This is a genomic window from Anoxybacillus sp. EFIL, from assembly GCF_013096955.1.
GTDB lineage: Bacteria > Bacillota > Bacilli > Bacillales > Anoxybacillaceae > Anoxybacillus > Anoxybacillus ayderensis.
On sequence record NZ_SDLH01000002.1, the window covers coordinates 55,763 to 171,105 of the forward strand.

Consider the following 115,343-nt stretch of genomic DNA (forward strand, 5'->3'; position numbering starts at 1 on the left):
GATGCTTCGCATTACAGCGTATGCGGATCGTTTGCTTGAAGATTTAGAAGAACTTGATTGGCCAGAAAGCATTAAAGAAATGCAGCGCAACTGGATCGGTCGTTCGGAAGGAGCAAACATTCATTTCCAAGTCGATGGATATAATGAAACGTTTACGGTGTTTACAACGCGTCCAGACACGTTATTCGGTGCCACTTATGCCGTGTTAGCCCCTGAACATCCGCTCGTTGAAAAAATTACAACACCGGAACAGAAGGAAGCTGTTGATGCGTATTTAAAACAAATTCAAAGTAAAAGCGACCTCGAACGTACCGATTTAGCGAAAGAAAAAACAGGTGTGTTTACGGGGGCGTATGCAATCAATCCAGCCAATGGTGAGAAATTGCCAATTTGGATCGCTGATTACGTGCTAATGAGTTACGGCACAGGGGCAATTATGGCGGTGCCAGCACACGACGAGCGTGATTATGAATTTGCGAAAAAGTTTCATTTGCCAATCAAAGAAGTTGTTGCTGGTGGGGACATTTCAAAAGAGGCATATACAGGAGACGGCGAACACGTGAACTCTGATTTCTTAAACGGTTTGAATAAAGAAGAAGCAACGAAAAAAATGATTGAATGGCTAGAGGCAAACGGAAAAGGAGAGAAAAAAGTATCGTATCGCCTTCGCGATTGGTTATTTAGCCGTCAACGTTATTGGGGCGAGCCGATTCCGATCATCCATTGGGAAGATGGAACGATGACGCCAGTGCCAGAAGAAGAGTTGCCGCTTGTGTTGCCGAAAACAGATGAAATTAAACCATCAGGAACAGGTGAATCACCGCTTGCGAACATCGAAGAGTGGGTGAACGTCGTTGACCCGAAAACAGGTAAAAAAGGACGCCGTGAAACGAATACGATGCCGCAATGGGCAGGAAGTTGTTGGTACTATTTGCGTTACATCGATCCACATAACGATAAGCAATTAGCTGATCCTGAAAAGCTTGAAAAATGGTTGCCGGTCGACATTTACATTGGCGGGGCAGAACATGCGGTGTTGCACTTATTGTATGCACGTTTTTGGCATAAATTTTTATACGATATCGGCGTTGTGCCAACGAAAGAGCCGTTCCAAAAGCTATTTAACCAAGGAATGATTCTTGGAGAAAACAATGAGAAAATGAGTAAGTCGAAAGGAAATGTTGTCAATCCGGACGATATTGTGGAAAGTCACGGAGCCGATACGTTGCGTTTATATGAAATGTTTATGGGACCTTTGGAAGCGTCGATCGCATGGTCGACAAAGGGGCTTGACGGTGCACGTCGCTTCTTAGATCGCGTATGGCGTCTATTTGTTGAAGAAGACGGTCAATTAAATCCGAAAATCGTTGACAATCCAGGAACAGATACGCTTGAACGTGTATATCACCAAACGGTGAAAAAAGTAACAGAAGATTACGAGGCGCTTCGTTTCAACACCGCGATCTCACAATTAATGGTGTTTATTAACGAAGCATATAAAGCGCCTGTATTACCGAAAGTATATATGGAAGGATTCGTGAAGTTGCTGTCGCCAGTTTGTCCACATATTGCTGAGGAATTATGGGAGAAGCTTGGACATAACAATACGATCGCATACGAAGCTTGGCCAGCATACGATGAAGCGAAATTAGTTGAAGATGAAGTCGAAATCGTCATTCAAGTAAACGGAAAAGTGCGTGCGAAACTACACGTTCCTGCTGATGCAACAAAAGAACAGCTTGAGCAATTGGCAATGGAGGACGAAAAAATTAAAGAACAAATTGAAGGAAAAACTGTACGTAAAGTGATCGCTGTCCCAGGAAAACTAGTGAACATTGTTGCAAATTAATTACAAACAAGCCTCTCGCACATACGGTGAGAGGCTTTCGTTAAAAGAAAGGGAGAGATCGATGAAAGAAATAACAGCAGCACAATTAAAACAAATGATACAAACAGGTGAGCGCGTTCATGTTATTGATGTGCGCGAAGACGAAGAAGTCGCCTTTGGAATGATTCCATCAGCGACACATATAAAAATGGGGGATATTCCAGAAAGAATGAACGAGCTAGACAAAAATGAAACGTATGTCATTATTTGTCGTTCTGGTGTTCGTAGTGAGCATGTGTGTCGTTATTTAGAGGCGCATGGTTATGATGTATGTAACGTTATTGACGGGATGCTCGGCTGGGACGGCGAACTTGAGTAATTGAAATGTCATGATTGCCTTAGAAACAATAAGATCGCTCGTTTACGATCTTATTGTTTCGCATATATCGCGGCATGCATGCCAGCAAGCCGACCAGTCACGAGCGCTGCAGTAATGTTATAACCTCCTGTGTAACCGTGAATATCTAAAATTTCTCCGCAAAAATATAAACCTTTCATCAGTTTAGATGCCATTTCTTTCGGATGTACTTCTTTGACCGATACACCGCCGCCTGTGACGAACGCTTTTTCAAGCGGTAACGTTCCGTGAACAGAAAAAGTGAATGTTTTACATGCCGCAATAAATGTGCGCACTTTGTCGTGACTTAATGTGCTTGCGACCGTTTGTGGATCGATCTTTGTTTGCTCAAGCAAAAATAGTACATATCGTTCTGGAAGCGGCATGATTGCTTTGACAATATTTTTTATTGCTTTTTTCGGCTCTTCTTTCATGGTGCGCACAATGTGTTGAAATAATATTTCCCCTTTTTCATCTGGCAACGCATCAATCGTCATGTTCACAGACGATTGTTTTTTTAACTGTTTCACAACAAATTGGCTACATCGTAATGCCGCTGGTCCTGAAATACCGAAATGTGTAAAAATCATATCCATCCGATGTGTGACGATTGGTTTCCCTTTTTCGTTTAATACGCTTAATGCCACATCGCGCAATGATAGTCCTTGTAACGTCCGATTTTGAATAAAAGGTTCATGTGAAATAATAGGCACTTCCGTTGGAAACAGTTCTGTAATCGTATGTCCAGCCTTTTCTGCCCACGCATAACCGTCACCTGTCGAACCGGTATGCGGCACAGATTTCCCTCCAGCGGCAACAACAACCGCTTTCGTCCGGATCATCTCCCCTGTTTGCAGCGTTACGCCATACACTGCTCCATCTTTATATTCAATGTCTTTTACAGGGGTATGAACCCGAACGTCGACACGCCATCGTTTCAATTCACGAAGAAGAGCTTGTACGACAGATTGTGCGCTGTCGCTTACCGGAAACATGCGTCCGTGGTCTTCTTCTTTTAATGGAACGCCAAGCCGTTCAAAAAAGCGAATAATATCTTCATTATTAAACATAGAAAAGGCACGATATAAAAAACGACCGTTTCCTGGGATATGTTGAATGAGTTCATCGACTGGTCGTCGATTTGTCACATTACAACGGCCTCCGCCTGAAATGGCTAATTTTCGTCCGAGTTTATCTCCTTTATCAAGAAGGAGAACGCGTCCACCTTGTTCACCAGCAGCGATCGCTGCCATTAATCCTGACGGCCCCCCGCCGATGACTACGACATCATATGTCATCATTTTCACGTCCTTTCTGTTATGATTATAATGATTTTATGGAAAAGAAAAAAGTGTGCTAAAATAGGTGGAGCAATGAATCCGTTAAGGAAGGGATAATATGTCATCATCAAAGTTGTTAAGAGGCACATTTATTTTAACGGGAGGCGTGTTTTTATCGCGCATATTAGGACTTATATACGTCTTCCCGTTTTATCAACTTGTTGGGAAACAAGGGGGAGCGCTTTATTCGTACGGTTACGTTCCGTATACGTTGTTTATTAGTATAGCAACGATGGGGGTGCCGCTAGCTGTATCAAAGTTTGTTTCGAAATATAATGCACTTGGCGAATATGCGATTGGACGAAAATTGTTTCGTTCAGGTATGACGTTAATGGCGATCACAGGGTTTCTCGCTTGGCTCATTTTATATATGAGTGCCCCGTTATTAGCCCCGTTTGTCGTCAATGATGACGGACACGGCAACTCGATTGCGGATGTTGCTTCTGTCATTCGCGCAGTTAGTTTCGCTTTATTACTTGTGCCGATGATGAGTTTAATTCGAGGGTTTTTTCAAGGTCATGAATCGATGGGGCCGACAGCGTTGTCGCAAGTCGTTGAGCAACTTGTCCGCATCATCTTTTTGCTTGCAGGGAGTTACATCGTTTTACGCATCTTCGACGGCTCGCTTGTGACGGCTATTCAAGTGGCGACGTTTGCAGCATTTATCGGTGCCGTTGGTGGACTAGCTGTTTTATTCATGTATTGGTTTAAGCGAAAATCGTTTTTAGATGAACTATTAAAGCAAGATCGCGGTACGATCCATATGTCATTAAAAGAGATGTATAAAGAATTGATTGCCTATGCTGCCCCGTTTGCTTTTGTTGGCTTAGCAATGCCTTTATATCAACTCATTGACCAATTTACGTTTAATAAAGCGATGGCAAGCATCGGGCTCGGTGCCATTTCAGAGGACGCATACGGCATTTTCAACGTATGGGCACAAAAGCTTGTCATTATCCCAGTAACATTAGCGACGTCATTTAGCTTAACGCTCATTCCGACGATTACAAAAGCGTATGTGCAAGGAGAGAGCAAGCAACTAAAAAAATATTTAAATGACACGTTTCAAGTCGTTATGTTTATTACGTTGCCGGCAGTCATTGGCATGGCGCTTTTATCTGAATATGTATATGCCGCTTTTTACAGCTACGATCCACTTGGCACAGAGGTGTTGCGGGCATACGCACCGACCGCTATTTTCTTTGCTTTATTTTCTGTGACGGCGGCCATTTTACAAGGGATTAATAAACAAAAATTTACCGTCATTAGTTTATGTATCGGATTATTGTTTAAATTATTTTTTAACTACATACTCATTGTTTCGTTTGAAACGGTAGGAGCTATTTTGGCAACGACGATTGGATACGCTTTGTCGGTTAGTTTAAACTTATGGGTCATTCAACGGTATACAAATTATCGTTATCATTTTGTTGCCAAGCGTATGTTGTTTATGGGGATTTTAACAACAATAATGTGTGCTGTCGTCTGGCCGGTCGCAAAACTGATGGATCGTTTTCTTCATTACAACGGTAGCATGATCCAATCGGTCATCATCGTCGCACTCGGCGGATTGATCGGAGCGACTGTTTACTTTTATTTAAGTGAACGTTCGAATTTGTTATATGCGTTATTTGGAAATCGCTTTTCATTTTTAAAAAAGAAAGAAAAGAAGGCTTTGTCATAGCCTTCTTCTTTGTATTAAAAGTCGCTGCTAAATGGGAATCCGAGTTGACGTTCAACGCGTTGAAGACGTCGATTTAAGTTGTTAATTTGTTGTTGTTGGCGTTCTGTGATGCGCTCGAGGCGATCAACTCGACGTTCAAGGGAGCCGCTTGGAAAACTTGGTGTTCCAGGAAATCCTGGTGTGCCCGGAAATCCACCAGGGAATCCTGGTGTAAATGGAGAGCCTCCGTAATAAGGCATGCCCGGCATTTGTTGCTGTTGTTGGCGTTCGTCCATTTGGAAAACTCCTTTCGCTTTAATTGTTACGTAGGCAGTATATGTGACAGTTGACATAGGTGTATGGACGAACGCCTAAAAAAGAAAAACATTTGGAGGGATTTTTATGTTGCGCATTGATAAACTGCTAGCAAACATGGGATATGGAACGAGAAAAGAAGTGAAAAAATTATTGAAAGCAGGGGTTGTCAAAGTCGATGGGATGACGGTGAAAGATGCAAAAACACACGTCAATCCGAAAGAACAAGTCGTTACCGTATGGGGAGAAGAAGTAGAGTATAAACCGTTTATTTATTTAATGATGAATAAACCAAAAGGGGTCATTTCAGCAACAGAGGATGCTGTGGAGGAAACAGTCGTTGATTTACTAGAAGAGGAAGATCGTATTTTTGATCCATTTCCAGTCGGACGGCTTGATAAAGATACGGAAGGGCTGCTGTTGTTAACAAACGATGGTCAACTTGCTCATCAGCTATTATCACCAAAAAAGCATGTACCGAAAACGTATGAAGCAATTATTGATGGGGAAGTGACAGAAGATGATATTGCAGCATTTCGGCGCGGTGTCGTGCTTGATGACGGATATGAAACAAAGCCAGCAGAGCTTGTCATCATTCGTTCCGGTTTGCGTTCAGATGTGCGCATCACGATTACAGAAGGGAAATTTCATCAAATTAAACGAATGTTTCAGGCAGTTGGTAAACGTGTCATTTACTTAAAACGCATACAAATGGGACCAATTCCGCTCGATGAAACGTTAGAACCGGGGGAATATCGTGAGTTGACTGATGAAGAAATTGCTTTATTAAAAGGAGAAGACAAAAAATAGGAACCTGCACTAATCAGGTTCCGTCTATATGCATTTCGTTATGATGACATCTTTACTCTTTTTTTAGTTGTTGTCCATTTACCTTTGCTAGGGCTGTGAATTAAGTCGTTGTATGCTAACACGTTTAAATCCCGCTGAATCGTTCGTGGAGTAATGCCGAATTCGTCCACGAGCTCTTGCGTTGTCACTGTTCCTCTTTCGCTAATGAACATGTAGACGGACTTAATACGGGTTAGCATGCGATCGGTAGATGGTTTCAAATGATCACTCCCTATCGTCACATCATTCGCATGGTACAACAAAGATGAAAAACTAGATGTCTCACTATTTATTTTACACGAAAACGTAAGAAAAATGCTATAAATTTGCTGAATTTTACACAATATTAACACAATTAAAACCATATTTTTCTTAAAGAAAGGGGAAAGTGACGATGAACATCAATTGGATGGAAGAAGTGAAAAAACGAGAAAAGATATTTTTACAAGATTTACAAACGTTTTTGCGTATTCCGAGCGTACGAAATGAGCAGACCGCAACGCAAGAAGCACCTTTAGGAAAAGAAGTGTACGAAGCGCTTTGTTATATGTTAAAACGAGGGGAAGAAGAAGGATTTGCCGTAAAAAATGTTGATGGATTAGCAGGGCATATTGAAATGGGAGATGGGGAAGAGATTGTTGGCATATTATGTCACGTTGATGTTGTTCCTGCTGGTGACGGTTGGACGTTTGATCCGTTCGGGGCAACGATTGTGGATGGAAAAATTTATGCGCGCGGCGCATTAGATGACAAAGGTCCGACAATTGCTGCGTTTTATGCGATGAAAATTGTCAAAGAGCTCGAGTTGCCGCTTTCTAAGCGCGTACGCATGATTATTGGAACAGATGAAGAAAGCGATTGGCAATGTGTCGAACGATATTTTCAAACGGAACAAATGCCGACAATTGGCTTTGCGCCAGATGCCGATTTTCCAATTATATATGCTGAAAAAGGAATTGCTGATTTTGATCTCATTCAGCAACCAATGAATAAACAAGTGCATGATGATCTTCTTCTTTCGTTTCAAGCTGGTCAGCGATACAATATGGTTCCAGATTTTGCAGAAGCTATATTGCAGTTAACGAATGAAAACGACATGAAAGAGCGTTTTCTTACATTTTTACGTACGCATGCGCTTGAAGGGGAAGCACATGGGGATGGTGACACACTTACGTTGCGCCTTCGTGGTGTTTCTGCACATGGGATGGAACCGAACAATGGGGTGAATGCAGGCATATGGCTCGCGAAATTTTTAGCAAATGAAACACTAGATGCACAAGCTAATGAATTTGTTCGATTTGTGTCGCAATTTTTTTATGGAGATACGCGCGGAAAGCGATTAGGTGTTGCGCATACAAACGAGGAACTTGGTGATTTAACGATTAACGTCGGTGTTCTTTCGTATACGAACGAACGTGGCGGAAAGATGGGCCTCAATTTACGTTACCCTGTCACGAACGATATGACGCGCACAAAAGAAATCATTGAGCAAGTAGCTAAACGTCATCAGTTCGTATTAAACAACTTTTCGAACTCCTCACCACATTATGTCGCAAAAGATCATCCGCTCGTTCAAACGTTGCAACGCGTATATGAAGAGCAGATGGGCGAACGAGCATCATTGCTTGCGATCGGTGGTGGAACGTATGCGCGTTCTTTACAAGCAGGAGTAGCGTTCGGTCCGTTATTCCCGAATCGTCCAGATGTGGCGCATCAAAAAGATGAATATATGTTTATCGATGATTTGCTTAAAGCAACAGCCATTTATGCCCAAGCGATTTATGAATTAGCAAAATGACAATTTCCAAAAATATGTTATAATGAAAAGTGCCGTCGCTCATGACGGTACTTTTTCGTCATTTTATTTGATATGGGGGATTTTTGTGTATACACGTATTTTTCGCATCTTTTACTTTTTACAGTTTTTTAGTTTTGGATCGCTTTTTCCGTTGTTATCTGTGTATTTAAAAGATGAAGTTGGATTGTCAGGAACAGAAATCGGGATGATTATGTCCATTAGCCCTATTGTTATGATTTTTATTCAACCAATTTGGGGAATGGTAAGCGATTATACGCGTCAACCGGTTCAAGTGTTAATCGTATCTTTACTAGGAACAGCTTTTTTTGGTTTTATGTATTCGCTCGTTCATTCTTATATGTGGTTGCTTGTTATTGCCGCACTACTTGCTGTTATGCAAAGTGGCATTGTTCCATTATCTGATAGTATTACGCTTCATTACGTACAAAAAGCAAACGAACGGTATGGCTCGATTCGCCTTTGGGGAGCGCTTGGGTTTGCGACTGCTGTCCCGATTGCTGGACAAATTGCTCAGATGTTTCATCTTCGCTTCATTTTTTACATTTTCGTTGCTTTACTCATTACGTCGAGTGTGCTTGCATGGAAGTTGCCAAAAGAGCAGTCAAGTGCGAAAGTGAACATTCGTGAAGGAATGAAAGAGTTAGTTCGCATTCCACCGTTTCTTTTGTTTTTGTTGACGACGTTTCTTGTCTTTGGTCCAATTTATGCCAACAATTTTTATTTTGGCATTTTGATTACTGATTTAGGTGGAACGCTTGCAGGAGTCGGCATTGCCTTTTTATTAGCAGCAGGAAGCGAAGCGCCGTTTATGAAATTTGCTGACGGGGTCGTGCGAAAGTTTGGCATGATGAACGTTTTATTCGTTGCCACAGCATTATCTTGCGCTCGTTGGTTATTTTACTTTTTTGAACCACCGTTAATGATCGTGTATGCCACGACAATTGTACAAGGGGCGTCTGTCGGTTTATTTATTCCAGCTGCGCTACAATACGTGCGGGACGTCACTCCTGCACACGTACGTACAACAGCTGTATCGCTTTATGCTACAGTTGGAAACGGGCTCGGGAGCTGGTTTTGTACATTTGTAGGAGGATATATATTAGAACGTTGGACAATTGAGCATGTATATTTATTTTTCGGATTGTTGACGTTTGGTGGCATGGTGATTTTTGCTTGGCAGTCAAAAAAGACGTTGCGAAAACTATATGAATTTTGATAAAATTTAGAAAATTAAAAGGTGGGACGATAGATGCACTACTTTTTGGCAATTCCTCTACCAAACGAGGTGAAAAAGCGGCTGCATGCTTTTATTTCTGAATGGGGAGCGCCATTTCGGTTGTTCGTTCATGAAGCCGATTATCATATAACGCTTGCGTTTTTAGGTCGGGCAACCGAAACAGAGCGAAAGCAAATTGCAGAGATGATGCCAGATGTAGTAAAAAAACATCAGTCATTTTCGTTACAACTGAGCGAGGTGTACTCATTCGGTTCTCGTATTTTATGGTATGGGGTGAAAGAGGAACCGCGTTTGTTTTCTCTTCGTCAAGATGTGTATAACGTGTGCCAACGCATCGGTTTTTCGCTTGATTCAAGACCGTTTACACCGCATATTACGTTGGCGAAAAAATGGAGTGGATCGTTTCCGTTCTCGCTTGACACATATCCGAGAAAAATGGAAGGAGAAGACATTCACTTTTTCGTACATGACGTTGTGTTATACGAAACACATATGGATCAAACGCCGAAATATAAGCCGTTGATGCGTTTTCCTCTTTCATAATTCAATAAGAGGGGGAGAAAAGATGGGGATTACGGTCATTCAAATCGGGGGATTGTATATGTTGTATATGATCGGTTCGTTCATTCAGCAACTGCTACACATTCCAATTCCGGGGAGTATGATTGGCATGTTGCTGTTATTTTTATTATTAATGACCGGAATCGTAAAAGAGAAGTGGATTTCGCGCGGGGCAAATATGCTTTTATCTCACTTAACGCTTTTATTTATCCCAGCAACAGTTGGGGTAATGGACTATGTGGAGCTTTTTTCAGGAAGGGGAATATGGTCCATTGTCATTGTGATCGTCAGCACAATGATGGTTATGTTGTTTGCTGGTTTTATTGGGCAATGGGCACAAACACGTGAACAGAAGCGAGTGCGTGAGGTGAAAGGGGCATGATTGGCGTTAGTTTGCTTATATGGACGATCGTCGTATATATAGCGATGCGCAAATTGTATGCTCGCTTTTATTTTCCGTTGCTCGTTCCCGTCGCAACAAGCACGGTAGTCATCATTATGACGTTATCGCTTTTTCACTTGTCGTATGACCAATATATGATCGGAGGAAAATGGCTCGTTCATTTGCTTGGTCCAGCTGTTGTTGCGCTCGCTTTGCCGCTTTATCAACATCGGCATACGTTAAAACAGTTTTTATGGACGCTCTTATGTAGCACATTTTTCGGCACAATCATTGGAATGGGAAGCGGTTTATTGTTCGCGCGTCTTTTTCATTTGCCAGAAAAAATTGTTCGTTCCATCATTCCGAAATCGGTCACATCGCCTGTTGCGATGGATATTGCGAAGTTAATTGACGGTATACCGACGCTTGCTGCTGTATATGTCATGATTGCGGGAATTTTTGGTGCAATGTTTGGTCCGATTCTTTTTCAACGTTTGCACATTACAACAGCTTTAGGGATTGGAAGCGGTCTTGGGGCAGCTTCTCACGGTATCGGTACCGCAAAAGCGCTTGAAATCGGGAGAAAAGAAGCAGCGATTAGCTCCGTTGCTATGACGTTAAGCGCAATTTTTGCTTCTCTTCTTTGCCCGTTGTTGCTTTTGTTGTAGAATGAAAGTAACTATTTGTTGCTGGAGGTTACAGTGTGGGACAGCTCATTAAGCTTCAAGACTATATTTCGCGCTACGAACTAGATATTTATCATTACCCGAGCGAGTTCATTCGTTTGAAAAAAAAACAATGGGAACGAATGAAGCAGGCGTGGGAGACGGGTCAACTTGCGATGCGGACGGAGCTACATTCACAACAATCGTGGAAATGGCTTGAAGAAGAGCCATCGCTTTTTGATAAAGTGAAACAACTATGGAAACGAAAAAAAGTAAAAGACATAGAAAATGAAAACGAACAGCCGAACGAAGAGGAAGAATTTGTCGTTTCCATTACGTCTGAGCCGCGAACGCTTGAAGAGTTAAAAATATTATTTTTAGAAAAGCTGTTTCAACTGCAAATTCGTTGGGCAAGTTCAACATTAACGGAAGAATCTATTATTGATCCGAAATATTATTATGATGTACAATTAAAATATTTTTTGCAACGTTTTCCTGATACATACTTATGTATGTATAAACCTGTATTTTTATTGAAAAAAGCCCCTGTCGAGCTAAATACGATTTTAATTAGTCCGACAACGACTTGGTGTATTGCGTTTACAGAAGAACGAAAAAACAACATTATTGTCGGCTCGGCTGAACGATTTTGGACGGAGATGGTTGACGATGTGGAACGAAAAATCGTCAATCCGATGATTTCCCTTCACCGAACAGAAAAAGTTGTTCAAACGATTTATAAACAATTTGCCGTCGATATGCCGATAAAAAAAGTGTTAATCAATCGTGAAGGATATATTGATTATCGTTATGCACCAAGCGATCTTGAAATCATTGATCGGCGACATTATGAGGCGTGGTTTATGTCGCTAAGACAATTGACGATGCCGCTGAAGCATATGCAGTTGAAGGCAGCCCAATCATTGCTGACATATTGTGATGCGCGTTACTACGATCCGCTCGTTGTAGAACAATTTGAAGAGGCTGATGAGTAACGGTCAGCCTCTTTTTTGAATTTTTGTATATGGCAATAACAAGATCAATTAAATACTTTTTTTGTTGTTCTTGCATAATAAGTAAGTAACCAGATGGTAAAAGTGGAAACGGAACGCTACATGAAATGCATGAATACATCATTTCTCCCCCCTATTTATCCATTTTACAACAAAAACCATTCATTTAAAAAGTGGAAGTTGGTGACCGACAATGTTTAAACAACAACCGTTTGAAGCCTACTTAGATGAACTGACAGTCATTACAATTTTAATACCGAACGATGTTGTTCACGAGCGTGCACCGCTATTTTTTTTATGTGATAAAGAACAAACAGCATACCGTTTAACGATTCGTTCAACAGAAAGACAACACTTATTTACAAAATATGAATGTACTGTCCCTTTTATTGTTGAATTAGGAAAACGATATGTTGTTTATACAGAAGAAGGATGGCAAGCCCCTCTACAAGTAGGGGCAGTAATGCGAACAAAGGCGTTCGATGATTTATATGCATATGACGGGAACGATCTCGGTGCAATGTACAAACCGGAAAAAACGACGTTTAAAGTGTGGGCGCCAACTGCTACAAACGTGTTACTAAAGCTTATTCATCCAACGACGAAAGAAGAAACAACTTATGAAATGATACGAGAACAAAAAGGGGTATGGACGTATACCATTTATGAAAATGTTGAACGATTTTTTTATACGTATATGACGTATGTGAATTTTGTTTGGCGTGAGGCGGTTGATCCTTATGCAAAAGCTGTTTCAGTAAACGGCACATATGGTGTTGTCGTTGACCTGACGAAGACAAATATCCCGAAACCGACCATGCCTCCGTTTATTTCTATGACGGATGCGATCATTTATGAAATGCACGTGCGTGATTTCACGATTCATCCTAAAAGTGGGGTGAAACATAAAGGGAAATATCTCGGTTTAACGGAGCGAGATACATTTGGACCGAACGAAACGGTGACAGGTCTTTCGTACGTGAAACAGCTCGGTGTGACACATGTTCAACTCATGCCTGTGCAAGATTTTGAAGGAGTGGATGAACTTCAGCCCCTTCAAATGTACAATTGGGGATACAACACCGTTCATTACAACGCCCCAGAAGGAAGTTACGCAACCGATCCAACCGATCCATACGCGCGCATCATTGAGTTAAAACAGGCGATTCGTGCGTTTCAAAACGAAGGTATTCGTGTTATTTTAGACGTTGTATATAATCACGTATATATTCGAGAAACATCGTCGTTTGAACATCTTGTTCCTGGTTATTATTTTCGATACGGATCAAATGGCTATCCGTCAAACGGGACAGGAGTTGGAAATGATTTAGCATCTGAGCGGAAAATGGTACGTAAATTTATTATTGATTCCGTCATGCATTGGCTAAACGAATACGGTGTTGACGGATTTCGTTTTGACTTAATGGGCATTTTAGATATAGATACGATGAATGACGTCCGTCGAGCGATTGATGCAATAGATCCGACAGTCATTGTGCTCGGGGAAGGTTGGGAGCTAGCCACTCCGTTATCTCGCGAAAAAAAGACGATGATTGCGAACGCAAAACATACCCCACGCATCGCTTATTTTAATGATCGATTTCGCGACTATGTAAAAGGCAGCACGTTTCAAGTTCGTGATCGAGGATTTGCATTAGGGGATTGCTCATATAAAGAAGCAGTAATGGAAGCGATTCGCGGAAGTATTCATCTTTTCTTTTCGCCAAGGCAAAGTGTGAATTATGTCGAATGTCACGATAACCATACGCTATGGGATAAAATGATGATTGCCAATGCACATGAGAGCGAATATATTCGACGGAAACGTCAAAAGCTAGCGACAGCGATCGTTTTATTATCTCAAGGCATTCCTTTTTTGCATAGCGGTCAAGAGTTTTATCGAACGAAACGAGGGATTGAAAATAGCTATAATGCTCCTGACGAAGTAAACCAAATCGATTGGGAACGCAAAAATGATTGGGAAGAAGACGTGCGGGAAATGATGCTTCTCATTGCGCTTCGTAAAAGACATGGTGCGTTTCGTTTTTTGACTGCTGATCAAGTTCGACGGCATATGAAGTTTTACGATACACATCCATCTGTCATTGCTTATCAGCTTGTTGATGTTGGACTGTACGGTCCATGGGAACAAATTGTTGTCGTTCACCATAATGAAGAAAAGAAAACGACGTTTCCTCTTTCTGAAGGGGAATGGAAAGTCGTTTTTAGTTCAAATCAAGAAGAAATAGGAAAAATATACGAACAGTTTGTTGAAATAAATGGAATTGGTACGTGGGTATTAATTGAATGTTGACGTGGAAACGATCAGAAAGATAAAATCTAGTAAGATGACAATCGCTATTTTTATTTTGACTAAGTCGAAAGGTGAGCTCACTTGGAACAGTTACTAGGTAAGGAGTGGGAAATTTCCCCAGCAGGCGGTGCGACAGGGGATGCATATATTGCGGAGCATGATGGGAAGAAGTTGTTTTTAAAGCGCAACTCTTCTCCATTTTTAGCTGTTTTGTCGGCAGAAGGAATCGTTCCAAAATTAGTTTGGACGAAACGAATGGAAAACGGGGATGTGATTACAGCCCAGCAGTTTTTACAAGCGCGCGAATTAAAGCCGCACGATATGACTAGCAAACAAGTTGCCCAACTACTTCGAAAAATTCATCGCTCAAAAGAATTGTTAGCGATGATGGAACGGCTCGGTAAAAAACCTTTATTGCCGAATCGTTTGCTAGAGGAAGTGAAAAAAAACGAATGTGTCATAAAAGAAAATGCTGTCGTGCAACAGGCTATTGCGTTTTTAGAGAAACATGTAAATGATGTGTATCATGAGGGTTATGTCGTTTGTCATTGTGATATGAATCATAACAATTGGTTGTTAACAGAAGATAACCAGCTCTATTTAATTGATTGGGATAGCGCGATGATTGCTGATCCGGCCATTGATATCGGGGTGTTGTTGTATGCTTACATTCCAAGAGAACAATGGGAAAGCTGGTTAGAGCAATACGGTTTACCGTTCAATGATCAATTGCTGTTGCGCATGAAATGGTATACGTTGGCTCAAACGATCGTGTTGCTTGCATGGCATAGAGGGCGGAATAATGAAAAGGAAATGCAACGATTGTTGCATTTCCTCGAGCATGTGTTACGTTAATTGATCCATCCATTCAGCGAGTTGTTGTTCATGTTGATCGATGTGTGAAGAAAGATCAGTTGCGTTTTTTCCGTTTTGACTGTACGTGTAAATATGGGATAATGTTTGTTTGAGTTCAGAATGGACAGCATCGTTTGCGATTAACGATTTGGCGAGCCGTTCAATTTGTTCACATTCGGCTACTGTCCCTGAACGATCAAGTTGATGCTCTGATAAAATGTCTTTTAACACAGTTAATTGATGCTCATGATTAATGGCCATGTTCATCCCCCTATTCGTTTTATAATATGGCCATTTTTATCTTTTTATATGCAAAGAAACGGAGGATGAGACGTGCGTTTACGGAATAAGCCTTGGGCAAAAGAAAAAATTGCATCATATCCACAATATATTATTCCGCAACCGGAACAATATAAAGGTCGTTGGCATGAATTGTTTGCAAACGACAATCCTATTCATATAGAAATTGGGACAGGAAAAGGTCGTTTTATTACGGAAATGGCAAAAATGCATCCGCATATTAACTATATCGGTATTGAGTTATATGAAAGCGTCATTGTATGTGCACTAGATAAGCTGATTGAGAACGATTTGCCAAATTTACGTTTATTAAATGTGAATGCGAAAGAATTAACGAACATTTTTGCAAAGGGAGAAGTCGAGCGCATTTATTTGAATTTCTCTGATCCGTGGCCAAAAAAGCGACATGAAAAACGACGGTTAACATATCGTTCATTTTTAGAGTTGTATGAGAACATTTTAGTCGATGAAGGGGAAATTCATTTTAAAACCGATAACCGAGGATTGTTTGAATATTCCCTTGTCAGCTTTTCACAATACGGTTTAGTTCTTCAATATGTTAGCCTCGATCTTCATCGAAGCGATGTGGAAGGAAACGTCATGACAGAGTATGAACAAAAGTTTTCTGAAAAAGGAAATCCAATTTATCGCTGTGAAGTAAAATATCGAAAACCTATGTCGTAATTGGACATAGGTTTTTTCCTTTTCTGAATATTTTTATAATGGTAAAATAGAGCATGAGAGGGGGAGAGAAGATGGAGAAATTAACGATCGGTCAAATAACGATGACGTGGTTGAATGGAGGAATTACACATTTAGATGGGGGAGCGATGTTTGGTGTCGTGCCAAAACCGCTTTGGATGAAAAAATATCCATGCAACGACCAAAATCAAATTCCGCTTCGCACGGATCCGATTTTATTGCAAGTGGATGGGAAAAACATACTCATTGAATCAGGCATTGGAAAAGGAAAATTGAATGAGAAGCAAAAACGAAATTTTGGTGTTACGGAAGAGTCTGACTTAGAAAAGCAGTTGGCGCTTCTTTCTTTAACTACTGAAGACATCGATCTTGTATTAATGACGCATTTGCACTTCGATCATGCGAGCGGGTTAACAAAATGGGAAGAAAATAAGCTCGTTCCAACGTTTCCTCGTGCGCGCATTATTACATCGGCAGTGGAATGGGCGGAGATGAAAGAGCCGAATATTCGTTCGCGCAATACGTACTGGAAAGAAAACTGGGAAGCCATTGTAGAGCAAGTTGATACGTTTGCTGAGCAGTTAGAAGTCGTTCCTGGTGTGACGATGATTCATACAGGCGGTCATAGCGATGGACATGCCATTATTATTATTACATCTGAAGGAGAAACGGCTGTTCATCTCGGTGATTTAATGCCGACACATGCACATCAAAATCCGCTTTGGGTGATGGCATACGATGATTATCCGATGACGTCCATTTTCGCTAAACAAAAATGGCTCGCCTATGGAATGGAAAACGATGCATGGTTTACGTTTTATCACGATGCGTATTACCGTGCTGTCCGTTGGAATGACGAGTTTCAAATCGTTGAATCGATTAAACGTCAATAAAAACCCAAGCGGCTTGCTTGGGTTTTACAATTTTCGCGCTTCAATAATTGTTCCTGTTTTTGCATCAATGAGACACTCATATGCGCCAGTTGGACGCGTAATGCCACCTCGATAGACGTTGTAGCGTAGCCCATTTTTTTCAATTGTTTCAACGGTCGTTTGGATCCACGATCCTGTAATGTCACCCGTTTGTTGAAAGGCGTCTTTCGCCTTTTGGAGCGCTTGTTCAGATGAAATAAAACGTTGATGTTGCCACTCATTCCATATGTATGCTGCTGTTGCACCGACAACGATCCCAGTAAGAAACGTTTTGACGCGCATAATCCATTCCTCCACTTTTTCTTTTAGTATACCGAATTGTTCGAGTGGAAACTACATGTAAAATTCGCTACAATGACAAATAGCGAGCAAAGAAAGGGGAAAAAACGATGGATTTGCAGTTGTTTCAAACGTTAACCGAATTGCCGGGGGCACCGGGGAATGAACATGCGGTGCGTGCCTTTATGCGTGAACAGTTACAAAAATATGCTGATGATATTGTGCAAGATCGGCTTGGGAGCATTTTTGGAGTGAAGCGCGGAACAGAAAATGGTCCAGTCGTGATGGTTGCAGGGCATATGGATGAAGTAGGTTTTATGGTCACCGCCATTACAGAACAAGGAATGATTCGTTTTCAGCCGCTTGGCGGTTGGTGGAATCAAGTATTGTTAGCTCAACGTGTACAAATTATAACAGATCGTGGTCCGATTGTTGGTGTGATCGGCTCGATCCCTCCTCATTTGCTTGACGAAGAGCAGCGAAAAAAGCCAATGGATATAAACAATATGCTCATTGATGTTGGGGCAGACGATCGGAATGATGCAGAGCGCATGGGCATTCGCCCAGGGCAACAAATTGTGCCTATTTGTCCATTTACACCGATGGCAAACGAGAAAAAAATTATGGCGAAAGCATGGGACAATCGTTACGGCTGTGGTTTAGCCATTGAGTTGTTAAAAGAGTTAAAAGATGAAACGATACCGAATGTATTATATTCTGGAGCGACAGTTCAAGAAGAAGTTGGGTTTCGTGGGGCGCAAACAGCAACCACGATGATTAAACCAGATATTTTCTTTGCGCTAGATGCTAGCCCAGCGAACGATATGAAAGGAGACGAAAAAGAGTTTGGGCATCTCGGCAAAGGTGCGCTCGTGCGCATTTATGATCGTACAATGATTATGCATCGCGGCATGCGTGAATTTATTTTAGATATCGCAGAAACGAACAACATTCCATATCAATATTTTATTTCACCGGGCGGTGGAACAGATGCAGGAAGAGTACATATCGCGAATAGCGGTGTCCCTTCAGCTGTGATTGGCATTTGTGCACGCTATATTCATACGCATGCTTCCATCATTCATGTGGATGACTATGAAGCGGCAAAACAATTATTAGTCGCTCTTGTGAAACGATGTGACCGCGCGACAGTAGACGCGATTCGTCGTAACGCTTAAGGAGATCGAGAGATGAACATAGCTGTTGGAACGAAAAATAATACGAAAGTAAAAGCGGTAAAGGCTGTGTTTCATGAGGCACACTATACGATTATTTCGAGTGATGTGCAACCGAGCGTGTCAAAACAGCCGTTTTCCGATGAAGAAACGTTGCAAGGTGCGATTGAGCGAGCGACGTTAGCTGTTTGTAAACAACAAGCACATATCGGGATCGGTTTAGAAGGTGGCGTGTTCATCGCACAAAACGGGGGAATTTGGTTATGTAATTGGGGGGCGCTCGTTGATCGCGATGGAGTTGTTGTTGTGGCAGGAGGGGCACGTATTCCCCTCCCCGCTGAAATCGGTGAACAATTAAGAGGTGGAAAAGAATTAGCTGAAGTGATGGATGAATACGCAAATCGCCGCGACGTTCGTTCAAATGAAGGGGCGATTGGTATTTTGACGAACGGAGCGATCGATCGAACAACGATGTATACACATATTGTTCATCTGTTAAAAGGACAGTATGAACATCAAAAGAAAGGATGGATAGATAGATGAAAACAATCGAACGTATGGAGCAATATAACGAAGTCATTCAACATGGGAAAGTCATTATGATGTTTACGGCTGATTGGTGTCCTGATTGTCAAGTCATCAAGCCGATTTTGCCAGAAATCGAAGAACAGTTTTCGGATTATACGTTTTATGCGGTTGATCGCGATCAATTGCTCGATTTGTTTACAGCGCATAACGTATTTGGCATTCCAAGCTTTATCGCGTATGAAAACGGGCAAGAACGAGGCCGATTTGTCAGCAAAGATCGGAAAACAAAAGAAGAAATCGTCGCTTTTATTGAACATTTAGGTGAGCGGGATGAATAGTAAACAAATAAGCGAGCATATTCAACAGCGGTTACGTCATTATCCATGGGAGTTTCAATGGGATCGAAAAAAAGATACACTCCGCATTGAACATCGCGAAACGAAAAAAGGAGTGACGATCTCCTTGCCTCCAATTATTGCGAAATGGGAACTAGAAAAAGAGCGCGCCATTGATGAAGTCGTTTATTATGTAGAACAAACATTGAACGCATTACATGATGATTCACCGTTGCGTGGAAAAGAAAAGCACGTATATCCGGTTATTCGCTCTACTTCGTTTCCGACAAAGATGAACGAAGGAGCGATGTTTATTTATGATGAGCATACGGCAGAAACGCGCATTTATTATGCACTTGATTTAGGAACAACGTATCGGCTTATTGATGAGCGGTTAGTTGAATCGGAGCGTTGGGATGTGCAACAATTAAAAGAAATTGCGCGTTTTAATGTGCGTTCCTTGCCTACAACGGTAAAAGAAGACCGTGTTGCAGGTAATACGTTTTACTTTTTAAATACAAACGATGGGTATGATGCAAGTCGCATATTAAATGATGCTTTTTTGAAAAAGTTTTCTGAAAAAATAAAAGGAACGATGTTATTGGCCGTTCCTCATCAAGATGTGCTTATTATTGCTGACATTGAGAACGAAATCGGATATGATGTACTTGCGCAGTTGACGATGAGTTTTTTTGCAAGCGGTCGAGTGCCGATTACCGCCCTCTCATTTTTATACGAAGATGGGCAACTTCAACCGATTTTTATTCTCGGAAAAAATCGTCGAAAGGATGAGACACAATGAATGTATTTTACAATCGTGAAGGGATCGGAGATACGTTACTTATTACATTGAAAGCTGTTGATCCGCAAGTGCGAGCTTTTGAGAAAAAAGGAGATGTCGTGCGCATTTTCAATGAGCAGACAGGTGAGACAGTCGGTTACAATATTTTTCACGCGTCTACATACGGCACATTTGAAGGAAATGGTGTCGTCGAACGAACAGAACAACTGATTGCGACAATTAATGATATACTGCAAAAAAATGGTGTAGATGAGCAAGTAGCGGCTGATTTGTCACCGAAGTTTGTCGTCGGTTACGTGAAACAAAAAGAGAAACACCCGAATGCTGATAAGTTAAGCGTTTGTCAAGTCGATGTCGGTACGGAGACGTTGCAAATTGTATGTGGCGCTCCAAACGTTGACGCTGGGCAAAAAGTTGTTGTTGCAAAAGTTGGCGCAGTCATGCCAAGCGGTCTTGTCATTCAAGAGGCAGAGCTGCGTGGCGTAAAATCTTACGGAATGATTTGCTCGGCACGCGAACTAAACTTACCGAACGCTCCTCAAGAGAAGGGCATTCTCGTTTTAAATGATGAGTACGAAGTAGGCCAACCATTTTTCAGCTGACTTCCGTTGCGGCAGTCAGCTTTTTTTGTGATAAAATAAAACTGAATGTACAAAGAAAGAGTGAGGACTGAATGGGTTGGTTAAAGGCATTATTTCGTTATTTATTTGGGGGGAACGATGAGATAAAAGAGACGCGAAAACACCCTCCATCTGTGCCAAAAAACGAACATAAAGAGATGGAGGCAAAAGTCGTTTATGAATATCCGAAAGGAAAGTTTCGCTTTCCGTTAATTCCGGATGAACCGACAGAAAGAAGAAAAGATAGAACAGCTGAACCGTTGTCACAAACGAGTTCATTTGAGAAAAAAGTATATCGTCTCGATCGTCAAGCGGGTGAATCACGCGCATTTCGCCCAACGGATGTCCCATCACCTGTATTTGGTTATCAAAGAATGGAACGTGTAGAACGAAAAAATGAACATAAACAAATGGTTGAATTTGAACTTCCGAGTGTTGAAAAAGTCGAAACAAACGAATGCGTGAATGTAGAGGCAACTGAATCGATAGAAAAAGAAGAACATTTTGTTGCTGAGACAAACGAACATGCGCATATACAGGAGAGTGAGCCACTTCGTCATGAGGTGGACGATTTTGTTCATGAAAAGGAAGACGAAAAGCAAGAAGAAACAGAAATTGTTGAAGAAAAAACGGAACAAAAACAGCCGCAAGAAAATAAAGAGCAGGAGCGATTAGAAGAAAAAGAGGAGCGAGTACGTCAGCGAAGTGGTGTGCCATACAATGTGATGATGTTAAAGCAAGATCGGGAAAAATGGGAAGAGCGAAAAAAACAGTCAACGTACGTGTTTCCGTCCTTATCATTGCTGCATCCACCACTCATCCGTCAAGAAGACGATGAAACATGGTTAAAAGAACAAGCGGAGCGATTGAACGAGACGTTTAAAAATTTTAACGTTGGAGCAAAAGTTGTTCATGTAACGAAAGGTCCGACAGTTACTCGTTTTGAAGTACAGCCGGAACTTGGTGTGAAAGTGAATAAAATTACGAATTTAGCAGATGATATTAAATTAAATTTAGCAGCTGTCGATATTCGTATGGAAGCACCTATTCCAGGGAAAAACACGATAGGGATTGAAGTGCCGAATCGATCAAGTCGCCCGGTCTTTATTCGCGAAGTGTTACAAAGTGAAGCGTTTCAGAAGTCAGACTCTCCATTAACTGTTGCTTTAGGATTAGATATTGCAGGAAGGCCAATTGTGACGGATTTAAAAAAGATGCCCCATGGATTGATCGCTGGGGCAACAGGATCAGGAAAAAGTGTATGTATGAATGCGATGTTAGTCAGCTTGTTGTATAAAGCAACACCACATGAAGTGAAGTTGCTATTGATCGATCCGAAAATGGTCGAGCTTGCACCATATAATCATATTCCACACTTAGTGAGCCCGGTCATCACTGATGCAAAAGCTGCAACAGCAGCGTTAAAATGGGCTGTGTCTGAAATGGAGCGACGATACGAACTATTCGCGCATACGGGTGTGCGTGATATTGTTCGTTACAACGATTTAGTACGAAAAGCACAAAAGACGGAACAACATTTACCTTATATCGTCATTGTTATTGATGAGCTTGCGGATTTAATGATGGTTGCGCCCGCTGATGTCGAGGAAGCGATTTGTCGTATTGCTCAAAAAGCGCGAGCATGCGGTATGCACTTGCTTGTTGCTACACAACGGCCATCGGTGGACGTGATTACCGGCTTAATTAAAGCAAATATTCCAACACGCATTGCCTTTTCTGTATCGTCGCAAATTGATTCACGCACGATTATCGATATAAACGGCGCAGAAAAGTTACTTGGGCGAGGCGATATGTTATTTTTAGAAAATGGAACGGCGAAGCCGATTCGTTTACAAGGAAATTTCGTATCTGATGAAGAAATTGAGCGCGTTGTCGCCCATGTGCGTCAGCAAATGGAACCGTCTTACTTATTCCAACATGACGAGCTGTTGCAACAACATGTACAAGCTGATGAAGATGATGAATTGTTTTACGAGGCGTGTGAATTTGTTGTTCAACAGGGTGGAGCTTCCACATCAAGTTTACAACGTCGCTTTCGCATTGGCTACAACCGAGCAGCACGCTTAATCGAGATGATGGAGCAACGCGGAATCGTATCCGCTCCGAAAGGAAGCAAGCCGCGTGATGTTTTAATTGATGAGCAAGATCTTGAGCAACTACAAGATACGATTTAGATCAAGTGGTCGTGAAATAGAAAACATGCTATGCTAAATAAGTGAAAACGATGGTTGAAGGGGAAAGCAAAATGAAAGAAATCGAATTAAAGCTACAAGGAAAGATTAAACGGCTAACGAATAAAACGTTTAAATTTGATGAGCGTGTGCGAGATGGCTGGTTTTCAGCTGTATATTTTTTGAAAACGCGTGAAATTGTAAAACAATTTCGCCCAAATAATATTGTCACGATGCAGTTTTTTCAAAAAGAACATGCCGTTTTATGCGGAACGGATGAAGTGATTGCTTTATTGCATACGTTTGCGGATGAGCCAGAAAAATTAGAAATTTATTCATTAAAAGACGGAGATAAAATTAGTCCGTTTGAGACAGTGCTCACTATTACCGGTCCGTATCAAAATTTCGGATATTTAGAAGGCATTATTGATGGAATTTTAGCGCGGCGAACATCTGTAGCAACAAACGTGTATAACGTTGTTAAAGCAGCAGCTTTATCTGGTGTACAAAAACCGGTCATTTTTATGGGAGATCGTGATGACCATTTTATGATGCAAGCAGGTGACGGATATGCTGCTTTTATTGGTGGTTCAACTGCACAAGCGACACATGCGATGAACGAATGGTGGGGAAAACAAGGAATGGGGACGATGCCGCATGCGCTCATTCAATTGTTTGATGGGGATGTTGTTGCGGCGGCAAAGGCGTATCACGAAAAATATCCAGACGATGATTTAATTGTTCTTGTTGATTATAACAATGACTGTATTACAGATGCGCTGAAAGTGGCGCGAGAGTTTGGTGATAAGTTAAAGGCTGTTCGCGTCGATACGTCTCGAACGATGATCGATCAATATTTTATTCGTCACCCAGAAGTGCTTGGCACATTTGATCCGCGCGGTGTCAATCCACCACTTATTTTCGCTTTGCGTGAGGCACTTGATCGCGAAGGATTTGAGCATGTGAAAATCGTTGTTAGCGGTGGATTCAACGAACAGCGCATTATTGAGTTCGAAAAGCAAGGTGTGCCGGTTGATATGTACGGTGTAGGAAGTAGTTTGTTAAAAGTACATATCGGTTTTACTGGTGATAACGTGTTATTAAACGGAAAACATCAAGCGAAAGCAGGGCGGCGTTACCGTCCAAATCCACGTCTCGAAAAAGTGGAGTATACTGGTCAGTAACACGGAAAAACTGATAGAAGAATGATGCTTCTATCAGTTTTTCTTATCATCGCGGTGAAACGATGGTATAATGAAGTTTGTTACATAAGATGAAAATAGCAAAACGGAATTTGTGTCATATACTGCTATATAGATCAACGATAGTTGGTGGAGGTTTTTTTATGACTACTTACCATTTTGTCGGCATTAAAGGAACTGGAATGAGCGCACTTGCTCAAGTGTTACATGATATGAAATGTGCTGTGCAAGGTTCAGATTACGATAAGCGGTTTTTTACGCAAGAAGCTTTAGAAGAACGAGGAATTCCTATCTTCCCATTTAGTGCTGAAAATATTCAAAAAGATATGGTTGTGATTGCAGGGAACGCATTTCCAGATACTCATGAAGAAATTGTAGCCGCTCGCGAACTCGGTGTACCCGTCATTCGTTACCATCAATTTTTAGGTGAATTTTTACAAAAATTCACTAGTATCGCTGTGACTGGCGCCCATGGAAAGACGTCAACGACCGGATTGCTCGCTCATGTGATGCAAGGAGCGCAACCGACGTCATATTTGATTGGGGATGGTTCGGGAAAGGGAAGAGAAGGAAGTAAGTATTTTGTATTTGAAGCGTGCGAGTATCGTCGCCATTTTCTAGCCTATTCTCCTGATTATGCGATTATGACAAATATTGATTTCGATCATCCAGATTATTTTGCAAATATTGAAGATGTGTTTTCAGCATTTCAACAAATGGCATGGCAAGTGAAAAAAGGAATTATCGCCTGTGGGGATGATGAATATTTACAAAAAATCCAAGCGAAAGTTCCTGTTGTTTTTTATGGATTTGGTGAAGATAACGATTTCCAAGCACGAAATATTGTAAAAACATCGGAAGGTACATCGTTTGATGTGTTTGTGCGCCATACGTTTTTCGCTTCTTTTCATATTCCACGATATGGCGATCATAACGTGCTTAATGCGCTTGCTGTCATTGCGCTTTGCCATTACGAAGGGATTGATGTGAGCATTATTCAAGAACGATTAAAAACGTTTCCTGGGGTGAAACGTCGCTTCCATGAGAAACCGTTTGGTTCACAAGTGCTTATTGATGATTATGCTCATCATCCGACGGAAATACGGGCAACGATCGAGGCGGCAAGACAAAAGTATCCAGATCGTCAAATTGTTGCGATTTTTCAACCGCACACATATACACGGACGCAAACATTTTTACAAGAGTTTGCTGAAAGTTTATCGCTTGCTGATGCGGTATATTTGTGCGATATTTTTGGCTCAGCGCGCGAGCACCAAGGGAAATTATCCATCGAGGATTTGCGTGCAAAAATTGATGGGGCAAAACTGTTGCATGAGGAACAAGTTGACGTGTTAAAACAGCATGATCACGCTGTCCTTATTTTTATGGGAGCAGGCGATATTCAAAAATTTCAAGAGAAATACGAACAATCGGTTCACGTATAAGCAAAAAGCAACTATGATGCGCTCATAGTTGCTTTTTTCATTTGTTCGTATGTGACGTTCCAATGTGAAGCATGCCACTTTACTCCTTGTTCAGTCACCCATAACACTTGAGGAGATTCATGCTTTACTTGGAGAGCTTCTGCGATATGCTGTGACAACGGACGAGCGTGTTGTACATGTAAGTAATAGGCGCGAATGTGTGGAAAATCGTTTGTAAACCGTTCAAATTCTAGCCATGCCCGATGGCTAATTGGGCATGTAAGGCTATGTTTCATAAATAAAAACGGGCGATGTGACAAGAAAATTTGCTCAAATTGTTCAATTGTTTCAACTTTCTCCATGTGCATCAGTTCCTTTATTCAAACGTTTTTCGACATCATGAACCGCTTGTTCGGTTTCTTTTAATAACTGTTCCACATCTGATGAAGGAAGCGGAATCGGGATAGATGAAATGGAATGCGATTTCTCTTGTTCGCTTTTTATCGGTTCTTCTTTTTCTTCACTTTTTCTCCATTCATTTATATTGCTTTCTTTGAAATCATTCAACAGTTGTTTTCCATGTTGTGCTGATTCGGTTAATAACTGCTTTCCGCGTTCGCTCGACAAAAAGAGTGCTGCTGCTGCACCTGCAATTCCCCCAACAATCGCCCCGAGTAGAAAAGAACCGTTTTTCGCCATATGAATGCCTCCTTACTTTCGTTTCTCTTTCCATTTTGTCCATATTTCAATGAGTGTTTGTCCCCACTGAATCGCCTGCGCAATTTTTTTTTCGTTTGTTGTTAACGTTTTAGAAATCGAGTCGCTAAATGTTTGAACGGTAACACCTACTTGTTTTACTGCATCGAATACGCTTTGTAAGCTTTCTGCTTTTTTATGCACGTCATCTGCGAGAGCATTCGTCTTATGTAGTAATTGTGCCGTTTCTTTCCCGATTTCATGCATTTGTTTTTCAACTTCTTCCACAGTTTTCGCGACATGTTGTAACGTCGTCTGAAGTGTTTTTAATGTTTGGACGACATAAATGACTAAAGTAAGAAAAGCGATCGCAATGAGTGCAATGCTACTATACAAAATGATGTCCATTGTAAAAAACTCCTTTCTGTCTACCCTGTGATCTATTCGACAAAAAGAGAAAAAATCCTGCAAAAAACTCCAAATTTTTTGTGGATCGGTTACAATATACATGTACATACGATGGAATGGAGGAATACAAAATGAAAGATCCGCGCATTGAAAAGTTGGCGAAAAACTTAATTCATTACTCGCTCCGTCTGCAAAAAGGAGAAAAAGTATTAATCGAAAACTTCGGTTTGCAACGGGAGCTCGTCATTGCACTTGTGCGTGAAGCGTATGCTGTAGGAGCGTATCCGTTTGTTTCATTAAAAGATCATCAAGTTGATCGTGCACTTCTACTTGGTGCGCAAGAAGAGCAGTTTAGCATGATGGCTGAATTTGAAGCAAATGTCATGAAAGAAATGGATGCTTACATCGGATTACGTGCTGGGGATAACATTAACGAGTTTGCGGATGTGCCAGCTGACAAAATGAAAATTCACGGAAAAACGATTATGCAAAAAGTGCATCGGGACATTCGTGTACCGAAAACGAAATGGGTCGTGCTCCGCTATCCGAATCCGTCTATGGCGCAGCTCGCGAAAATGAGCACAGAGGCGTTTGAAGATTTTTATTTTAACGTATGTAACTTAGACTACGGTAAAATGGATAAAGCTATGGATGCGCTTGTTGAGCTGATGGATAAAACGGATCAAGTGCGCATTACAGGGCCAGGCACAGATTTAACGTTCTCCATTAAAGATATTCCTGCAGTAAAATGTTCAGGGCAAATGAATATTCCAGACGGAGAAGTGTATACGGCTCCTGTTCGCGACTCGGTCAATGGTACTATTTCGTTTAATACGCCTTCACCTTATCAAGGATTTACGTTTGAAAATGTCAAATTAACATTTAAAGATGGAAAAATTGTTGAAGCAACAGCAAACGATACAGAACGGATTAATCAAATTTTTGATACAGACGAAGGTGCGCGTTACATCGGTGAATTTGCGATCGGAGTCAACCCGTACATTCAACATCCGATGCAAGACATTTTATTTGATGAAAAAATCGACGGTAGCTTCCATTTCACACCGGGTCAATGTTACGATGAAGCGTACAATGGCAACCATTCGAACATCCATTGGGATATGGTTATGATCCAACGTCCAGAATATGGTGGCGGTGAAATATATTTTGATGGTGTACTTATTCGTAAAGATGGACGTTTTGTCCTTCCAGAGTTACAACCATTAAACCCAGAAAACTTAAAATAAAAGAAAAAAGCAACTATGAACTGCTCATAGTTGCTTTTTCTTCTGCCAAACAATTTCAAGTTGATCACCTGGGGCAAGCGTCTCGTAAAATGTTGTTGGTTTTCCGTTTTTTAGTAATGTAAATGTTGTTGACGCTCCTTGAGGAATATCAACTTGGACGTATTGAAATATATCTTGAAAAATAAACGGCTCGATTTTTCGCTCGCTAAATTGAAGCTCATCTCCATGTTGAACGAGATCGTTCCCATGAAGCTGTTCACCGTTACGATAAAACGCACCAATTTGTTTTGTTAATGTTAATGTTTCACCGTTAAATATAATTGGAAGCGAGTAATGAAGTTTCAGCTGTCTTGCTTCAGCTATTTGGGCAACTGTTCGTTCATTTTGTTGATGAACGATGATGTGATCGCCGTCTTCAAACGGTGCGTAGCGTGGGCATTCCATTCCGTTTCGATATATCGTTGCGCACCATTCAGAAAATTTTATTTTTTTTCCATTTAACGTGATCGTAAATGGCTCAAGCTGTTGAAGGAGATCGTCATTTTTTGTTGCTTGCAAAAGTTGTTCCATCGTTTCTGGCATATGGACAACAATGTCGTCACGATCACATAAAACAGCATCGAGGGAAGCGGGTTCTCCATTTCGCAACACAAGCGGTTCAATCGTATATTGTTGCCCATTGATCGTCACTTGTTTTGTCGGCAATGATTCAAGCAAATCACGAAGTTGAACGGTTGCTTGCTTCCCATCTTTCCCTTTTTCAACAACGATACGGTCACTGTTTTTAATAGGTGTATCGAATGTTGCCGTCTCACCATTTTTCATAATGATTGGCGGCTCTCCATGTGTTCCTGGAATAGTAATTGTATTTCCGTTTAACGTAACGACGCAAGCTAATCCGGGTTTGCCGTATAGTTTATGTAATTGAATCCCTGCAGCTAATAGCGCATCACCGATCGTTAGTTGTTTCATATCAAACAAACGAATCGATTGTCCGTTTACCTCTACCGTTACGTATTGAATCGGTGTTTGCTTTGCAGCAATTGCAATGCCAATAGGGGTGACGAGCTCTGGACGATGTTTCATTTCTTCCCGATCGATGTGCAACTTTTGAATGGCATCAATGCCGCGAATAGCGACGCGATTTTCAGGAAGATGGAGCTTTTGAGCGAGCCGCTTTGGGAGTTCTGGCGTCAAGCTTCCCCCTCCAACAAGCATCACTGCTTTCGGCGATTGATGATTATTTAATCGTAAAATTTCTTTGCTGATCGCATCAGCAAGTCGATCAATCGCCTCAGAAATAGTTGCAATCATTTGTTCGCGAGGCACTTCTGTTTCAAAACCGAGAATGTCTGTAATTGTTATCGTTTCTTTTGTATGTAAGTCACGTTTCGCCTGTTCAGCAAGGGGGAAATCGAGTAAATATGCATCAGAAATCGCTTCTGTAATTTCATCCCCCGCCATCGGTACCATCCCGTAAGCAATGACTGTCCCGCCATCTGTAATCGCGATATCGGACGTCCCTGCACCAATATCTACAAGCGCAACATTTAATCGCCGCATCGTCGGAGGGATGAGTACATTGAGTGCAGCGATCGGTTCGAGTGTTAGCGCCTCCATTTCTAAGTGGGCGCGTTGCAGTGCTGCAAGAAGCGACTCGACGACAAGTTTCGGTAAAAATGTGGCGATGACTTCAACGCTCGCTTCCTCTCCTTGTTGATCAATTAAGCTACCGATTTCTTCGCCATCAATTTCATAGCGCGTCACCGAATAACCGACGCAGTAATAATGATGACTTTTTTCATTCGATGATTTTTCCGCTAACGTCATTTGTGCTTGTTGAACGGCGGCGAGTTCTAAATACATCACATCTTCATGAGTTAAAAGCGGCTTACCTTTGATTGAAATCGTCGTTTTTCCTTTTTCTGTTTTTAATGAACGACCTGCTGCTGCGACGCATACACGTGTAAGAGGCCCATGACGTTCCTCTAACGTTTTTTTTATATCGATAATGACTTTTGAAACAGCAAGTACGTCATGAATTTGCCCGTCAAGCATTGCCCGTTCTTCATGTTCTTTGATGACAATGTCTTCAACTTGATATTGTCCGTCTGTTTCCTTTAAAATAATGCCAACTACTGAACGAGTGCCAATATCTAATGCAAAAATCAAGCTTCCCACCTTCTTTTTTTGAAAATTAAAAAATTCTTTATTGCTTAAACGCGTTTTATAAATAAAGGGGTGACAACTTTATCCACTTCGTTTATAATAATCTCTAATTATATAGAAATGTACCACATTTTTTAGCTTATATAAAGAAAGGATGAGATGAATGAGTAACGAACGATTAGATGAGCTGAGAGCAAAGGTTGATGAGTTAAACTTACAGTTGTTAAAGTTAATTAATGAACGTGGACGTCTTGTTCAAGAAATTGGGAAAATTAAAGATGCGCAAGGGACGTATTTTTATGATCCTGTTCGTGAAAGAAAAATGTTGGATTTAATTTTAGAACATAACGATGGCCCGTTTGATACGGCGACGTTAAAACATATTTTTAAAGAAATTTTTAAAGCAGGCCTTGATTTACAAGAAGACGATCATAAAAAAGCATTGCTCGTATCAAGAAAGAAAAAGCCGGAAAATACAATTGTCGATGTGAAAGGGGAAAAAATCGGCGATGGCAATCAATATTTTGTCATGGGACCATGCGCCGTTGAAAGCTATGAACAAGTGGCGGAAGTCGCACAAGCAATCAAGCGTCACGGTTTAAAATTGTTGCGAGGGGGAGCTTATAAACCACGCACATCACCGTACGACTTCCAAGGTCTTGGAGTAGAAGGATTAAAAATTTTAAAACGTGTAGCAGATGAATTCGATTTAGCGGTTATTAGTGAAATTGTGACGCCTGCAGATATTGAAACAGCGCTTGACTATATTGATGTCATTCAAATCGGGGCGCGCAATATGCAAAACTTTGAGTTGCTGAAAGCGGCTGGGCAAGTGAACAAACCGGTGTTGTTAAAGCGTGGATTAGCTGCAACGATTGAAGAATTTATTCATGCCGCAGAGTACATTATGTCGCAAGGAAACGGACAAATCATTTTATGTGAACGTGGCATTCGCACATATGAAAAAGCGACGCGCAACACGCTTGACATTTCTGCAGTGCCGATTTTGAAAAAGGAAACGCATTTACCTGTCTTTGTTGATGTGACACATTCGACAGGGCGTCGAGATTTACTTTTACCTTGTGCGAAAGCAGCGCTTGCGATTGGAGCGGATGGCGTCATGGCTGAAGTGCATCCTGATCCTGCTGTGGCGTTATCTGATTCCGCACAACAGATGGATATTGACCAATTCAATGAGTTTATGGAAGAATTAAAATCATTTCAAAAACAATTTGTAAAAGCATAACGAGAAGAAGCTGGTGATTTGTTCGCCAGCTTTTCTTATGAATTTATTTGTGAAAACGTTGCACTTAGGTAATCATTTATCGTATGATATTTTTACATAAAATTGCGATGTACGACAGTTTTCGATATATAGAGCGCTGAAAAGGAGTGTGTATGTGATGAATGTAACAATTTATGATGTAGCAAGAGAAGCAAACGTGTCGATGGCGACCGTTTCACGTGTAGTAAACGGGAACCCAAACGTAAAGCCTTCTACACGCAAAAAAGTATTAGAAGTCATTGAGCGACTCGGATATCGTCCAAATGCGGTGGCGCGCGGATTGGCAAGTAAAAAGACGACGACGGTCGGAGTCATTATTCCAGATATATCAAGCATTTTCTTTGCGGAAATGGCTCGCGGCATCGAAGATATTGCAACAATGTATAAGTATAACATTATTTTAAGCAATTCAGATCAAAATAAAGAAAAAGAGCTGCATTTATTAAATACAATGCTTGCGAAACAAGTCGATGGCATTTTATTTATGGGTGGCGATGTCACGGAAGAGCATGTCGAGCAGTTTAAAAAGTCAGATGTACCGATTGTATTAGCTGCAACGATTGAAAAAAACAATATTATTCCGTCCGTCAATATTGACTATGAGCAAGCTGCATATGATGCAGTACATATGTTAATCGAAAAAGGACATAAACGGATTGCTTATGTGACAGGACCGTTAAATGATCCAATTAACGGACTGAAAAAATTAGCTGGTTATCGCCGCGCTTTAGAAGAAGCGAATATTGCTTATGATGATGAACTTGTTGTTGAAGGCGACTACACGTATGATTCAGGAATGGAAGCGTATGAAAAACTAGCCGAACTTGCCCAGCGACCAACAGCGGTTTTTGTTGGGACAGATGAAATGGCGCTCGGTGTCATTCATGGAGCACAAGACCGCGGTGTGCGCATTCCAGATGAATTAGAAGTAGTCGGTTTTGATAACACTCGTTTAGCGACAATGGTTCGCCCGAAGCTGACGACAGTCGTACAGCCAATGTACGATATCGGTGCGGTGGCGATGCGTTTATTAACAAAATATATGAACAAAGAACATGTGGACAATCACATTGTTGTATTACCACATCGAATTGAATATCGCGATTCGACAAAATCATAAAGAGGCAGAAGCCTCTTTATGATTTTTTTTTTATAAATTTAATCGTTGCTTATTGCTTCGAATTGGTTGAAGTGCTTTCATGACAGTTTGGGCATTTTTTTCTGTAATTTCTGCCTTTCTCGGAATGGGTGGATATAAGTCGTCCGGGTCATCCCACTCGAGCGGTAAAGAAACAGGGGAGTGTTGTTGCCAGCGAGCAATCCATTCTTTCGGTAAAGGCCCAGAAATATCGGATTGTTCTGTCATTTCAAGCCATAATAGCGCCCATGCACGCGGAACAACGCGCCAAATGTCGTATCCTCCGCCACCGACTGCAATCCAACGACCGTTGCAATATTGATGAGCAATTTGATGTGCGAGTTTTGGAATTTCACGATAAATGCGCATCGTCGCACATAAATGAGTTAACGGATCGTAATAGTGAGCATCCACACCGTTTTGGGTTAAAATGACGTCAGGCCGAAAGAAGTCGGCGATTTCCATGAGTGCGTCCTTATATGCTGCTAGCCAAGACTCATCTTCTGTAAATGCGTCGACAGGAATGTTAAATGAGTAGCCATATCCTTTCCCTTGTCCACGTTCATTCACATTTCCTGTACCAGGGAATAAGTAACGTCCTGTTTCGTGAATGGAAAATGTGCAAACATTTGGGTCGTCATAAAACGTCCATTGTACCCCATCACCATGATGGGCATCTGTGTCGACGTATAAGACGCGGACACCGTATTTTTCTTGCATATATTTAATGGCGACAGAACTGTCATTATAAATGCAAAATCCGGATGCTTTGCCGCGGAATCCATGATGAAGCCCTCCGCCTAAACTGAGCGCATGCTCAGCTTTTCCAGAAAGCACGTAATCAACGGCTGTTAATGTTCCCCCAACAAGAAGGGCGCTCGCTTCATGCATGTTTGGAAAAATAGGTGTATCTTCCGTTCCTAAGCCATAATTGATTGCAATTTCTTCTGAAAGTAGTCCTTTCCCCGCTTTTTTTACTGCTTCAATATAATCCATATCGTGAACAAGAGCTAGTTCTTCATCTGTGGCAAGACGCGGTGCTACAATTTGTGAATCGTGGAGCGCACCAACCGTTTGTAATAAGTCATACGTTAGTTTGACGCGCAATTGGTTGAACGGATGGCGATCATGGAATTTATACGTTTGAAACGCATCGGAATAAATGAATACGCTATTTTTGCTCATGATGAAACCCCCGGCAAGTTTGGCCACAATACGTCGTATCCTTGCGCTTTTAAATCTTCAATAATCGCCATCGGGTTCATTGTTTGAATACGAAACACGAGCACTTTATACTTTTCATCTTGATCAGGATATACGAGAACACTTGAAATATTAATGTTTCTTTTTTGAAACATGGAAGTGACTTCACTTAACATCCCCGTTCGGTTCGGCACTTTAATTTCAATTTGCGAACCGGGCTGATGAGCCCCTGTTAATTGTACGAGCGTATATAACAAATCGCTCTCTGTAATAATGCCGACAAGTTTATTTTCTTTGACGATTGGCATGCAGCTGATGCGATGTTCGTAAAATAAAGCCGCCACTTCTTCGACAAAATCAAGCGGGTGACCTGTAATGACGTTTGTTTTCATAATGGTGCTTAACGGCTTTTGTAAATCTTCTAGATGCTCATTGGCATGGAAAATCGATGGACTTGCATCGCGTAAATCACGATCGGTGACGATTCCAATGACATGATATTCATCATCAACAATTGGTAAGTGACGAATGTTTTTTTGCTTCACAATGCTTAGCGCATCGGCAATTGTATTTGACGGCTTTAATGCGATGACATCCGTTTTCATCATTTGTTCGACAATCATTTCCCCATCCCCTTTGTTTTAATACATAAAGCGGTTCATAAAGCGAAGTTGATCAAACTTTTGAATTGATTGTTGATCGACGCGCTTCCCAATACGCGCCATTAAGCAGTTAGCCGGATGTGAACAAATTTCAGGGTCGTCCGTTGCATACCAGACAAGTCCGCCCGCGTTCATCATTTTCTCCATTACTTTTCGATATTCCCATACGTTCAAACCAGTTCGTTTTAAATCCCAATGCCAATAGTATTCGGTCGTAATAATGATGTAATCTTCCATCGCATCGTCCATCATAGCCACTTTCAATAAATTTTTCCCGACACCACACCCTCGAAAGTCTGGAATGACTTCGATTGCCCCGAGCTCAATTAAATTTTCCATCTTCCCTTGTGACCATCTTTCAAGGGGGTCAGGATATAAAAAGGTGACGTAGCCAACGATCGTGTGACCGTGGCGGGCAATAATAATTCGCCCTTCAGGAAGGCCTGCAATTTCAATGAGCGCTTGATGTTGTTGGTGCGGTTGCCGAAACGCTGTTAAATCATGATGAAATTCATAGCTAGCCAACTTTTCTGGGGAAATCGGCCCTTCAATAATTAACGTTCCTTTCGGTGTTTTTAATTGTTTTGCGTTATATGTTTTTTTATGCTCCATTGCCCCACCGCCTACTGAAATAATCTCACTTCAATTATACATAAAAAAATAAAAATTAAATCGTTTTCATAATAAACATTAATGAAAATTTTTTAAAAATTGAGAAATTGTTTATAGTATAATATAATACGAATGTAAACACTTTCAAACAAGGGGGAGTTTGGGATGATTAAGGTGGAAACGCTACCAGTCATTCAAGGGGATTTCAACTTGAAAAACTACGAAGAAACGTATAAAACGTTTGACTGGTCTGAAGCAGAAAAGCATTTTTCGTGGTATGAAACAGGAAAAGTAAACATGGCGTACGAAGCGATTGACCGTCATGTAGAAACGTTCCGAAAAAACAAAGTGGCTCTTTATTATCGTGACGCGACAAGAGAAGAAAAGTACACATTTAAAGAAATGAAGGAGTTTTCAAACAAAGTAGCCAACGTGTTAAAAGAAGTGGCCGATGTAGAAAAAGGTGATCGCGTCTTCATTTTTATGCCTCGTTCGCCTGAACTGTACTTTTCTGTGCTTGGAGCGATTAAGCTTGGCGCAATCGTCGGACCTCTTTTTGAAGCGTTTATGGAAGGGGCAGTACGTGACCGTTTAGAAGATAGCGAGGCGAAAGTCATTATTACGACACCTGAGCTTTTACCACGTGTACCTGTCAATGAGCTACCAGCATTAAAGTACGTATTTTTAGTTGGAGATGACATTAAAGAAGAAGGACCGTTTTTTGACTTGAAAAAACGGATGAACGCAGCAAGCAAACATTTTCAGATTGAATGGGTCGGACGCGAGGATGGACTCATTTTACATTATACATCTGGTTCAACAGGAAAACCAAAAGGCGTACTGCATGTGCATAACGCGATGATTCAACATTATCAAACGGCAAAATGGGTATTAGATTTAAAAGAAGATGATGTGTATTGGTGCACGGCTGATCCAGGCTGGGTGACAGGAACATCGTACGGCATTTTCGGTCCATGGCTTTGTGGGGCTTCAAACGTCATTGTAGGTGGCCGCTTTAATCCTGAAGCGTGGTATAAAACGATCGAAGATTATGGCGTGACGGTATGGTATAGTGCACCGACAGCTTTCCGCATGTTGATGGGGGCTGGCGATGAATTAGTGAAAAAGTTTAATTTAAGCTCACTTCGCCATATTTTAAGCGTTGGGGAACCTTTAAACCCAGAAGTCGTCCGTTGGGGAATGAAAGTGTTCAATCGCCGTATTCATGATACATGGTGGATGACAGAAACAGGGGCACAACTCATTTGTAACTATCCGTGTATGGAAATTAAACCGGGATCGATGGGGAAACCAATTCCGGGAGTAAAAGCTGCAATCGTTGACGATCAAGGAAATGAGTTACCGCCATATCGCATGGGCAATTTGGCGATTAAAAAAGGTTGGCCTTCGATGATGCGCGCGATTTGGAACAATCCACAAAAATATGAGTCGTACTTCTTACCGGGTGATTGGTATGTATCTGGCGATTCGGCATATATGGATGAAGATGGATATTTCTGGTTCCAAGGACGAATTGATGATGTCATCATGACAGCGGGAGAACGTGTTGGTCCGTTCGAGGTGGAAAGCAAACTCGTTGAACATCCTGCAGTTGCAGAGGCAGGTGTCATCGGAAAGCCAGATCCGGTGCGCGGTGAAATTATTAAAGCGTTTGTTGCTCTTCGCGAAGGGTACGAGCCATCAGAAGAATTAAAAGAAGATATTCGTAACTTTGTGAAAAAAGGTTTAGCTGCGCATGCCGCACCACGTGAAATCGAGTTTCGTGATAAGTTACCAAAAACGAGAAGTGGAAAAATTATGCGCCGCGTTTTGAAAGCTTGGGAACTAAACTTACCGACAGGCGATTTATCAACAATGGAAGACTAAAAAATCGGGCATGGCCCGATTTTTTAGTTTGTTGATGGCTGTTCTTCTGCTGGTTGCTCATTTGTTGGTTGCTCAGGTTGTATAGCAGGCAACATGCGAATGATATTAGATGGATTCGATTCCAATCCAGCAATATCAACAGCCGTCACGTAATATATTCCTTGTTTTAACGGTATGTTTTTTTGTTCGCCTTTACGTATTGTTGCGATAACTTGAAACGTAGCTGTTTCGGATGCCGCATAATATACTCGATAACCAATGACGTCTTGTTCATGATGTTCGTTCCAAACGAGTGCCGTTCCTTTTTGTTGCGCAGCTAGTGGATCCGGTTTTTTCCCGTTTTCTTGAAGCGTTTTTGCCACAAATACATGTTTCCATTTATCGTTTTGCGGGAGTAATTTGCTCAAATCTTTTATATGCTGAATGCCCCACTGTTCAAGTAACGAAGCGTCAATCATTACGCCTTCTTTTGTAAATTCTTTCGGTGTTGTCGGTAAAGAGGCATATCGCTCTCCATTTAATTCAACGAAAGCTCCGCTAATCAAATACGTATCTTCTGTTTTCGGCACAAATGCCGTATTGAATAAATCGCTTTCGATCAGTCCGAATCGTTTACATGTTTCTGATGGGAGCAATCCAGAAATTGCACAATATGAGCGTTGAACAATTCCTCCAGGCATATGGAATCGTTCTTTCGGAGCGATTAGTTCTGGGCGAATATCGTACGCCCCATTCATCAGTTGCGCCCATAGCAATAAGTTTCTTTGGGAATATGATAGCCCTTTATAGCTTTTCTCAAGCGGTTTTGGTGTATCGTATCCCATCCAAGTGCCTAACGTGACATTCGGATTTGTCGCGACAAACCAAGCGTCCTTTGTGTTTTGACTCGTCCCTGTTTTTCCCGCCCAATCTGCTGAAAATTTTAACTTGCCATTTAAAAAAGAAGCTGTACCTGAGCGAATGACGTCGCGCATCATATCGATTGTTAAATACGCTGTTTGAGGTGAAAACACTTCGATTGGTTTTGGCTCGTGTTCATATACAACGTTCCCATTTTTATCAACAATTTTTTCAATTAAATACGCGTCGATGAATTTCCCACCATTTGCAAACGTTGCGTATGCATTGACGTTTTCTTCAATCGTTACCCCTTTTGTTAGCCCACCGAGCGCAAGAGATAAATTATATCCGTCTCCCGTCGTTAAGCTTGTGAAGCCCATTTTTTCTAAATATGAAATGGGTCGTTGATCGATGATGCGAGCATACGTGCGAATGGCAGGAATGTTATACGATTTTTTTAGCGCGTGACGAACAGATGTTAAGCCGTGTGTTTTACCATCCGCATTTTTGGGGCGATATGGACCTTGTTGCGTTGGAATTTCTAAATCAATATCTGGAATGACAGATCCCGGTTGAATAATGCCCATTTCCATCGCTGGTGCATAAACGAGAAGCGGCTTCATCGTTGAACCGTTCGAACGGTATGCTTGAGTTGCGTGATTCAGTTGTTCCCGTTTATAATCTCGTCCACCGACAAAGCTAATGATGCGTCCGGTTTTGTTTTCGATCAAAATCGCCCCGACTTCTACCGGCTGACGGACGGAAATGATTTGTTCCGTTTTTTCGTCTCTTTTTCGAACAACTGTATCGCTTCCGAAGTACGGATATTTTTCAACAATCGCTTTCATTCGTTCATATATGTCTTTATCGATCGTTGTGTAAATCGTATAGCCGTTTTGACGTAATTGCTTTTCTGCTTTTTCCGCATATTCTTTATATAACTGGTCGTTTGAGCGCACATCTTGCCGATCGTATCCATCTTTTTTTGCTAGTAAATCAATAAAAATATCTTTCGCACGACGTTCGATTTCAAACGTCAGCCATGGATATTTTTCCACTGGGGATGGCAAGGAAGAAACAAAATCTTTCGTAACGTCGTATGCTAGTGCGTCTTTATATTGCTCTTCTGAAATGTATCCAGCTTTTTTCATGCGCGTTAATACCGTTTTCATCCGATTTAGCGCGGGAGATAAATCGCTTTTTAACTCGCCTTCGCTAGTGAACGGTGTATAGCGAAACGGACTTTGTGGTAGCCCTGCTAAAAAAGCCGCTTGCGGTAATGTTAATTGTTTTGCATCGATGCCGAAAACACCCTTTGCGGCGGCTTGGACGCCGGCAATATTTCGCCCAGATGCGTTTCTCCCGAAAGGTACAACGTTAATGTACGCTTCTAAAATTTCATCTTTAGAAAAAAACTTCTCAAGCCGTAAAGCGAGCAACACTTCTTTTGCTTTTCGCTCAAATGACACTTCACTTGTTAAAATTTGATTTTTTACAAGCTGCTGTGTTAATGTACTCCCTCCGCTACGCGTCGAGGAGTTTGTCGCTTCTTGGAAGATGGCACGTATAATGGCTTTTGGTACAACCCCTTTATGTTCATAAAAATGTTCATCTTCTGTAGCGATGACCGCTTGAATGAAGTAAGGGGAAACTTGTGAAAGTTTGACTTCATCGCGTTCTAAATCTGAACGGAAATAGCCAAGATATTCACGATTGGCAAAATAAATATGGGTTGTTTCTTCATAGTTATAAATATCTTTTTTCATTTCTTTGTAAGGAATCGGCTTAGCATCTTTCACAAGCGAGGCGAAATATCCCGCACCGACACCGAAGGCAAAACTGAACGCGCATAAACATGCGATCAATATAATTAAACATACATTCCAAATGACTTCGTATGTAATCGTGAAATGGCGCCATAGTTTTTGCCATGAAAATCGGACTTGTTTTTCTGACATAGTGACCTCCCATCCGAATTGTATTTTCATCATTATATCATAATTTGTCTTTCCGTATCGGAAAATGTCTAAATTTGTTTGAAGATCTTGACAACAGTTGATGTTTTATGATAAAAGAGGGTATATTGACATGTGAATAATCGAGCGATGAGCGGAACGAGTAGTGCTTATCTCCCTGCTGACAGAGAGCTAGTGGTTGGTGCGAACTAGCGTACAGGTAAGCATGAATTACCTCCGTGAGCATCTTTTGCGAACAGCTTGTGCGAAAGTAGCAAAAGACGGTATAAGCCGTTATATCAATGAAGCGAGAGGACATATATGTTCTCTAAGTAGGGTGGTACCGCGATGAAACTCGTCCCTTCATATGAAGGACGGGTTTTTTTGTTTCCATAACAAACGGAAAGGGTGGTTCAAATGGATTTGCTTCAAGATTTACAATTTCGCGGTTTAATTAATCAAATGACAGATGAGGATGGACTCAAAGCATTGCTAGCAGAAGAAAGTGTAAAAGTATATTGCGGTTTTGATCCAACGGCAGATAGTTTGCATATCGGTCATTTGCTTCCGATTTTAATGTTACGTCGCTTCCAACAAGCTGGTCACCAGCCGATTGCGCTCGTCGGTGGGGCAACAGGATTGATTGGAGATCCGAGTGGAAAAAAAGCAGAGCGAAAATTAAATGAAAAAGAAACGGTCGCTCATTACAGTGAGCGGATTAAACAACAGTTAAGCCGCTTTTTAGATTTTGACAATGAAAACAATCCGGCGATTATCGCAAATAACTACGAATGGATCGGTTCGCTTGATGTTATTACATTTTTGCGTGATGTCGGGAAAAACTTTGGAATTAACTACATGCTTGCGAAAGAATCTGTACAGTCGCGATTAGAAACAGGAATTTCTTTTACAGAGTTTAGTTATATGATTTTGCAGGCATACGACTTTTTGAAACTGTATGAAATGTATAACTGCAAGTTGCAAGTTGGTGGAAGTGACCAGTGGGGGAACATTACGGCTGGGCTAGAACTAATCCGAAAAACAGAAGAAGATGCAAAAGTGTTTGGATTAACTGTTCCGCTCGTAACAAAAGCAGACGGAACGAAGTTTGGTAAAACAGAAGGTGGAGCGGTATGGCTTGATGCTGACAAAACGTCCCCATATGAGTTTTACCAATTTTGGATTAATACAGATGACCGTGATGTTGTAAAATATTTGAAATACTTTACGTTTTTATCGCACGAAGAAATTATGGAATTAGAAAAACAAACAGCTGAAGCGCCGGAAAAACGGGCAGCACAAAAAGCATTAGCTGCGGAGATGACGCGTCTCGTTCATGGGGAAGAAGCGTTGCAACAGGCGATGAACATTTCTGAAGCACTCTTTAGCGGAGAAGTAGAAAAATTAACAGCAAATGAGATTGAACAAGGTTTTAAAGATGTACCATCGTATGTATGTCATGAAAAGGAAGTGGCGCTTGTTGATTTGCTCGTAGCGAGTGGCATTTGTCCATCGAAACGTCAAGCGCGCGAGGACGTAGCGAATGGAGCGATTTACGTGAACGGCGAGCGCATGCAAGACGTAAATAAAATCATGACAGAAGAAAATCGCATCGAAGGTCGCTTTACGATTATTCGCCGCGGCAAGAAAAAATATTATTTAATCCGTTATGCATAAAAAATCCTCTCTGCTTCGGCAGAGAGGATTTTTTATTAACGTGAGTAGAACTCGACGATTAATGCTTCGTTAATTTCTGCAGGCAATTCAGAGCGTTCAGGTAAACGAGTGTAAGTACCTTCTAATTTGTCCGCATCAAGCGTTAAGTAGTCAGGTACGAAGTTGTTTACTTCAAGCGCTTCTTTAATAATTTGAAGGTTGCGAGATTTTTCGCGAACAGAAATCGTTTGACCTGGTTTTACACGATAAGATGGAATGTTCACGCGGCTGCCATCAACTAAAATATGACCGTGGTTAACTAATTGGCGAGCTTGACGGCGAGTGCGCGCGAAACCTAAACGGTAAACAAGGTTGTCTAAACGAGATTCAAGCAAGATCATGAAGTTTTCACCATGTTTACCAGCCATTTTACCAGCTTCTTCGAACGTTTTACGGAATTGGCGTTCGTTTACACCGTACATATGGCGAAGTTTTTGCTTCTCTTGAAGCTGCATACCATATTCAGATAATTTTTTGCGTTGTCCTGGACCATGTTGACCTGGTGGGTACGGACGTTTTTGTAATTCTTTACCTGTACCGCTCAATGAAATGCCAAGGCGGCGAGAAATTTTCCATGTTGGACCTGTATAACGAGCCATAAATGCTCCTCCTTTGTTTTTATTTTTGGTAAAATAAAAACAGTCGTGCCTCACCATTTATCGCCATTTTGTTTTCATGTATCCTCGCCCTAGCAGCTGAGAGTTACACGATACAACCTCCAATTAGAGAATGACGCTCTCTATGGGGAACAAAATGGACATACAAATGTGAGCACAAAGGCTGCAATATTTTACACAAAGGCTATTATAGTTTTTTTTCGCGTCTAAGTCAACAATTTTTGTATAGTCTTTATAATAAGGAGTATGGTATGATATAATTGATAGGTCCTCAGTTTTAGAAATATGACAGAAACTCTCATTTTTTTATTTATATGGTTCATACATATAATAGAGAGGAAGTATGTGCGGGTGAGTGAAAAAAATGAACATTCAAGAACACGATCAATACGCCATATTTAAACAAAAGTTTTTCGATTGGTTTTTAACAGAAGAAGATTTTACGAATTTACCTCGCATCATCCAAGCGCTGATCACCTTATTGCAAAAAGAGTTTCACTTGTTAGACGTCACGTTTTATGTGCTTAACCCGTTTAAACACGCTTTTGAACCTGAAGTAACGACAAATCACATCATTGAACAGCAACAAGAAAAATATATGATTCCATTTGATGATCAGCTAAAACAACAGTTTGATGATGTTGTCGTCATCGATGATGAAAGCGAAATCAAAACCGTTCAGTTTGGTATACATTTTTCAGAAGATTCACTCGGTCTTATTCGTTTTCAGCTTCATGTGCGAGATATGATACCGAGGTCGTTAATTAAACAAATGAGACAAGACTTTTTAAAAGTGTTTGCTCGCATTCGCAAAGTGTCTGAAGTATTAAGTGAGGAAAAAAGATATGAACAATTGCATCGAGCGGCAACAAAAATTCATGCGTCTATGAATATTGGGGATGTACTTGAAGAAATTGTAAAAACGTTAAAAGAAGTGTATCCGACGTTTACGTTTCATTTGTTTTTATCTTATGACAGCACAACAGACCGAGATTTGCCGATTAAATTACTTACATTTGAAAATGAAGATGAGCACATGGGGGCAATGCAAGCGTATGTTACTGGACAAATTCAGCTTCACGATTCGCTCGTTCATAAAAAGTCTGTAATTTATGCCCCGATTAAAGGAGCCCAAGGCATTTACGGGGTGATCGAAATGATTGCTCCGACAATTATGGAGTTGCCAGAACGAGAAATGCGCTTTATTTCCTTATTAGCAAATACAGCTGGCAGCGCATTAGAGAATGCAAAATTATACGAACAATCAAAACGATTAATTGCTGATTTACAACTCATTAACGAGACGATTCACCACTTAAACACGAACTTACGCTTCCAAGACGCCTTGCAGTTTATGATTGAAAAAATTAAAACGTCATTTGATGCGGAAGAAGTCGGTTTTATTATTTTGCAAGAAAAAGAGCGTAAAGTACTTCCTGGAAGTACGGCATTTTTCCAATCACGCGAAGCAAAGGCATATGTAGATTTCGTTTTCCACCGCATTCAACATCCGCGGGATAATTTATTTTTAGGTGATGTAAAAATTCATAGCGATCATGCGAAACGTTTTCGTTCGCTTATGGCCGTACCGATGATGCGCGGAATGATGAAAGGTGTAGCGATCGTGCTACATCAAGAGGCGTACCACTTTTCGTTTGATATGTTTAAATTGTTACAATCACTTATCCATCATTCCACGTTGGCGTTTACAAACGCAGCATTGCGTGAAGAGCTTGAACGAATGGTCATTACAGATCGGCTAACAAATTTATATGCACGTCATTATTTAGATGAACGTATTCAACGTTCGATGGAAGAGGATGGATTAGGTACATTTATTTTAATAGATATTGATAATTTCAAAAAAATAAACGATACGTATGGGCATCAAGTAGGGGATGAAATTATTATTCAAGTAGCAAATATTATTAAAGCAAACATTCGCCAAAATGACATCGGAGCTCGATGGGGAGGAGAAGAACTCGCCATTTATTTACCGAAAGTGTCCATTAATGCAGGTTTATCGATTGCGAACCGCTTAGTACAAAAAGTTCGTGAGTTAACAAGCCCACCGGTGACGATTTCTTGTGGGGTATCGTACTGGAAGAAAAATCGTGCGGACTCTGTGAAAGAGCTATTTAATCGTGCCGATGAAGCGTTATATACAGCGAAACGGACAGGAAAAAACCGCGTCGTTGTTCAAGAATATTAAAAAGAGGCCAAATATTTCGGCCTCTTTCTTATATGTTAACATATTGAATAAGCGTTTCAACAAAACGTTGTAAATACTGTTCGTCTACCTCATCGAAACGATTTTTGATTGGGCTGTCAATATCAAGCACACCAATGACACGGCCGCTTTTTATCATCGGAACGACAATTTCAGATTGAGATGCAGCATCGCATGCGATGTGACCTGGAAACGTATGAACGTCCGCCACACGCACGGTTCGTTTTTCGGCCGCTGCTGTTCCGCATACGCCTTTGCCAAATGGAATGCGCACGCATGCGGGCAATCCTTGAAACGGTCCGAGAACAAGTTCATTTCCTTCTGTCATATAAAAACCGACCCAGTTAATATCGTGTAAAAAGTAGTTCAATAAAGCAGAAGCATTGGCTAAGTTCGCTACAACATTTTTTTCATCTGAAATTAATGCTTTCAATTGGTCGATGACAAGTGCATAATTTTCTTCTCTTGTCCCTGTGTATGTTTGTGCATGAAACATGTATTCCACTCCTTTATATCAACATATGTTCAATTCCTTGGTGAAGGCCAGCAACCGAGTGAGCATCTGAACCGTACACGAGCGGAATGCCGCGTTTTAACGCTTCTTTTACGACCCAATGAGGCGGATACGGCTCTAAGCAGAGCGGTTTCGTTGTGCCGGCACCGTTGTAGTCAAGTTCTAGTTGACGATTTTTCATTTCATCTAGAATACGTGTGATGATTTTGTTGTCATCATATTCACACGGGTATGCTCGATGAAACTTACGAACGAGCGTGATATGTCCGATACGTTTTGGTTTGTATGGTCCTAAATCGGCAACAACAGAAGCGAGAACGGTGTTATAATACGCATCATACACTCGTTCAACTGAACCAAACGATGCAACGATGTTTCCAAACATGTCCTCGCTATAATCGATACACATGTACTGATTGTCAATGTGCAAAAAATGAACGGATAAAATGCTATCGTCTAATTGTGGGCCGATTTTATTTAAAAATGTTTTCGTTTCTTGTTCATATCCGACAATGAAATCAACTTCTAATCCGACATGAATACGAATATGCCTTTCGTACTGTTTTTTTAATGATTGTAAAATTGATACGTACGACGCTAGTTGTTCTTCTTTCATCGCGCTATCTTGATAAGGGGTTGGATCGATAAATCCTTTCGGAAGCGGTGCGTGTTCGGTAAATGAAATATCTGTATAACCAAGCGAAATGGCCTTTTCGATATATTCATGCAACGCATCGTCACTTCCGTGAGGACAAAACGGTGTATGAATATGCCCGTCACGCACGTTTTTCACCTCTTTTGGCGCAAAATTCGACAAAATCACGTTTTTTTAGGAAAAAAATTAAAATTTTTGCTCAAAAAATGTTGCTAACATGGTATCATAAAATCATTGAAAAGAAAATGCCTTCTCCATAAAAAAGAAAGCTTGACAACAAGGAGGCCCATTATGGAATTTGTAGCGATTAGTGCGCTCCTCTTTATTGGAGGACTTACATATACATACGTGTACCGAAAACGTTTATATAAACAAATCGATCAATTAGAACAATGGAAAATTTCTTTAATGAATCGCCCCGTACCAGAAGAAATGGCGAAAATTAAGGCATTAAATATGATGGGGGAAACAGAGCAGCTGTTTGAAAAATGGCGGAACGAATGGGATGATATTGTCGCTGTTCAACTGCCAAACATAGAAGAGAAGTTGTTTGATATTGAGGAAGCAGTGGTCAAATATCGGTTTATGAAAGCGAAAGATGCGTTACAGCAAACAAAACAGCAGCTTCAAGAAATTGAAGGGAGCATTCAACGCATTTTATTAGAGTTACAAGAATTAGTTGGAAGTGAAGAGAAAAATCGTGAAGAAATTGAACAGTTAAAGGAAAAGTATCGCCAAGTAAAAAAAGCGATGCTTACTCAACGTCATACATTCGGGCGCACGGAAACTGCGCTTGAATCGCGATTAAATACTCTTCAACAACAATTTCAAACATTTGAACAGCTAACGGCGGAAGGGAATTATTTAGCTGCCCGTGAAGTAGTGTTGCTCATTCAAAATGAATTAAATGAGTTGAATCGTTTTATTGAACAAATTCCGCTTTTACTTAGCGATGCGCAAGTTGAAATTCCAGCACAACTTGACAATATTGTCGAAGGGTATCGTGAACTGTTAGAAAAAGGGTATGTGCTTGACCATCTTCCAGTTGACAAAGAAGTGGAGGCGATCCGCGGAAAAGTGTCAGAAGTGCTTGCGCTGTTAGAAACGCTTGCTGTCGATGAAGCAGAAAAGCTTCTTCGAGAAGCACAAGAAGATGTTGACACGTTGTACGATTTGTTAGAGAAAGAAGTGTATGCGGAACGCTTCGTTCATGATGAAACGGAAAAAATTGAGCAAACGCTTTACGAGTTAGAAGAAGAAACGAAAGAAACGCGCGATGAAACGTTGTTTGTTCAGCAAAGCTATCATTTATCACAAAGTGATCTTGACAAATATCGACACATTGAAAAGCAAGTGCAACAATTGATGAAGCGATTTATGTTAATTCAAACGAAAATGATTGAGGAACGTTTAGCTTACTCGCTTATTCGTGAAGAGTTGGAGGAAATTTTAGCGCAAATTGCTGCGGTGAAAGAAAAGCACGCCCAGTTTCGAGAGCACTTATATGCGCTAAGGAAAGATGAATTAGCAGCGCGTGAGAAATTAGCAGAAATGAAAAAACAATTGTCTGAAGCGATTCGGCTCGTGAAAAAAAGCAAACTTCCTGGGTTACCGGAATCTTATATGTTGCAAGTGAGCGAGGCGCGTGAAAGCTTAACGCGTGTGTCGCTTACATTAGACGGAAAGCCGTTAAATATGGAGGCCGTTCATCAAGCGCTAGACGAGGCGATCTTGTTTGTGCAACATGTATGTGACCAAACAAAAGAAATGATTGAACAAGCTCGATTGGCTGAACAAGTCATTCAGTATGGAAACCGTTACCGTCGTCGTTTCCAAGCGGTGAAAGAAGGATTAGAGGAAGCGGAGCAGTTGTTCCGACGATACGAATACGAATTAGCCTTACAAAAGGCGATTGCTACGGTAGAGCAAGTGGAGGAAGGAGCGTTTGAACGTATTCGTGAGTGGTTAAAAGAAAACGAGTGAAAGGGAATCCCTTCACTCGTTTTTAACTTGCTTTTCTTTCGGTACGTGTGACATGATTTGTTTTGTTTAGCAACAAACCGATCAAGCCACCGACGAGCGCCGGTGTGAGCCAACCAATTCCTTGTTCAAACAAAGGCAATGTTTTTTCGTATACGTGTAAAATGGCTGATACATCAAATCCCGCTGTTTTTAGCCCATCAACGACGCTAACAAGAAATGTACCAGCAATCGCTCCGATGTAAACCGTTTGTTTCCCGCCAAAATAGTCATGTAAAAACGATAAAGCGACAAGAGTAATGGCTAACGGATAAATGATAATAAGCACAGGAATGGATAACGAAATAAGTTTTGTTAAACCGACATTTGCGATGAACGCGCTAAAGACGCTCATCACGATGACGAGCATTCGATAAGAGAACTTTGGCGAAATTTTCGAAAAATAGCTTGCGCACGATGATAATAAACCGACAGATGTCGTTAAGCACGCAAGCATAATAATAACCGATAAGATGGCTGTCCCGGCTTGCCCAAATAAGTAAGTGGCTGCTTGGCTAATAATTTCTCCGCCGTTATCGCGATAACCAATCGCCTGCACGCTTGATGAGCCGATGAAAGCGAGCGATAAATAAACGAGCGTTAGTCCAGAGGCAGCAATGAGCCCAGCTTGAATGCAAAGTTTTGTCAGTTGTTTTTTGTTTGTTATTCCTTTTTGTTGAATAGCTTGAATGACAATAATACCAAAAACGAGCGCAGCAATGGCATCCATCGTCAAATATCCGTCAATAAACCCTTTAAATAACGGAGCATGTGCGTAGGCATCGGTTGGTTTTTGGATCTCGCCCATAGGTGTCCATATACTTTTGATAAAAAACAAAGTAAGACCGACAAGTAAAAGCGGCGTTAATAACTTACCGATGCGATCAACTAATTTCGATGGATTTAACGCCAACCAAAGCGATACAATGAAGTAAATGACTGTATACGCGGCTAACATGATAGAACGATCGGCTGTTTCAGGTAAAAATGGTGTCACCCCAATTTCAAACGAGACAGTCCCTGTACGTGGAATACCGAAAAATGGGCCGATCGCTAAATACATGATCGTTGTGAAGATAACACCAAATACAGGATGTACTCGACTAGCTAATTGTTGTAAATCACTTCCTGTTTTTGCGATGGCGCTTACGGCTAAAACGGGTAATCCGACGCCAGTAATTAAAAAGCCAGCAATAGCAATCCATACGTTTTCTCCTGCTGCTTGTCCGAGAGCAGGAGGAAAAATCATGTTGCCAGCGCCGAAAAATAAAGCAAATAACATGAAACCGACAGCGATTAAATCTTTTTTCGACATGTTGATCCTCCTTTGTTGTCTCCGTACCAGCCTATATACTACCATATAAAATAAAAATTTTGTCGTTTTTATCAAAAGTTTCAATCTTTAAAATATTCTTTGATCATTTCTTTTTTGAATAAAGATGTGATAATATAAGAAGGCTGTTTGTATATGAACGTATATGGAGGCAAGGGCGATGATGTATTTAGATAATAGCGCCACAACAAAACCGTTTCCAGAAGTGTTGCAATCTTTTATGAAAGTAGCGAATGATTATTTCGGGAATCCGTCGTCGCTACATGGATTAGGCATGCAGGCAGAGCGATTGCTTACACAAGCAAGAGAACAAATCGCACGTCTGCTCGAGGTGAAACCGACCGAAGTGATTTTTACATCAGGTGGGACGGAAGGAAACAATTTAGCAATTAAAGGGGTTGCTTGGCAACACCAGCAGCGCGGGCGTCATATGATTACAACAGCGATTGAACATCCGTCCGTTACCGAAGCGTGTAAGCAGCTTGAACAACTTGGCTTTCAAGTGACATATGTGCCCGTCGATGAGCGTGGCATCGTTTCTCCAACACATATTGAACAAGCGTTGCGTGACGATACGATTCTCGTTTCTGTGATGCATGTCAATAATGAAGTAGGTTCCATTCAGCCAATTGAACAAATTGGTATGTTGTTAAAAAAATATCCGAAAGTGCTTTTTCACGTTGATGGAGTACAAGGTGCGGCGAAAGTGCCGCTTCATTTAAAGCGCGCAAATGTTGATTTATATACGATCTCCGCTCATAAATTTCACGGTTTAAAAGGAGCAGGCGTATTATATGTTCGCGAAGGTGTACGCCTTTCTCCACTTTTATCTGGTGGGGCACAGGAAATGCAGTTACGTTCTGGAACAGAAAATGTCGCTGCCATTGTAGCGATGGCGAAAGCGTTGCGATTGTCTGTTGAAAAATATCACGAATCCTCTGCTCGCCTCGGAGAAATGAAGCGAGCGCTTATCGAACGTTTACAAGCGATTGAAGGCATTGTTGTTCATACCCCGTTTGAACAATCGGCTCCGCATATTATCCATTTTTCTTTAGAAGGAGTCAAATCAGAGGCGTTTGTGCATGAATTAGAAAAACAACATGTATATGTATCAACAACATCAGCTTGTTCATCTCGGAAAAAAGCGCCAAGCAAAACATTGTTAGCTATGGGAGTTGAAAAAATGCGAGCGGAGCGCTCGATTCGCATAAGCTTATCATATGAACAACAAATGGAGCACATTCCAATAATAGTTGAAGCTATTGAACGAGCATACGAACGATTAAAAATAGTAGCGAGGGGAACGAAATGACGTACGATCATATTGTAATTCGTTACGGTGAAATGTCGACAAAGGGAAAAAACCGTTTGCAATTTGTACGATGCTTAAAACGAAACATAGCGAAAAAATTAAAACATTTTCCAAACATTCAAATTGAAGCGTTGCGCGATCGGATGTACGTTCGTTTACATCATACACCACCGCAACCTGTCATTGAAAAATTGCAAGAAGTGTTCGGGATTCAATCGTTAAGTTTAGCGTTAAAAACGGAGAGCGATTTGGAAAAAATAAAGGAAGCGACACTTTTTTTTGTTAAACAATTTCCGCATGAAGGGAAAACGTTTAAAATATCCGCAAGAAGAGCGGATAAACAATTCCCGATCACAACAAATGAATTAAACTATGAGCTTGGGAGTTATGTGTTAAAAAATACAACAGGTTTAACGGTCGATGTCCATCATCCCGACATTGATGTTCGTGTCGAAGTTCGAAAAGAAGGAACGTACATTACAGCGTACGACGTGCCGGGAGCGGGCGGTTTGCCTGTTGGAACGAGTGGGAAAGCGATGCTCATGCTTTCTGGTGGAATTGATAGCCCTGTAGCGGGATATTTGGCAATGAAGCGCGGTTTGCAAATTGAAGCGGTTCACTTTTTTAGCCCGCCGTTTACAAGTGAACGAGCAAAGCAAAAAGTCATTGACTTAGCTCAACGTTTGACGGAATTTGGCGGAACGATTCGCCTTCATATCGTGCCGTTTACGGAGTTGCAACAAGCCATTTATAAGCAGGTGCCAGAAAACTGTTCCCTCATTTCCACTCGTCGTGCGATGTTGCGCATTACAGATGAAATTCGCAAAAGGGAAAATGGACTAGCGATCGTGACGGGAGAAAGTTTAGGACAAGTAGCTAGCCAAACACTTGAAAGCATGGTTGTTGTCAACGATGTAACAACGACACCAATTCTTCGACCACTTATTTCAATGGATAAAACGGAGATTATTGCAATTGCTGAACGAATTGGAACACATCATATTTCCATTCGTCCATATGAAGATTGTTGTACAATTTTTACTCCAAAAGCACCGAAAACGAAACCGAAAAAAGAGAAAATTATTCAATATGAACAGTTTTTACCTTTAGACGAAATGATTGCGGAGACGGTCGCTCGCGTCGAAACGATTACGTTAAAACCAGATCAACCATTGGATGAGCTCTTTTAGATGACGTATGAAGTCCATTCGTTTTGCACAACATATAGATGCGAGGGGGTGAAAACGAATGGCAAATCGAAATCGATTGCTCGTCCCTGGTGTGCAACAAGCGATTGACCAAATGAAATACGAGATCGCTCAAGAATTTGGTGTGCAGTTAGGTCCAGATACAACTGCACGAGCAAACGGTTCTGTTGGTGGCGAGATTACAAAACGTCTCGTGAAGATGGCAGAACAACAACTAAGTAGTCAAAATAAATAATAAATAATAAATAAAACTCGGTAGCGCGTCCTACCGAGTTTTTTATCTTTTAAAAATTTTTAGAAAAGTTATACAAAATCATTCGGTTTTTTTGTATAATTTTCTTGTACCATATGGTTAAGGGGGAGAGGGAAATGAATTTAATCGCACCAGAAAAGTATAATTTGACAAGTGAATTTGAAAAGTATGCAGATGATCCAAACCGAATCGCTTTAAAATGGGAAAGTGAAGCAGGAGAAACAAAAGAGCTTACATATGTTGAATTGATGAAACAGGCGAATAAAATTGCAAACGCTTTCGCTAGACACGGGTTACACAAAGGGGATAAAGTACTCGTTATGCTTCCGCGTTTGTTAGAGGCATATGCAGTATATATTGGAGCATTGAAAGCAGGACTTGTCGTTATTCCGAGCTCTGAAATGTTGCGCACAAAAGATTTACAATATCGCATTTCTCATGGGGAAGTAAAAGGAGTTGTTGCGTATTTTCCATATATTGAACAATTTTCTTCGATTGAAGGTATGGAAAATATCGTTTCGTTTTCTGTCGGCGGTTCGACTGAGCGCTGGCTCGATTTGCATGACGAAATGGCAAAGCAAAGCGATACATTCATGGCTGTAGAAACGTCGCGAGAAGATATGGCGTTTTTATCGTATACATCGGGAACGACAGGAAATCCAAAAGGTGTAGTGCACACGCACGCTTGGGCATATGCCCATTTACGAACAGCAGCAAAAAATTGGCTTTGTATTGAAGAAGGAAACCTCGTTTGGGCAACGGCAAGCCCTGGATGGCAGAAGTGGGTGTGGAGTCCATTTCTATCGACTCTTGGCTCTGGAGCGACAGGGTTTGTGTACTACGGTCGGTTTGAGCCAGAAAAATATTTACAGTTATTAGAGAAATATAACATTAACGTGCTTTGTTGCACACCGACAGAATATCGTCTCATGGCTAAAGTCCCGACAATTTCCCAATATAAATTACCGCATTTGCATAGCGCTGTATCTGCTGGCGAACCGTTGAATCGTGAAGTGATCGATACGTTTGAGCGCTATTTTGGTGTTCAAGTTCGCGATGGATATGGACAGACAGAAAATACATTGCTTGTCGGGGTTATGAAAGGAATGAAAATAAAACCGGGATCGATGGGGAAGCCAACGCCAGGAAATCGTGTCGAAATTATTAATGAGTTTGGTGAGCCTTGTGCCGTTGGAGAAGTTGGCGATATTGCTGTTCATGTTGACACACCGGCTTTGTTTAAATGCTATTATAAGGATCCGGAGCGAACAGCGATGCAGTTCCGTGGGGAATATTATATTACTGGTGATAAAGCGAAAAAAGATGAAGATGGTTATTTTTGGTTCGAAGGTCGTGGCGATGATATTATTATTAGCTCCGGCTATACGATTGGACCGTTTGAAGTAGAAGATGCGCTAGTGAAACATCCATTTGTGAAAGAATGTGCTGTTGTCGCTAGTCCAGATGAAATTCGGGGACACGTTGTTAAAGCGTTTATTGTATTGCGTGAAGGAGTAGATAAAAATGATCCGAATTTAATTCCACAACTTCAAGAGCATGTAAAGCAACTCACAGCACCGTATAAATATCCGCGCAAAATCGAGTTTGTCGACGATCTGCCAAAAACGACTTCGGGAAAAATTCGTCGTGTTGAATTGCGCGAACGTGAAATGAAAGCGATGCAAAAATAACATATTCCGCTCCGATTCATTCGGAGCGGAAAAAAAGCTTGACGGACTAAAAAAAATTGTGTACTATTCTTTTTAGAATTTTCTTAAAATTAAGAAATGTTTTTTATGAACTCTTTTGATAACGCTTACATTTTTGTTTTTTCGTTGTGTAAAGTCATAAAGATATAAAAACGTCCATAAAGTGTTATCGAAAGAGAGAGAAATAAAGAAAAAGGGGGGAATGAAGTGGGTATATTGAAAGTGCAAAACGTGTCCATTCGCTTCGGCGGTGTATTGGCACTTGATTCGGTTTCCTTTGAAGTGAAAGAAGGGGAAATTTTTTCATTGATCGGCCCAAACGGAGCAGGAAAAACGAGTATGTTGAACTGTATTAGCGGGCTGTATAAACCGACAGAGGGCGATATCTTTTTCAAAGATGAGCGCATTACACATGTGAAGCCGCATAAACGAGCAGCCTTAGGCATTGCACGGGCTTTCCAAAATATCGAGTTATTTCCCCATTTATCTGTATTGGACAATCTTATGCTCGGCAGGCATGTGCGCATGAAAACAGGAGTGCTTGCAGGTGGATTGTACTGGGGGAAAGCGCAAAAAGAAGAAGTAGAGCATCGTTATAAAGTCGAAGAAGTAATCGATTTTTTAGAGCTCGAACATGTGCGCAATGTGCCTGTTGGTACGCTATCTTACGGTCTACAAAAACGGGTAGAAGTCGGTCGCGCATTAGCCATGGAGCCTGATTTACTATTGCTTGATGAGCCAATGGCTGGCATGAACAACGAAGAAAAAGAAGACATGGCGCGTTATATTATCGATATTCATGAAGAAAAAAAGACGACAATTATTTTAATTGAACACGATATGGGCGTTGTGATGGATTTATCCAATCATATCGCTGTGTTAGATTTCGGAAAATTGATCGCGTACGGAACGCCAAAAGAAGTGCAAACAAATCCGCGCGTCATAGAAGCATATTTAGGAGAAGAACATGCGGGATAAAGGGGGAGTTTTATGGAACAAATGACGTTTCCACAGCTATTAGCCGCTCGTGCGCGACAAAAACCAACGCAAGTCGCTCTGCGCGAAAAAGATTACGGCATTTGGAACGAATACACATATAGAGACTACTACGAACAAGTGAAAGCGCTCGCATTAGGGCTTGCTTCGCTCGGGTTTCGACGCGGCGATAAATTAGCTATTATCGGCGATAATCGACCTGAGTGGGTATTTAGCCAACTCGCAGCTCAAAGTTTAGGAGGCGTTTCCGTTGGCATTTATCAAGAGTCGTTACCAAACGAATTAGCGTATATTATCGACAATTGCGATGCGACGTTTGTCGTTGTTGAGGATCAAGAGCAAGTTGATAAAGTGTTAGAAGTTGAACAAGAGCTTTCGAAAGTGAAACATATCATTTACTACGATTCGCGCGGTATGCGAAACTATAAGCACGATAAATTATTGTATTTTCAAGATGTACAAACGCTCGGTCGCCAATTTGAACAAATGCACCCGACATATTTTGATGATGAAGTGCAAAAAGGATGTTATGATGATATCGCCATTTTATCGTATACGTCTGGAACGACGGGCAATCCGAAAGGGACGGAACTTTCTTATCGCAACTTATTCGAAATGGCAAAAAACCTCGCAAAAATCGATCCACTTGACGAACAAGACGAATACCTTTCATTTTTACCGCTCGCTTGGATAGGCGAACAAATGATGACCATTTCAATGGCATTCCACTGCAACATTGTTGTGAACTTTCCAGAAGAACCTTCAACGGTGTTTGAAAATTTACGAGAGATCGGACCACACGTCATGTTTTCACCACCGCGCATTTATGAAGACATCGTTTCAAAATTTCAAGTGCGCATTCAAGACGCAAGTTGGTTTAAGCGAAAAATGTATGAATGGTGTAAGCCGATTGGTGAAAAAGTAGCAGAAGCTCATTTTACGAAAAGCGATGTTTCCTTTTGGACAAAATGCTTGTATAAACTTGCTGATTATTTCGTTTTTAGCGCTATTCGTGACCATTTTGGGTTGTTGCGCTTAAAGCGAGCATATACAGGTGGCGCTCCGTTAGGTCCAGATGTGTTTCGCTTTTTCCATAGCATTGGGGTGAACGTAAAAAGCATTTACGGTCAAACAGAAGTATCAGGAATTGCGATCGTTCATCGCGATGGGGACATTAAAGTAGATAGCGTTGGCATACCAATCCCAGAAACAGAAGTAAAAATTTCTGAGCAAGGCGAAATTTTATTAAAAAGCCCGAGTGTGTGTTGTGGCTATTATAAAAACGAAAAGGCGACGAAAGAGACGATTGAAGACGGCTGGCTTCATACAGGCGATGCAGGGTATATAGATGAATCAGGTCATTTGTATGTTATTGATCGTTTAAAAGATGTCATTCGCTTACAAACAGGTGAGATGTTTTCGCCACAGTTTATTGAAAATAAACTGAAATTTAGCCCATACATTCAAGAAGCGGTTGCCATTGGGCGCGATCGTCCGTACGTTGTGGCGATCATTAACATCGATATGGCTAATGTCGGACGATGGGCAGAGAAAAATCAGCTTGTGTATACGACATATTCTGATTTGTCCGCGAAACAAGAAGTTATTCAACTCATTCAAGAACAAGTGAATGAAATTAATCAATCGTTGCCAGAGAAGGCGCGTGTGAAAAAGTTTGTTTTGCTTTATAAAGAGCTTGATGCGGACGATGAAGAATTAACGAGAACGAAAAAAGTGCGCAGGCAATTTATTGCTAAAAAATATGCCTCACTTATTGAAGGGATGTACTCAGAAACGGATCACATTGATGTAGAAGGAACAATTAAATATCGTGATGGCAAAGAACAAGTCATTAAAACGACGTTAAAAGTCGTCTCGATTGATGAAGGGGAGGGAGCAGCGTAAATGGCTTTTTTCTTGCAAATGCTTGTCACTGGTATCGTCGTTGGAAGCGTATATGCGCTCGTTGCGCTAGGGTTTGTTCTCATTTACAAATCGAGTGACGCTATTAATTTTGCACAAGGTGAATTTTTGCTCATCGGGACGTACGTTTGTTTGACGCTTGTGGCTAGCTATAACGTTCCATTTATTGCTGCCTTGTTGCTCGCTTTAGCGTTTAGTGCGTTGCTTGGCTGGAGCGTAGAAAAAGTTGTGTTGCGTCCTTTCATTGGAAAGCCAGTCATTTCTATGATTATGGCAACGATCGGATTATCGAGCGTACTTGCAGGGATTGTCCATATTATTTGGGGGCACGAAACGCGCGTATATCCACCTGTTTTTTCAGAAAAACCGTTGCAGTTTGGTGAAGTCATTATCGCACCTGTATACGCATGGTCGTTTGTCATTGTTATGATTTGGCTCATGATTTTTACGTTGTTTTTCAAATATTCCCGATTCGGTATTGCAATGCGAGCGACAGCAGATGATCAACAAGCGGCTTTGTCTATGGGGATTAGCGTCAAAACAATTTTTGCGATTGCTTGGGCGATTGCAGCCATCGTATCAGCTGTTGGCGGGGTGCTATTAGGAAATATTAACGGAGTTAACTCTTCGCTTTCACTAATCGGATTAAAAGTGTTACCTGTCGCTATTTTAGGTGGGCTTGACAGCATCCCCGGGGCGATCATTGGCGGTATTTTAATCGGGATTATTGAAAGTATGACAGGAGGATATTTAGACCCGCTTGTCGGTGGGGGGTTGAAAGAAGTGATCCCGTTTGTCATCCTCGTCATCATTCTAATGGTTAAACCGTATGGGCTATTTGGAAAGAAAGAAATCGAAAGGGTGTGAGAAATGGTGCGAAATCCGTTTGTGATGCAATGTGGTGAATTTCATGTTGATTATAGGCAAGATATGGCCATTTGGAAAATTGCTCGCGTGCGTTGGCGTATTTTTATGATTGTAGCGCTATTTGCTCTTTTTCCTATGGTCGCGACAGACTATGTAGTCGGTTTAGCGACATTATGTGGGATTGCAGCTATTGGTGCGATCGGATTAAATATTTTGACGGGCTTTACTGGCCAAATTTCAATCGGGGTTGGCGCATTTTTAGGGGTAGGAGGTTATACATCAGCGATTTTAACAACGAAATTAGGGCTTAGCTTTTGGGTTGCTTTCCCGCTTGCTGGGTTAACTACTGCGCTTGTCGGTGCTTTGTTTGGGATCCCGTCTTTGCGTTTAAAAGGGTTATATTTAGCCATTGCTACATTGGCGGCGCAAGTCATCATTTTGTTTGTCATTTCAAGGTGGGACTCATTAACGGGGGGGACAGCTGGGCTCGTATTGAATCGTCCCCAAATCGGTTCGTTTACGTTTATGAGTGAAACGAGCTATTACTATTTAATGTTCGTTGTTTTACTGATCACAATCGTCTTCTCACTCAACTTATTTCGCACGCGTGTCGGGCGGGCGTTCATTGCGATTCGCGATCGCGATATTGCTGCAGAAGTAATGGGTATTGATTTGTTTAAATATAAAGTGCTTGCCTTTTTCGTTAGCTCGTTTTTCGTCGGCATTGCTGGCGCGCTTCTTGGTCATTACACGATGATTGTCAGCCCTGAGCTTTACAGCATTTCTGTTTCAATTGAATATTTGGCCATGATTTTAGTTGGTGGTTTAGGAAGTGTATTTGGCTCATTGTATGGGGCTGTGTTTATTACGCTTATGCCCGTTGTGCTACGAAGCGTTGTCGATGTATTGAGCGGCACGTTTCCTGGATTAGAGGGAGTGCTTGTTGGGATGAAGGAAGTCGTTTTTGGAGTTGTGATCATTTTATTTCTCGTGTATGAGCCAGATGGGTTAAATAAAATTTGGTCAAATATAAAAAATTATTTCCGCCTTTGGCCATTTTCTTATACGAAGTAGTATAAAGCGGCATATCCGCTTTATATACAAACAAAAAACATAAGGGGGATGAATGAATGAAGAAAAAAGGTGTACTACTCGCTACATGGCTTCTCGGAGCAAGCATGTTATTCGGGTGTTCAGGAGGTGACAAAACAGCAACAGAACCGGCAAAAGAAGGAGAAAAAGAGCAGGGAACGATTAAAATTGGTGCATTGTTTGATATTACAGGCGCAACGGGAGATGTTGGTACACCGTATGCTGAAGGAGAAAAAGCGTATATTGAATACATTAACTCAAAAGGTGGGGTAAACGGCTATAAAATTGAGCTTGTCGGGCAAGATTACGCTTATAAAATTCCTGAAGCGCAAAAGTTGTATCAAAAATATAAAGCGAGCGATAAAGTGTCAGCGATTTTAGGATGGGGAACAGCCGATACGGAAGCGTTGCGGCAACAAGTTGCAGCAGATAAAATACCATTTTTCTCAGCTTCTTATTCAGAAAATTTAAAAAATATAAAAGAAAGCCCATACAACTTTTTGACAGCGGCGTCGTATTCCGACCAGGCACGCTCAGTGCTTCGTTGGATTAAAGAAAATCATACAGGTGGCACGCCAAAAGTTGCGCTTATTTATAATGACACGGCATTTGGAAAATCACCAATTCAAGATGCAAAAGACTTTGCGAAAGAAATTGGTGTAGAGATTGTGGATGAACAAATTGTTGACTTAAAAGCGCTTGATGCGACATCCCAGCTATTGAACATGAAGAAAAAAGCGCCGGATTATGCGATTATTCAACAAACATGGGGCGCGACAGCAACGATTTTAAAAGATGCGAAAAAATTAGGCATTGACACGCAATTTATCGGTTTAAACTGGACAACTGGTGAAGGATTGATCCCGATTGCAGGGGATGCGGCAGAAGGGTTTATCGGAGTGGTGACACATGCGTTTCCATATGAAGATTTACCAGGGATGGCTGAAGTGAAAGAGTATTTAGCAAGCAAGGGTGAAAAATTAGAGGACAAAAACCAAAAATTTATTCAAGGATGGGTTACAGCGAAAATTTTAGTAGAAGGAATTAAGCGAGCGGATGATCCAACGACGGGAGAAGGCATTCGTCAAGGATTAGAAAAATTAAAAGATCTTGATTTAGGCGGCTTAGCTGCACCAGTTACGTTTACGGCTGATAATCATGCGGGAACGAATCAAATTCGTTTAGCGAAAGTTGAAAACGGACAGTTTAAGGTGTTTACAGACTACTTCGGATATTAAAGTGAATGAAAGGGTGTTTTCAACAGGAAGCACCCTTTCGCTTTCAGAAAGGGGGAGACGAATGCTTACGTTAAACAATGTGGAAGTGATGTATAACCGCGTTATTCTCGTGTTAAAAGGTATGTCAATGGTTATTCCAGAAGGAAAAATTGTCGCGTTGCTCGGCAGTAACGGGGCAGGAAAAACAACAACGTTAAAAGCCATTTCGGGATTACTAAGAAGTGAAGATGGCGAAGTAACAGATGGATATATTGAGCTATATGGAGAACGAATCGAGGGAAAAGATGCAGAAGAAATTGTGAAAAAAGGGATTTTTCAGTGCATGGAAGGAAGACGCGTGTTTGAACATTTGACGGTAGAAGAAAATTTAATCGTCGGTGCTCATACGCGAAAAGATCGCCACAATATTAAAGCAGATTTACAAAAAGTGTATCATTACTTTCCGAAGCTTCATATGTTACGCCATCGCCAAGCAGGATATTTATCGGGTGGAGAACAGCAAATGTTAGCAATCGGTCGTGGCATGATGGCAAAACCAAAAATTTTACTGCTCGACGAACCATCGTTAGGAATTGCCCCTTTGCTTGTGAAAGAAATTTTTTCGATTATTAAGCGAATTAATGAAGAAGAAGGAACGACAATTCTCGTCGTCGAACAAAATGCAAACATCGCATTATCGATTGCGCACTACGGATATATTATGGAAAACGGTCGCATCGTAATGGACGGTCCTGTCGAGAGATTACTTGAAAATGAAGATGTAAAAGAATTTTACCTCGGGATGAGCGAAAAAGGGCGTAAAAATTATCGAGAAGTGAAGTCGTATAAACGGAGAAAGCGGTGGTTGTAATGGAAAGATGGAAATCGTTTTTGATTGAAGCGTATGAGCGGTCTACGGCATTGCGCGAGCGATTAGACGCTGAAAACATTAATCCACATGAATTAGAAACGATTGAGCAACTGAGTCGCATTCCGGTATTGAAAAAAGAACAATTACCTCTTTTACAAAAACATGAGTTGCCATTTGGAAATATGATTACAACACGATCGAATGAATTGGCACGCATTTTTATGTCCCCAGGACCGATTTACGATCCGCAAGGAAAAGAAGAGGATGATTGGGGATTTGCAGAAGCGCTTCGAGCGGCTGGATTTACAAGCGATGATATTGTACAGAACACGTTTTCATATCATTTGTCTCCAGCAGGTTTTATGTTTGATAGCGCTCTTCGTCGTATCGGTGCAACCGTCGTGCCGGCAGGACCAGGCAATCGCGAATTGCAAGTGCAGCTCATGAATGATTTGCAAGTGACTGGGTATGTTGGAACACCAAGTTTTTTATATTTATTGTTGCAGTATGCGGATGAAAAAGGAATACATGTCACGGTGAAAAAGGCGTTTTTTACGGCAGAAAAGTTAACAGAAAGCATGCGCGAACAGTTTGAACAACGGGGTATTCATGTTTTTGAAGGATATGGGACGGCTGATTGCGGTTGCATTGCATTTGAAGATCATCAAGGTCCAGGTTTAAAAATTAGTTCGCGAGCTATCGTCCAACTGTGCGATCCGATTAGCGGAGTACCGCTTGATGAGGAGGGAGAAATAGTTGTTACGATATTTGATCGCACGTATCCGCTTGTTCGATTTGGCACGGGAGATGTGTCACGTTGGGTCGATGGGTATAAAGGCGAGCGTATCGTTGGTGTGCTTGGACGTGTTGGAACAAGCGTAAAAGTGAAAGGGATGTTTGTGCACGAACAACAGTTGAAGCAAGTCATGGTTGAGGTAGGATGCCCGCTATTTCAAGCGGTCGTAACAAATGAAGGTGGTCATGATCAATTGACGATTTACATCGAAAAAGAGCTGAATGAAGAAGCGAAACAAAAAATAAAAAACGTTATTCGTGTTACACCGACATTTGTTTCCGTTGATCGTGTAAATGACGGAGAGCGGTGTCTCATCGACCAAAGAAAATGGTAAAAAGAGGCGTAATGCCTCTTTTTACAAAAATGTCCGCTTTACTTTTTCCCAGAAAGAGTTATCTTTCAGTTTGACTGTTTTAATCACTTTTCCACTTAATGCAACATCAATTTTTTCGATATGTTGAATGCTTAGTGCTTCATTATCCATACCGATAATTGGATAGTCGTTTCCGTCTTGTACCACTTTTAATGTCAACTTGCGATTCCCGCTTAAAATAAATGATGAACCGAGCGTGCGATAACGATTATTGTTTAGTGACGCTAATTCGCTTACTTGAAAGCACGGAAGCATCGGGTCTACGACTGCCCCATTGACCGATTTATTGTAAGCTGTACTTCCAGTAGGTGTAGCAATGATCATTCCATCGCCTCGGAACGTTTCAAAATGCAAATTGTCGATAAATACGTCCATGACAAACGTTTTAATAATACTTGAACGAATCGTGCATTCATTTAAACAATAAAATGACGTAGAATCATTGACTGTCACATAAATCGTTGGATATTTACGCACTTCGATTTGTTCCGTTGTCATCGCCTCAATCATTTTTTCTGTATCGTGAATATGAAAATCACAATACATACTTAATGAGCCTAATGTCGAAATGCCAGCATATAAGCAATCGTCACGAAATCCGGTTTTTCTTACCGCTTGCAAAAACGTACCGTCTCCACCGACGCTTACAATAATGTTTGCATGTTTTGCATTATCCACGACTTCAAATTCATACTGTTTGGCGAGTTCAATGAGCGGTTGAACTTGTTTCGTCGTTTCTTCATCATGTTTATGAAAGAAGTACATGCGATTACGGCGTTCAGTCATCGTTTTCCCTCCGTTAAAATGTCCTCACGTTTATTTTATCATTTATTTTCCATTCATAGCGAATTTATTCGTTTAATTTTGCTCATTTTTGTCGAAAATGTCATCGGGAAGGAAGTGAAAAACCGATGATTTTCGTGATTGCCATCATCTTTATTACCTTCTTAGCGATTATTCCTTTTTTATATGTGCGAATCACCATTCAATTTCAACATACCCAAGACGATGATCAATTAACAATACATATTCGCCTTCTTCGTTTTCTTCGTTATCGTTTTACGATTCCGCTCATTGAAATATCGAAAAAAGAAGCAGGATTGGTGACAGAAGAGAAAACGAATATGGGGAAAGATGAAAAAACGACATTTACCGTTGCTGATGCGCGCCAACGTTTAGCACAAATCAAACAGTGGGTAAATGACATCGTTCATTTACATACGATTATAAAAAAATTTTTACAAAACGTTTCCGTTTTACAGTTTCAATGGCATACGCAAATCGGTGTGGGAGATGCGGCAAAAACAGCGATGCTCGTTGGGATTGGCTGGTCAGTTAAATATTATATGGTAGCAATCATTAGCAAATATATGAACGTTTGTAGCGCTCCTTCCATTTTTATTGCCCCTTTTTTTCAAGGCGCATTATCGCGTACATCGTTTACATGTATGATTCGATTTCGAATCGGTTATGCTATATTAGCAGGACTGAAGATCGTCAAACATTGGAAAAAAGGTGCAAAAGTTGCTAGGAGGAATGAAAATGAATGGACATCCGATTGAAGGGTTAATGACGACAGCGATGGAAAATTTAAAGCAAATGATCGATGTCAATACGATCATCGGTGATCCTGTCGAGACACCGGATGGAAGCGTCATCTTAACTGTATCGAAAGTCGGTTTCGGCTTTGCGGCCGGCGGTAGCGAGTTTATGTTGAATCATGGAAATGAACAACAAAAAGAAGCTCATCCGTTTGGTGGCGGAAGTGGTGGGGGTGTATCGATTACACCGATTGCTTTTTTAATTGTGAACAGTTCAGGTGTGAAGCTACTACATGTAGATGAAAGTACGCATTTATATGAGAAAATTTTAGATCTCGCCCCGCAAGCGATCGAAAAAATTCAACAAATGTTCGAGAAAAAAGAAAAGCCGAAGCAACAACAAAACGAAGTATCAGATTTTGATATTTAGTCTCAATCGAAATAATTGAATTTTTCATCTAATTACGTTATGATGAGCCTGTATCTTATATAAAGAGGAGGCTTACTATGGCGAAGGTTACATTTAAAGGAAACCCGGTCACATTAGTCGGTAACGAAGTAAAAGTCGGTGATGCAGCTCCGAATTTTACGGTGCTTGCTAACGACTTATCGCCGGTGACATTAGATGATACAAAAGGATTTGTTCGCTTAATTAGCGTTGTGCCGTCGATTGATACAGGCGTTTGTGATGCACAAACACGTCGCTTTAATGAAGAAGCAGGAAACATTGAAGGAGTAAAAGTGTTGACGATTAGCGTCGATTTGCCATTTGCTCAAAAACGTTGGTGCGCGGCAAACGGATTAGAAAACGTTGTTATGTTATCTGACCATCGCGATGTATCGTTTGGTCAAGCATACGGTGTGCTTATCCAAGAGTTACGTTTACTCGCTCGTGCTGTATTTGTCGTTGATCGTAACGATCGCGTCACGTATGTCGAGTACGTATCAGAAGCAACAAATCATCCAAACTACGAAGCGGCAATCGAAGCAGCAAAACAAGCGGCTCAACAATAATTGCTTGAGGCTATCTCAAAAAGGGATAGCCTTTTTCGTTTAAATTTCCTAAAATAAAATGTCGGACAGAAAGGAGTGAAACACATTGGAAAAGCTATTTACAGTCATCGATGAAACGGCGACATTGTTGCAAGAGGAGTTAAAATGTTCGTATTTAGAAGCTGTCGCAGAAACAGGTGAAAACTTATTTCACGGAGATGTTTTGCAAGAAGAAGTGAACGAGTTGTTAAAAAAGCGGTTAAAAAAAGCGTACACATCCGTTCGGTTACATGATTGGAACAATGAACATATTCGTAAAGCGTTACAATTAGCGATGTTAAAAGGAATGAAACAATATGTACAACCTCATCATCAAATGACACCAGATGCCGTATCCGTATTTATCGGTTATTTAGTTGATGAATTTACAAAAACATATTTTTCGCTCTCTCTTCTCGATCCTGCCGTTGGAACGGGAAATTTAATGACGGCTGTGTTGAATCAACTCACAAATAAAAAAGTAAAAAGCTACGGAGCAGATGCGGACGATTTACTATTGAAACTCGCTTATGTCAATGCAAATTTACAACAACATGAAATTCAATTTTTTCATCAAGATAGCTTAAAGCCGTTGTTTATTGAATCGGTCGATGTAGTCGTATGCGATTTGCCGATCGGATATTATCCAGACGATGAACATGCCAAATCGTTTCGTTTACATGCCGAAAGCGGCCATTCGTATGCCCATTATTTATTTATTGAACAAAGCATTCGTTACACGAAAGAAGGCGGATATTTATTTTTTCTCGTCCCAAATACGCTTTTTACATCAGATGAATCAAAAAAATTGCATGCGTTGATTAAAGAAGAAATGTTTATTCAAGGCTTGTTGCAGCTTCCGCTTTCGATGTTTAAAAATGAAGCAGCAGCGAAAAGTATTTTTATTTTGCAAAAGAAAGGCGCGCATGCGAAAGCGCCAAAACAAGCGTTGCTTGCACAACTTCCTAGCTTTGCAAATAAAGAGGCGATGCAAGCGATGGTCGTGAAGCTCGAACAATGGCTGAAAGAAAATCGTTCATAACCTTCTGAATATAACAAATATGTGAAGAAAACGTTTTCGTAACGTTTGCGTACTTGAAAAGAGCGATGAACGACCCGTAAAATGAGAAACGTACCGATGAAATTCGCATATTTGCATACAATAATTGTGAACGATGTTAAAGGAGCTGTTTAGTCAAATGCCAAAAGTCATTGCGATCAACGCGGGAAGTTCTTCGTTAAAGTTTCAATTGTTCAACATGCCGAGTGAAGAAGTATTAACAAAAGGTGTGGTTGAGCGAATCGGTTTTGAAGATGCGATTTTTAATATTACAGTCAATGGGGAAAAAATAAAAGAAGTAACATCCATTCCAGATCATGCGGTTGCTGTGAAAATGTTGCTTGATAAATTAATTGAGCTTGGCATTATTCAATCGTTTGATGAAATTGAAGGAATTGGTCATCGCGTTGTGCATGGTGGTGAAAAGTTTAGCGATTCTGTTTTAATTACAGATGAAACGTTAAAAGAAATTGAAGATTTGTCAGATTTAGCCCCATTGCACAACCCAGCGAACGTTGTTGGCATTAAAGCGTTTCGTGAAGTGTTGCCGAACGTACCAGCTGTGGCTGTATTCGATACAGCGTTCCATCAGACGATGCCAGAGCAGTCGTTTTTATATAGCTTGCCATACGAGTATTATGAAAAGTTTGGCATTCGTAAATACGGGTTCCACGGCACATCACATAAATATGTGACACAACGAGCAGCTGAACTATTAGGACGTCCAATTGAGCAACTTCGTTTAATTTCTTGTCATTTAGGAAATGGCGCAAGTATCGCAGCGGTAGAAGGCGGAAAATCGATCGATACGTCCATGGGATTCACGCCGCTTGCCGGTGTAGCGATGGGAACGCGTTCCGGTAACATTGACCCAGCGTTAATTCCATATATTATGGAGAAAACAGGTAAAACAGCAGAAGAAGTTATTGATATTTTAAATAAAAAGAGCGGAATGCTCGGCTTAACTGGTTTCTCGAGCGATTTGCGTGATATTGAAGATGCGGCTTCAAAAGGCGATCGACGTGCAGAGTTGGCGCTCGAAGTGTTTGCTGGACGAATCCATAAATACATCGGTTCGTATGCGGCGCGCATGTGCGGAGTTGATGCCATTATTTTCACAGCAGGCATTGGTGAAAACAGCGATGTCGTACGCGCGAAAGTGTTGCGCGGACTTGAATTTATGGGTGTCTACTGGGATCCAGCATTAAATAAAGTGCGCGGCAAAGAAGCGTTTATTAGCTATCCGCATTCTCCAGTAAAAGTATTAGTCATTCCGACAAATGAAGAAGTAATGATTGCACGAGATGTGATGAGATTAGCGAACTTAGTGTAAAAAAGGTGTCCGTACGGGCACCTTTTTTATTGATGTATGCGGTTTGTTACTGTTTGATTCATTCGATACCAAATCCATAAATCGTTAATGATTGAAGCGAGAGATGCAATTTCAAAGTTGAGCATGCATGAGCGAGCGAAATCGTTTTCTTCTCCGAGTTGTCTTTGCTTTTCATTAATTTGCTGTTCTAATTCAATAATTCGATCAGGAATTTTCCCACGAATCGTCTCCCACTCTAATAAAATTTCTGCTTGTTCTTCTTTTGTGTACATATCCCATGCTTTCTCTAAATGTGGCAAGCGAATGCCAAGGCGTTCATCATATACAAAGTGTGCACTCATTTCGTTCTCCCATCCTTTTTGCTTACTAATTTTTATTTTAATCAAAATAGTTATTGAAAAAAAGAAAAATAGCTGTTACATTATTAATATGCAAAATGAATAAATATTAAATTGTTAGTATTTTTATTCTTTAGGGAGGAACGATCATGGCAAATCCAAAAGTAGTGCTCGCTTATTCTGGGGGATTAGATACGTCGGTAGCTATTAAATGGCTACAAGAACAAGGATATGATGTAGTTGCTTGTTGTTTAGACGTAGGAGAAGGAAAAGATTTGGAGTTTGTGAAAGAAAAAGCGTTAAAGGTTGGAGCTGTTCAATCATACATGATTGATGCGAAAGAAGAATTTGCGAATGAATATGCGCTTATCGCTTTGCAGGCTCATGCCCTTTACGAAGGAAAATATCCGCTCGTCTCTGCGTTGTCCCGTCCGTTAATTTCAAAGAAGCTCGTTGAAATCGCTGAACTAGAAGGTGCTGTTGCTGTTGCGCACGGTTGTACCGGAAAAGGAAATGACCAAGTGCGCTTTGAAGTATCGATTCAAGCATTAAATCCGAATTTAAAAGTTATTGCACCTGTTCGTGAATGGAAATGGTCGCGCGAAGAAGAAATTGAATATGCGAAAAAACATAACATTCCGATTCCGATTGACTTAGATAGCCCGTTCTCGATCGATCAAAACTTATGGGGAAGAAGTAACGAGTGCGGCATTTTAGAAGATCCATGGGCAGCACCGCCAGAAGAGGCGTATGAATTGACAGCTTCACTTGAACATACACCGAATGAACCGGATATTATCGAAATTGGTTTCGAGCAAGGAGTACCAAAAACGATTAATGGAAAGGCGTACTCGCTTGCAGCGCTTATTCTTGAGCTTAATGCGTTAGCTGGAAAACATGGCGTCGGCCGCATCGACCATGTGGAAAATCGACTTGTGGGCATTAAATCGCGTGAAGTATATGAATGTCCAGGAGCGATAACGCTCATAAAAGCACATAAAGAGCTAGAAGACTTAACGCTTGTGAAAGAAGTCGCTCATTTTAAACCAGTCATTGAACAAAAAATAGCGGAAGTCATTTACAACGGCCTTTGGTTTTCACCATTAAAAGATGCGCTCGTCGCTTTCTTAAAAGAGACACAAAAAAATGTAACAGGTGTTGTACGTGTGAAGTTATTTAAAGGTCATGCAATTGTAGAAGGACGGAAATCGCCGTTTTCGTTATACGATGAAAAACTAGCAACATATACGTCAGAGGACCAATTTGACCATCAAGCGGCAGTCGGATTTATTTCTTTATTTGGCTTGCCTACGAAAGTATATAGCATCGTCAATAGCCAAAAGAAGGTGAACGTGTGAAAAAGTTATGGGGTGGACGGTTTACAAAAACAGCCGCACAATGGGTCGATGACTTCGGAGCATCGATCCATTTTGATCAACAGCTCGTTGAAGAAGATATAGAAGGAAGCATCGCCCATGTGACGATGCTCGGCGAGTGTGGTATTTTACCGAAAGAAGATGTCGAAACGATTAAAAAAGGGTTAACAAAGTTATTAGAGAAAGCGAAAAGCGGAGAACTTTCCTTTTCTGTTGCCTATGAAGATATCCATTTAAACATTGAAAAAATGTTAATCGATGAAATCGGTCCAGTTGGAGGAAAGCTTCATACTGGAAGAAGTCGAAACGACCAAGTCGCGACAGATATGCATTTATATTTGCGAAAACGGGTTATCGAGATTATCGAACTTATTCGGCAATTGCAACGTGTGCTTGTTGAAAAAGCAGAGCGACATGTGGAGACGCTTATTCCAGGCTACACGCATTTGCAGAGAGCACAGCCAATTTCATTTGCCCATCACCTTCTTGCTTACGTATGGATGTTTGAACGCGACCGTGAACGGTTTACAGAGTCGTTAAAGCGCATTAATAAATCGCCACTCGGTGCTGGAGCGCTCGCAGGGACGACGTTCCCGATTGATCGCCACTTGACCGCCAAGCTTCTTAGTTTTGACAGCATCTATGAAAATAGCTTAGATGCGGTGAGCGACCGGGACTTTATTATTGAATTTTTAAGTCATAGTTCTATGTTGATGATGCATTTATCCCGTTTTTGTGAAGAACTTATTCTTTGGTCGAGTGAAGAGTTCAAGTTTATTGAAATAGATGATACGTTTGCGACAGGAAGCAGCATTATGCCGCAAAAGAAAAATCCAGATATGGCTGAACTTATTCGTGGGAAAACGGGGCGGGTGTATGGTCACCTTATGGCGTTGTTGACCGTCATGAAAGGGTTGCCGCTCGCTTACAATAAAGATATGCAAGAAGATAAAGAAGGGATGTTTGATACCGTTCAGACGGTGATCGGTAGTTTAAAAATTTTTGCGGGTATGATTGAAACGATGACCGTTCGTGTAGACGTGATGGAAAAAGCGACGAAACAAGATTTTTCAAATGCGACAGAACTAGCAGACTATTTAGCAAAAAAGGGCGTGCCGTTTCGCGAGGCGCACGAAATCGTTGGGAAGCTTGTGCTTACATGTTTAGAGCGAGGAATATTTTTAATGGATTTGCCGCTTGATGTGTATCGCCAAGCTTCGCCTTTATTTGAAGAAGATATTTATGAAGCGCTTGATCCGCACACTGCAGTGAATCGCCGCACGAGCGCGGGGGGCACAGGATTTACAGAAGTGAAAAAAGCAATTGAAAAAGTAAAACAAATGTTAGAGGCATAAAAGCAAACGCTTTTATGCCTCTGTTTGTTCAGGTGTGCGTACGACAAGCACGTCGCATTTAGCATATCGTGTAATATGTTCAGAAACGCTTCCAATGAAAAATCGTTCAACTGCGCTCATTCCTGTTGCGCCGCAAACGATTAAATCAACTTCATACTTTGGAGCAACTTCTTTGGAAATTTTCACTTTTGGGGAACCGTATTCGATGTCTGTGACGACTTCTTTCACTCCTGCATCGATCGCCTGTTTTTCGTATGATTGCAATAATTCTTTCGCAAACTTTTCTGCTCGCTCGGCAACCGTACGATCGTATGCTTCGATCGTTGCAAACGAACGAACGTCGATAATGTGCGAAAGAACAAGTGAAGCATCGTTTCGTTTGGCGATTTCAATCGCTTTTTTAAACGCCCATTCCGCTTCTTTTGAGCCATCGACGGCGACCAAAATCTTTTTGTACTTGTACATAGCCATTCCCCCAATAAAAAATTTTCCTTCCAATTCAAGTATATCATTTTTTGTAAAACAAACACTACGTATTGTCGAAAAATTTATGACAAAAGGAGTGAATATTGATGAGAGAAAAAGAGCAAAAAGAACAGCTTTATTATGATGAAGAAGGGATCGCGCAAGTGACTGAACAAATTACAGACGCATACATTAGCGGCGTCATTGAACAGGACGATGAACAAAAGAGGCGATAATGCCTCTTTTGTTTATCGCTATGATCGAGCATAAAATGTGTTTTCCTCCGTCAGTTTGTAGTACGATAAACGTAGCAAAGCATGGATGGAGGGATAATTAGTGAGGCATGCGATTGTAACGGCAGGAACGAAAGGGCTCGGAAAAAAAGTGACGGAACGTTTTTTGGAAAAAGGATGCGCTGTTACCGTCCATTATCGAAGCGACATCCAGGCTGTTGAATCGTTAAAAGAAACATATCGCCATTGTGAAGACCGACTTCATTTCGTGCAAGGAGATGTGACGAAAAAAGAAGATTTAGTTCGCCTTGTGAATGAAGCGTTTGCGAAGTTTGGCCGCATCGATTATTTAATTCATAATGCGGGTCCTTACATATTTGAGCGGAAAAAGTTGGCGGATTATACGGATAACGAATGGTATGAGATGATTGAAGGGAATTTAAGTGCGATGTTTCATTTGTTTAAACAAGTTGTTCCGATTATGCGCGCTCAACATTTTGGTCGCATCGTAACATACGGTTTTCAAGGGGCGGACCATGCGCCAGGGTGGATGTATCGCTCAGCGTTTAGTGCAGCCAAAGTTGGACTTGTATCATTAACAAAAACGATCGCTTTTGAGGAAGCAGAGCATGGCATTACAGCGAATATGGTTTGTCCGGGAAATATTATTGGAGAAATGAAAGAAGCAACGATTGCGTATGCTCGTCAACAGAAAGATGAGATGACCCCTATTGGTCGCCCGGGTACAGGGGAAGATATTGCACGAGTTGTTGAGTTTTTATGTGATGATTTTTCAGATATGATTACAGGAGCTGTGATTGAAGTAACGGGGGGGCTTGATGTCATTCATCGGTATCGGAAATAGGCTGCCAACATGACAGCCTATACAATTTGTAGTTCTTTCGGATATGTTGTTAATGTGAGCGGTCCTTTTTCAGTCATATACATGTCATCTTCAATGCGTACGCCACCGACAGATGGGACGTAAATGCCAGGTTCAATAGTAAATACCATCCCAGCTTGAAGAGGGGTCGTGTTTGATTCGTTCATCGAAGGGTATTCATGAACATCGATGCCGAGTCCATGTCCGATGCGATGAGGAAAATACTCGCCATACCCTTCTCGTTCAATTCGCGAACGGGCAGCTTTGTCGATGCTTCCAATTGGTGTACCGATTTGGCAAGCGTCAATGGCAGCCTGTTGTGCTTGCAACACCGTATTGTATATACGTCTTTGCTCTTCTGTTGGCTGTCCAAATACGACGGTGCGCGTAATGTCGGAACAATAGCCATCAAGAACGACACCGAGATCAAATAAGACAAAATCGCCCGTTTGGATGCGATTCGTTCCTGGAACACCGTGAGGATGCGCGCTATTTGTTCCAGCAAGCACCATCGTGTCAAAAGCCATCGTTCGCACCCCTTTTCTTTTCAACTCATATTCAATTGTTGCGATGATTTCTAACTCTGTTTTTCCTTCTTTTAGGGCACGGACGCCAACATCGACACCAAAATCAGCTAGCTCAGCTGCTTGACGGAGCGTTTGCAGCTCCTTTTCATCTTTTGTCATTCGTAATTCATGTAGCGTATCGGTCAAATCGAAAAACGATGCATGTAAAAAACATGTTTGAAGTCGTTCGAGGCGATTGACTGTTAAATGACTGTTTTCGATACCGATACGCTCATTTTGTACATTTCGTTTACTTAACTCGTTGCTTAACATATGCCACGGATCGTGAACGTCATCATAACTAACAATTCCATACGCCCACCCTGCCTGTTTTGCTTGATTTGCATCCATTTCGGGACAAATAAGAAACGGTTCTTCATCTGGAAAAATGACAATGGCTAGCAGTCGTTCATGTGGGTTGCTGTAAAAGCCACTAAAATAAAAAACGTTTGCCGTTGATGTAATGAATGCCCACGATCCATTCGTGTCTTTCAACTTTTGTTGAAGCTTACTTATTCGTTCCATGATGTTCACATCCTTTCTTTTTCAGCTTATCATGAACAAAAAAAGAAGGAAATAGTGAACAAATGAAGAAACAAAATCATGTCAAAAACAAAGAAAGGAGCACGAAACATGAAAGTCACTTATCACGGACATTCTGTTGTTAAAATTGAGACGAGCGGAAAAACAATTTTCATTGATCCGTTTATTACAGGCAATCCGACGACGGATTTAAAAGCGGAGGATGTTTATGTTGACGTTATTTTATTGACACACGGACATAATGATCACGTGGGCGATACGGTTGCATTAGCGAAAAAACACGATGCTCTCGTCATTGCTCCTTATGAATTAGCCACGTATTTAGGATGGAAAGGTGTTCGCGTTCACCCGATGCACATCGGTGGATCGTTTTCTTTTGATTTTGGAAAAGTAAAACTGACGCAAGCGTTTCATGGCTCAAGCTATGTAGAAGAAAATGAAACGATCGTTTATACAGGAATGCCAAGCGGTATTTTGTTTAGCGCGGAAGGAAAGACGATTTACCATGCGGGGGATACAGCGTTATTTTCTGATATGAAGCTCATCGGGGAAATGAATGATATTGATGTTGCCTTTTTACCAATTGGTGATAATTTTACGATGGGACCAGAGGATGCGGCAGTTGCGGCGAGATGGTTAAAAGCGAAAATAGCTGTGCCGATTCATTACAATACATTCCCGGTCATTCAACAAGATCCGCAACGATTTGTGAAGATGATCGAGGGTGTGGGGCGCATATTGCATGTTGGCGAAAGTATTGAGCTGTGAAAACGCTCATTGAATGCGGTCAAGCACACCCTTATAATAAAAGTAACAAACTGTCGAAAAAGGGTGGGGCAACTTGACGATTACGAAGCACGAACAAATTTTACAATATATCGAAACGTTACCAGTTGGGGAAAAAATATCTGTTCGCCAAATTGCGAAAGAAATGGGAGTAAGCGAAGGAACAGCATATCGTGCTATAAAAGACGCCGAAACAAAAGGATACGTCAGTACGATTGAGCGCGTCGGAACGATTCGAATTGAACAAAAAAAGAAAGAAAATATCGAAAAGCTAACGTATGCGGAAGTTGTCAATATTGTTGACGGGCAAGTGCTCGGGGGAAAAGAAGGATTACATAAAACGTTAAATAAATTTGTGATCGGTGCGATGAAGCTTGAAGCAATGATGCGATATACAGGCGCGGGGAATTTATTGATCGTTGGCAATCGGACGAAAGCGCACGAACTAGCGATTGAAGCGGGCGCAGGCGTTTTGATTACAGGTGGTTTTGATACGGAAGAGCATGTGAAAAAATTAGCGGATGAGCGGCAATTGCCAATTATTTCAACAAGTTATGATACGTTTACAGTTGCGACGATGATTAACCGAGCCATTTATGATCAGCTCATTAAAAAGGAAATTGTTCTCGTCGAAGATATTTTGACGCCATTTGAAAAAACAGCATATTTGTATGTAACAGATCAAGTAGAACGGTGGTACGAGCTAAATCGAGAAACGAAGCATAGTCGCTTTCCTGTAATTGATCAACAATTAAAAGTGCAAGGTATTGTGACGGCAAAAGATATTATGGGTTACGAGCGTGATGTGCCGATTGAAAAAGTAATGACGAAACATCCGATTACAGTAAGCGGAAAAACGTCTGTCGCTTCCGCTTCGCATATGATGGTGTGGGAAGGAATTGAAGTATTGCCCGTTGTTGATGAATACAATCGGCTACAAGGAATCATTAGCCGACAAGATGTATTAAAAGCATTGCAACTCGCACAACGCCAGCCACAAGTCGGTGAGACGATCGATGATATTGTCACCACCCAGTTTTTAACCGAAACGGTTGACGGTGTTTTTCGCTGCAACATTACTCCGCAAATGACAAACCATTTAGGGACGTTATCGTACGGGGTGTTTACAACCATTGTGACCGAGGCGGCTACGAGGGCTCTTCGCCTACATAAGCGTGGAGACCTTGTTGTCGAAAACATTACAATTTATTTTATTAAACCTGTACAAATTGATACGGTCATCGATATTAAGCCAAAATTATTAGAAATCGGTCGTAAGTTTGGAAAGGTGGACGTCGAAGTATTTAATGAAGGAACGCTTGTCGGAAAGGCGTTAATGATGTGTCAATTACTTGAACGACAATAGGCTGCATGTAGCAGCCTATTTTGTTTCTTCCGCCTCTTTTACCGCAAGCGGAAAATAGTAGCGATGAGCGCGATAGCCTGACCATATGCTTCCCGCACCAACGAGGAGAAAAACAATGCCGACAATGAGCGAGACAGTTGAGCGATGAATGAGAAATTGGTTAATTGCAAAGAAAAATACAAACGAGCCGAGCGCTATGCTTGATTTAGCACTAATCCATTTCCGCTCCATCGGCTTTTTACTGCGAACATATTTGATTTTGTAATACAAATAAAACGACAACGAAAAAACGATAAGTATAACAAATATTGGCATATCTAGCCCTCCGACATAAAAAGTTGTTGCGTGATTATTTTACATCTTTTCGAATCATAATAAAATATGTTTTAATGGAGAAAAAAAGGGAGAAGCGCCATGGAACAAAAAGTTTTGGAAATTATTGATCATATTGAACAGTTTGACACAATTATTATTCACCGTCACGTTCGACCAGATCCTGATGCGTACGGCTCGCAAGGAGGATTAGCAGAACTAATTCAAGCGTCATTTCCAGAAAAACGAGTATATACGGTTGGAAAAGACGAACCATCGCTCGAATTTTTGCGTAAAATGGATGTCATCCCAGATGAAATGTATCATGATGCTCTTGTGATCGTTTGCGATACGGCGAATGAAGAGCGCGTATGCGATCAACGCTATAAGCTCGGAAAGAAAATTATTAAAATCGATCATCATCCAAATGAAGATCCGTACGGTGACATATTATGGGTAGATACGAGTGCCAGCTCGGTTAGTGAGATGATTTATGAGCTATATTTAATGGGAAAAGAGCGCGGCCTTGTTTTAACGAAAGAGGCAGCTCGCTTAATTTATGCTGGCATTGTTGGCGATACAGGTCGTTTCCTTTTCCCTAGCACGAATCCGAAAACATTTAAGTATGCGAGCGAGCTAATCGAGTACGGCTTTTCTTTTGTTGATTTGTACGAACAACTATACCGAACAAAATTATCGATTGCTCATTTAAGTGGGTATGTGTTGCAACATTTCGAGCTGTCTGAACACGGCGTTGCCCACATTATATTAACAAAGGAACTATTGAGCCAGTACGATGCGACGCCAACAGAAGCTTCACAACTCGTTAGCGTGCTTGGAAATATTGAAGGAATAAAGGCGTGGGTATTTTTCGTGGAGGAAGATGATCAAATTCGCGTTCGTCTTCGCTCAAGAGGTCCGATCGTCAATGAAGTAGCTAAAAAATATCGCGGTGGAGGTCATCCGCTAGCAGCAGGAGCGTCCATCTATTCGTGGGAAGAAGTAAAACACGTATTGGCTGACTTAAATGAAGTATGTAAGCAACAGTAGAACATATCTACTGTTGCTTTAATTTTATTTCAATCGATACGTTAGTGAAAAATAAAATCGTTTCGATATCGAGACGGTACGTTCGATTGTCAATGACGTATGTTTTATTTTCAATTGCTTTTTTTAATAGCTCTTTGCTTTTATATACTGTTTCAATATCTTTCGCTGTAATATGTTGAATGTCTTTTTTTATATTTTCTTCAATGCGAAATGTTGTGTACGTATCGATGCCGTAAGATTGGGCGTTAATTACTTTCACATCAATCGATTGAATCATCAGTCGCTTTTTATTTTCTTCATTCAGCTGAACATAATCTTGTTGCCAAATGTTTAAATCATGCTTTAGCTGCGCAATGATTTCTTGCTGAGTTTTTAATTGGCGTACTTGTTTCTCTTGCAAAATGCCAAAAATTTGTGCGAAAACGATCCAACTAACGATTGCACCAATCATGGCTCCAGCGAAAAATCGTTGCCAGCCCGGATCACGTGCATATGGTGGAACTCTCATGCGCTATTCTCCTGTGTAAACCAGCGAATGAACGTCATACCTGTTTGGGCGCCTCCAGTCGCTGATAAAATCAGCAAAAACTGTTTAATGACATCGCGTGTTTCCCCTTGAAAAAAGCCGCGTTCCACGCTATAAAACGTATCGAACGTCCCACCAATCGCCGCAATTAAAGCCCAAATTTTTAAACTGCTTGCAAAACGATACATCATTGTCAGCGGTGGTTCTCCAGATAAAAAAGCTCCAAATCCACCGATCAACGCTCCTCCAACTAACACACCTAAAGCGATGAAATAGCTTTGAATAAAAGCAGGCAAAAACGCTGTTTTCATCTCCATCTCGCTCACTCCTTCTGTATACTATGTATATGGGACAAACAAGCAAGGTATGTTTTGCTTTTCAACATATATAGTGAATATAATGAAAAAAATAGAAAAGGTGGGAGACACATTGTCGTTTATCCATCTACAAGTGCGAAGTGGTTATAGCTTATTAAGTAGCACGGTGAAAATTGAGGAGCTCGTTATGCGGGCGCGTGAACTTCAATTTTCAGCAGTTGCGTTAACGGATGAAAACGTCTTGTATGGGGTAATTCCGTTTTATAAGGCGTGTCAAGCGCACGGAATCAAATCGATTATCGGTATGATTGCGACAGTATTTGATAAGCATGGGCATACAGATCAACTGGTGCTGTTGGCGAAAAATAACGACGGGTATCGTCAACTTGTCCATATTGCTACAGCCATTCAATTAAATGACGGAAAGGGCATTTCTTTATGTGACTTATCCCGCTACACGAGCGAATTAATCGGTATGACAAGCGGAGTACATGGGCGAGTGGAGCAGCATTTGCTGAACGGGGAAATCGATCAAGCAGAAACGCTCGTTCACACGTACGCGAAGCTATTTCAACGCGGCGATTTTTATATAAATGTGCAGCGACACGGCTTACAAGAACAAGAATATTTGTTGCCCCTACTTCTTGAACATAGTAAACGATGGGACATGCCGCTCGTGGCGACAAACGATGTACGTTACATGTGTAAAGAAGATGCGCTTGCTTTTGAATGTTTACTTGCGATGAAACACGGAAAGAAAATGGCCGACCCGAGCCGTCCACGCTTTTTAACGAATGAATACCATTTCAAAAGCGCTGACGAAATGATCTCATTATTTTCAATGTATCGTGAAGCCATCGAGGAGACGGTGCGTATTGCACAGCGATGCAATGTGACGTTTGAGTCTAAAAAATGGTTTATGCCGCGCTATCCTGTTCCTTCGGGGAAAACGGCTGACGAATATTTGCAAACGTGGTGTTGGGAGCAATTCACGAAACGCTTTCCTGATCGGCCAGAAGCATATGTTACTCGGTTACAATATGAACTGCAAATCATTCAACAGATGAATTTTAGTGACTATTTCTTAATTGTCGCTGATTTCATGCGTTTTGCGCGTGAACGAGGAATATTGACAGGACCGGGACGTGGATCAGCCGCAGGTTCGCTCGTTGCTTACATACTCGGAATTACACAAGTCGACCCGTTACAATACGGGCTTTTGTTTGAACGTTTTTTAAACCCAGCTCGTCTGTCACTTCCAGATATTGATATCGATTTTCCTGATCATCGTCGCGAAGAAGTCATTCGTTATATTGAACAAACATATGGAAAAGATTATGTCGCGCAAATTATCACGTTTGGGACATTTGGAATGCGTTCAGCCATTCGTGAAGTCGGTCGTGTGTTTGAGGTAGATGAACAAGAAATGGAGCAAACGTTAGCTACGGGACGATTCGATCATACACGTCCATGGCATAGCGTCGTACAACGGATTGAAGGCTTGCCAAAGCATACGTCCATTCATGCTGCTGGTATTGTCATTAGCCCATGCCCGTTAACAGACATCGTCCCCCTTCAAGGCGGACAAACGACAACGTATGTGACGCAATATGCGATGGATGCACTTGAGCAAATCGGATTATTAAAATTCGATTTACTTGCCCTCAAAAATTTAACGATCGTTGAACAAATGATTCATAGCGTTGAACAGCGGACAGGCCATCGTTTACGTTTTGAAAATATACCGCTTGATGACGAACAAACGTATGCGCTTTTCAGTCAAGGGGATACTTTTGGTGTGTTTCAGCTTGAGTCAGAAGGAATGAAGCGGGTGTTGCGCGAATTACAACCGACAACGTTTGAAGATATTGTAGCAGTAAACGCTTTATTTCGTCCCGGACCGATGGAGCAAATTCCAACATATATTTCCCGTAAACATGGGCGTGAGCCGATCGTTTACATGCATGATGATTTGCAATCGATTTTGCAATCGACATATGGAGTTATCGTGTATCAAGAGCAAATTATGAAAATTGCTGAACAAATGGCGAGCTATTCGTTAGCAGAAGCCGATTTGTTACGTCGCGCAATAAGTAAAAAAGACGTTGGACAAATGGAAAAAGAGAAACAGCGTTTTATTGAAGGGTGTATGCAAAATGGGTACGCTGCCCATATCGCAAACGAATTGTATGAGCTCATCGTTCGTTTTGCTGGTTATGGGTTTAACAGAAGCCACGCAGTAGCATACAGCTATATCGCATATATGCTTGCATATATCAAAGCGCATTATCCGCTCGATTTTTACGCTGTTTTATTAACAAATGTCATCGGACAAAAAGAAAAGATGATGCAATGTGTACACGAACTTCGCAAAAAACGAATACGTTTACTTCCTCCTTCCGTCGGACGAAGTGAAGGGCATTTTACCGTTGATGGAAACGATATTCGTTTTGGATTGTTAGCGATTAAACAAGTAAGTTCTGCCTTTGTTAAACAAATAATTCGGGAGCGTCAAAGACAACCATTTTCCGATTTTTTTGATTTCGTTTCGCGATTACGTATCGAGCCTTCACAAAGAAAGATCGTCGAAGCGCTTATTTTTTCTGGCTGTTTTGACGAATTTCGTGTGGAGCGTGCAACCCTTTATGCAAGTATTGACGTGGCGCTTGAGCATGCCGAGTTTCTGACCCCTAATCTCGACGTACGACCAAAATATGTTCATGCTGAACCGTTATCGCTCATCGACCAATTAAAATACGAAAAGCAATGGCTTAACGTATACGTTTCCCCCCATCCGGTTGAATCATTTGCCCATTTTTATTCGATGTGGGGGGCAAAACGTATGTACGAATGGGAAATAGAAAAAGCGAATGTTGGCAAAGTGATCGCATACGTTGAGGAGGTGACGAAAAAGCGGACAAAAAAAGGGGAAGAAATGGCGTTTGTGACGATTTGTGATGATAGCGATGAATGGTATGCGATCGCATTTCCGACGATTTATAGCCGATTTCATTCTTTATTACAACAAGGAAGCGTGTTGTACATGGAAGGGAAAATAGAGCAGCGACCAAATGGCTGGCATCTCATTGTACAACAAGTGAGGAAGCCGGTATGTGTTTATGTGAAAATTGATGAACAGCACGCGTCGCCAGCTATATTGCAGAAGTTAAAAGAAGTGTTAATCGCTCATCGCGGATATGCACCTGTTATTTTGTACTATGAAGCAGAACGAAAAAAAGTGCAGCTTTCTCATGAATATGCTGTGTCCCCACACGATGAGTGCATTCATCAACTAACGGCATTGCTGGGGGATGGGAATGTCGTTGTGAAATAAAAATGCTTTACTATTTTTCATTTTTATTATATTTTTATAGAAGTTAAGTGGTCAGACCAGTGGCCGCTTGTTAGGGAGGAAGATGTCGTGTCGTTGTTTAAAGAAGCGCTTCATATGCATGAGCGTTATCAAGGGAAGCTGGAAGTAAAAGCGAAAGTGCCGTTAAGAAATGCTTACGATTTAAGCTTAGCGTATTCTCCTGGTGTAGCAGAACCGTGCAAAGCCATTCATGCCGAACCGAGCAAAATATATGATTATACGTTAAAAGCGAACACAGTGGCGGTCGTTTCCAATGGGAGTGCAGTGTTAGGGCTTGGAAATATTGGGGCAGACGCAGCGTTGCCAGTCATGGAAGGAAAGGCGGTGCTCTTCAAAAGTTTCGCTGGGGTTGATGCATTTCCGATTTGTTTAAATACATCAGATGTAGAACAAATGATTCAGACCGTCAAATTGCTTGAGCCGACATTTGGTGGCATTAACTTAGAAGATATTGCTGCTCCGCATTGTTTTACGATTGAGGAACGATTAAAGCGAGAAATGAACATTCCTGTTTTTCATGATGATCAACATGGAACAGCGATTGTGACTGTTGCTGGTTTAATGAATGCGTTAAAGTTAGTGAACAAAAAAATAGAACATATTCAAGTGATCATTAACGGAGCGGGAGCAGCAGGAATTGCGATTATGAAGTTGCTTCGTTGTTACGGGGTTAAACATATCATCATGTGCGATTCAAAAGGGGCGATTTATGAAGGGCGCCCATATGGAATGAATGAGATCAAACATGAAATTGCCCAATGGACAAACGATGAGAAAAAAGCAGGAACGTTACAGGAAGTCATCGTTGGTGCGGATGTATTTATTGGTGTGTCTGTTGCTGGAGCGTTGACAGCGAGCATGGTTGAAACGATGAATCGAGATGCAATCATTTTTGCGATGGCAAACCCGACGCCAGAAATTATGCCGGAAGAGGCGTTACAAGCAGGGGCAACAGTTGTTGGGACAGGACGTTCCGACTATCCGAATCAAGTGAATAACGTGTTGGCATTTCCAGGTATTTTCAGAGGTGCTCTTGATGTACGCGCCAAACAAATTAATGAACAAATGAAAATGGCCGCTGTAGAAGCCATTGCGCATTTAATTACAGAAGATGAATTGCGTGCTGATTATGTTATTCCTGCTCCTCTCGATCCGCGCGTCGCTCCAGCTGTCGCTGCTGCAGTGGCAAAAGCCGCCATGGAAACAGGAGTGGCCCAAGTGATTGTCGATCCAAAAGAGGTAGAAAAACGAACACGGCAATTAGCACTAATTGCAGGTGAGGGTGAACATGACTACTTCTAAAGTATACATTGAAACGTTTTGGCAAATTCATCGCATGATTGAAGAAGCAGGTCTTCAACCTGGCGATCGGCTTCCATCTGAACGAGAGCTAGCCGATCGATTGCGAGTCGGACGCTCTTCTGTTCGTGAAGCGCTCCGAGCACTAGAGTTGCTTGGGCTAATCGAAACGCGCCGCGGGGAAGGAACGTTTATGAAACCGTTTGGCGACCATCAGCTCATTCAACTACTTGGCTCGTTTATTTTGCAAGGAAATCGGGAAAAAAGAGATTTAATAGAAACAAAACTACTTATGGAACGAATGTGCTTACAGCTTGCTTGCAAACGAATGACGGACGAGAAGCTCGAGCGCATTGCACAAGCTGATCGTATGTACCATTCATTTTTTCGACGGATTGTAGAAGCGACCGATAACTATTTATTGTTGCGCATTTGGCTTGTATTAAGCGATTTTTTTGAACACGTATATACGGTCGAGCTCCCTTCCGAATGTTACGAACAGATGTGGAAGGCACTCCAAAAGCGGTCGTGCGAAGAAGCAACAGCCGTTTATGAGCAATACGTGATGCAAAAAATGTCGAAAGAGAATTGACACAATGTGACAAACAAAGTTGTCTTTATCCAGTAAAGTAGAAATGGACTAAGTAGGGGAGGGAAACATGTGCTGAAAGATTTGTTCTCCAAAAAGAAGAAGTATGCGACCATTCCATCTGAACAAGCAAAGCAAGATGTACCTGAAGGCATTATGACAAAATGTCCGAAGTGTAAAAAAATTATGTATACGAAAGAATTAGTGAAAAATTTACGCGTTTGTATATCGTGCGGCTATCATCATCCGATGTCTGCTCCTGAACGCATTGCGTGTTTGTTAGATGAAGGGACGTTTCATGAATACGATCGTCACCTTCTTTCTAAAAATCCGCTTGATTTTCCACAGTATATGGAGAAAATTGAGGAAGATCGTGAGAAAACGAAATTGAATGAAGCGGTTGTGACAGGAGAAGGAACGATAAACGGCTTTCCTGTTGTTATTGCAGTGATGGATTCCCGTTTCCGTATGGGAAGCATGGGATCAGTTGTCGGAGAAAAAATTGCACGCGCCATCGAACGAGCGATGGAAAAATCAGTACCTTTTATTATTTTTACCGCTTCAGGTGGAGCGCGCATGCAAGAAGGTGTATTAAGTTTAATGCAAATGGCGAAAACAAGCGCTGCATTAAAACTGTTTAGCGAACAAGGTGGGCTCATCATTTCAGTCATGACCCATCCAACGACAGGTGGTGTATCAGCAAGCTTCGCCTCGCTTGGAGATTATAACTTTGCTGAACCGGGGGCGTTGATCGGTTTTGCGGGAAGACGAGTCATCGAACAAACGGTTCGGGAAGAGTTGCCAGATGATTTTCAAACTGCGGAATTTTTATTGAAACACGGACAATTAGATGCTGTTATTCCGCGTCATGAATTAAAAGATAAATTAACGAATGTATTAGACATTCACCAATCGCGAGGTGGAGACGAATGGCATACGAATTAGAATTTGAAAAGCCGCTTGTAGAACTGCGAAAAAAAATTAGCGAACTGAAAGAGTTTACGAAACATCGTGACGTCGATTTTTCAGATGAAATCAATAAGTTAGAAGCGCGACTTGAAAAGCTTGAAAATGATATTTATGCTAATTTAAGCCCGTGGGATCGTGTGCAAATTGCCCGACATCCAAATCGTCCGACAACGCTCGATTATATCGATCGGTTGTTTACGAACTTTTTTGAATGTCACGGTGATCGTTGTTTTGGCGACGATGAAGCGATTGTCGGAGGAATTGCGAAATATCACGGATTGCCTGTGACAGTCATCGGACATCAACGCGGAAAAGATACGAAAGAAAATATTCGCCGTAATTTTGGCATGCCGCATCCAGAAGGGTATCGAAAGGCACTTCGTCTAATGAAACAAGCCGAAAAATTTGGGCGTCCGATTATTTGTTTTATTGATACGAAAGGGGCGTATCCAGGAAAAGCTGCCGAAGAGCGCGGACAAAGTGAAGCGATCGCACGAAATTTGTTTGAAATGGCGGGATTGACTGTCCCTGTCGTATGCATTGTGATCGGTGAAGGTGGAAGCGGCGGTGCGCTTGCGCTTGGTGTCGGAAACTATGTTCATATGCTTGAAAATTCAACGTATTCCGTTATTTCGCCAGAAGGGGCAGCGGCTATTTTATGGAAAGATGCGTCACTCGCGAAAAAAGCTGCCGAAACGATGAAAATTACAGCGAAAGATTTAAAGCAGCTTGGCGTCATTGATGAAATGATTCCAGAAGTGCGCGGCGGTGCGCATCGAAATGTTGATGAACAGGCGAAATATATTGATGACGTTCTTCAACGCTCGTTGCGTGAATTGCTTCCGTTAAACGCTGAACAGTTAATTGCACAACGATATGAAAAATATAAAAAGATTGGCGATTTTATCGAGTCACAACAGCACGTGTCCGTTACGTAAAAAAGGTCATCCATTTCGATGGCCTTTTTTATTACATGAAAAGGGCGACTTTGGGTAAACTTTTTGTAGCGTGAAAAAATCAACGTTTTGTGAAACATTTCATTATGTATTGTGTTCCATATACCTTCATGTTATCTTAAAGTAAGAGGTCATACTTCTTATTTTATTTTTTTAAAGAGGTGAAGAGTGATGAAAAGAATTGGTGTGCTTACGAGCGGTGGCGATTCACCAGGAATGAATGCGGCCATTCGCGCAGTTGTTCGAAAAGCAATTTACCATGGATTAGAAGTGTACGGCATTTACCACGGATATGCGGGATTAATTGCCGGAAACATTAAAAAGCTTGAAATCGGGGATGTCGGCGATATTATTCATCGTGGTGGAACGATGTTATATACTGCCCGCTGCCCAGAATTTAAAACGTTAGAAGGACAGTTAAAAGGAATTGAGCAATTGAAAAAGCATGGCATTGAAGGGCTCGTTGTCATCGGTGGTGACGGTTCGTATCAAGGGGCGAAAAAATTAACAGAACACGGCTATCCTTGCGTCGGCGTGCCAGGAACGATTGATAACGACATTCCAGGAACAGATTTCACGATCGGTTTTGATACAGCATTGAATACGGTTATTGATGCAATTGACAAAATTCGTGATACAGCGACATCTCATGAGCGTACATACGTCATTGAAGTCATGGGGCGTCATGCTGGTGACATTGCGCTTTGGGCCGGTCTTGCTGGCGGAGCAGAAAGCATTTTAATTCCAGAAGCGGATTATGATATGAATGAAATTGTTGCACGTCTCAAACGTGGACATGAACGCGGCAAAAAACATAGTATTATTGTTGTTGCGGAAGGCGTCGGTAGCGGTGTGGAATTCGGTAAACGAATTGAAGCAGCAACAGGCTTTGAAACGCGTGTAACCGTATTAGGTCACGTCCAACGTGGTGGTTCACCGACAGCGTTTGACCGTGTGCTTGCAAGTCGTTTAGGTGCTCGTGCCGTAGAATTGTTGCTTGAAGGAAAAGGCGGACGTTGCGTCGGCATTCAAAACAATCAACTTGTTGATCATGACATCATTGAAGCGTTAGCACAAAAACATACAGTTGACCAAAAAATGTATCAGTTGTCCAAAGAGCTTTCAATTTAATGTATATTTATGGTATCGTTTCCATATGCAATTTGTAGGAGGGTGTTTATGCGCAAAACGAAAATTGTTTGTACGATCGGTCCAGCGAGTGAAAGTGTAGAAAAGCTTGTGCAACTTATTGAAGCAGGAATGAACGTCGCTCGTCTTAACTTCTCGCACGGAAGTCATGAAGAACATGCAGCGCGCATTCGCAACATTCGTGAAGCGTCAAAAATAACTGGAAAAACGGTAGCGATTTTATTGGATACGAAAGGTCCAGAAATTCGTACGCATAACATGGAAAATGGGGCGATTGAGTTAAAGGCAGGCTCTGAAGTGACGATTTCCATGAAAGAAGTGCTCGGTACGCCAGAAAAATTTTCGATTACTTATGAAGGGTTAATTGATGACGTTCACGTTGGCTCAACTATTTTATTAGATGATGGATTAATCGGATTAGAAGTGTTAGCGATCGATAAAGAGGCAAAAGAAATTCGGACGAAAGTGTTAAACGGTGGCGTACTGAAAAATAAAAAAGGTGTGAACGTCCCGGGCGTAAAAGTGAAATTGCCGGGGATTACTGAAAAAGACGCAGAAGATATTCGTTTCGGTATTGAACAAGGCATTGATTTCATTGCTGCATCGTTCGTTCGCCGCGCTTCTGACGTGCTTGAAATTCGTGAATTGCTCGAAGAACATCACGCGTTGCACATTCAAATTATCCCGAAAATTGAAAACCAAGAAGGCGTAGACAATATTGACGAAATTTTAGAAGTCGCAGACGGCTTAATGGTTGCCCGCGGAGATTTAGGCGTTGAAATTCCGGCAGAAGAAGTGCCGCTTGTGCAAAAAGAATTAATTAAAAAATGTAATGCGCTCGGAAAACCAGTTATTACAGCGACACAAATGCTTGACTCAATGCAGCGCAATCCGCGTCCAACTCGTGCGGAGGCAAGTGACGTCGCGAATGCCATTTTCGATGGAACAGATGCGATTATGCTGTCAGGTGAAACAGCAGCAGGTGCTTATCCAGTAGAAGCGGTACAGACGATGCATCGCATTGCTTTGCGCACAGAACAAGCGTTACAATACCGCGACTTATTATCGAAGCGAAGCAAACAAAGCGGCACAACGATTACAGATGCCATTGGACAATCGGTTGCTCACACCGCATTAAACTTAGATGTCGCCGCGATTGTTACGCCGACAGTCAGCGGCCATACAGCTCGCATGATTTCGAAATACCGTCCAAAAGCGCCAATTATCGCTGTTACATCGAATGAAGGTGTTTCGCGTAAATTAGCGCTCGTTTGGGGTGTTTACCCACGCGTTGCTCAACATGCTACATCAACAGATGAAATGCTTGATATTGCAGTTGAAGCAGCTCTTGATACACGTATTGTGAAACATGGTGATCTCGTCGTCATTACGGCAGGTGTTCCGGTTGGAGAAACAGGATCGACAAACTTAATGAAAGTGCATATGATTGGCGATATGATTGCCAAAGGCCAAGGTATTGGTCGCAAATCAGCATTTGGAAAAGTTGTTGTAGCGAAAACAGCAGAAGAAGCAGTTGAAAAAATGATTGAAGGCGGCATTTTAGTTGCTCCTGCAACAGATGCGGATATGATGAAAGCGTTAGAAAAAGCTGCTGCGATCATTACAGAAGAAGGCGGCTTAACGAGCCATGCAGCTGTGGTCGGCTTAAGCTTAGGCATCCCGGTCATCGTCGGTGTAAACAATGCGACAACCATTTTAAAAGACGGACAAGATATTACAGTAGACGCAAGTTTCGGTGCCATTTATCGTGGTCACGCAAGCGTGCTATAATAAGAAGGGGACAACCCCTTCTTTTCTCATTTTGGAGGGATATGTATGCGTAATATCTTTTTTCTTCTTTTTATCGTTATCCCAGCGTTAGAAATTGTCGTTCTTGTTTTATCTGGAAAGGCAATCGGGGTATGGCCAACATTTGCTTTCATCGTGGCGACAGGCATTATCGGCGCATTTTTAGCGAAAAAGCAAGGATTGCACACGCTTCAGCGCGCGAAGTACGAATGGATGAATGGACGTATCCCAAGCGATGCGCTATTAGATGGGATTTGCATTTTAGTTGGCGGGACGTTATTGTTAACGCCAGGATTTATTACTGATACAGCAGGTTTTATTTTGCTTCTCCCATTTGCGCGCGAAAAAATGAAACCGTGGCTCGTCCGTTTGTTTAAGTGGATGTTTTATACGAAAACTTGGATATACATTCGAAAATAAAAAGCATAAGCTCGTCGCTTATGCTTCTTTTTTTCCAACAATGAAATGCCAAATGTCTTGAAATACGCCAGCATGATGTAGCGTGCGTCCAATGACAAGCAATACCGGTCCAACGATTAATCCGAGAAACCCGATCAATTTGAAACCAACGAATAAAGCAATTAATGTAGCTAATGGATCGAGCCCGATATTAGAAGAAAGAAGTTTCGGTTCCATCACTTGTCGCTGTACGAGAACAACGATATATAGCACGCCAAGACCGATGGCAAAATGAGTATCCCCGCTTATTGCTGTGTAAACAATCCATGGAACGAATACTAAACCTGTTCCTAAATACGGCAAAATATCTACTATGCCAATAATAAGCGCGATAGTGATCGCGTATTCTACTCGCAACACAAGCAATCCGACTAATACAATGAGCGTTGTAATAGAAATGAGTGTGGCTTGCGCTTTAAGGAAGCCAAATAGCGCCTTTTTTAGTTCAGTAAACACTTTTGTGCTGCTCGTTTGTACTTTGTTCGGTAACAGTTTTTGGAACAACGATTTTAGACGATACCAATCCTTGCTTATAAAAAATGTAGCGAGCAATGAAAAAATAAAGATTGTCGCAAAATTAGGCAACCATCCGATAATCGAAGGGATATTTTGTAATATATTTTGGATAAATTGTCCAACTGTTGTAGCAATTCTCGTCCCAACCGACTGAATGTTTGCCATAATCGTATCTTGTTGAGATGTATCTAAATTTTTAAAGAGCGTAGCTAGCTGGTTGTATAGTGGAATAATTTGGCTGGCGACAAACTGTTCCATGTAAACAACAAGCTTTTGAAAATGACTTGGAACGACTGTTGCTAAATATTGTGTGCCCGTCACAATTTCTGCGACAAGAAGAGTGACAAGCCCTGCAACGAGTGCAAGTAAAAAAATTAAAACAATGATGACCGCTAGCGCCCTCGGCATTTTCGCTTTTTTCTCTAATACATCCACAACTGGATTAATGAAAAAGGCAATCGCTAACGCAATTAAAAACGGATACGTTAACGTTGATACATAATATAAACTCGCTAACCCAGCAATGATGACAAAGATGACAAATAAAAAGCGAAGGGAGCGATATACATATTGATTTGGCACGTTTTCACCTCCCGTCTTTTGTCATTTATGACTATTATAATATACAATGCAAAAGAAGAAAAAGTTTCAAAGAAGAAGGTGATATTTGATGCAACCGTTTATTTTTTTATTTATTCTTCTTGTCATTGGCATGATGGCAAAAAATCATTCTCTTATTGTCGCAGTGCTTTTTTTACTCGTTGTGAAAAGCATCGGACTAAGTTCAAAAGTATTCCCTTACTTACAACAAAAAGGAATCAATCTTGGGGTGACCATCATTACGATTGCTGTATTAGTTCCGATTGCCTCTGGAAAAATAGGTTTTAAAGAGCTAGCAGAGTCTGTTCGATCGGTTTACGCGTGGATTGCAATGTTATCAGGTATTGCGGTCGCTTTATTAGCAAAAGGAGGCGTCACGCTGCTTGCAAAAGATCCGCATATGACGACTGCGCTTGTCATTGGGACGATTTTAGCTGTATCTTTATTCAAAGGCGTTGCGGTTGGGCCGTTAATTGGTGCGGGTATTGCGTATATGCTCATGAAAATGGTCGATGTATTTTCGTGATTTATTACTTTTTTATAATAATATTTTTGAATTATGATTTCTTTTAGTTCACAAAAGTCTGATAATTGTTTATAATGGTATTGGAGCATGTACGAAACTATCGTATATATTCCCCTGCTCGCTTCGTTAAGCGGATGGGTGAATATATAACAAAATGTAAGCATTTTCTTTGCATTTTTATTCAGCTGTTTTGAGCAATCGCTCGACGACGCGTTTCAACATGGGAAAAGGGGAATAAAAGAGAAAAGGAGAGATGTAAGATGACAGTAACTCGCGGTCTCGAAGGGGTTGTCGCAACCACTTCCACAATTAGTTCGATCATCGATGATACGCTCACGTACGTTGGGTATAATATCGATGATTTAGCAGAACATGCTACGTTTGAAGAGGTTGTTTATTTGCTTTGGCACCGCAAATTGCCAAACAAAGAAGAGCTAGAAACGTTAACGAAACAGTTGGCAGAAAATGCCGATATTCCGCAACAAATCATTGATCACTTTAAAATGTATCCGCTTGACAAAGTTCATCCAATGGCAGCGCTTCGCACAGCGATTTCGTTCCTTGGATTGTACGATGAAGAAGCGGAAGCGATGAATCCGGAAGCGAACTATCGCAAAGCGATTCGTTTACAGGCGAAAGTATCAACAATTGTTGCTGCGTTTTCCCGCATTCGCAAAGGATTAGAGCCTGTACCACCGCGCAAAGATTTAAGTTTTGCGGCAAACTTTTTATACATGTTAACAGGGAAAGAGCCGGATCCAATCGCTGAAGAAGCGTTTAATAAAGCGCTTGTGCTTCATGCGGACCATGAATTGAACGCTTCAACGTTTACGGCGCGCGTCTGTGTTGCTACTTTATCAGATGTATACTCTGGCATTACTGCAGCGATTGGAGCATTAAAAGGACCTCTTCATGGCGGAGCAAACGAAGCGGTCATGAAAATGTTGACGGAAATCGGTACGCTTGAAAATGTAGAAACGTACATTCACAACAAATTAAACAACAAAGAAAAAATTATGGGCTTCGGTCATCGCGTTTATCGTCACGGAGACCCACGCGCAAAACATTTAAAGAAAATGTCTGAAAAATTGACGAAGTTAACAGGTGAACCGCATTGGTATGACATGTCGGTGAAAATTGAGGAGATTGTTACATCGACAAAAGGGTTACCACCAAATGTTGATTTCTACTCAGCTTCTGTTTACCATAGTTTAGGAATTGATCACGATTTATTTACACCAATTTTTGCAATTAGCCGTATGTCTGGATGGCTTGCACACATTTTAGAGCAGTACGAAAACAACCGTCTCATTCGCCCGCGTGCAGAATATACAGGACCGATGAGACAAGTGTACGTACCGCTTGAAGAACGCGCATAACGATTGTTTAGAAAAGGTGAGAAGTTCACCTCTCACCTTTTTACACTACATGATTTGGAGGTATGATGATGCAAGGAGAAAAAATTACAGTTACAAACGGAGTATTAAACGTTCCAAATTATCCAATTATCCCATTTATTGAAGGGGATGGGACAGGTCCAGATATTTGGGCAGCCGCTTCTCGCGTATTGGAAGCAGCTGTTGAAAAAGCGTATAAAGGTGAACGGAAAATCGTTTGGAAAGAAGTGCTTGCTGGTGAAAAAGCGTTTAAGTTGACAGGTGAATGGTTGCCACAAGAAACACTTGATACGATTCGTGAATACATAATTGCGATTAAAGGTCCGTTAACAACGCCGGTCGGTGGTGGCATTCGTTCATTAAACGTTGCGCTTCGCCAAGAGCTCGATTTATTTGTATGCTTACGTCCGGTTCGCTATTTTAAAGGAGTTCCTTCTCCAGTTAAGCGCCCTGAAGATACAGACATGGTTATTTTCCGTGAAAATACGGAAGATATTTATGCTGGAATCGAATATGCGAAAGGAACGCCAGAAGTAAAAAAAGTGATCGATTTCTTACAAAATGAGATGGGCGTACGCAAAATCCGCTTCCCTGAAACATCAGGAATCGGCATTAAGCCAATTTCAGAGGAAGGAACGAAACGATTAGTGCGGGCGGCGATTAAATATGCGATTGAACACGGCCGCAAATCGGTGACGCTCGTTCATAAAGGAAACATTATGAAATATACAGAAGGTGCGTTTAAAAACTGGGGTTACGAATTAGCTGAGCAAGAATTTGGCGATCAAGTGTTTACATGGGCAGAATATGATCGCATCGTTGAAACGGATGGAAAAGAGGCTGCAAACAGAGCGCAGGCGGAAGCAGAAGCAGCAGGAAAAATTATCATCAAAGATGCGATTGCAGATATTTTCTTACAACAAATTTTAACTCGTCCACGCGAGTTTGATGTCGTTGCAACGATGAACTTAAACGGCGACTACATTTCTGATGCGCTTGCAGCACAAGTAGGCGGCATCGGTATCGCTCCAGGTGCAAACATTAACTATGAAACAGGTCATGCAATTTTTGAAGCAACGCATGGCACAGCACCAAAATATGCAGGATTAGATAAAGTAAATCCGTCATCGGTCATTTTATCTGGTGTAATGATGTTTGAACATCTCGGTTGGAACGAGGCAGCGAAACTCATTATTGACTCTATGGAAAAAACAATTGCATCCAAAGTGGTCACATATGATTTTGCTCGCTTAATGGAAGGTGCAACAGAGGTGAAATGCTCTGAATTTGCGGATGCCCTCATTCGAAACATGAGCGAATAAAATAAAAAGGGGATGGAAGAACGTGGGTATGAAACGTAAAAAAATCTCAATTATCGGTGCTGGATTTACAGGAGCGACAACAGCGTTTATTTTAGCGCAAAAAGAGCTAGGTGATATCGTTCTTGTCGACATTCCACAATTGGAAAATCCGACAAAAGGCAAGGCGCTCGATATGCTTGAGTCAAGCCCAGTTCTTGGTTTTGACGCCAACATTATTGGTACGTCGGATTATGCGGATACGGCTGATTCGGACATCGTTGTCATCACTGCGGGGATTGCACGCAAACCAGGGATGAGTCGTGACGACTTAGTAACGACAAATCAAAACATTATGAAAGCTGTAACGAAAGAAGTCGTTAAATACTCACCGAACTGCTTTATTATCGTCTTAACAAACCCAGTAGATGCGATGACATATACAGTATTTAAAGAATCAGGCTTTCCGAAAAACCGCGTCATCGGCCAATCTGGTGTATTAGATACCGCGCGTTTCCGGACATTTGTTGCACAAGAATTAAACTTATCTGTTAAAGACATTACAGGATTTGTTTTAGGCGGTCATGGAGACGATATGGTACCGCTTGTGCGTTACTCATATGCAGGGGGCATTCCGCTCGAAACGTTAATCCCAAAAGAGCGTTTAGATGCCATTGTTGAACGTACGCGTAAAGGTGGCGGTGAAATCGTCAACTTGCTAGGCAACGGTAGCGCTTATTATGCGCCAGCTGCGTCCCTTGCTGAGATGGTTGAAGCGATCGTAAAAGACCAGCGCCGAGTTCTTCCAGCCATCGCTTATTTAGAAGGCGAATACGGATATGAAGGCATTTATTTAGGTGTGCCAACGATTTTAGGTGGCAACGGAATCGAAAAAGTGATCGAATTACAGTTAACAGACGAAGAAAAAGAAGCATTAGCGAAATCTGTTGAATCGGTGAAAAACGTGATGAAAGTGTTACAATGATAAAAAATTCGGGGGATCTTTCCCCGAATTTTTGTATATGGTCAAACAAAGGGGAGATGACGATGTTAGGGAAAAAGCGTAAAATTGGACGTTTAATTTCGGACATTTCGGTCGGGGAGAAGCTTGTATTAACGGAAGCGATTGAAGATAAAGATTTATTGTTATATTTAGGGCTGACAAACGATGCGAACCCGCTTTATATTCAACATGATTATGCATCCCAAACACCGTTGAAACGTCCAATCGTACCAGCGATTATGTTAACAGGTATGATTACATCAGCTATTTCAAAATATTTACCGGGTCCAGGAAGCCATATCGTTTCCCAAACGATTGAATTTAAACGACCAGTATATCATTATGAGCATGTCGAGTTTTTATTTGAAGTAACGCATGTCGATGAAGAAAACAATGAAATTCATATTGCGGTTCAAGCGGTTCGAGATGGGGAAGAAATATTAGTTGGAGCGTTGCGTGTCGTTCCGCCATATCCGTTTATGGAAGAAAAAGCATTAGATAACTTTTAAAAGGGGCATCGCCTCTTTTTTTATTTTTATCTTTCAAAATAACTCGTTATAATAAAAATGTAACAAATTTACGTTGTTGGAGGATGGCTATGTCGAAACGTGTGTTAGTTGTCGATGATGAGCATTCGATCGTCACTCTATTAGAGTACAATTTAAAACAAGCTGGATTTACCGTATTGACGGCTTATGATGGGGAAGAAGGGCTTCATAAAGCATTGGAAGAACGACCTGATTTTATCATTCTCGATTTAATGTTACCAAAATTAGATGGCATCGAAGTATGTAAGCAATTGCGTCAACAAAAAGTGATGACCCCTATTTTAATGTTGACGGCAAAAGACGATGAGTTTGATAAAGTGCTTGGTCTTGAATTAGGTGCTGATGACTATATGACGAAGCCGTTTAGCCCACGCGAAGTTGTCGCACGTGTCAAGGCGATTTTGCGCCGAACGACTATTCATGAAAATGAAGAAAAACAAGAAAATGGTGACGATTCGCTCATTGTCGGGCAACTAAAAATTTTCCCAGATCGTTATGAGGCGTATTTTGCAGAACAAAGATTAGAATTAACTCCAAAAGAATTTGAGCTATTAGCATATTTAGCGAAATATAAAGGGCGTGTATTGACGCGCGATCAGTTACTTAGCGCCGTATGGAATTATGATTTTGCTGGAGATACGCGCATTGTTGATGTGCATATTAGCCATTTGCGTGAAAAAATCGAACAAGATACGCGAAAACCCGTATACATTAAAACAATACGCGGATTAGGGTATAAGCTAGAGGAGCCGAAAGTGGATGAATAAATTTCGCTCTCGGCTATTGCTCGGGCTCGTTTCGGTCATTTTATCTGTTTTATTTGGTCTTGGGGTGTTATTAGGTCAATTATTTCAAAAATTTTATGCGGATACCGTCCATGAACGGATGGAGAAGGAGGCCAAGCTTTTAGCTTTATATATAGAGAATAAATCGTTCCAATCCTCGTCGTTTGAGCAAAAATTGCGTGCCATTAGCGACATGCTGTCCGCTCGCATCACGATTGTTGACCGAGATGGACAGCTTATGTTTGATACAAACAATTACGTATCCATCGATGAAAAGCGTCATAAAAAATTGATTCAAACGTTATTAAAACAAGAAGATCGTTCCGTTATTTTTGAAGAAGAACAAGATTTATATTATTATGCCGTCCCATTTTGGCAGCGGGATGAGCAACTTGGGCATATTGTTCTCAGTTTGCCGATGGATGCGATCGAGCGGGTAAATGAACAAATTTGGATTTTGCTTACATTCAGCTTAAGTATTGCATTTTTCATTATTCTTTTATTAGGTATTAAAATTACAAATCAATATACAAAACCGATTGAGGCCGCAACAAAAGTGGCGATGGAACTTGCACGCGGCAATTATAAAGCGCGAACGTACGAAAGTCGAGAAGATGAAACGGGGATGCTTAGCCAGTCGCTTAATATTTTAGCGCGCAATTTACAAGAGATGGTGCGCATGCAAGAAATGCAGCAAGATCGCTTGCGAGCATTAATTGAAAATATGGGGAGCGGCTTAATTTTAATTGATCAACGGGGTTACATTTCGCTCATGAACCGCGCGTATAAGGAAATGTTTCATATTGATCCGTCCGACTACGTTCATCGTTTATATTATGAGGCGTTTCCGCATAAGGAAGTTATTGCGCTTGTCGAAGAAATATTTATGACCGAAGTAAACGTACGGAAACAATTGCTTCTTCCTGTCGGTATTGAGCGAAAACATTTTGAAGTATACGGAACACCGATTATCGGAACGAACGATGAATGGAAAGGAATTATCGTTGTGTTCCACGATATTACTGAGCTAAAAAAGCTTGAGCAAATGCGAAAAGATTTTGTAGCGAACGTTTCGCACGAACTAAAAACGCCGATTACATCGATTAAAGGTTTTGCGGAAACGTTATTAGATGGGGCAATGCATGATGCTCAAACACTTGAATATTTTTTAACGATTATTTTAAAAGAAAGCGAACGATTGCAACATTTGATTCAAGATTTGCTTGATTTATCAAAAATTGAACAACAAGGATTTACATTAAATATATCGGTTGTTGACTTGTACGACGTATTAAAAGAAGTCATTGTCATGCTTGAAGGGAAAGCGAACGATAAACAAATTGCATTATCATGCACATCGAATGCCCCGATTTGTTATATGTATGGAGATTTACATCGTTTAAAGCAAATTTTTATTAATTTAATTAATAACGCCATCGCTTATACGCCAGCAGGTGGACGCGTCACCGTTTCCATTGAAAAAGACGATAAACAATTGCATGTTCATGTCAGCGACACAGGGATTGGCATTGAACAAAAAGAAATTCCGCGCATTTTTGAACGTTTTTATCGTGTAGACAAAGCACGAAGTCGCAATTCAGGGGGGACAGGCCTTGGTTTAGCGATTGTAAAACATTTAGTGGAGGCGCATCACGGAACGATTTCTGTAAAAAGTGAAGTAGGTGTAGGAACGACATTTACTGTTCATTTTCGCGTTGATGCTTGTTTAGATGAATGATTTTTTAACGATATATTTACAAACGATTTACCATATATTAAAAAAATACTGGTAACATAACAGATGAAAACCCCTTCATCCAAGAAGCCGATTGTCTTGGAATAGGCGAGGACAACGAATGTTCTCGTCTTTTTTCTTTTTTAGCGGGTATCGTGGTAAAATAAGCGTAAGTGAATAAAGAGGAGGGTTTTCGGTTTGGCAAATAAATTAGTATTGATCGACGGCAATAGCATCGCTTACCGCGCTTTTTTTGCTCTGCCGCTCTTACATAACGATAAAGGGATTCATACAAATGCGATTTACGGTTTTACGATGATGTTAATGAAGCTCATTGAAGAAGAAAAACCGACGCATATGCTCGTTGCGTTTGACGCAGGGAAAACGACATTTCGTCATGAAGTGTATACAGAATATAAAGGTGGGAGACAAAAGACGCCACCAGAACTATCAGAACAGTTTCCATTTTTACGTGAGTTGCTTGATGCATATAACATCCGCACATATGAACTTGAAAATTACGAAGCGGATGATATTATTGGGACGCTTGCGACAAAAGCGGAAAAAGAAGGATTTCACGTTGTGATTATTTCAGGAGATCGGGATTTAACTCAATTAGCGTCTGACCGTATTCATGTGCATGTGACGAAAAAAGGAATAACAGATATGGAACGATATACGCCAGAGCATGTGCTTGAAAAGTACGGATTAACGCCCGCACAAATTGTTGATTTAAAAGGGTTAATGGGGGATGCATCAGATAATATCCCGGGTGTTCCGGGAGTCGGAGAAAAGACAGCGTTAAAGTTGTTAAAGGAGTACGGAACAGTTGAACACGTACTAGCATCACTTGAACATATTTCAGGAAAAAAACTAAAAGAGAATTTACAAACGTATCGTGAACAAGCGCTACTAAGTAAGCAGTTAGCGACCATTCATCGCGACGTTCCGCTCACACTATCGCTCGATGAATTAGCATGGCAGTCATATGATGTCGAACGACTGGCAGCATTGTTTCAAGAGCTAGGTTTTACGTCGCTCATGGATAAAATTGGACATTCTTCACATGAACAACGATCGTTAACGAACATCTCTTTCGTAACGGTACAAACGATTGACGAGCACATGTTGACGGAAGATAGCGCCCTTGTTGTCGAAGTGCTTGATGAAAATTATCATCAAGCACCGATTCTCGGATTTGCACTTGTGAATGAGCGAGGACATTTTTTTATCCCGACAGACGTTGCTTTTGCATCTTCTGTATTTCGAGCATGGCTTGAGAATGAGCAATGTAAAAAAAGTGTGTTTGACGCGAAACGAGCAATTGTTGCGCTAAAGTGGCACGGCATTGAATTAAAAGGAATCGATTTTGATTTATTATTAGCGGCATACTTGCTCAATCCGACAGATGCAAACGGGGATATCGCAGCTGTTGCAAAAACGAAGCAATATACAGACGTACAAAGCGATGAAGAGGTGTACGGAAAAGGGGCAAAACAGACGGTTCCGCCGACAAATGTATTAGCTGAACATCTCGTACGAAAGGCAAAAGCGATTGCTTCTCTAAAAGAAACATATATTCATGAACTAAAACAAAATGAACAATTTGAATTGCTTATTCACTTAGAGTTACCACTTACGTTCATTTTGGCGCAAATGGAGTTTTACGGTGTAAAGGTGGATGTGAATTGCTTACAAAACATGGGGAGAGAGTTCACCGCTCAGCTCCAACAAATTGAGCAACGCATTTATGAATTAGCAGGAACAACGTTTAACATTAATTCCCCAAAACAACTTGGAACGATTTTGTTTGAGAAATTACAGTTGCCGATTGTGAAAAAAACGAAAACAGGTTATTCCACATCGGCGGATGTTTTAGAAAAATTAGCGCCATACCATGAAATCATTGAGCAAATTTTACATTATCGTCAACTCGGAAAATTACAATCGACGTATGTAGAAGGATTAATGAAAGTAGTGCGCCAAGATACAGGAAAAGTGCATACCATTTTCCAACAAGCATTGACGCAAACAGGGCGCTTAAGTTCAACGGAGCCTAATTTACAAAACATTCCGATTCGCATTGAAGAAGGAAGAAAAATTCGTCAAGCGTTCGTCCCATCTTTTGATGACTGGGTCATTTTTGCGGCTGACTATTCGCAAATTGAGTTGCGCGTGTTAGCCCATATTGCCAATGACGAAAATTTAATTGCCGCATTTCATCATGATCTCGACATTCATACGAAAACGGCGATGGACATTTTTCATGTAAAGGAAGAAGAAGTGACCGCACATATGCGCCGGCAAGCGAAGGCGGTCAATTTTGGTATCGTTTACGGAATTAGCGACTACGGATTGTCGCAAAACTTAGGCATTACACGCAAAGAAGCAGCGGAATTTATTGAGCGATATTTTCAAAGCTATCCAGGTGTCAAACGATATATGGAAGAAATTGTACAAGATGCAAAACAAAAAGGATATGTCACGACGTTGCTCCACCGTCGTCGCTATTTACCGGATATTACAAGCAGCAACTTTAATATGCGTAGCTTTGCTGAGCGAACAGCGATGAACACACCAATTCAAGGAAGCGCTGCCGATATTATTAAAAAAGCGATGATTGATTTAGCGACACGTTTACATGAAGAACGGTTACAAGCGCGTCTATTATTGCAAGTACATGACGAACTGATTTTAGAGGCCCCAAAAGAGGAAATTGATTTGTTGAAAAAAATTGTCCCAGATGTGATGGAAAATGCAGTGTCATTACGTGTTCCATTAAAGGTCGATTACCACTTTGGACCGACGTGGTATGATGCGAAGTAAGGAAAGGATGAACAAACATGCCAGAACTCCCTGAAGTGGAAACGGTGCGGCGCACGCTTCTTCCGCTTGTTGTTGGCAAAACGATTGAACGTGTAAAAGTACATTGGGAAAAGATCGTCCAACATCCTGACGTAGAAACATTTTGCGATCGATTAAAAGGACAGACGATTTACGATATTGAGCGACGGGGGAAATTTTTAATTTTTCAATTGGACGATGTTGTTCTAGTTTCCCATTTACGTATGGAAGGACGCTACATATACGAAAAAGAAAATGCCCCATTCGATCGCCATACGCACATCTTTTTTACATTTACAGATCGTACCGAACTTCGTTATCGCGATGTGCGTAAATTTGGAACGATGCATTTGTTCAATAAAGGGGAAAACGTTCCACCTTTATCAAACATCGGCATCGAGCCGCTTGACGAACAGTTTACTGTTTTATGGCTTACCGATCAGCTTCAACGAACAAAGCGAACAATAAAAGCGGTATTGCTTGATCAAACGATCGTTGCAGGGTTAGGAAATATTTATGTTGACGAAGTGTTATTTCGTTCGTCCATTCATCCAGAACGTATCGCAACTACGTTAACGGAGCAAGAAATAGAAGCGTTACATGAAGCAATCGTTGAAACGATACGGGAAGCGATTGAAAAAGGGGGAAGTACGGTTCGAACGTACGTCAATACGCAAGGGAAAATCGGAACATTTCAAACGCAATTGTACGTATATGGGCGTGTAAATAAGCCGTGTCGGCGATGCGGGGAGCCCATTGTCAAAACAACGGTCGCAAATCGCGGTACGCATTATTGTAAACATTGTCAAACATAGTGTAAGAACATTGCCTAGGCCTCTTCCATATACTATGGTAGTTTTTCAAAGGAAGGGGCAGGCGCTTATGATCACATGGTCTTTATTTTTACTTGCTTTAGCTGTTAGCATCGACGGTTTGACTGTCGGGATTACGTACGGTATGCGGAATGTACATATTCCGCTTCGGTCATTGCTCATTATTTCGCTTTTTTCGTGCCTGACTTTTTTAGTGGCGATGGGCATTGGGCGCATCATGTATGTGTTTTTTTCACCTGCTGTTGCGAACGCAATGGGTGGAAGTATATTGATCGTATTAGGGTTATGGATGATCATTCAATTTATCCTTAAACGAGACGACAATGAAGAAAAGTTTCTCATGAATGTAGAAATTCGTCCGCTCGGTATTGTTATTCAAATTTTACGCAAGCCAACGATGGCTGATTTTGACCGGTCAGGTACGATTACAGGAATGGAAGCCGTATTTTTAGGTGTTGCTTTGTCTCTTGATGCGTTTGGGGCAGGAGTGAGCGCAGCGCTTTTAAATTATTCTGTAACGTTTACGACATTTCTCATTTGTTTGCTTAGCTTTAGCTTCTTATTTAGCGGTTTAAAAATTGGTAAGTCGTTTAGGAAGTATGACTGGCTACAAAAATATTCGTTTTTACCTGGAATTATGCTCATTGTGCTTGGTATTTTTAAAATGAGATAGGGGGGATAGTAAGTGTTAACGATCGGTTTAACAGGGGGGATTGCGAGCGGAAAAAGCACGGTCGCGGCGATGTTTCGCGACTTACATATTCCTGTTATTGATGCAGATGAAATCGCTCATCGTGTCACAGCAATCAATGGTGAAGCGTATAAACCTATTGTTGAAGTGTTCGGCCGCGACATTTTGGAAGCAAACGGAGCGATTGATCGCCGCAAACTCGGTACGATCGTGTTTGATGATGAACAAAAGCGAAAACAGTTAAATGCCATCGTTCATCCGCTTGTGCGCAAACATATGCTACAACAAAAAGAACAATATGCGAAACAAAAGGAAAAGGCAGTTGTTCTCGATATTCCTCTTTTATTTGAAAGCAAATTAGAGCATCTTGTTGATCGCATTCTCGTTGTATATGTCGATGAACAAACTCAGCTTCATCGTCTTTGTGAGCGCAATGGCTTTTCGGTTGAAGAAGCACGGGCTCGCATGAAAGCACAAATGCCGCTTGAAGAGAAAAGAAAGAAAGCCGATGCAGTGATCGATAATAACGGAACGATAGAAGAAACGAAACGACAATTACATGCATGTTTAGTACGTTGGGGTGTTCTTGGAAAATAGGACGCCCTTTTTTTATTTTTTTATAGCATAAACAAACTAAAAGTGTTATACTATTTTTGTAGATAACGAACAAATAGTATAACATATATATTGAAAGGAGCTATATAATGAAAGCGAGAGTAGCGATTAACGGATTCGGACGCATTGGACGGATGGTGTTCCGAAAAGCGATAATTGAACAAGATTTTGATATTGTAGCGATTAATGCGAGCTATCCGCCTGAAACGTTAGCTCATTTAATAAAATATGATTCAAACCATGGCAAATTTGAAGGGGAAGTCATTCCGGTTGAAGATGGACTTATTGTGAATGGGAAAAAAGTACAGTTGCTCAATTCCCGCGATCCACGCCTACTGCCATGGGGAGAGCTTCAAATCGATATTGTCATTGAGGCGACAGGAAAGTTTAATGCAAAAGAGAAAGCAATGATGCACATCGAAGCAGGGGCGAAACGCGTCATTTTAACAGCGCCAGGAAAAGATGAAGATGTAACAATTGTCATCGGTGTAAATGAACATATGCTTTCTCCAGAACATATCATTATTTCAAATGCTTCATGCACAACAAATTGTTTAGCTCCGGTTGTAAAAGTGCTTGATGAAGCATTCGGCATTGAAAATGGGTTGATGACAACTGTGCATGCATATACAAACGATCAAAAAAATATTGATAATCCGCATAAAGATTTACGCCGTGCCCGTTCGTGTGCACAATCGATCATTCCAACAACGACAGGTGCAGCGAAAGCGTTGGCGCTCGTATTGCCACATTTAAAAGGAAAAATGCACGGCATGGCATTGCGCGTTCCAACGCCAAATGTTTCGCTTGTTGATGTCGTTGTCGATGTAAAAAAAGATGTAACGGTCGATGAAGTAAACGAAGCATTTATGCAAGCAGCACGTGGATCGTTAAAAGGCATTTTAGACGTGACGATGGAACCGCTCGTATCGATTGATTTTAATACGAATCCGCACTCTGCTATTGTCGATGGATTATCAACGATGGTAATCGAAAATCGGAAAGTAAAAGTATTAGCATGGTATGATAATGAATGGGGTTATTCGTGCCGGGTTGTTGATTTAACAAAGCTTGTTGCAAAACAGTTGTCAAAAAACGAAGCGGTTGCGATGTCATAACGCTGGCATTCCAGCGTTATTTTTTATGCCTAATTTCATAAAAAACAAAAAACAATATTGAAAAAAAGATATAAACGAAGTATACTATTTTTCGTGAACTTCTTGAACGCATGGTAATGTGACTACTTAAAGGGTTAGGACCTCTTTGGACTAACTTTCCCCCGTGGTAGTTATACATTCCAGAAAGCAAAAGAAATTCATCGTTTATTTTTTTCAAAATTTATTAAAGGGGGATACGATCATGGATACAATGGGTCGTCACGTTATCTCAGAACTTTGGGGATGCGATTTTGATAAGTTGAATGACATCGAGTTTATTGAAAAAACATTTGTTGATGCAGCGTTAAAGTCAGGTGCGGAAATTCGTGAAGTTGCATTTCATAAATTTGCACCACAAGGCGTTAGCGGCGTTGTGATCATTTCTGAATCACATTTAACGATTCACAGTTTTCCTGAACACGGATATGCGAGTATTGATGTGTACACATGTGGACATTTAGATCCAACGATTGCTGCTGACTATATTGCAGAAGCGTTAGGTGCGCAAACACGTGAAACAATTGAATTACCTCGTGGCATGGGTCCAATTGAAATTAAACAAGCAAAAGCTTTATAATAAAATGTAAGAGAAAAAGAGGTGTAGATTCTGCACCTCTTTTTTATCATTTGTGCAAAGCGAGGAGACGAAAGGTGAAATGGAAGTACGTATTAACGAATCATAATGAAACATCTGAACGTCACCCGGATGAACAGTTAAAAAGCCGCTATTATAAAACGACGCAAGCGGCTGCATTAAAAGCGGTAAAAGAAATGTTTGAACAAATGGACGGTTGCGATATTGTAGCGATTTCAGAAGAACGAGGAGAACTGAGCGTATCGCTAACGAAAAGAAAAAAAGCATTTATCGTCGTCACAGTCATTTCTGTTCGACCGTTCGAAACAGCTATTGATTTTTCTGTGACGACAGAAACAAAGTGGTTGCCAATCGACTTTGGATTTAGCCGTCAACTTATTATTCGTTTATATGATCAATTAGCTAAACGATTAACATACATCGGATCGGGAATATATAGTGAGAAGTAGTTGTGCATGCGCCTTTTTTTGTCTACTATAAGGGTAAGATTACTGTCAGGAGTTGATACATATGAAATGCCCATCGTGTCACCATCATGGGACGCGGGTACTTGATTCGCGTCCAGTTGATGAAGGGCGTTCCATTCGCCGTCGGCGCGAATGTGAACGTTGCCATTTTCGTTTTACAACGTTTGAGAAAGTCGAAGAAACACCGTTAATTGTCGTGAAAAAAGAAGGAACGAGAGAAGAATTTAGTCGTGAAAAAATATTGCGCGGGCTGATTAAAGCATGTGAGAAGCGGCCGGTTGCGCTTGAACAATTAGAGGAAGTGACGCGGCATATTGAACGGGAATTGCGCAATAATGGCATGAACGAAGTGAAAAGTGAAACGATCGGAGAAATGGTGATGGAACGGTTATCAAAAATCGATGAAGTGGCTTACGTCCGATTTGCTTCAGTGTATCGTCAGTTTAAAGATTTAAACGTCTTTATCGAAGAATTAAAAGAACTCATTAAAAAAGAACAAGGAGAAAGAGCATAATGCGCTCTTTTTCATATAAAGAAGGTCGATAATATGGAATATAGTTGGAAAGAGTTAATTGCGGTCGACCGATATATCGTACATGCGAACGGAGTGCTAAGCGAGCTAGACCGAAAAGTATTGACACTTTTATATCAACCTTTAATTGGTGCTCAAGCGTATAGCTTATATATGACGTTATGGAGCGAACTTGAGCAGGCGCGTTTATGGAGCGAGGAGACGACACATCATAGTTTAATGGCGATTATGCAATGTAGTTTGCCGACTATTTATGCTGAACGCTTAAAACTTGAAGGTATTGGATTGTTAAATACGTATATGAAACGAACGAATGAAGATGATGAGCGCGTATTTATTTATGAACTTCGCCTTCCACTTACACCTGAACAATTTTTCAATGATGGGGTTTTAAACGTATTTTTGTATGACCGTGTAGGGAGAACAAAATTTCAAAAGCTGAAAAAGTTTTTTTCTGATCATATGATTGATCGCACTTCATTTATGCCCGTGACTCGCTCATTTCACGATGTATTTTCATCTATCCAACCGGAAAAGTTGATTCATAAGTTAAGTGATGAAGCAAAACAAGAGGTTATGCTTCAAGACGGACAGCAGTATATCGGAAAAGAACGAGCGATGTATACAATGCGCGATGATATATTTGATTTCGATGCGTTTTATGCAGGACTGTCCCATCATCTTGTGCCACGGCGCGCCATTACAGAAAAGGTGAAAGATGCAATTAAAAAGCTTGCCTTTTTGTATGGCATTGGTCCTCTTGATATGCAAAAAATTGTGATGGGCGTCATCGATCCGGCTGAACAAATTGATATCGAAGCATTGAGAAAAGCAGCGCAAGAATGGTATCAATTTGAGCGAGGGGAAGCGCTCCCGCGTCTGTATGATCGTGTGCAACCGTTAGCAGAGCGAACGATGGCACATGCCGAACCAAAAAATGAAGAAGAATATTTAATGAAACAACTTGAAACCGTCTCGCCACGACAACTGCTTATGGACTTTTCTGGTGGAGTTGAACCGGCGTTAGCTGATTTACAGTTGATTGAAGACATTATGTTTAAACAAAAATTGCCGCCAGGTGTCATGAACGTGCTCATTTACTACGTCATGCTGCGGACAGATATGAAGTTGCCGAAAAAATATGTTGAAAAAATTGCGAGTTCATGGGCGCGAAAAAAGGTACGTACGGTGAAACAAGCGATGGAATTGGCGAAAAAAGAGGCGCGAGAATATGAAACATTTATGAAAGAAAAAGAACAAAAAGGATCTAAAAAACCGATTCGTACCGAACTGTTGCCAGATTGGCTGCAGACGGACTATTCACAATTTGAGCGAAAACAAGTGAAATCAGAAGAAGAGTTAGAACAAAAACGGCGCGAGTTGGAAGAACGGTTGAAAAAACCGAAAAGTTAGGGGATAAACGATGAAACCAATTCGGGAAACAATTCACCATTTGATGAATCGTCACGATTTTAAAGAACGATATGAGGCGATGAAGCGTGAAATTTTACGTGATCCGCATGTTCAAACATTTTTGCGCGGACATCATGTCACAGATGAGATATTGAATCGTCATCTCGGTAAATTGTATGAGTTTGTGCAACAAAGCAAACATTGTGAACGTTGTCAAAGCTTAGAACAATGCCCGAACTTGCTGAAAGGGTATACTCCTCACTTAATTTGGCAAGGGAAAAACATTGACGTACAGTATGAGCGGTGTGCTCGTAAAGTGCAAGATGATGAACGAAAAAAACAACAGTCGCTAATTCGTAGTTTATTTATTTCACGCGACATGTTACAAGCATCGTTTGATCAGCTAGAGACGGACGATCTCGGACGCATTGAAGCGATTGAACTTGCGAGCACGTTTGCGTCGACATATGAAATTGGAAAACGAATGAAAGGGCTATATTTGTACGGTTCGTTTGGTGTTGGCAAAACATATTTGTTGGCGGCAATGGCAAATGAGTTAGCCCAAAGGCATATCGCCTCGTTTCTCGTATACGTTCCAGAATTTGTTCGCTCATTAAAATCGGCACTTCAAACGGACGCGTTTCAAGATACGATCGAATATGCGAAGCAAGTGCCTGTGCTTATGCTTGATGATTTAGGAGCAGAATTAATGTCAAGTTGGTGGCGCGATGAGGTGCTCGGGCCGATTTTGCAATATCGCATGCTTGAGCATTTGCCGACATGTTTTACATCGAATTTCGATTTAAAACGTCTTACTCACCATCTTGCCCATTCGCAGCGCGGTGAAGAAGAGCAAGTCAAAGCAGCGCGAATCATTGAACGAATTGTCTATTTAGCTACTCCGATCGAAATGAAAGGAAAAAATCGCCGAATCGAAATGTGATAAACAGACGGTGTCCCCCATATATATAAAACAAGCATGTTTCGGAAAAAGGGGGGGCACCGTTGATTTATATCGTATTTCAAAATGGACAAGATGCACAACGACTATTTGCAGAATTAAGTAAAGCGCCACAACCATATGGAAAATTGCTTTACGACGACAAGACGATTACCGTTTTTTTTCATGAATCGAATGTTGCGCATATGCGCGCACTGTTTATTCCGATTTTTACTTCATGTATCATTCGAGCTTTTGAAGCACGTTGGCTTTTATCGATCATTTCACGCACATTTTTTTACGAAAACGAAGAAGAACAACAACAAATTTTACAGCTCGCTTATTCGTTTATTGACGGTGAGAGACATGACTATCGCCTCGGAAAAAAAACGAATATGCCGCGCGAGCAATTAATTGCGCAATCGTTGCATGAATGTTTGCATGAAGGGTTGTTTTCGTTTGAATCGCTTATGACTTTTCGTTTGAAGCCGTATTATGACCGTCTTATGCATTATGTCGAATTAGCCATTGACGAATACAAATTAGAGCAAGAATACCAATCATTTGTTCATATGTTGCGTGAAATCGTTGCATCACGTCCGCCGCAAATGAGCGTTGTTCATCTTTTGTATGAAAACGAAACGTTTCAATTTTTTGATGACCATTTTTTTTACATGTCGCCTCAACAACTGAAGCAGTTGATTGATCGGAGATTGATGGTGAGCCAGCCGATGTACATTGATACATCTGTATTAGCACCGCTTGTATCGCTGGCGCCAGAAAAAATATATATGTATACAGATGCAACAGATATTGGGATGATTCAAACGATTCAAAATGTGTTTCAAGAGCGCATCGAGCTGCGAACACCTCTTGATTTTCCAAAAAAATATGCTTATAATGACATACATAATGAATAAAGCGAAAAGTGATGATGAGGACATGGGTGTATTTTTACGGTTCACAGAGAGGGAAGGCATGGGCTGAAACCTTCCTAACACGAAAAATGCACTTACCACCTCTAAACTTCAGCAGTGAACAATGGGACGATGGCCCGTTTAGTAATTGCTGACGGTTTGCGCCGTTATCGAAATGAAGCCGTTTATACATTCGTTTTGCATTTGTATAGACGGGAAGAAGGGTGGAACCACGAAACCAACTCGTCCCTCGTTTTTGGGACGAGTTTTTTTTATTTTTAAAAAAGGAGTGAGAAGTTTTGGCGGATGTAGTGAAAATTACTTTCCCAGATGGAGCAGTAAAGGAGTTTCCGAAAGGGGTGACAACGGAAGACATTGCGGCGTCAATTAGCCCTGGCTTGAAGAAAAAAGCGATTGCAGGGAAGTTAAATGAGCGCATGATCGATTTGCGCACACCAATTGAAGAAGACGGTACGATTTCGATTATTACACAAGATATGCCAGAAGCACTTGACATTTTGCGTCATAGCACAGCGCATTTAATGGCCCAAGCCATTAAACGATTATATAAAGATGTAAAGCTTGGCGTTGGTCCTGTCATTGAAAATGGTTTTTACTATGATATTGATGTTGATGTACCCATTACAGCGGAAGACTTACCGAAAATTGAACAAGAAATGAAAAAAATCGTGAAAGAAAACTTGGACATCGTTCGTAAAGAAGTAAGTCGTGAAGAAGCGATTCGTCGCTATGAAGAAATTGGCGATCGTTTAAAAATTGAACTCATTCACGACATTCCAGAAGGAGAAGTTGTCTCCATTTACGAGCAAGGAGAATTTTTCGATCTTTGTCGCGGTGTGCACGTGCCGTCAACAGGAAAAATAAAAGAGTTTAAACTGTTAAGTGTGGCGGGTGCGTACTGGCGCGGCGACAGCAAAAACAAAATGTTGCAACGCATTTACGGAACAGCCTTTTTCAAAAAAGAAGATTTAGATGAATATTTACGCCTTTTACAAGAAGCGAAAGAGCGCGATCATCGCAAGCTTGGAAAAGAACTCGACTTATTTATGACATCGCAAAAGGTGGGACAAGGATTGCCGCTTTGGCTTCCAAAAGGGGCGACAATTCGTCGAACAATTGAGCGTTATATCGTCGATAAGGAGTTGTCGCTTGGTTACCAACACGTATATACGCCTGTGCTCGGCAGCGTGGAATTATATAAAACGTCTGGCCATTGGGATCATTATAAAGATGGGATGTTCCCACCGATGGAGATGGATAATGAGCAGCTTGTATTACGTCCGATGAACTGTCCACATCATATGATGGTGTATAAACATAAAATTCATAGCTATCGCGAACTGCCAATTCGCATCGCAGAACTCGGCACGATGCACCGTTATGAAATGTCTGGAGCGCTTACAGGTTTGCAACGTGTGCGCGGCATGACGTTAAATGATGCGCATATTTTCGTTCGCCCAGATCAAATTAAAGACGAGTTTAAGCGTGTCGTTAATTTAATTTTAGACGTATATAAAGACTTCGGTTTAACAGATTATTCATTCCGTCTGTCGTATCGCGATCCGCAAGATAAAGAAAAATATTACGATGACGATGCGATGTGGGAAAAAGCACAAAGCATGTTAAAAGAGGCGATGGACGAGCTCGGACTTGACTATTACGAAGCAGAAGGAGAAGCTGCGTTTTACGGTCCAAAACTAGACGTTCAAGTGCGAACAGCGCTCGGAAAAGATGAAACGTTATCTACCGTTCAACTTGACTTCTTGTTACCGGAACGTTTTGACTTAACATATATCGGTGAAGACGGAAAACCGCATCGCCCGGTTGTCATCCATCGCGGTGTCGTATCAACGATGGAACGTTTCGTTGCCTTTTTAATTGAGGAGTATAAAGGGGCGTTCCCGACATGGTTAGCGCCTGTACAAGTACAAGTTATTCCTGTTTCCCCAGCTGTTCATATAGATTATGCGTATGAAGTAAAACAGGCGTTACAAGCTGCAGGCATTCGTGTTGAAGTCGATGAGCGTGAAGAAAAAATTGGATACAAAATTCGCGAAGCGCAAATGCAAAAAATTCCGTACATGCTCGTTGTTGGGGATAACGAAGTAAACGAACGGGCAGTGAACGTGCGAAAATATGGGGAACAAAAGAGCGAAACGATGCCGCTCGATGCGTTCGTTGACTCCATCGTAAAAGAAGTGCGTAAATAAATAGTTGCATTTTCGCCCCATGTTTGTTATAGTTTTATTTGTTGTGATCAATTGACATCAGTTGACAATGTGTTTTGATATATGGTATATATGTTGAAGTAAAAGTAAATACTTGTTTGAACATAAGCAGAAGCACCCGCTTCTCACCTGATCGACGCCGTATGGCTGTTAGCAGGTTTCATGACAGAAAAATGTTGTGAGCGAGACGTGTGGGTGTATTGTGCCCACACGTTTTTTGTCGTGTGCGTTCTGCTTTAACAAACAAGCTTGAAAAAACCGTGGAGGTGGCTAGTTATTAGCAAAGATTTTATTATTAATGAAAACATTCGGGCACGTGAAGTTCGTTTAGTCGATCCAAATGGAGAGCAACTTGGGATTAAGACGAAGCAAGAAGCGTTAGAAATTGCAGCGCGTTTAAATTTAGATTTAGTGATGGTTGCACCAAATGCGAAACCGCCAGTGTGCCGCATTATGGACTATGGTAAGTTCCGCTTCGAGCAACAAAAGAAAGAAAAAGAAGCGCGCAAAAAGCAAAAAGTGATTAACGTAAAAGAAGTTCGTTTAAGCCCAACGATCGAAGAACATGACTTCAACACGAAATTGCGCAACGCGCGGAAGTTCCTTGAAAAAGGAGATAAAGTGAAAGCGACGATTCGCTTTAAAGGACGTGCGATTACGCATAAGGAAATTGGTCAGCGCGTGCTTGATCGATTTGCTGAGGCGTGCGCGGATATTGGTACGGTTGAGACGGCTCCGAAAATGGACGGCCGCAGCATGTTTTTAGTGCTAGCACCGAAAAACGACAAATAACAAAAGGGAGGAACACCTTATGCCAAAAATGAAAACTCACAAAGGCTCAGCGAAGCGTTTCAAAAAGACAGGAACAGGTCAATTAAAACGTTCACACGCATTCACTAGCCACTTATTCGCAAACAAAACGCAAAAACAAAAGCGTAAACTTCGTAAAGCAACGCTCGTATCAAAAGGCGATTTCAAACGCATTCGTCAATTGTTAGATAACGTAAAATAATTTTAGGAGGGAAATGTTATGCCACGTGTAAAAGGCGGTACAGTCACACGCAGACGTCGTAAAAAAATTCTTAAACTTGCAAAAGGATATTTCGGTTCGAAACATCGTTTATATAAAGTTGCAAATCAACAAGTAATGAAATCGTTAATGTATGCGTATCGCGATCGTCGCCAACGCAAACGCGATTTCCGCAAACTTTGGATTACGCGCATTAACGCTGCAGCGCGCATGAACGGTCTTTCTTACAGCCGTTTAATGCACGGATTAAAGCTTGCAGGAATCGAAGTAAACCGCAAAATGCTTGCTGATTTAGCAGTAAACGATGCAGCAGCATTCACACAACTTGCAAACATCGCAAAAGAAAACTTAAACAAGTAATAAAGGAAATGACCATTCTCCCTTGAGGGGATGGTCATTTTTTATAAGAGGGGGAGAAAAATGGATATAAAAAAATTATTTTCTATGCAACGGCAATTAGATGAGCGAATTGAAACGGAGCGTGGTTTGCGCGGTGAACGTTTAGTTGAGCGCAAGTTGTTAGCTCTTCTTGTTGAAATTGGAGAACTGGCGAACGAAACACGTTGCTTTAAATTTTGGAGTTCGAAGCCGAAAGCGGCAGAAGAAACAATTTTAGAGGAATATGTAGACGGCCTTCATTTTATTTTATCGCTCGGGCTTGATCTTTCGCTTCATGAGCATGTAAAATGGCCGCATGTGCAAGAAAGTCATCCGCTCGTTGAACAGTTTTTACACGTATTTGAAGCCGTTCAGACGTTTCGCGAAAAGATGGACGAACAAGCATACGATCAATTAGTGTATGCGTATGCACAGCTCGGTCATGCGCTTCAATTTAATGCTGAACAAATTGAGCGAGCGTATGTCGCAAAAAACGAAGTGAACCATGAGCGACAAAGTCACAATTATTAACAACTGTCAAAATGTTTAGTATAATGAATGTTGTACATAGAGAGGAGTGACATACGTGAAGAAATTAGATGAAACGTTAACGATGTTGAAAGCGTTAACGGATGCAAAAGGTGTTCCGGGCAATGAACGGGAAGTACGTGAAGTAATGAAATCGTACATCGCTCCATATGCAGATGAAGTCACGACGGATCGTCTCGGTAGCTTAATTGCAAAAAAAGTAGGAAAAGAAAACGGACCAAAAGTGATGATTGCTGGTCACTTAGATGAAGTTGGTTTTATGGTGACGCAAATTGATGAAAAGGGCTTCATTCGTTTCCAACCGCTTGGCGGGTGGTGGGGACAAGTGATGCTCGCTCAACGCGTGACGATCGTAACAAAACAAGGGGATATTACAGGCGTCATCGGCTCAAAACCGCCACACATTTTACCTGCTGAAGCAAGAAGAAAACCGGTGGAAATAAAAGATATGTTTATTGACATCGGAGCTTCTAGCCGTGACGAGGCGATTGCTTGGGGTGTGCGCCCTGGCGATGCCATTGTGCCATATTTTGAATTTACAGTGATGAACAATGAAAAAATGTTGCTTGCGAAAGCATGGGATAACCGCATCGGTTGTGCGATTGCGATCGATGTGTTGAAACAATTAAAAGACGTCGAGCATCCAAACGTTGTATACGGCGTTGGTACAGTACAAGAAGAAGTCGGCTTGCGCGGTGCACGAACATCTGCTTTTGCGATTGAACCAGATATTGCATTTGCAGTTGATGTTGGTATCGCGGGCGATACGCCGGGCGTGTCAGAGAAAGAGGCGATGGGGAAACTTGGCGCTGGCCCGCATATCGTTTTATACGATGCAACGCTCGTTTCACATAAAGGATTGCGCGAATTTGTCATTCATGTTGCGGAAGAAATGAACATTCCATATCGCTTTGATGTGATGCCAGATGGCGGAACAGACGCAGGTGCGATCCATATGACAATGCGCGGCGTTCCGGCGTTGACAATCTCCATCCCAACACGGTACATTCACTCCCATGCGGCGCTTCTTCATCGCGATGACTACGAACAAACAGTAAAACTATTAGTCGAAGTCATTAAGCGATTGGATGAAGAGAAAGTAAAAGAAATTACGTTTGATTAAGAGAAGAGAAGTCGACCTGTACACGGTCGGCTTTTTTCTTTTTTCAGAAAATTTTTATTGACGGAAACGAAAAAATTTACTAAAATTTTTACTAGTAGGCGAAAACGCTTACTAAAATAAATTCATTTCTAGGGGGAGATAACAATGAAAAGGAAAAGGATAATTGTGTTTGGAAATTTAATTGCTTCTATGATTTTACTTTTTTTGGTGGGATGTAAAGCGGAGGAGGTAGATGAAAAAGATAGTTCAAGTGAAAAAGTAAAAATCGAATTTTTTCATTATAAGTCTGAAGCGAAAGATACATTTGATGAATTAATTTCCAAATTTGAAAAAGAAAACCCTAATATCGACGTTGTTAACGCCAATCCGCCAGATGCTGAAACGGTTTTGAAAACTCGCGTTGCTAAGCGGGATATTCCGGATATCGTCGCTATTGGAGCAAACTCTACATTCGCTGAACTGTCCAAAGCAGGTGTATTTGTCGATGTAACGAACGCCACAGAACTTGATTCCATTCAACCTGCTTATATTGATATGTTACGCGATGTTACTGGATTAGAAAAAGTATACGCCATTCCATATGCAGCCAATGCAGATGGAATTATTTATAATAAAACGATATTTAACGAACTTGGTTTAACGGTTCCAAAAACATGGGACGAACTAATCGCTGTAGCTGAAAAAGTGAAAGCGGCTGGTAAAACGCCATTCTATTTCACATTCAAAGATGCTTGGACTACCTTGCCAGTCTATAACGCACTCGCTGCCAACACGCAAGGAGAGAATTTCTTCGATCAGTTGAATGATGGAAAAACAACTTTCCAAAAAGGATATAAAGAAGCAACTGAAAAATTTGTCCAATTACTAGAATATGGTCATAAAGATAACTTTGGCAAAGGTTATGCAGATGGGAACGTCGCTTTTGCCAAAGGTGAATCAGCGATGTACTTACAAGGAATTTGGGCTATACCGGAAATCCGAAAAGCAAATCCTGATATTGAACTAGGCGTCTTCCCTTATCCAGCTACAAATGATCCTGAAAATACGAAACTCGTTTCTGGTGTCGATTTACTTTTAGCTATTTCTAAAACGTCAAAACATCCAGAAGAAGCAAGAAAATTTGTAAACTTCTTACTTGATCCGGAAAATGCGAAATTTTACTTAAGCGAACAAAATGCATTCTCTGCCATTAAAGGTATTACACAAGAGGATCCTGCTTTAGATGGATTGAAAGAAAGTTTTGAAAAAGGAGCTCTCGTTGACTTCCCAGACCACTATATCCCACTTGCAGTCGGTTTAGAAAAACTTTTACAACAGCTTACGCATGATAAAGATGTAGAAAAATTCCTTAAAAACTTAGACGCCGAGTGGGAAAAAGTACAGGGTCGTAAATAAACGCATTTTGAGAGGGAATTAGGATTCAACCTAATTTCCTCTTCCCCTACATGAGGAGGAAAACATATGAAGAAGAGGGATATCGCACTTTCAACAAACAAACATATTCTTTTACCCGTAAAAAGCATGAAAAAGCCGAAAAATATTGCGATTTATCTTATGACGATACCTGCTGTTGTTCTATTTGCAACATTTCACACATTCCCGGCTATTCAAGGAATTTTCTACTCGTTTACAAACTGGGATGGCTTAAGCTTTGATTACGATTTTGTAGGATTAAAAAATTATCACTATTTATTTCAAGACGAAAATGTGCTCAACTCTTATCTTTTTACGTTTAAGTTTGCTTTTTTTTCAACTATTTTAGTAAATGTGTTAAGCTTATTAATCGCGATGGGGCTCAATGCAAATATTAAGTTTAAAAACTTTTTTAAGGCTGTCTACTTTCTGCCAAATATTTTAAGCGTCCTCATTGTTGGTTATATTTTCAACTACTTATTCGCCAATGTTATTCCTTTATTAGGAGAAAAATTAGGAATCGACTTTTTATCTACCAATATTTTGGGGAAAGAAAAATGGGCTTGGATCGGAATCGTCATTGTCGCTGTTTGGCAAGCTTGTGCGTTTAATACCATTTTATATCTAGCAGGCTTACAAACGGTTCCTGCAGAGTTGTATGAGGCTGCAAGTATTGATGGTGCTAATAAATGGCAAAGTTTTTGGCATATTACATTTCCAATGATAGCCCCTTTCTTCACAATTAATATGGTTTTAGCTATGAAAAACTTTTTGATGGTCTTTGACCACGTTGTGGCTCTTACTGGCGGCGGACCTGGCCGATCAACCGAATCGATTTCGCTTTTAATTTATAATGGCGGATTCCAAGGCGGTGAATTCGCTTACCAATCCGCAAACGCTGTCATCTATTTTATTGTCATTATGGTCGTATCGTTATTGCAAATTAAATTTCTACAAAAACGGGAAGTGGATATGTAATGAAAAAGAAAACAAATTGGTTCGTCACGTGTTTAATTGTTATCGGATCATTGTTCATTTTGTTTCCTTTATATATGGCTATTTCAATCGCTTTAAAAACACCAGAAGAGTTAGCGCATTCCGTCTTTTCGCTGCCAATCGGACTACACTTTGAAAACTTTACAAAAGCAATCGAAGCAACGAACTTTTTTCAAGCATTTAAAAATAGTGCGTTTATTACCATTACCACTGTCATTTTTACCATTTTAACAAACTCGATGGTGGCTTACGCCATTGCTCGAAACATGCATCGTAGATTTTTCAAAATCTTGTATTACTACTTTGTCAGTGCATTATTCATCCCGTTTCCGATCATTATGTTACCGATCGTTAAGCAAACATCTGCATTCGGTATGAACAATCCAAGCGGTTTAATTTTTCTGTACATCGTTTATGGAATTGCCTTTAACATTTTTATCTATGTCGGATACATTCGTTCCATTCCAAAAGAACTCGAAGAAGCTGCCATCGTGGATGGATGCAGCACGTGGGGCGTTTTTTGGAAAATTGTCTTTCCGCTTCTAGCACCGATTAACGCAACCATCGGTATCCTTACTTGTTTATGGGCATGGAACGACTTTTTATTGCCTTTAGTCATATTAAGCGACCAAGACGATATGACTTTACCATTAGTCCAATACGTGTTTCAGTCTGAATTTGGCACAGATTATAACTTGGCATTTGCCTCCTACTTAATGGCACTTTCACCAATGATTATCGTTTACTTGTTTGCGCAAAAATGGATTATCAGCGGAGTAATAAGAGGCGCAATTAAATAAAAAATAATGGGGGATTACCAATGGCGATTACGTTCGATTCTATAAACAAAACATTTCACTTACAAGCAAAAGACACAAGCTATGTTATGCAAATTTTCCGCGACGGGTATTTAGCCCATCTTTATTTCGGGAAAAAAGTTCGCAACTATCACCATTCGAATAAATTACAGTTTTTA

General features: G+C 41.1%; 113 protein-coding genes and 2 other annotated features (2 of these 115 running past the window's edge). Of the genes, 88 read left to right on the forward strand and 25 right to left on the reverse strand.

Annotated elements, in window-relative coordinates; all coding sequences use genetic code 11:
- Together leuS and ES017_RS03410 are read left to right on the forward strand one after the other, a co-directional pair.
- Window positions 1-1,849: the 3' portion of a leucine--tRNA ligase gene (leuS, locus tag ES017_RS03405; protein WP_021095574.1), read on the forward strand. The gene continues 569 nt to the left of window position 1, outside the view; only the last 1,849 of its 2,418 coding nucleotides appear in the window; the start codon falls outside the window, past its left edge; the stop codon is at window positions 1,847-1,849.
- Between the two features lie 61 nt (window positions 1,850-1,910).
- Window positions 1,911-2,207, forward strand: a complete 297-nt coding sequence (locus tag ES017_RS03410) for a rhodanese-like domain-containing protein (protein WP_021095575.1) — start codon at window positions 1,911-1,913, stop codon at window positions 2,205-2,207.
- A 50-nt stretch (window positions 2,208-2,257) separates the two neighbouring features.
- Here ES017_RS03410 and ES017_RS03415 read toward each other — a convergent pair whose 3' ends face one another.
- On the reverse strand, window positions 2,258-3,523 hold the full coding sequence (locus tag ES017_RS03415) for a BaiN/RdsA family NAD(P)/FAD-dependent oxidoreductase (protein WP_021095576.1): 1,266 nt from the start codon (window positions 3,521-3,523) through the stop codon (window positions 2,258-2,260).
- Between the two features lie 100 nt (window positions 3,524-3,623).
- Between ES017_RS03415 and ES017_RS03420 the strand changes: the two genes are divergently transcribed.
- Window positions 3,624-5,249, forward strand: a complete 1,626-nt coding sequence (locus ES017_RS03420; RefSeq protein WP_021095577.1) for a putative polysaccharide biosynthesis protein — start codon at window positions 3,624-3,626, stop codon at window positions 5,247-5,249.
- 14 nt (window positions 5,250-5,263) lie between these two features.
- On the opposite strand, the gene ES017_RS03425 is transcribed toward ES017_RS03420, so the two are convergent.
- A complete protein-coding gene (locus tag ES017_RS03425) occupies window positions 5,264-5,524 on the reverse strand; it encodes a hypothetical protein (protein ID WP_021095578.1) in 261 nt (86 codons plus the stop codon).
- Window positions 5,525-5,630: 106 nt separating this feature from the next.
- On the opposite strand from ES017_RS03425, the gene ES017_RS03430 reads away from it, so the two are divergent.
- On the forward strand, window positions 5,631-6,353 hold the full coding sequence (locus tag ES017_RS03430; RefSeq protein ID WP_021095579.1) for a pseudouridine synthase: 723 nt from the start codon (window positions 5,631-5,633) through the stop codon (window positions 6,351-6,353).
- 38 nt (window positions 6,354-6,391) lie between these two features.
- Here the strand turns inward: ES017_RS03430 and ES017_RS03435 are convergent, their stop codons facing one another.
- Window positions 6,392-6,613 (reverse strand): DeoR family transcriptional regulator, encoded by a 222-nt coding sequence (locus ES017_RS03435; protein WP_003398403.1) that lies wholly within the window; start codon window positions 6,611-6,613, stop codon window positions 6,392-6,394.
- A 173-nt stretch (window positions 6,614-6,786) separates the two neighbouring features.
- On the opposite strand from ES017_RS03435, the gene pepV reads away from it, so the two are divergent.
- The 8 genes from pepV to ES017_RS03475 all read left to right on the forward strand — a co-directional run bounded on the left by pepV (window position 6,787) and on the right by ES017_RS03475 (window position 15,238).
- Window positions 6,787-8,190 (forward strand): dipeptidase PepV, encoded by a 1,404-nt coding sequence (gene pepV, locus ES017_RS03440; RefSeq protein ID WP_021095580.1) that lies wholly within the window; start codon window positions 6,787-6,789, stop codon window positions 8,188-8,190.
- A gap of 85 nt (window positions 8,191-8,275) precedes the next feature.
- Window positions 8,276-9,427, forward strand: coding sequence for an MFS transporter (locus tag ES017_RS03445; protein WP_021095581.1), 1,152 nt, complete (start codon window positions 8,276-8,278; stop codon window positions 9,425-9,427).
- 33 nt (window positions 9,428-9,460) lie between these two features.
- Complete coding sequence (thpR, locus tag ES017_RS03450; protein WP_021095582.1) at window positions 9,461-9,991, forward strand: RNA 2',3'-cyclic phosphodiesterase; 531 nt, start codon at window positions 9,461-9,463, stop codon at window positions 9,989-9,991.
- Between the two features lie 22 nt (window positions 9,992-10,013).
- A complete protein-coding gene (locus tag ES017_RS03455) occupies window positions 10,014-10,391 on the forward strand; it encodes a CidA/LrgA family protein (RefSeq protein ID WP_021095583.1) in 378 nt (125 codons plus the stop codon).
- Window positions 10,388-11,059, forward strand: a complete 672-nt coding sequence (locus tag ES017_RS03460) for an LrgB family protein (protein ID WP_021095584.1) — start codon at window positions 10,388-10,390, stop codon at window positions 11,057-11,059. Before ES017_RS03455 ends, ES017_RS03460 begins: the two co-directional genes overlap by 4 nt.
- Before the next feature lie 35 nt (window positions 11,060-11,094).
- A complete protein-coding gene (locus ES017_RS03465) occupies window positions 11,095-12,051 on the forward strand; it encodes a hypothetical protein (protein WP_021095585.1) in 957 nt (318 codons plus the stop codon).
- Window positions 12,052-12,262: 211 nt separating this feature from the next.
- Entirely contained in the window at window positions 12,263-14,383 is a 2,121-nt protein-coding gene (gene pulA, locus ES017_RS03470; protein WP_021095587.1) for a type I pullulanase, read from the forward strand.
- A gap of 81 nt (window positions 14,384-14,464) precedes the next feature.
- Window positions 14,465-15,238, forward strand: a complete 774-nt coding sequence (locus ES017_RS03475) for a phosphotransferase family protein (protein WP_021095588.1) — start codon at window positions 14,465-14,467, stop codon at window positions 15,236-15,238.
- Here the strand turns inward: ES017_RS03475 and ES017_RS03480 are convergent.
- Entirely contained in the window at window positions 15,230-15,499 is a 270-nt protein-coding gene (locus ES017_RS03480) for a YtzH-like family protein (RefSeq protein WP_021095589.1), read from the reverse strand. The genes ES017_RS03475 and ES017_RS03480 overlap by 9 nt on opposite strands.
- 72 nt (window positions 15,500-15,571) lie before the next feature.
- On the opposite strand from ES017_RS03480, the gene trmB reads away from it, so the two are divergent.
- On the forward strand, window positions 15,572-16,222 hold the full coding sequence (trmB, locus tag ES017_RS03485) for a tRNA (guanosine(46)-N7)-methyltransferase TrmB (protein WP_009361579.1): 651 nt from the start codon (window positions 15,572-15,574) through the stop codon (window positions 16,220-16,222).
- A gap of 71 nt (window positions 16,223-16,293) precedes the next feature.
- Entirely contained in the window at window positions 16,294-17,133 is an 840-nt protein-coding gene (locus ES017_RS03490; protein WP_171334771.1) for a YtnP family quorum-quenching lactonase, read from the forward strand.
- A gap of 24 nt (window positions 17,134-17,157) precedes the next feature.
- On the opposite strand, the gene ES017_RS03495 is transcribed toward ES017_RS03490, so the two are convergent.
- Window positions 17,158-17,454 carry a PepSY domain-containing protein gene (locus ES017_RS03495; protein WP_009361577.1) on the reverse strand — a complete coding sequence of 99 codons (297 nt, stop codon included), beginning with the start codon at window positions 17,452-17,454 and terminating at the stop codon, window positions 17,158-17,160.
- Window positions 17,455-17,561: 107 nt separating this feature from the next.
- Between ES017_RS03495 and ES017_RS03500 the strand changes: the two genes are divergently transcribed.
- The 8 genes from ES017_RS03500 to murC all read left to right on the forward strand — a co-directional run bounded on the left by ES017_RS03500 (window position 17,562) and on the right by murC (window position 25,750).
- Entirely contained in the window at window positions 17,562-18,629 is a 1,068-nt protein-coding gene (locus ES017_RS03500; RefSeq protein ID WP_021095593.1) for a M42 family metallopeptidase, read from the forward strand.
- A 12-nt stretch (window positions 18,630-18,641) separates the two neighbouring features.
- Complete coding sequence (locus ES017_RS03505) at window positions 18,642-19,169, forward strand: DUF84 family protein (protein ID WP_021095594.1); 528 nt, start codon at window positions 18,642-18,644, stop codon at window positions 19,167-19,169.
- Window positions 19,166-19,492, forward strand: coding sequence for a thioredoxin family protein (locus ES017_RS03510; protein ID WP_021095595.1), 327 nt, complete (start codon window positions 19,166-19,168; stop codon window positions 19,490-19,492). Before ES017_RS03505 ends, ES017_RS03510 begins: the two co-directional genes overlap by 4 nt.
- Window positions 19,485-20,291 (forward strand): DUF1444 domain-containing protein, encoded by an 807-nt coding sequence (locus ES017_RS03515; protein ID WP_021095596.1) that lies wholly within the window; start codon window positions 19,485-19,487, stop codon window positions 20,289-20,291. The genes ES017_RS03510 and ES017_RS03515 overlap by 8 nt, the downstream gene beginning before the upstream one ends.
- Window positions 20,288-20,893 carry a YtpR family tRNA-binding protein gene (gene ytpR, locus ES017_RS03520; RefSeq protein WP_021095597.1) on the forward strand — a complete coding sequence of 202 codons (606 nt, stop codon included), beginning with the start codon at window positions 20,288-20,290 and terminating at the stop codon, window positions 20,891-20,893. The genes ES017_RS03515 and ytpR overlap by 4 nt, the downstream gene beginning before the upstream one ends.
- A gap of 71 nt (window positions 20,894-20,964) precedes the next feature.
- A complete protein-coding gene (locus tag ES017_RS03525) occupies window positions 20,965-23,106 on the forward strand; it encodes a DNA translocase FtsK (protein WP_171334772.1) in 2,142 nt (713 codons plus the stop codon).
- 71 nt (window positions 23,107-23,177) lie between these two features.
- A complete protein-coding gene (locus ES017_RS03530; RefSeq protein ID WP_021095599.1) occupies window positions 23,178-24,287 on the forward strand; it encodes a nicotinate phosphoribosyltransferase in 1,110 nt (369 codons plus the stop codon).
- 161 nt (window positions 24,288-24,448) lie between these two features.
- Window positions 24,449-25,750, forward strand: coding sequence for a UDP-N-acetylmuramate--L-alanine ligase (gene murC, locus ES017_RS03535; protein WP_171334773.1), 1,302 nt, complete (start codon window positions 24,449-24,451; stop codon window positions 25,748-25,750).
- 11 nt (window positions 25,751-25,761) lie between these two features.
- On the opposite strand, the gene ytxJ is transcribed toward murC, so the two are convergent.
- The 3 genes from ytxJ to ES017_RS03550 are packed head-to-tail and all read right to left on the reverse strand — an operon-like array spanning window position 25,762 to window position 26,833.
- Window positions 25,762-26,091 carry a bacillithiol system redox-active protein YtxJ gene (gene ytxJ / locus ES017_RS03540; RefSeq protein WP_009361568.1) on the reverse strand — a complete coding sequence of 110 codons (330 nt, stop codon included), beginning with the start codon at window positions 26,089-26,091 and terminating at the stop codon, window positions 25,762-25,764.
- On the reverse strand, window positions 26,078-26,428 hold the full coding sequence (locus tag ES017_RS03545; protein ID WP_009361567.1) for a hypothetical protein: 351 nt from the start codon (window positions 26,426-26,428) through the stop codon (window positions 26,078-26,080). Before ES017_RS03545 ends, ytxJ begins: the two co-directional genes overlap by 14 nt.
- A gap of 12 nt (window positions 26,429-26,440) precedes the next feature.
- Window positions 26,441-26,833 carry a DUF948 domain-containing protein gene (locus tag ES017_RS03550; RefSeq protein WP_021095603.1) on the reverse strand — a complete coding sequence of 131 codons (393 nt, stop codon included), beginning with the start codon at window positions 26,831-26,833 and terminating at the stop codon, window positions 26,441-26,443.
- 131 nt (window positions 26,834-26,964) lie between these two features.
- Here ES017_RS03550 and ES017_RS03555 point away from each other — a divergent pair, with 131 nt between their 5' ends.
- Window positions 26,965-28,080, forward strand: coding sequence for an aminopeptidase (locus ES017_RS03555; RefSeq protein ID WP_021095604.1), 1,116 nt, complete (start codon window positions 26,965-26,967; stop codon window positions 28,078-28,080).
- A gap of 24 nt (window positions 28,081-28,104) precedes the next feature.
- On the opposite strand, the gene ES017_RS03560 is transcribed toward ES017_RS03555, so the two are convergent.
- Complete coding sequence (locus ES017_RS03560; protein WP_035063442.1) at window positions 28,105-30,261, reverse strand: cell division protein FtsA; 2,157 nt, start codon at window positions 30,259-30,261, stop codon at window positions 28,105-28,107.
- Window positions 30,262-30,412: 151 nt separating this feature from the next.
- Here ES017_RS03560 and ES017_RS03565 point away from each other — a divergent pair, with 151 nt between their 5' ends.
- Together ES017_RS03565 and ccpA are read left to right on the forward strand one after the other, a co-directional pair.
- Complete coding sequence (locus ES017_RS03565) at window positions 30,413-31,495, forward strand: bifunctional 3-deoxy-7-phosphoheptulonate synthase/chorismate mutase (protein ID WP_021095606.1); 1,083 nt, start codon at window positions 30,413-30,415, stop codon at window positions 31,493-31,495.
- A 157-nt stretch (window positions 31,496-31,652) separates the two neighbouring features.
- Window positions 31,653-32,654: a catabolite control protein A gene (gene ccpA, locus ES017_RS03570; RefSeq protein ID WP_021095607.1), complete on the forward strand. Its 1,002-nt coding sequence runs from the start codon at window positions 31,653-31,655 to the stop codon at window positions 32,652-32,654.
- Between the two features lie 30 nt (window positions 32,655-32,684).
- Here ccpA and ES017_RS03575 read toward each other — a convergent pair whose 3' ends face one another.
- Genes ES017_RS03575 through ES017_RS03585 form a run of 3 tightly spaced genes read right to left on the reverse strand, consistent with a single transcriptional unit; the run spans window position 32,685 to window position 35,149 of the window.
- Window positions 32,685-33,857 carry an acetoin utilization protein AcuC gene (locus tag ES017_RS03575; protein WP_021095608.1) on the reverse strand — a complete coding sequence of 391 codons (1,173 nt, stop codon included), beginning with the start codon at window positions 33,855-33,857 and terminating at the stop codon, window positions 32,685-32,687.
- Window positions 33,854-34,498, reverse strand: a complete 645-nt coding sequence (locus ES017_RS03580) for an acetoin utilization AcuB family protein (protein WP_021095609.1) — start codon at window positions 34,496-34,498, stop codon at window positions 33,854-33,856. Before ES017_RS03580 ends, ES017_RS03575 begins: the two co-directional genes overlap by 4 nt.
- An 18-nt stretch (window positions 34,499-34,516) precedes the next feature.
- The gene (locus ES017_RS03585; RefSeq protein ID WP_003398366.1) at window positions 34,517-35,149 is read right to left on the reverse strand and encodes a GNAT family N-acetyltransferase; all 633 of its coding nucleotides are present in this window, start codon (window positions 35,147-35,149) and stop codon (window positions 34,517-34,519) included.
- A gap of 168 nt (window positions 35,150-35,317) precedes the next feature.
- Between ES017_RS03585 and acsA the strand changes: the two genes are divergently transcribed.
- Entirely contained in the window at window positions 35,318-37,036 is a 1,719-nt protein-coding gene (acsA, locus tag ES017_RS03590; RefSeq protein WP_035063448.1) for an acetate--CoA ligase, read from the forward strand.
- Between the two features lie 23 nt (window positions 37,037-37,059).
- On the opposite strand, the gene ES017_RS03595 is transcribed toward acsA, so the two are convergent.
- Window positions 37,060-39,834, reverse strand: coding sequence for a transglycosylase domain-containing protein (locus tag ES017_RS03595; RefSeq protein ID WP_171334774.1), 2,775 nt, complete (start codon window positions 39,832-39,834; stop codon window positions 37,060-37,062).
- A gap of 138 nt (window positions 39,835-39,972) precedes the next feature.
- Window positions 39,973-40,197 (forward strand) — a binding site (T-box leader).
- A 51-nt stretch (window positions 40,198-40,248) separates the two neighbouring features.
- Between ES017_RS03595 and tyrS the strand changes: the two genes are divergently transcribed.
- Window positions 40,249-41,508, forward strand: a complete 1,260-nt coding sequence (gene tyrS / locus ES017_RS03600) for a tyrosine--tRNA ligase (protein ID WP_021095612.1) — start codon at window positions 40,249-40,251, stop codon at window positions 41,506-41,508.
- A gap of 35 nt (window positions 41,509-41,543) precedes the next feature.
- On the opposite strand, the gene rpsD is transcribed toward tyrS, so the two are convergent.
- Entirely contained in the window at window positions 41,544-42,146 is a 603-nt protein-coding gene (gene rpsD, locus ES017_RS03605; RefSeq protein WP_021095613.1) for a 30S ribosomal protein S4, read from the reverse strand.
- A gap of 382 nt (window positions 42,147-42,528) precedes the next feature.
- Between rpsD and ES017_RS03610 the strand changes: the two genes are divergently transcribed.
- Entirely contained in the window at window positions 42,529-44,376 is a 1,848-nt protein-coding gene (locus ES017_RS03610) for a sensor domain-containing diguanylate cyclase (RefSeq protein WP_042534835.1), read from the forward strand.
- A 28-nt stretch (window positions 44,377-44,404) separates the two neighbouring features.
- On the opposite strand, the gene ES017_RS03615 is transcribed toward ES017_RS03610, so the two are convergent.
- A complete protein-coding gene (locus ES017_RS03615; RefSeq protein ID WP_042534731.1) occupies window positions 44,405-44,890 on the reverse strand; it encodes a GAF domain-containing protein in 486 nt (161 codons plus the stop codon).
- Window positions 44,891-44,903: 13 nt separating this feature from the next.
- Window positions 44,904-45,692 (reverse strand): histidinol-phosphatase HisJ, encoded by a 789-nt coding sequence (hisJ, locus tag ES017_RS03620; RefSeq protein ID WP_021095616.1) that lies wholly within the window; start codon window positions 45,690-45,692, stop codon window positions 44,904-44,906.
- Between the two features lie 162 nt (window positions 45,693-45,854).
- Between hisJ and ezrA the strand changes: the two genes are divergently transcribed.
- Complete coding sequence (gene ezrA, locus ES017_RS03625; protein ID WP_042534733.1) at window positions 45,855-47,546, forward strand: septation ring formation regulator EzrA; 1,692 nt, start codon at window positions 45,855-45,857, stop codon at window positions 47,544-47,546.
- Between the two features lie 22 nt (window positions 47,547-47,568).
- Here the strand turns inward: ezrA and brnQ are convergent, their stop codons facing one another.
- Window positions 47,569-48,897: a branched-chain amino acid transport system II carrier protein gene (gene brnQ / locus ES017_RS03630; RefSeq protein ID WP_042534735.1), complete on the reverse strand. Its 1,329-nt coding sequence runs from the start codon at window positions 48,895-48,897 to the stop codon at window positions 47,569-47,571.
- A 178-nt stretch (window positions 48,898-49,075) separates the two neighbouring features.
- On the opposite strand from brnQ, the gene ES017_RS03635 reads away from it, so the two are divergent.
- The 11 genes from ES017_RS03635 (at window position 49,076) to ES017_RS03685 (ending at window position 61,493) form a co-directional block, all read left to right on the forward strand.
- Complete coding sequence (locus ES017_RS03635) at window positions 49,076-50,227, forward strand: cysteine desulfurase family protein (RefSeq protein WP_042534737.1); 1,152 nt, start codon at window positions 49,076-49,078, stop codon at window positions 50,225-50,227.
- The gene (gene thiI / locus ES017_RS03640; RefSeq protein WP_042534738.1) at window positions 50,224-51,417 is read left to right on the forward strand and encodes a tRNA uracil 4-sulfurtransferase ThiI; all 1,194 of its coding nucleotides are present in this window, start codon (window positions 50,224-50,226) and stop codon (window positions 51,415-51,417) included. Before ES017_RS03635 ends, thiI begins: the two co-directional genes overlap by 4 nt.
- A gap of 58 nt (window positions 51,418-51,475) precedes the next feature.
- Window positions 51,476-51,670 (forward strand): alpha/beta-type small acid-soluble spore protein, encoded by a 195-nt coding sequence (locus ES017_RS03645; RefSeq protein WP_009361549.1) that lies wholly within the window; start codon window positions 51,476-51,478, stop codon window positions 51,668-51,670.
- Window positions 51,671-51,804: 134 nt separating this feature from the next.
- Window positions 51,805-53,379: an acyl-CoA synthetase MbcS gene (mbcS, locus tag ES017_RS03650; protein ID WP_042534740.1), complete on the forward strand. Its 1,575-nt coding sequence runs from the start codon at window positions 51,805-51,807 to the stop codon at window positions 53,377-53,379.
- A 225-nt stretch (window positions 53,380-53,604) separates the two neighbouring features.
- Window positions 53,605-54,375, forward strand: a complete 771-nt coding sequence (locus tag ES017_RS03655; protein ID WP_042534742.1) for an ABC transporter ATP-binding protein — start codon at window positions 53,605-53,607, stop codon at window positions 54,373-54,375.
- A 12-nt stretch (window positions 54,376-54,387) separates the two neighbouring features.
- On the forward strand, window positions 54,388-56,298 hold the full coding sequence (locus ES017_RS03660; protein ID WP_042534744.1) for an AMP-binding protein: 1,911 nt from the start codon (window positions 54,388-54,390) through the stop codon (window positions 56,296-56,298).
- Window positions 56,299-57,183, forward strand: coding sequence for a branched-chain amino acid ABC transporter permease (locus ES017_RS03665; RefSeq protein WP_009361545.1), 885 nt, complete (start codon window positions 56,299-56,301; stop codon window positions 57,181-57,183).
- 3 nt (window positions 57,184-57,186) lie between these two features.
- A complete protein-coding gene (locus tag ES017_RS03670) occupies window positions 57,187-58,257 on the forward strand; it encodes a branched-chain amino acid ABC transporter permease (protein WP_171334775.1) in 1,071 nt (356 codons plus the stop codon).
- A 56-nt stretch (window positions 58,258-58,313) separates the two neighbouring features.
- Window positions 58,314-59,513, forward strand: coding sequence for an ABC transporter substrate-binding protein (locus ES017_RS03675; protein WP_042534746.1), 1,200 nt, complete (start codon window positions 58,314-58,316; stop codon window positions 59,511-59,513).
- A gap of 61 nt (window positions 59,514-59,574) precedes the next feature.
- Window positions 59,575-60,363 (forward strand): ABC transporter ATP-binding protein, encoded by a 789-nt coding sequence (locus ES017_RS03680; protein ID WP_009361542.1) that lies wholly within the window; start codon window positions 59,575-59,577, stop codon window positions 60,361-60,363.
- On the forward strand, window positions 60,363-61,493 hold the full coding sequence (locus tag ES017_RS03685) for a phenylacetate--CoA ligase family protein (protein ID WP_042534748.1): 1,131 nt from the start codon (window positions 60,363-60,365) through the stop codon (window positions 61,491-61,493). The genes ES017_RS03680 and ES017_RS03685 overlap by 1 nt, the downstream gene beginning before the upstream one ends.
- Window positions 61,494-61,514: 21 nt before the next feature.
- On the opposite strand, the gene ES017_RS03690 is transcribed toward ES017_RS03685, so the two are convergent.
- Entirely contained in the window at window positions 61,515-62,318 is an 804-nt protein-coding gene (locus ES017_RS03690; protein ID WP_042534750.1) for an NAD kinase, read from the reverse strand.
- A 125-nt stretch (window positions 62,319-62,443) separates the two neighbouring features.
- On the opposite strand from ES017_RS03690, the gene ES017_RS03695 reads away from it, so the two are divergent.
- The 5 genes from ES017_RS03695 to ES017_RS03715 all read left to right on the forward strand — a co-directional run bounded on the left by ES017_RS03695 (window position 62,444) and on the right by ES017_RS03715 (window position 66,498).
- Window positions 62,444-63,094: a DUF2953 domain-containing protein gene (locus tag ES017_RS03695; protein ID WP_042534752.1), complete on the forward strand. Its 651-nt coding sequence runs from the start codon at window positions 62,444-62,446 to the stop codon at window positions 63,092-63,094.
- Window positions 63,075-63,503 (forward strand): GerW family sporulation protein, encoded by a 429-nt coding sequence (ytfJ, locus tag ES017_RS03700; RefSeq protein ID WP_042534754.1) that lies wholly within the window; start codon window positions 63,075-63,077, stop codon window positions 63,501-63,503. The genes ES017_RS03695 and ytfJ overlap by 20 nt, the downstream gene beginning before the upstream one ends.
- Before the next feature lie 77 nt (window positions 63,504-63,580).
- Entirely contained in the window at window positions 63,581-64,087 is a 507-nt protein-coding gene (gene tpx / locus ES017_RS03705; RefSeq protein WP_042534756.1) for a thiol peroxidase, read from the forward strand.
- Window positions 64,088-64,172: 85 nt separating this feature from the next.
- Entirely contained in the window at window positions 64,173-65,147 is a 975-nt protein-coding gene (locus ES017_RS03710; protein WP_042534759.1) for a class I SAM-dependent methyltransferase, read from the forward strand.
- Window positions 65,148-65,304: 157 nt separating this feature from the next.
- Window positions 65,305-66,498 (forward strand): acetate kinase, encoded by a 1,194-nt coding sequence (locus ES017_RS03715; protein ID WP_171334776.1) that lies wholly within the window; start codon window positions 65,305-65,307, stop codon window positions 66,496-66,498.
- Window positions 66,499-66,524: 26 nt separating this feature from the next.
- Here ES017_RS03715 and ES017_RS03720 read toward each other — a convergent pair whose 3' ends face one another.
- A complete protein-coding gene (locus ES017_RS03720) occupies window positions 66,525-66,839 on the reverse strand; it encodes a hypothetical protein (RefSeq protein ID WP_021093765.1) in 315 nt (104 codons plus the stop codon).
- Between the two features lie 146 nt (window positions 66,840-66,985).
- Between ES017_RS03720 and ES017_RS03725 the strand changes: the two genes are divergently transcribed.
- Together ES017_RS03725 and argH are read left to right on the forward strand one after the other, a co-directional pair.
- Window positions 66,986-68,194 carry an argininosuccinate synthase gene (locus tag ES017_RS03725; protein ID WP_003397999.1) on the forward strand — a complete coding sequence of 403 codons (1,209 nt, stop codon included), beginning with the start codon at window positions 66,986-66,988 and terminating at the stop codon, window positions 68,192-68,194.
- Window positions 68,191-69,567 carry an argininosuccinate lyase gene (gene argH, locus ES017_RS03730; RefSeq protein ID WP_171334777.1) on the forward strand — a complete coding sequence of 459 codons (1,377 nt, stop codon included), beginning with the start codon at window positions 68,191-68,193 and terminating at the stop codon, window positions 69,565-69,567. Before ES017_RS03725 ends, argH begins: the two co-directional genes overlap by 4 nt.
- A 12-nt stretch (window positions 69,568-69,579) precedes the next feature.
- Here the strand turns inward: argH and ES017_RS03735 are convergent, their stop codons facing one another.
- The gene (locus ES017_RS03735) at window positions 69,580-70,032 is read right to left on the reverse strand and encodes a universal stress protein (RefSeq protein ID WP_091702377.1); all 453 of its coding nucleotides are present in this window, start codon (window positions 70,030-70,032) and stop codon (window positions 69,580-69,582) included.
- Between the two features lie 107 nt (window positions 70,033-70,139).
- On the opposite strand from ES017_RS03735, the gene ES017_RS16060 reads away from it, so the two are divergent.
- Together ES017_RS16060 and ES017_RS03740 are read left to right on the forward strand one after the other, a co-directional pair.
- On the forward strand, window positions 70,140-70,268 hold the full coding sequence (locus ES017_RS16060; protein ID WP_255573176.1) for a hypothetical protein: 129 nt from the start codon (window positions 70,140-70,142) through the stop codon (window positions 70,266-70,268).
- 100 nt (window positions 70,269-70,368) lie between these two features.
- Window positions 70,369-71,130 carry an SDR family oxidoreductase gene (locus ES017_RS03740; protein WP_003397994.1) on the forward strand — a complete coding sequence of 254 codons (762 nt, stop codon included), beginning with the start codon at window positions 70,369-70,371 and terminating at the stop codon, window positions 71,128-71,130.
- 17 nt (window positions 71,131-71,147) lie between these two features.
- Here the strand turns inward: ES017_RS03740 and ES017_RS03745 are convergent, their stop codons facing one another.
- A complete protein-coding gene (locus tag ES017_RS03745; RefSeq protein WP_171334842.1) occupies window positions 71,148-72,242 on the reverse strand; it encodes a M24 family metallopeptidase in 1,095 nt (364 codons plus the stop codon).
- Window positions 72,243-72,347: 105 nt separating this feature from the next.
- On the opposite strand from ES017_RS03745, the gene ES017_RS03750 reads away from it, so the two are divergent.
- Together ES017_RS03750 and ES017_RS03755 are read left to right on the forward strand one after the other, a co-directional pair.
- On the forward strand, window positions 72,348-73,025 hold the full coding sequence (locus tag ES017_RS03750) for a metal-dependent hydrolase (protein WP_171334778.1): 678 nt from the start codon (window positions 72,348-72,350) through the stop codon (window positions 73,023-73,025).
- Window positions 73,026-73,098: 73 nt separating this feature from the next.
- Complete coding sequence (locus ES017_RS03755; protein ID WP_003397990.1) at window positions 73,099-74,409, forward strand: CBS domain-containing protein; 1,311 nt, start codon at window positions 73,099-73,101, stop codon at window positions 74,407-74,409.
- Between the two features lie 15 nt (window positions 74,410-74,424).
- On the opposite strand, the gene ES017_RS03760 is transcribed toward ES017_RS03755, so the two are convergent.
- The gene (locus ES017_RS03760; protein WP_003397988.1) at window positions 74,425-74,724 is read right to left on the reverse strand and encodes a YtpI family protein; all 300 of its coding nucleotides are present in this window, start codon (window positions 74,722-74,724) and stop codon (window positions 74,425-74,427) included.
- 99 nt (window positions 74,725-74,823) lie between these two features.
- On the opposite strand from ES017_RS03760, the gene ES017_RS03765 reads away from it, so the two are divergent.
- On the forward strand, window positions 74,824-75,771 hold the full coding sequence (locus ES017_RS03765; protein WP_171334779.1) for a DHH family phosphoesterase: 948 nt from the start codon (window positions 74,824-74,826) through the stop codon (window positions 75,769-75,771).
- A 7-nt stretch (window positions 75,772-75,778) separates the two neighbouring features.
- On the opposite strand, the gene ytrI is transcribed toward ES017_RS03765, so the two are convergent.
- Both ytrI and ytrH read right to left on the reverse strand, forming a co-directional pair.
- A complete protein-coding gene (gene ytrI / locus ES017_RS03770) occupies window positions 75,779-76,279 on the reverse strand; it encodes a sporulation membrane protein YtrI (protein ID WP_171334780.1) in 501 nt (166 codons plus the stop codon).
- Window positions 76,276-76,614, reverse strand: a complete 339-nt coding sequence (gene ytrH, locus ES017_RS03775; protein ID WP_171334781.1) for a sporulation membrane protein YtrH — start codon at window positions 76,612-76,614, stop codon at window positions 76,276-76,278. The genes ytrI and ytrH overlap by 4 nt, the downstream gene beginning before the upstream one ends.
- A gap of 112 nt (window positions 76,615-76,726) precedes the next feature.
- On the opposite strand from ytrH, the gene dnaE reads away from it, so the two are divergent.
- From dnaE to ES017_RS03815, 8 genes are all read left to right on the forward strand, one after another.
- Window positions 76,727-79,948, forward strand: coding sequence for a DNA polymerase III subunit alpha (gene dnaE / locus ES017_RS03780; RefSeq protein WP_021093777.1), 3,222 nt, complete (start codon window positions 76,727-76,729; stop codon window positions 79,946-79,948).
- Window positions 79,949-80,035: 87 nt separating this feature from the next.
- Window positions 80,036-81,289, forward strand: a complete 1,254-nt coding sequence (gene ystJ / locus ES017_RS03785; protein WP_042534766.1) for an NADP-dependent malic enzyme — start codon at window positions 80,036-80,038, stop codon at window positions 81,287-81,289.
- Window positions 81,276-81,878, forward strand: coding sequence for a FadR/GntR family transcriptional regulator (locus ES017_RS03790; protein ID WP_021093779.1), 603 nt, complete (start codon window positions 81,276-81,278; stop codon window positions 81,876-81,878). The genes ystJ and ES017_RS03790 overlap by 14 nt, the downstream gene beginning before the upstream one ends.
- A gap of 69 nt (window positions 81,879-81,947) precedes the next feature.
- Window positions 81,948-82,820 (forward strand): acetyl-CoA carboxylase, carboxyltransferase subunit beta, encoded by an 873-nt coding sequence (gene accD / locus ES017_RS03795; protein ID WP_021093780.1) that lies wholly within the window; start codon window positions 81,948-81,950, stop codon window positions 82,818-82,820.
- Entirely contained in the window at window positions 82,805-83,782 is a 978-nt protein-coding gene (gene accA, locus ES017_RS03800) for an acetyl-CoA carboxylase carboxyl transferase subunit alpha (protein ID WP_021093781.1), read from the forward strand. The genes accD and accA overlap by 16 nt, the downstream gene beginning before the upstream one ends.
- 189 nt (window positions 83,783-83,971) lie before the next feature.
- Window positions 83,972-84,931, forward strand: a complete 960-nt coding sequence (gene pfkA, locus ES017_RS03805; protein ID WP_075039313.1) for a 6-phosphofructokinase — start codon at window positions 83,972-83,974, stop codon at window positions 84,929-84,931.
- 48 nt (window positions 84,932-84,979) lie between these two features.
- The gene (pyk, locus tag ES017_RS03810) at window positions 84,980-86,740 is read left to right on the forward strand and encodes a pyruvate kinase (RefSeq protein WP_021093783.1); all 1,761 of its coding nucleotides are present in this window, start codon (window positions 84,980-84,982) and stop codon (window positions 86,738-86,740) included.
- 45 nt (window positions 86,741-86,785) lie between these two features.
- Window positions 86,786-87,178, forward strand: a complete 393-nt coding sequence (locus ES017_RS03815) for an FxsA family protein (RefSeq protein ID WP_021093784.1) — start codon at window positions 86,786-86,788, stop codon at window positions 87,176-87,178.
- Between the two features lie 18 nt (window positions 87,179-87,196).
- Here ES017_RS03815 and ytvI read toward each other — a convergent pair whose 3' ends face one another.
- Window positions 87,197-88,315, reverse strand: a complete 1,119-nt coding sequence (ytvI, locus tag ES017_RS03820) for a sporulation integral membrane protein YtvI (RefSeq protein ID WP_021093785.1) — start codon at window positions 88,313-88,315, stop codon at window positions 87,197-87,199.
- A gap of 88 nt (window positions 88,316-88,403) precedes the next feature.
- On the opposite strand from ytvI, the gene ES017_RS03825 reads away from it, so the two are divergent.
- The 28 genes from ES017_RS03825 to ES017_RS03960 form a co-directional block, all read left to right on the forward strand.
- Entirely contained in the window at window positions 88,404-88,859 is a 456-nt protein-coding gene (locus tag ES017_RS03825) for a DUF441 domain-containing protein (protein WP_021093786.1), read from the forward strand.
- A 260-nt stretch (window positions 88,860-89,119) separates the two neighbouring features.
- Window positions 89,120-90,238, forward strand: a complete 1,119-nt coding sequence (citZ, locus tag ES017_RS03830) for a citrate synthase (protein WP_021093787.1) — start codon at window positions 89,120-89,122, stop codon at window positions 90,236-90,238.
- 65 nt (window positions 90,239-90,303) lie between these two features.
- Window positions 90,304-91,578, forward strand: a complete 1,275-nt coding sequence (gene icd / locus ES017_RS03835) for an NADP-dependent isocitrate dehydrogenase (protein ID WP_035062862.1) — start codon at window positions 90,304-90,306, stop codon at window positions 91,576-91,578.
- A gap of 22 nt (window positions 91,579-91,600) precedes the next feature.
- The gene (mdh, locus tag ES017_RS03840) at window positions 91,601-92,539 is read left to right on the forward strand and encodes a malate dehydrogenase (protein WP_021093789.1); all 939 of its coding nucleotides are present in this window, start codon (window positions 91,601-91,603) and stop codon (window positions 92,537-92,539) included.
- Window positions 92,540-92,595: 56 nt separating this feature from the next.
- Window positions 92,596-93,066, forward strand: a complete 471-nt coding sequence (locus ES017_RS03845) for a MaoC/PaaZ C-terminal domain-containing protein (protein WP_035062864.1) — start codon at window positions 92,596-92,598, stop codon at window positions 93,064-93,066.
- An 89-nt stretch (window positions 93,067-93,155) separates the two neighbouring features.
- Complete coding sequence (locus ES017_RS03850) at window positions 93,156-93,872, forward strand: response regulator transcription factor (protein WP_021093791.1); 717 nt, start codon at window positions 93,156-93,158, stop codon at window positions 93,870-93,872.
- A complete protein-coding gene (pnpS, locus tag ES017_RS03855) occupies window positions 93,865-95,628 on the forward strand; it encodes a two-component system histidine kinase PnpS (protein ID WP_021093792.1) in 1,764 nt (587 codons plus the stop codon). The genes ES017_RS03850 and pnpS overlap by 8 nt, the downstream gene beginning before the upstream one ends.
- 195 nt (window positions 95,629-95,823) lie before the next feature.
- Complete coding sequence (polA, locus tag ES017_RS03860; RefSeq protein WP_021093793.1) at window positions 95,824-98,451, forward strand: DNA polymerase I; 2,628 nt, start codon at window positions 95,824-95,826, stop codon at window positions 98,449-98,451.
- A gap of 17 nt (window positions 98,452-98,468) precedes the next feature.
- Window positions 98,469-99,284 (forward strand): DNA-formamidopyrimidine glycosylase, encoded by an 816-nt coding sequence (mutM, locus tag ES017_RS03865; protein ID WP_021093794.1) that lies wholly within the window; start codon window positions 98,469-98,471, stop codon window positions 99,282-99,284.
- A 67-nt stretch (window positions 99,285-99,351) separates the two neighbouring features.
- Window positions 99,352-99,975, forward strand: a complete 624-nt coding sequence (gene ytaF, locus ES017_RS03870; protein WP_042894966.1) for a sporulation membrane protein YtaF — start codon at window positions 99,352-99,354, stop codon at window positions 99,973-99,975.
- Window positions 99,976-99,987: 12 nt separating this feature from the next.
- A complete protein-coding gene (gene coaE / locus ES017_RS03875; protein ID WP_084220289.1) occupies window positions 99,988-100,590 on the forward strand; it encodes a dephospho-CoA kinase in 603 nt (200 codons plus the stop codon).
- A 107-nt stretch (window positions 100,591-100,697) separates the two neighbouring features.
- Entirely contained in the window at window positions 100,698-101,726 is a 1,029-nt protein-coding gene (locus ES017_RS03880; protein WP_035048760.1) for a glyceraldehyde-3-phosphate dehydrogenase, read from the forward strand.
- Window positions 101,727-101,967: 241 nt separating this feature from the next.
- Window positions 101,968-102,342, forward strand: coding sequence for an adenosylmethionine decarboxylase (speD, locus tag ES017_RS03885; protein WP_003397846.1), 375 nt, complete (start codon window positions 101,968-101,970; stop codon window positions 102,340-102,342).
- A gap of 74 nt (window positions 102,343-102,416) precedes the next feature.
- The gene (locus ES017_RS03890; protein ID WP_171334782.1) at window positions 102,417-102,809 is read left to right on the forward strand and encodes a cytosolic protein; all 393 of its coding nucleotides are present in this window, start codon (window positions 102,417-102,419) and stop codon (window positions 102,807-102,809) included.
- 61 nt (window positions 102,810-102,870) lie between these two features.
- Window positions 102,871-103,341, forward strand: a complete 471-nt coding sequence (gene nrdR, locus ES017_RS03895; RefSeq protein ID WP_171334783.1) for a transcriptional regulator NrdR — start codon at window positions 102,871-102,873, stop codon at window positions 103,339-103,341.
- 33 nt (window positions 103,342-103,374) lie between these two features.
- On the forward strand, window positions 103,375-104,772 hold the full coding sequence (locus tag ES017_RS03900; RefSeq protein ID WP_171334784.1) for a replication initiation and membrane attachment family protein: 1,398 nt from the start codon (window positions 103,375-103,377) through the stop codon (window positions 104,770-104,772).
- Window positions 104,773-104,782: 10 nt separating this feature from the next.
- Entirely contained in the window at window positions 104,783-105,715 is a 933-nt protein-coding gene (gene dnaI, locus ES017_RS03905; protein ID WP_171334785.1) for a primosomal protein DnaI, read from the forward strand.
- Window positions 105,716-105,777: 62 nt separating this feature from the next.
- Window positions 105,778-106,632, forward strand: a complete 855-nt coding sequence (gene ytxC / locus ES017_RS03910) for a putative sporulation protein YtxC (protein ID WP_171334786.1) — start codon at window positions 105,778-105,780, stop codon at window positions 106,630-106,632.
- Between the two features lie 296 nt (window positions 106,633-106,928).
- On the forward strand, window positions 106,929-108,860 hold the full coding sequence (thrS, locus tag ES017_RS03915; RefSeq protein ID WP_171334787.1) for a threonine--tRNA ligase: 1,932 nt from the start codon (window positions 106,929-106,931) through the stop codon (window positions 108,858-108,860).
- A 118-nt stretch (window positions 108,861-108,978) separates the two neighbouring features.
- Window positions 108,979-109,102, forward strand: a sequence feature (ribosomal protein L20 leader region).
- A gap of 25 nt (window positions 109,103-109,127) precedes the next feature.
- Window positions 109,128-109,670, forward strand: a complete 543-nt coding sequence (gene infC / locus ES017_RS03920) for a translation initiation factor IF-3 (RefSeq protein WP_004889092.1) — start codon at window positions 109,128-109,130, stop codon at window positions 109,668-109,670.
- A gap of 19 nt (window positions 109,671-109,689) precedes the next feature.
- Window positions 109,690-109,890, forward strand: a complete 201-nt coding sequence (gene rpmI, locus ES017_RS03925) for a 50S ribosomal protein L35 (protein WP_003397838.1) — start codon at window positions 109,690-109,692, stop codon at window positions 109,888-109,890.
- An 18-nt stretch (window positions 109,891-109,908) separates the two neighbouring features.
- A complete protein-coding gene (gene rplT, locus ES017_RS03930) occupies window positions 109,909-110,268 on the forward strand; it encodes a 50S ribosomal protein L20 (RefSeq protein ID WP_003397837.1) in 360 nt (119 codons plus the stop codon).
- A 60-nt stretch (window positions 110,269-110,328) separates the two neighbouring features.
- Window positions 110,329-110,817, forward strand: a complete 489-nt coding sequence (locus ES017_RS03935) for a dUTP diphosphatase (RefSeq protein WP_042534776.1) — start codon at window positions 110,329-110,331, stop codon at window positions 110,815-110,817.
- 55 nt (window positions 110,818-110,872) lie between these two features.
- On the forward strand, window positions 110,873-111,958 hold the full coding sequence (locus ES017_RS03940) for a M42 family metallopeptidase (protein ID WP_171334788.1): 1,086 nt from the start codon (window positions 110,873-110,875) through the stop codon (window positions 111,956-111,958).
- Between the two features lie 144 nt (window positions 111,959-112,102).
- Window positions 112,103-113,353: an ABC transporter substrate-binding protein gene (locus ES017_RS03945; RefSeq protein ID WP_136260287.1), complete on the forward strand. Its 1,251-nt coding sequence runs from the start codon at window positions 112,103-112,105 to the stop codon at window positions 113,351-113,353.
- A gap of 126 nt (window positions 113,354-113,479) precedes the next feature.
- The gene (locus tag ES017_RS03950) at window positions 113,480-114,349 is read left to right on the forward strand and encodes a carbohydrate ABC transporter permease (protein ID WP_026011502.1); all 870 of its coding nucleotides are present in this window, start codon (window positions 113,480-113,482) and stop codon (window positions 114,347-114,349) included.
- Window positions 114,349-115,167 (forward strand): carbohydrate ABC transporter permease, encoded by an 819-nt coding sequence (locus tag ES017_RS03955; RefSeq protein ID WP_019416708.1) that lies wholly within the window; start codon window positions 114,349-114,351, stop codon window positions 115,165-115,167. Before ES017_RS03950 ends, ES017_RS03955 begins: the two co-directional genes overlap by 1 nt.
- Before the next feature lie 20 nt (window positions 115,168-115,187).
- Window positions 115,188-115,343, forward strand: the 5' portion of a protein-coding gene (locus ES017_RS03960; RefSeq protein WP_019416709.1) for an alpha-galactosidase. 2,058 nt of this gene lie beyond the right edge of the window; 156 of the gene's 2,214 nt are visible here — the first part of the coding sequence; its start codon is at window positions 115,188-115,190; the stop codon falls past the right edge of the window.

Excerpts from the sequence above, each read along its gene's own strand:
- ytfJ (WP_042534754.1), top strand. The coding sequence starts at position 63,075 with ATGAATGGACATCCGATTGAAGGGTTAATGACGACAGCGATGGAAAAT.
- ES017_RS03480 (WP_021095589.1), bottom strand. The coding sequence starts at position 15,499 with ATGGCCATTAATCATGAGCATCAATTAACTGTGTTAAAAGACATTTTA.
- ES017_RS03725 (WP_003397999.1), top strand. The coding sequence starts at position 66,986 with ATGGCAAATCCAAAAGTAGTGCTCGCTTATTCTGGGGGATTAGATACG.
- thpR (WP_021095582.1), top strand. The coding sequence starts at position 9,461 with ATGCACTACTTTTTGGCAATTCCTCTACCAAACGAGGTGAAAAAGCGG.
- ES017_RS03735 (WP_091702377.1), bottom strand. The coding sequence starts at position 70,032 with ATGTACAAGTACAAAAAGATTTTGGTCGCCGTCGATGGCTCAAAAGAA.
- speD (WP_003397846.1), top strand. The coding sequence starts at position 101,968 with ATGGATACAATGGGTCGTCACGTTATCTCAGAACTTTGGGGATGCGAT.
- rplT (WP_003397837.1), top strand. The coding sequence starts at position 109,909 with ATGCCACGTGTAAAAGGCGGTACAGTCACACGCAGACGTCGTAAAAAA.
- pepV (WP_021095580.1), top strand. The coding sequence starts at position 6,787 with ATGAACATCAATTGGATGGAAGAAGTGAAAAAACGAGAAAAGATATTT.
- ES017_RS03420 (WP_021095577.1), top strand. The coding sequence starts at position 3,624 with ATGTCATCATCAAAGTTGTTAAGAGGCACATTTATTTTAACGGGAGGC.
- ES017_RS03950 (WP_026011502.1), top strand. The coding sequence starts at position 113,480 with ATGAAAAAGCCGAAAAATATTGCGATTTATCTTATGACGATACCTGCT.
- citZ (WP_021093787.1), top strand. The coding sequence starts at position 89,120 with ATGACAGTAACTCGCGGTCTCGAAGGGGTTGTCGCAACCACTTCCACA.
- dnaI (WP_171334785.1), top strand. The coding sequence starts at position 104,783 with ATGAAACCAATTCGGGAAACAATTCACCATTTGATGAATCGTCACGAT.
- ytrI (WP_171334780.1), bottom strand. The coding sequence starts at position 76,279 with ATGAGAGTTCCACCATATGCACGTGATCCGGGCTGGCAACGATTTTTC.
- ES017_RS03635 (WP_042534737.1), top strand. The coding sequence starts at position 49,076 with ATGATGTATTTAGATAATAGCGCCACAACAAAACCGTTTCCAGAAGTG.
- ES017_RS03675 (WP_042534746.1), top strand. The coding sequence starts at position 58,314 with ATGAAGAAAAAAGGTGTACTACTCGCTACATGGCTTCTCGGAGCAAGC.
- rpsD (WP_021095613.1), bottom strand. The coding sequence starts at position 42,146 with ATGGCTCGTTATACAGGTCCAACATGGAAAATTTCTCGCCGCCTTGGC.
- ES017_RS03845 (WP_035062864.1), top strand. The coding sequence starts at position 92,596 with ATGACGATGTTAGGGAAAAAGCGTAAAATTGGACGTTTAATTTCGGAC.
- ES017_RS03715 (WP_171334776.1), top strand. The coding sequence starts at position 65,305 with ATGCCAAAAGTCATTGCGATCAACGCGGGAAGTTCTTCGTTAAAGTTT.
- ES017_RS03815 (WP_021093784.1), top strand. The coding sequence starts at position 86,786 with ATGCGTAATATCTTTTTTCTTCTTTTTATCGTTATCCCAGCGTTAGAA.
- accA (WP_021093781.1), top strand. The coding sequence starts at position 82,805 with ATGGCATACGAATTAGAATTTGAAAAGCCGCTTGTAGAACTGCGAAAA.
- ES017_RS03525 (WP_171334772.1), top strand. The coding sequence starts at position 20,965 with ATGGGTTGGTTAAAGGCATTATTTCGTTATTTATTTGGGGGGAACGAT.
- icd (WP_035062862.1), top strand. The coding sequence starts at position 90,304 with ATGATGCAAGGAGAAAAAATTACAGTTACAAACGGAGTATTAAACGTT.
- tyrS (WP_021095612.1), top strand. The coding sequence starts at position 40,249 with ATGGATTTGCTTCAAGATTTACAATTTCGCGGTTTAATTAATCAAATG.
- ES017_RS03610 (WP_042534835.1), top strand. The coding sequence starts at position 42,529 with ATGAACATTCAAGAACACGATCAATACGCCATATTTAAACAAAAGTTT.
- ytrH (WP_171334781.1), bottom strand. The coding sequence starts at position 76,614 with ATGGAGATGAAAACAGCGTTTTTGCCTGCTTTTATTCAAAGCTATTTC.
- ES017_RS03555 (WP_021095604.1), top strand. The coding sequence starts at position 26,965 with ATGAAAGATCCGCGCATTGAAAAGTTGGCGAAAAACTTAATTCATTAC.
- ES017_RS03595 (WP_171334774.1), bottom strand. The coding sequence starts at position 39,834 with ATGTCAGAAAAACAAGTCCGATTTTCATGGCAAAAACTATGGCGCCAT.
- ytxJ (WP_009361568.1), bottom strand. The coding sequence starts at position 26,091 with ATGGAGAAAGTTGAAACAATTGAACAATTTGAGCAAATTTTCTTGTCA.
- ES017_RS03455 (WP_021095583.1), top strand. The coding sequence starts at position 10,014 with ATGGGGATTACGGTCATTCAAATCGGGGGATTGTATATGTTGTATATG.
- ES017_RS03690 (WP_042534750.1), bottom strand. The coding sequence starts at position 62,318 with ATGACTGAACGCCGTAATCGCATGTACTTCTTTCATAAACATGATGAA.
- ES017_RS03415 (WP_021095576.1), bottom strand. The coding sequence starts at position 3,523 with ATGACATATGATGTCGTAGTCATCGGCGGGGGGCCGTCAGGATTAATG.
- ytaF (WP_042894966.1), top strand. The coding sequence starts at position 99,352 with ATGATCACATGGTCTTTATTTTTACTTGCTTTAGCTGTTAGCATCGAC.
- ES017_RS03545 (WP_009361567.1), bottom strand. The coding sequence starts at position 26,428 with ATGGCGAAAAACGGTTCTTTTCTACTCGGGGCGATTGTTGGGGGAATT.
- ES017_RS03880 (WP_035048760.1), top strand. The coding sequence starts at position 100,698 with ATGAAAGCGAGAGTAGCGATTAACGGATTCGGACGCATTGGACGGATG.
- ES017_RS03665 (WP_009361545.1), top strand. The coding sequence starts at position 56,299 with ATGGCTTTTTTCTTGCAAATGCTTGTCACTGGTATCGTCGTTGGAAGC.
- pyk (WP_021093783.1), top strand. The coding sequence starts at position 84,980 with ATGCGCAAAACGAAAATTGTTTGTACGATCGGTCCAGCGAGTGAAAGT.
- ES017_RS03530 (WP_021095599.1), top strand. The coding sequence starts at position 23,178 with ATGAAAGAAATCGAATTAAAGCTACAAGGAAAGATTAAACGGCTAACG.
- ES017_RS03685 (WP_042534748.1), top strand. The coding sequence starts at position 60,363 with ATGGAAAGATGGAAATCGTTTTTGATTGAAGCGTATGAGCGGTCTACG.
- ES017_RS03645 (WP_009361549.1), top strand. The coding sequence starts at position 51,476 with ATGGCAAATCGAAATCGATTGCTCGTCCCTGGTGTGCAACAAGCGATT.
- ES017_RS03765 (WP_171334779.1), top strand. The coding sequence starts at position 74,824 with ATGGAACAAAAAGTTTTGGAAATTATTGATCATATTGAACAGTTTGAC.
- ES017_RS03585 (WP_003398366.1), bottom strand. The coding sequence starts at position 35,149 with ATGGAGCATAAAAAAACATATAACGCAAAACAATTAAAAACACCGAAA.
- mbcS (WP_042534740.1), top strand. The coding sequence starts at position 51,805 with ATGAATTTAATCGCACCAGAAAAGTATAATTTGACAAGTGAATTTGAA.
- mutM (WP_021093794.1), top strand. The coding sequence starts at position 98,469 with ATGCCAGAACTCCCTGAAGTGGAAACGGTGCGGCGCACGCTTCTTCCG.
- ES017_RS03900 (WP_171334784.1), top strand. The coding sequence starts at position 103,375 with ATGGAATATAGTTGGAAAGAGTTAATTGCGGTCGACCGATATATCGTA.
- ES017_RS03565 (WP_021095606.1), top strand. The coding sequence starts at position 30,413 with ATGAGTAACGAACGATTAGATGAGCTGAGAGCAAAGGTTGATGAGTTA.
- ezrA (WP_042534733.1), top strand. The coding sequence starts at position 45,855 with ATGGAATTTGTAGCGATTAGTGCGCTCCTCTTTATTGGAGGACTTACA.
- ES017_RS03515 (WP_021095596.1), top strand. The coding sequence starts at position 19,485 with ATGAATAGTAAACAAATAAGCGAGCATATTCAACAGCGGTTACGTCAT.
- pfkA (WP_075039313.1), top strand. The coding sequence starts at position 83,972 with ATGAAAAGAATTGGTGTGCTTACGAGCGGTGGCGATTCACCAGGAATG.
- ES017_RS03500 (WP_021095593.1), top strand. The coding sequence starts at position 17,562 with ATGGATTTGCAGTTGTTTCAAACGTTAACCGAATTGCCGGGGGCACCG.
- ES017_RS03670 (WP_171334775.1), top strand. The coding sequence starts at position 57,187 with ATGGTGCGAAATCCGTTTGTGATGCAATGTGGTGAATTTCATGTTGAT.
- ES017_RS03825 (WP_021093786.1), top strand. The coding sequence starts at position 88,404 with ATGCAACCGTTTATTTTTTTATTTATTCTTCTTGTCATTGGCATGATG.
- ES017_RS03750 (WP_171334778.1), top strand. The coding sequence starts at position 72,348 with ATGAAAGTCACTTATCACGGACATTCTGTTGTTAAAATTGAGACGAGC.
- ES017_RS03760 (WP_003397988.1), bottom strand. The coding sequence starts at position 74,724 with ATGCCAATATTTGTTATACTTATCGTTTTTTCGTTGTCGTTTTATTTG.
- ES017_RS03720 (WP_021093765.1), bottom strand. The coding sequence starts at position 66,839 with ATGAGTGCACACTTTGTATATGATGAACGCCTTGGCATTCGCTTGCCA.
- ES017_RS03945 (WP_136260287.1), top strand. The coding sequence starts at position 112,103 with ATGAAAAGGAAAAGGATAATTGTGTTTGGAAATTTAATTGCTTCTATG.
- ytpR (WP_021095597.1), top strand. The coding sequence starts at position 20,288 with ATGAATGTATTTTACAATCGTGAAGGGATCGGAGATACGTTACTTATT.
- tpx (WP_042534756.1), top strand. The coding sequence starts at position 63,581 with ATGGCGAAGGTTACATTTAAAGGAAACCCGGTCACATTAGTCGGTAAC.
- ES017_RS03575 (WP_021095608.1), bottom strand. The coding sequence starts at position 33,857 with ATGAGCAAAAATAGCGTATTCATTTATTCCGATGCGTTTCAAACGTAT.
- ES017_RS03460 (WP_021095584.1), top strand. The coding sequence starts at position 10,388 with ATGATTGGCGTTAGTTTGCTTATATGGACGATCGTCGTATATATAGCG.
- pnpS (WP_021093792.1), top strand. The coding sequence starts at position 93,865 with ATGAATAAATTTCGCTCTCGGCTATTGCTCGGGCTCGTTTCGGTCATT.
- ES017_RS03495 (WP_009361577.1), bottom strand. The coding sequence starts at position 17,454 with ATGCGCGTCAAAACGTTTCTTACTGGGATCGTTGTCGGTGCAACAGCA.
- ES017_RS03790 (WP_021093779.1), top strand. The coding sequence starts at position 81,276 with ATGACTACTTCTAAAGTATACATTGAAACGTTTTGGCAAATTCATCGC.
- ES017_RS03580 (WP_021095609.1), bottom strand. The coding sequence starts at position 34,498 with ATGATTGTCGAACAAATGATGAAAACGGATGTCATCGCATTAAAGCCG.
- ES017_RS03935 (WP_042534776.1), top strand. The coding sequence starts at position 110,329 with ATGGATATAAAAAAATTATTTTCTATGCAACGGCAATTAGATGAGCGA.
- ES017_RS03850 (WP_021093791.1), top strand. The coding sequence starts at position 93,156 with ATGTCGAAACGTGTGTTAGTTGTCGATGATGAGCATTCGATCGTCACT.
- ccpA (WP_021095607.1), top strand. The coding sequence starts at position 31,653 with ATGAATGTAACAATTTATGATGTAGCAAGAGAAGCAAACGTGTCGATG.
- ES017_RS03410 (WP_021095575.1), top strand. The coding sequence starts at position 1,911 with ATGAAAGAAATAACAGCAGCACAATTAAAACAAATGATACAAACAGGT.
- ES017_RS03425 (WP_021095578.1), bottom strand. The coding sequence starts at position 5,524 with ATGGACGAACGCCAACAACAGCAACAAATGCCGGGCATGCCTTATTAC.
- murC (WP_171334773.1), top strand. The coding sequence starts at position 24,449 with ATGACTACTTACCATTTTGTCGGCATTAAAGGAACTGGAATGAGCGCA.
- ES017_RS03660 (WP_042534744.1), top strand. The coding sequence starts at position 54,388 with ATGGAACAAATGACGTTTCCACAGCTATTAGCCGCTCGTGCGCGACAA.
- ES017_RS03680 (WP_009361542.1), top strand. The coding sequence starts at position 59,575 with ATGCTTACGTTAAACAATGTGGAAGTGATGTATAACCGCGTTATTCTC.
- ES017_RS03615 (WP_042534731.1), bottom strand. The coding sequence starts at position 44,890 with ATGTTTCATGCACAAACATACACAGGGACAAGAGAAGAAAATTATGCA.
- brnQ (WP_042534735.1), bottom strand. The coding sequence starts at position 48,897 with ATGTCGAAAAAAGATTTAATCGCTGTCGGTTTCATGTTATTTGCTTTA.
- ES017_RS16060 (WP_255573176.1), top strand. The coding sequence starts at position 70,140 with ATGAGAGAAAAAGAGCAAAAAGAACAGCTTTATTATGATGAAGAAGGG.
- ES017_RS03505 (WP_021095594.1), top strand. The coding sequence starts at position 18,642 with ATGAACATAGCTGTTGGAACGAAAAATAATACGAAAGTAAAAGCGGTA.
- ES017_RS03955 (WP_019416708.1), top strand. The coding sequence starts at position 114,349 with ATGAAAAAGAAAACAAATTGGTTCGTCACGTGTTTAATTGTTATCGGA.
- ES017_RS03490 (WP_171334771.1), top strand. The coding sequence starts at position 16,294 with ATGGAGAAATTAACGATCGGTCAAATAACGATGACGTGGTTGAATGGA.
- pulA (WP_021095587.1), top strand. The coding sequence starts at position 12,263 with ATGTTTAAACAACAACCGTTTGAAGCCTACTTAGATGAACTGACAGTC.
- ES017_RS03550 (WP_021095603.1), bottom strand. The coding sequence starts at position 26,833 with ATGGACATCATTTTGTATAGTAGCATTGCACTCATTGCGATCGCTTTT.
- ES017_RS03695 (WP_042534752.1), top strand. The coding sequence starts at position 62,444 with ATGATTTTCGTGATTGCCATCATCTTTATTACCTTCTTAGCGATTATT.
- thiI (WP_042534738.1), top strand. The coding sequence starts at position 50,224 with ATGACGTACGATCATATTGTAATTCGTTACGGTGAAATGTCGACAAAG.
- ES017_RS03430 (WP_021095579.1), top strand. The coding sequence starts at position 5,631 with ATGTTGCGCATTGATAAACTGCTAGCAAACATGGGATATGGAACGAGA.
- rpmI (WP_003397838.1), top strand. The coding sequence starts at position 109,690 with ATGCCAAAAATGAAAACTCACAAAGGCTCAGCGAAGCGTTTCAAAAAG.
- ES017_RS03510 (WP_021095595.1), top strand. The coding sequence starts at position 19,166 with ATGAAAACAATCGAACGTATGGAGCAATATAACGAAGTCATTCAACAT.
- nrdR (WP_171334783.1), top strand. The coding sequence starts at position 102,871 with ATGAAATGCCCATCGTGTCACCATCATGGGACGCGGGTACTTGATTCG.